81 protein-coding genes, 2 tRNA genes and 1 riboswitch are annotated in these 92416 nt (G+C 74.1%); of the genes, 44 read left to right on the forward strand and 39 right to left on the reverse strand.

Annotated features, from left to right (window positions below; all coding sequences use genetic code 11):
* The 3 genes from VEW93_09150 to VEW93_09160 form a co-directional block, all read right to left on the reverse strand.
* A partial coding sequence (locus VEW93_09150) for a DUF6596 domain-containing protein (GenBank protein ID HYI61956.1) occupies positions 1–1027 on the reverse strand: 1027 nt, incomplete at its 3' end.
* Positions 1024–1431, reverse strand: coding sequence for a YciI family protein (locus tag VEW93_09155; GenBank protein ID HYI61957.1), 408 nt, complete (start codon positions 1429–1431; stop codon positions 1024–1026). The genes VEW93_09150 and VEW93_09155, both read right to left, overlap by 4 nt.
* Before the next feature lie 296 nt (positions 1432–1727).
* A complete protein-coding gene (locus VEW93_09160; GenBank protein HYI61958.1) occupies positions 1728–2012 on the reverse strand; it encodes an ANTAR domain-containing protein in 285 nt (94 codons plus the stop codon).
* Positions 2013–2220: 208 nt separating this feature from the next.
* A riboswitch (cobalamin riboswitch) is annotated at positions 2221–2342 on the forward strand.
* A 124-nt stretch (positions 2343–2466) separates the two neighbouring features.
* Here VEW93_09160 and VEW93_09165 point away from each other — a divergent pair.
* Positions 2467–3969, forward strand: coding sequence for a cobyric acid synthase (locus VEW93_09165; GenBank protein ID HYI61959.1), 1503 nt, complete (start codon positions 2467–2469; stop codon positions 3967–3969).
* 83 nt (positions 3970–4052) lie between these two features.
* On the opposite strand, the gene VEW93_09170 is transcribed toward VEW93_09165, so the two are convergent.
* Complete coding sequence (locus tag VEW93_09170) at positions 4053–4943, reverse strand: hypothetical protein (GenBank protein HYI61960.1); 891 nt, start codon at positions 4941–4943, stop codon at positions 4053–4055.
* Between the two features lie 437 nt (positions 4944–5380).
* Positions 5381–6856 (reverse strand): amidohydrolase family protein, encoded by a 1476-nt coding sequence (locus tag VEW93_09175; protein HYI61961.1) that lies wholly within the window; start codon positions 6854–6856, stop codon positions 5381–5383.
* 93 nt (positions 6857–6949) lie between these two features.
* On the opposite strand from VEW93_09175, the gene VEW93_09180 reads away from it, so the two are divergent.
* A complete protein-coding gene (locus VEW93_09180) occupies positions 6950–7885 on the forward strand; it encodes a TIGR03621 family F420-dependent LLM class oxidoreductase (GenBank protein ID HYI61962.1) in 936 nt (311 codons plus the stop codon).
* A gap of 86 nt (positions 7886–7971) precedes the next feature.
* A complete protein-coding gene (locus VEW93_09185) occupies positions 7972–9378 on the forward strand; it encodes a PQQ-binding-like beta-propeller repeat protein (protein ID HYI61963.1) in 1407 nt (468 codons plus the stop codon).
* A 32-nt stretch (positions 9379–9410) separates the two neighbouring features.
* Here the strand turns inward: VEW93_09185 and VEW93_09190 are convergent, their stop codons facing one another.
* Together VEW93_09190 and VEW93_09195 are read right to left on the reverse strand one after the other, a co-directional pair.
* A complete protein-coding gene (locus VEW93_09190; protein HYI61964.1) occupies positions 9411–11009 on the reverse strand; it encodes a succinic semialdehyde dehydrogenase in 1599 nt (532 codons plus the stop codon).
* 81 nt (positions 11010–11090) lie between these two features.
* A complete protein-coding gene (locus tag VEW93_09195; protein ID HYI61965.1) occupies positions 11091–12884 on the reverse strand; it encodes an AMP-dependent synthetase/ligase in 1794 nt (597 codons plus the stop codon).
* A 208-nt stretch (positions 12885–13092) separates the two neighbouring features.
* Between VEW93_09195 and VEW93_09200 the strand changes: the two genes are divergently transcribed.
* Both VEW93_09200 and VEW93_09205 read left to right on the forward strand, forming a co-directional pair.
* Positions 13093–14304: a thiolase family protein gene (locus VEW93_09200; GenBank protein HYI61966.1), complete on the forward strand. Its 1212-nt coding sequence runs from the start codon at positions 13093–13095 to the stop codon at positions 14302–14304.
* Between the two features lie 118 nt (positions 14305–14422).
* Positions 14423–14683 (forward strand): hypothetical protein, encoded by a 261-nt coding sequence (locus VEW93_09205; GenBank protein ID HYI61967.1) that lies wholly within the window; start codon positions 14423–14425, stop codon positions 14681–14683.
* 159 nt (positions 14684–14842) lie between these two features.
* Here VEW93_09205 and VEW93_09210 read toward each other — a convergent pair whose 3' ends face one another.
* Entirely contained in the window at positions 14843–15451 is a 609-nt protein-coding gene (locus tag VEW93_09210; protein HYI61968.1) for a hypothetical protein, read from the reverse strand.
* Between the two features lie 82 nt (positions 15452–15533).
* On the opposite strand from VEW93_09210, the gene VEW93_09215 reads away from it, so the two are divergent.
* Positions 15534–16124 (forward strand): aminodeoxychorismate/anthranilate synthase component II, encoded by a 591-nt coding sequence (locus VEW93_09215; GenBank protein ID HYI61969.1) that lies wholly within the window; start codon positions 15534–15536, stop codon positions 16122–16124.
* Positions 16125–16160: 36 nt separating this feature from the next.
* Here the strand turns inward: VEW93_09215 and pknB are convergent, their stop codons facing one another.
* The 5 genes from pknB to VEW93_09240 all read right to left on the reverse strand — a co-directional run bounded on the left by pknB (position 16161) and on the right by VEW93_09240 (position 23016).
* Positions 16161–17864: a Stk1 family PASTA domain-containing Ser/Thr kinase gene (pknB, locus tag VEW93_09220; GenBank protein HYI61970.1), complete on the reverse strand. Its 1704-nt coding sequence runs from the start codon at positions 17862–17864 to the stop codon at positions 16161–16163.
* 189 nt (positions 17865–18053) lie between these two features.
* Positions 18054–19562, reverse strand: coding sequence for a penicillin-binding protein 2 (locus VEW93_09225; GenBank protein ID HYI61971.1), 1509 nt, complete (start codon positions 19560–19562; stop codon positions 18054–18056).
* Positions 19562–20878, reverse strand: a complete 1317-nt coding sequence (locus tag VEW93_09230) for an FtsW/RodA/SpoVE family cell cycle protein (GenBank protein ID HYI61972.1) — start codon at positions 20876–20878, stop codon at positions 19562–19564. The genes VEW93_09225 and VEW93_09230 overlap by 1 nt, the downstream gene beginning before the upstream one ends.
* A gap of 19 nt (positions 20879–20897) precedes the next feature.
* Positions 20898–22463, reverse strand: a complete 1566-nt coding sequence (locus VEW93_09235; GenBank protein HYI61973.1) for a Stp1/IreP family PP2C-type Ser/Thr phosphatase — start codon at positions 22461–22463, stop codon at positions 20898–20900.
* Positions 22464–22533: 70 nt separating this feature from the next.
* Positions 22534–23016 (reverse strand): FHA domain-containing protein, encoded by a 483-nt coding sequence (locus VEW93_09240; protein ID HYI61974.1) that lies wholly within the window; start codon positions 23014–23016, stop codon positions 22534–22536.
* A 122-nt stretch (positions 23017–23138) separates the two neighbouring features.
* On the opposite strand from VEW93_09240, the gene VEW93_09245 reads away from it, so the two are divergent.
* The 4 genes from VEW93_09245 to VEW93_09260 all read left to right on the forward strand — a co-directional run bounded on the left by VEW93_09245 (position 23139) and on the right by VEW93_09260 (position 26198).
* Complete coding sequence (locus VEW93_09245; protein HYI61975.1) at positions 23139–23795, forward strand: DUF3662 and FHA domain-containing protein; 657 nt, start codon at positions 23139–23141, stop codon at positions 23793–23795.
* A 50-nt stretch (positions 23796–23845) separates the two neighbouring features.
* A complete protein-coding gene (locus VEW93_09250) occupies positions 23846–25144 on the forward strand; it encodes a DUF418 domain-containing protein (GenBank protein HYI61976.1) in 1299 nt (432 codons plus the stop codon).
* A 17-nt stretch (positions 25145–25161) separates the two neighbouring features.
* A tRNA-Leu gene (locus tag VEW93_09255) sits at positions 25162–25248 on the forward strand.
* A 107-nt stretch (positions 25249–25355) separates the two neighbouring features.
* Positions 25356–26198 (forward strand): maleylpyruvate isomerase family mycothiol-dependent enzyme, encoded by an 843-nt coding sequence (locus tag VEW93_09260; protein ID HYI61977.1) that lies wholly within the window; start codon positions 25356–25358, stop codon positions 26196–26198.
* 40 nt (positions 26199–26238) lie between these two features.
* On the opposite strand, the gene VEW93_09265 is transcribed toward VEW93_09260, so the two are convergent.
* Positions 26239–26628, reverse strand: coding sequence for a hypothetical protein (locus tag VEW93_09265; GenBank protein ID HYI61978.1), 390 nt, complete (start codon positions 26626–26628; stop codon positions 26239–26241).
* A 225-nt stretch (positions 26629–26853) separates the two neighbouring features.
* On the opposite strand from VEW93_09265, the gene VEW93_09270 reads away from it, so the two are divergent.
* Entirely contained in the window at positions 26854–28032 is a 1179-nt protein-coding gene (locus VEW93_09270) for a hypothetical protein (GenBank protein ID HYI61979.1), read from the forward strand.
* Between the two features lie 108 nt (positions 28033–28140).
* The gene (locus tag VEW93_09275; GenBank protein ID HYI61980.1) at positions 28141–30195 is read left to right on the forward strand and encodes a hypothetical protein; all 2055 of its coding nucleotides are present in this window, start codon (positions 28141–28143) and stop codon (positions 30193–30195) included.
* Between the two features lie 136 nt (positions 30196–30331).
* Here the strand turns inward: VEW93_09275 and VEW93_09280 are convergent, their stop codons facing one another.
* The 5 genes from VEW93_09280 to VEW93_09300 form a co-directional block, all read right to left on the reverse strand.
* Positions 30332–30739, reverse strand: coding sequence for a type II toxin-antitoxin system VapC family toxin (locus VEW93_09280; protein HYI61981.1), 408 nt, complete (start codon positions 30737–30739; stop codon positions 30332–30334).
* 2 nt (positions 30740–30741) lie between these two features.
* The gene (locus VEW93_09285; GenBank protein HYI61982.1) at positions 30742–30969 is read right to left on the reverse strand and encodes an AbrB/MazE/SpoVT family DNA-binding domain-containing protein; all 228 of its coding nucleotides are present in this window, start codon (positions 30967–30969) and stop codon (positions 30742–30744) included.
* A gap of 291 nt (positions 30970–31260) precedes the next feature.
* On the reverse strand, positions 31261–31725 hold the full coding sequence (locus VEW93_09290; protein HYI61983.1) for a hypothetical protein: 465 nt from the start codon (positions 31723–31725) through the stop codon (positions 31261–31263).
* Between the two features lie 285 nt (positions 31726–32010).
* The gene (locus VEW93_09295) at positions 32011–32634 is read right to left on the reverse strand and encodes a hypothetical protein (protein ID HYI61984.1); all 624 of its coding nucleotides are present in this window, start codon (positions 32632–32634) and stop codon (positions 32011–32013) included.
* On the reverse strand, positions 32631–32831 hold the full coding sequence (locus VEW93_09300) for a helix-turn-helix transcriptional regulator (GenBank protein ID HYI61985.1): 201 nt from the start codon (positions 32829–32831) through the stop codon (positions 32631–32633). The genes VEW93_09295 and VEW93_09300 overlap by 4 nt, the downstream gene beginning before the upstream one ends.
* 145 nt (positions 32832–32976) lie before the next feature.
* On the opposite strand from VEW93_09300, the gene VEW93_09305 reads away from it, so the two are divergent.
* Positions 32977–34650: a DNA methyltransferase gene (locus VEW93_09305; protein HYI61986.1), complete on the forward strand. Its 1674-nt coding sequence runs from the start codon at positions 32977–32979 to the stop codon at positions 34648–34650.
* 240 nt (positions 34651–34890) lie between these two features.
* On the opposite strand, the gene VEW93_09310 is transcribed toward VEW93_09305, so the two are convergent.
* The 4 genes from VEW93_09310 to VEW93_09325 all read right to left on the reverse strand — a co-directional run bounded on the left by VEW93_09310 (position 34891) and on the right by VEW93_09325 (position 36871).
* A tRNA-Glu gene (locus VEW93_09310) sits at positions 34891–34963 on the reverse strand.
* 51 nt (positions 34964–35014) lie between these two features.
* Entirely contained in the window at positions 35015–35545 is a 531-nt protein-coding gene (locus VEW93_09315; GenBank protein ID HYI61987.1) for a DUF2017 family protein, read from the reverse strand.
* Positions 35542–35841 carry an ATP-dependent Clp protease adapter ClpS gene (gene clpS / locus VEW93_09320; GenBank protein ID HYI61988.1) on the reverse strand — a complete coding sequence of 100 codons (300 nt, stop codon included), beginning with the start codon at positions 35839–35841 and terminating at the stop codon, positions 35542–35544. Before clpS ends, VEW93_09315 begins: the two co-directional genes overlap by 4 nt.
* A gap of 64 nt (positions 35842–35905) precedes the next feature.
* A complete protein-coding gene (locus tag VEW93_09325) occupies positions 35906–36871 on the reverse strand; it encodes a COX15/CtaA family protein (GenBank protein ID HYI61989.1) in 966 nt (321 codons plus the stop codon).
* 119 nt (positions 36872–36990) lie between these two features.
* Here VEW93_09325 and VEW93_09330 point away from each other — a divergent pair, with 119 nt between their 5' ends.
* From VEW93_09330 to grpE, 11 genes are all read left to right on the forward strand, one after another.
* Positions 36991–38049, forward strand: coding sequence for a heme o synthase (locus VEW93_09330; GenBank protein HYI61990.1), 1059 nt, complete (start codon positions 36991–36993; stop codon positions 38047–38049).
* A gap of 229 nt (positions 38050–38278) precedes the next feature.
* Positions 38279–39868, forward strand: a complete 1590-nt coding sequence (locus VEW93_09335) for a cbb3-type cytochrome c oxidase subunit I (GenBank protein HYI61991.1) — start codon at positions 38279–38281, stop codon at positions 39866–39868.
* Positions 39868–40533: a cytochrome c oxidase subunit 3 gene (locus tag VEW93_09340; GenBank protein HYI61992.1), complete on the forward strand. Its 666-nt coding sequence runs from the start codon at positions 39868–39870 to the stop codon at positions 40531–40533. The genes VEW93_09335 and VEW93_09340 overlap by 1 nt, the downstream gene beginning before the upstream one ends.
* Before the next feature lie 12 nt (positions 40534–40545).
* Entirely contained in the window at positions 40546–41397 is an 852-nt protein-coding gene (locus VEW93_09345) for a hypothetical protein (GenBank protein HYI61993.1), read from the forward strand.
* A complete protein-coding gene (gene coxB, locus VEW93_09350) occupies positions 41394–42713 on the forward strand; it encodes a cytochrome c oxidase subunit II (GenBank protein ID HYI61994.1) in 1320 nt (439 codons plus the stop codon). The genes VEW93_09345 and coxB overlap by 4 nt, the downstream gene beginning before the upstream one ends.
* A 19-nt stretch (positions 42714–42732) precedes the next feature.
* The gene (ctaD, locus tag VEW93_09355; GenBank protein HYI61995.1) at positions 42733–44745 is read left to right on the forward strand and encodes a cytochrome c oxidase subunit I; all 2013 of its coding nucleotides are present in this window, start codon (positions 42733–42735) and stop codon (positions 44743–44745) included.
* Positions 44738–45409, forward strand: a complete 672-nt coding sequence (locus tag VEW93_09360; GenBank protein HYI61996.1) for a cytochrome c oxidase subunit 3 — start codon at positions 44738–44740, stop codon at positions 45407–45409. The genes ctaD and VEW93_09360 overlap by 8 nt, the downstream gene beginning before the upstream one ends.
* A 10-nt stretch (positions 45410–45419) precedes the next feature.
* Positions 45420–45758 (forward strand): cytochrome C oxidase subunit IV family protein, encoded by a 339-nt coding sequence (locus VEW93_09365; protein HYI61997.1) that lies wholly within the window; start codon positions 45420–45422, stop codon positions 45756–45758.
* A gap of 28 nt (positions 45759–45786) precedes the next feature.
* The gene (locus VEW93_09370; GenBank protein ID HYI61998.1) at positions 45787–46737 is read left to right on the forward strand and encodes a cytochrome c oxidase assembly protein; all 951 of its coding nucleotides are present in this window, start codon (positions 45787–45789) and stop codon (positions 46735–46737) included.
* Positions 46738–46745: 8 nt separating this feature from the next.
* The gene (locus tag VEW93_09375; GenBank protein HYI61999.1) at positions 46746–47510 is read left to right on the forward strand and encodes an ABC transporter permease; all 765 of its coding nucleotides are present in this window, start codon (positions 46746–46748) and stop codon (positions 47508–47510) included.
* Between the two features lie 167 nt (positions 47511–47677).
* Entirely contained in the window at positions 47678–48559 is an 882-nt protein-coding gene (grpE, locus tag VEW93_09380) for a nucleotide exchange factor GrpE (protein ID HYI62000.1), read from the forward strand.
* A 47-nt stretch (positions 48560–48606) separates the two neighbouring features.
* Here the strand turns inward: grpE and VEW93_09385 are convergent, their stop codons facing one another.
* The gene (locus tag VEW93_09385; GenBank protein HYI62001.1) at positions 48607–49164 is read right to left on the reverse strand and encodes a sigma-70 family RNA polymerase sigma factor; all 558 of its coding nucleotides are present in this window, start codon (positions 49162–49164) and stop codon (positions 48607–48609) included.
* Positions 49165–49316: 152 nt separating this feature from the next.
* On the opposite strand from VEW93_09385, the gene VEW93_09390 reads away from it, so the two are divergent.
* From VEW93_09390 to VEW93_09410, 5 genes are all read left to right on the forward strand, one after another.
* A complete protein-coding gene (locus VEW93_09390) occupies positions 49317–49856 on the forward strand; it encodes a hypothetical protein (protein HYI62002.1) in 540 nt (179 codons plus the stop codon).
* A gap of 85 nt (positions 49857–49941) precedes the next feature.
* Positions 49942–52194, forward strand: a complete 2253-nt coding sequence (locus VEW93_09395; GenBank protein HYI62003.1) for a dynamin family protein — start codon at positions 49942–49944, stop codon at positions 52192–52194.
* Positions 52191–54251, forward strand: a complete 2061-nt coding sequence (locus VEW93_09400; protein HYI62004.1) for a dynamin family protein — start codon at positions 52191–52193, stop codon at positions 54249–54251. The genes VEW93_09395 and VEW93_09400 overlap by 4 nt, the downstream gene beginning before the upstream one ends.
* Positions 54252–54564: 313 nt before the next feature.
* On the forward strand, positions 54565–55164 hold the full coding sequence (locus VEW93_09405) for an Ig-like domain repeat protein (protein ID HYI62005.1): 600 nt from the start codon (positions 54565–54567) through the stop codon (positions 55162–55164).
* Positions 55154–55609 (forward strand): DUF4214 domain-containing protein, encoded by a 456-nt coding sequence (locus VEW93_09410; GenBank protein ID HYI62006.1) that lies wholly within the window; start codon positions 55154–55156, stop codon positions 55607–55609. Before VEW93_09405 ends, VEW93_09410 begins: the two co-directional genes overlap by 11 nt.
* On the opposite strand, the gene VEW93_09415 is transcribed toward VEW93_09410, so the two are convergent.
* On the reverse strand, positions 55597–56064 hold the full coding sequence (locus VEW93_09415; GenBank protein HYI62007.1) for a nucleotidyltransferase domain-containing protein: 468 nt from the start codon (positions 56062–56064) through the stop codon (positions 55597–55599). The genes VEW93_09410 and VEW93_09415 overlap by 13 nt on opposite strands.
* Before the next feature lie 134 nt (positions 56065–56198).
* On the opposite strand from VEW93_09415, the gene VEW93_09420 reads away from it, so the two are divergent.
* Positions 56199–59480: an Ig-like domain repeat protein gene (locus VEW93_09420; GenBank protein HYI62008.1), complete on the forward strand. Its 3282-nt coding sequence runs from the start codon at positions 56199–56201 to the stop codon at positions 59478–59480.
* Between the two features lie 337 nt (positions 59481–59817).
* Here VEW93_09420 and VEW93_09425 read toward each other — a convergent pair whose 3' ends face one another.
* From VEW93_09425 to VEW93_09435, 3 genes are all read right to left on the reverse strand, one after another.
* Positions 59818–60438 (reverse strand): hypothetical protein, encoded by a 621-nt coding sequence (locus VEW93_09425; protein HYI62009.1) that lies wholly within the window; start codon positions 60436–60438, stop codon positions 59818–59820.
* 114 nt (positions 60439–60552) lie between these two features.
* Positions 60553–62139: an Hsp70 family protein gene (locus VEW93_09430; protein ID HYI62010.1), complete on the reverse strand. Its 1587-nt coding sequence runs from the start codon at positions 62137–62139 to the stop codon at positions 60553–60555.
* 148 nt (positions 62140–62287) lie between these two features.
* Positions 62288–63247, reverse strand: a complete 960-nt coding sequence (locus VEW93_09435) for an ABC transporter ATP-binding protein (protein HYI62011.1) — start codon at positions 63245–63247, stop codon at positions 62288–62290.
* A 166-nt stretch (positions 63248–63413) separates the two neighbouring features.
* Between VEW93_09435 and serS the strand changes: the two genes are divergently transcribed.
* On the forward strand, positions 63414–64697 hold the full coding sequence (gene serS, locus VEW93_09440; protein ID HYI62012.1) for a serine--tRNA ligase: 1284 nt from the start codon (positions 63414–63416) through the stop codon (positions 64695–64697).
* On the forward strand, positions 64694–65350 hold the full coding sequence (locus VEW93_09445; GenBank protein HYI62013.1) for a class I SAM-dependent methyltransferase: 657 nt from the start codon (positions 64694–64696) through the stop codon (positions 65348–65350). Before serS ends, VEW93_09445 begins: the two co-directional genes overlap by 4 nt.
* A 39-nt stretch (positions 65351–65389) precedes the next feature.
* On the opposite strand, the gene VEW93_09450 is transcribed toward VEW93_09445, so the two are convergent.
* The gene (locus VEW93_09450) at positions 65390–66508 is read right to left on the reverse strand and encodes a betaine/proline/choline family ABC transporter ATP-binding protein (protein ID HYI62014.1); all 1119 of its coding nucleotides are present in this window, start codon (positions 66506–66508) and stop codon (positions 65390–65392) included.
* Between the two features lie 173 nt (positions 66509–66681).
* On the opposite strand from VEW93_09450, the gene VEW93_09455 reads away from it, so the two are divergent.
* From VEW93_09455 to VEW93_09475, 5 genes are all read left to right on the forward strand, one after another.
* Positions 66682–67467 (forward strand): ABC transporter permease, encoded by a 786-nt coding sequence (locus VEW93_09455; protein ID HYI62015.1) that lies wholly within the window; start codon positions 66682–66684, stop codon positions 67465–67467.
* A 29-nt stretch (positions 67468–67496) separates the two neighbouring features.
* Entirely contained in the window at positions 67497–68267 is a 771-nt protein-coding gene (locus VEW93_09460) for an ABC transporter permease (protein ID HYI62016.1), read from the forward strand.
* Positions 68268–68307: 40 nt separating this feature from the next.
* Positions 68308–69267, forward strand: a complete 960-nt coding sequence (locus VEW93_09465) for a glycine betaine ABC transporter substrate-binding protein (protein ID HYI62017.1) — start codon at positions 68308–68310, stop codon at positions 69265–69267.
* 79 nt (positions 69268–69346) lie between these two features.
* Positions 69347–69982 (forward strand): pyridoxamine 5'-phosphate oxidase, encoded by a 636-nt coding sequence (pdxH, locus tag VEW93_09470; protein ID HYI62018.1) that lies wholly within the window; start codon positions 69347–69349, stop codon positions 69980–69982.
* A 52-nt stretch (positions 69983–70034) separates the two neighbouring features.
* On the forward strand, positions 70035–72632 hold the full coding sequence (locus VEW93_09475; protein ID HYI62019.1) for a penicillin acylase family protein: 2598 nt from the start codon (positions 70035–70037) through the stop codon (positions 72630–72632).
* A gap of 11 nt (positions 72633–72643) precedes the next feature.
* Here VEW93_09475 and VEW93_09480 read toward each other — a convergent pair whose 3' ends face one another.
* The 5 genes from VEW93_09480 to VEW93_09500 form a co-directional block, all read right to left on the reverse strand.
* Positions 72644–73489 (reverse strand): cytochrome c biogenesis protein CcdA, encoded by an 846-nt coding sequence (locus tag VEW93_09480; GenBank protein ID HYI62020.1) that lies wholly within the window; start codon positions 73487–73489, stop codon positions 72644–72646.
* Between the two features lie 85 nt (positions 73490–73574).
* A complete protein-coding gene (locus VEW93_09485) occupies positions 73575–74363 on the reverse strand; it encodes a TlpA disulfide reductase family protein (GenBank protein HYI62021.1) in 789 nt (262 codons plus the stop codon).
* Positions 74364–74472: 109 nt separating this feature from the next.
* Positions 74473–75075, reverse strand: coding sequence for a helix-turn-helix domain-containing protein (locus tag VEW93_09490; protein HYI62022.1), 603 nt, complete (start codon positions 75073–75075; stop codon positions 74473–74475).
* Positions 75072–76325: a cytochrome P450 gene (locus VEW93_09495; protein ID HYI62023.1), complete on the reverse strand. Its 1254-nt coding sequence runs from the start codon at positions 76323–76325 to the stop codon at positions 75072–75074. The genes VEW93_09490 and VEW93_09495 overlap by 4 nt, the downstream gene beginning before the upstream one ends.
* Before the next feature lie 142 nt (positions 76326–76467).
* Positions 76468–76773 (reverse strand): metal-sensitive transcriptional regulator, encoded by a 306-nt coding sequence (locus tag VEW93_09500; protein ID HYI62024.1) that lies wholly within the window; start codon positions 76771–76773, stop codon positions 76468–76470.
* A 180-nt stretch (positions 76774–76953) separates the two neighbouring features.
* Between VEW93_09500 and VEW93_09505 the strand changes: the two genes are divergently transcribed.
* Positions 76954–78495 (forward strand): AarF/ABC1/UbiB kinase family protein, encoded by a 1542-nt coding sequence (locus VEW93_09505; GenBank protein HYI62025.1) that lies wholly within the window; start codon positions 76954–76956, stop codon positions 78493–78495.
* A gap of 12 nt (positions 78496–78507) precedes the next feature.
* On the opposite strand, the gene VEW93_09510 is transcribed toward VEW93_09505, so the two are convergent.
* From VEW93_09510 to VEW93_09525, 4 genes are all read right to left on the reverse strand, one after another.
* Positions 78508–79215, reverse strand: a complete 708-nt coding sequence (locus VEW93_09510; protein ID HYI62026.1) for a YceI family protein — start codon at positions 79213–79215, stop codon at positions 78508–78510.
* Entirely contained in the window at positions 79212–79763 is a 552-nt protein-coding gene (locus VEW93_09515; GenBank protein HYI62027.1) for a hypothetical protein, read from the reverse strand. Before VEW93_09515 ends, VEW93_09510 begins: the two co-directional genes overlap by 4 nt.
* A 256-nt stretch (positions 79764–80019) precedes the next feature.
* Positions 80020–80223, reverse strand: a complete 204-nt coding sequence (locus VEW93_09520) for a hypothetical protein (GenBank protein HYI62028.1) — start codon at positions 80221–80223, stop codon at positions 80020–80022.
* Between the two features lie 9 nt (positions 80224–80232).
* Entirely contained in the window at positions 80233–80634 is a 402-nt protein-coding gene (locus VEW93_09525; GenBank protein ID HYI62029.1) for a hypothetical protein, read from the reverse strand.
* 122 nt (positions 80635–80756) lie between these two features.
* Between VEW93_09525 and VEW93_09530 the strand changes: the two genes are divergently transcribed.
* The gene (locus VEW93_09530; protein HYI62030.1) at positions 80757–82337 is read left to right on the forward strand and encodes a hypothetical protein; all 1581 of its coding nucleotides are present in this window, start codon (positions 80757–80759) and stop codon (positions 82335–82337) included.
* 52 nt (positions 82338–82389) lie between these two features.
* Positions 82390–86184, forward strand: a complete 3795-nt coding sequence (locus VEW93_09535) for an ATP-binding cassette domain-containing protein (protein ID HYI62031.1) — start codon at positions 82390–82392, stop codon at positions 86182–86184.
* A 35-nt stretch (positions 86185–86219) separates the two neighbouring features.
* On the opposite strand, the gene VEW93_09540 is transcribed toward VEW93_09535, so the two are convergent.
* Positions 86220–86510, reverse strand: a complete 291-nt coding sequence (locus tag VEW93_09540; GenBank protein ID HYI62032.1) for a hypothetical protein — start codon at positions 86508–86510, stop codon at positions 86220–86222.
* Positions 86511–86815: 305 nt separating this feature from the next.
* Here VEW93_09540 and VEW93_09545 point away from each other — a divergent pair, with 305 nt between their 5' ends.
* From VEW93_09545 to VEW93_09560, 4 genes are all read left to right on the forward strand, one after another.
* Positions 86816–86998 (forward strand): hypothetical protein, encoded by a 183-nt coding sequence (locus tag VEW93_09545; protein HYI62033.1) that lies wholly within the window; start codon positions 86816–86818, stop codon positions 86996–86998.
* Between the two features lie 80 nt (positions 86999–87078).
* Entirely contained in the window at positions 87079–87975 is an 897-nt protein-coding gene (locus tag VEW93_09550; protein ID HYI62034.1) for an AlkA N-terminal domain-containing protein, read from the forward strand.
* Positions 87976–88406: 431 nt separating this feature from the next.
* Entirely contained in the window at positions 88407–91622 is a 3216-nt protein-coding gene (locus VEW93_09555; protein HYI62035.1) for an Ig-like domain repeat protein, read from the forward strand.
* 578 nt (positions 91623–92200) lie between these two features.
* The coding region (locus tag VEW93_09560; GenBank protein HYI62036.1) for a hypothetical protein at positions 92201–92416 on the forward strand (216 nt) is incomplete at its 3' end.

Raw genomic sequence — 92416 nt, forward strand, 5'->3', positions numbered from 1 at the left:
TCTCGTGGAGGTGGGCGGCGACCGCCTCCCACCGCGGCACGCCCTCGTCCACGTCGGCCAGCGCCTTGAGCCCAGCAGGTGCGCCGTCGGCCTCGCCGACCGCGACCGCGCGGTTGAGGCGGACGACCGGGGTGTCGGCGAAGCGGAGCAGCTCGTCGTACCACTCCACGATCTGGACCCAGTCGGTCTCCTCGACGCGCGGCGCGTCGGCGTGGAGCGCGGCGATCGCCGCCTGCGCCTGGTACTCGCCGAGCCGATCGCGCCCCAGCGCCGCTTGGGCGATGGCGATCCCCTCGGCGATGAGCCCGGTGTCCCATTGGCCGCGGTCCTGGTCAGCGAGAGGCACGATGCTCCCGTCCGGGCGGGTGCGGCTGCGGCGACGGGCGTGGTGCAGGAGCATCAGGGCCAGCAACCCGTGGACCTCGGGCTCGTCCACCAGAGCCGCCAGCTGCCGGGTCAGCCGGATCGCCTCGGCCGCGAGATCGACGTCACCGGAGTAGCCCTCGTTGAAGACCAGGTACAGCACCCGCATCACCGTGCGGACGTCGCCGGGACGATCGACCCCGGCCCGGCCGACCGTGCGCTTGGCCCGGCTGATGCGCTGCGCCATGGTGCGCTCGGGCACCAGGTACGCCCGAGCGATCTGGCGGGTGGTGAGGCCACCCACGGCCCGGAGGGTCAGGGCGACCGCGGAGGACGGCGTCAGATCGGGGTGCGCGCACAGGAAGTAGAGGCCCAGCGTGTCATCCGCGCTCGGGCCGGCGCCGGCCGGCGGTTCGGTGTCGAACCGGACCTCCCGGTCGCGACGCGCCGCGTCCGACCGCGTCGTGTCGAGGAAGGCCCTCCACGCGACCGTGATGAGCCACCCCGTGGGGTCGGCGGGCCACTCCTCCCCCCACGCCGAGAGCGCCCGGATGAGCGCCTCCTGGACGGCGTCCTCGGCCGTGGCGAAGTCCGCCCCGCGACGGACGAGGACGCTCAGGACCCGGGGGACGAGCTCGCGCCGCTCGGCGTCGTCCGCGGTCACTGGGTGACGGTGGGCGGTGCGGCCAGGAACGGGCGGACCTCCAGCCACTCGTGGATCGGTTCGCCGCCGGCCCCGGGGGCGGCCGACAGCTCGCCGGCCAGCTCGACGGCGCGCTCGTAGCTGTCGACGTCGATCACCATCCACCCCGCGATCAGGTCCTTGGTCTCGGCGAACGGGCAGTCGGTCACCGGCGGGCGCCCCTCGCCGTCGTGGCGGACCCACACGCCGTCGGGCGACAGCGCCTGCCCATCGACGAACTCGCCGCTGCTCTCGAGTCGAGCGGCGAAGTCGTTCATGTACCGGATGTGGGCCTCGACCTCGTCGGGCGTCCACTGGTCCATCGGGACGCAGTTGACGGCCGCCGGTGCGCCTCGGTAGTGCTTGAGCAACAGGTACTTGGCCATGGTGGTCTCCTTGTGACGCCGGCCCTGCTGGCCGGGTGCATCCCTGGGACGGAGCAGGTCCCGAGATCTCGACATCGTCGCCGAGATTCGTCACGAAGGCCCTGAGGCCATCAGAGCGCGCCGATCGCAGCCCGCCCTACGAGGACCGCCTGGCACGGGCGGTGATCAGGGCCCCGCTCGTCGAGAGGCCCACCGGCCGGTCCCGCCGAGGTCGAAGAGGCCGGCCAGCTCCTCACGGTCGCTGGTGCCGAGCTGGTCGGGCATTGCGGTGGTCCGCCTACCTGGGGCGGGCGGGGCTAGCGCAGGTGGAGGCGGCGGCCGTCGATGACGCCTCCGGCCTGGCCCGAGCACCAGTGGCGGGCCGCCGCGTCCTGGGCGGCGATGATGGCTTCGGCCTCGGCCCGTGAGGGGCGGCCGGCGTTCTCGGCTCGGGTTCGCAGGGCGGTGCCGGCCTGCTCGTGGGTCAGTTGGTACTGGACCATGAGGATCCCGGTGGCGGCGGCGATGACCTCCGCCTCGTCGAGGCCCTCGAGGGCGGGCGGGGCGGCCGTCGGGCCGGGGTGGGACGCGGTGAGCGACACGGTGTCGTCGGTTCCTTCGGGTCGTGTGGCCGCTGCTGGATGAACGGACCTCGGGGCCTTGTGCACCCGGTGGCACCGCTCTGCCCACGCGAGCGCCCTCTACGCACATCTCTGCCGGCCACGCGTGGGGAGGGTGAACAGAGCTGGGCAGAGGTCGCTGGCGGCTCCGGGGACCGCGCCGCTACGGTCCCCGCGGTCACGAACCCGAGAAGTCGGTGCAAGTCCGGCCGCGGTCCCGCCACTGTGACCGGGGAGCGAACCTCGACAGGCGCCACTGGGCCCCTCGGGCCTGGGAAGGCAGGGGGGAGCGGTGATCCGGGAGCCAGGAGACCGGTCGTGGTCGACGTGGGCACCTCGCCCACCCCACGAGGATGGAGGTCATCGGATGGCTGCGACCGTCGCAGGTCCCCAGGGCGCGCTGGTGGGCCGGACGTGACGCCGGGGCGGGCCTGAGGTGCGGGGCGGCCTCGTCGTGTGCGGCACCACCAGCGACGCCGGCAAGTCGTGGCTGGTGGCCGGGCTGTGCCGCCTCCTGGCCCGGCGTGGGGTGTCGGTGGCGCCCTTCAAGGCCCAGAACATGGCCCTCAACGCCCAGGTGACGGCCGACGGCGGCGAGATGGGCCACGCCCAGTGGGTGCAGGCCCTGGCCGCCGGCGTGCCGCCCGAGCGGGCCATGAGCCCGGTGCTGCTGAAGCCCACCGGCCCTCGCACCTGCGAGGTGGTGGTGATGGGGGAGGTCGTCGCCCACCGCACCGCCCCCGAGCACCACGCCACCACCGCGGCGCTGCGCCCGGTCGTCCTCGGCGCCCTGGCCGACCTGCGGCGCCGGTTCGACGTGGTGATCTGCGAGGGGGCCGGCGCCGCGGCGGAGATCAACCTGCTCGATCGCGACCTGGCCAACCTGCCCCTGGCCGCAGCGGCCGGCCTGCCCGCCATCGTGGTCGGCGACATCGACCGGGGTGGCGTGTTCGCCGCCCTCCACGGCACCGTGGACCTGCTGCCCGACGACCTGCGGCGCTGCGTCCGCGGTTTCGTGGTCAACCGCCTGCGGGGCGACCCTGACCTGCTCGGCGACGCCTGCGACCAGCTCGAGGCCCGCAGCGGCGTCCCCACCCTGGGTGTGATCCCGATGGTGCCCGGCACCGACATCGACGCCGAGGACTCCCTGGCCCTGAGCCGGTCCGACGGCAGGGCCACCGCCGGGACGGGCCCCGTGCTCGACGTCGCCGCCGTCTGCTTCCCGCAGGTCGCCAACTTCGGCGACCTCGACCCCTTGCGGCTGGAGCCGTCGGTGGCGGTGCGTTGGGTGCGCTCCGCCGCCGACCTCGGTCGCCCGCACCTGGTGGTGCTGCCCGGCTCCAAGGCCACCCGCGACGACCTGGCCTGGTTCCGGGCCTCGGGGTTGGCCGCCGCCGTCGAGGCGTCGGGGGCGGTGGTGGTGGCCGTGTGCGCCGGCCTGCAGATGGCCGGGCTGCGGATCGAGGACCCCACCGGGGTCGAGGGGGCGCCCGGCGGCGTCGACGGCTTGGGCTGGCTGCCGGTGGCCACCCGCTTCGAGGGCGCCAAGGTGCTCGACCGGCCCCGGGCCCTGGTCGTCGACGGGCCCGGCGCCGGACACCGGGCCGACGGCTACCGCATCCACCACGGCCGGGTGGCGCCCGTACCCGGAGCCCGGACCTGGCTGGAGGACGGCGACGGCGCGCCCATCGGCTGGTGGAGCGACCGGGTGGCGGGCACGTCCCTGCACGCCGTGCTGGAGAGCGACGAGGTCCGGGCCGGGGTGCTCCGCTGGGCCGCGGCCCGAGCCGGGGTGGAGGCGCCTGCCCTGCCCGGCGTGGGCTTCGCCGCCGCCCGTCAGGCCCGTCTCGACCGCATCGCCGATGCCGTGGAGCGCCACCTCGACCTCGACCGGATCGAGGCCCTGATCCGCTCCGCCCGGCCGGTGGCGCCGGTGTGAGCCGGGCCCGGCGGTCGGTTGCCGCGTGGCCTGCCCGGGGCCCGGCGGCCGGCACCGTGACCGAGACGGGCCCGCCGGCTGCCTCAGCCGGGGACGGGCAGGTCCTGGACCGAGGCCAGGGCGGCGGCGACGTGGCGGGCCGCGGCCCACTCCGCCTCGGGGTCACAGCCGCAGCCGAACACGTAGCCCCGCATCGAGCCGACCAGCACGTAGATGTGGTTGGTGACGAGGGCAGGGGAGGCGGGACCCTGCAGCACCAGCCCGTAGGCCACGCCGGGGGCGCCCGGGTCGGCGGGCAGGAGCTCCAGGTGGGCGCTGGACCCCGGTGGCAGGTCCCCGGTGGCGGTGTCGATGACGCACGTGCGCCAGGCCTCGCTGGTCAGGACGCCCAGGGCGGTGTCGACCTCCGCGGTCGAGGGGTGAGCGATGACCTCCACCCGCAGCTCCGGCACGTCGCCGACCCCCAGCCCGGGTACGTCGGGGTGCTCCCCTTCGAGGGCTCGGGCACCGAGGGCCTCGATGGGCGTGCCGTCGCAGGGCTCGGCGCCCTCGCCGGAGGGGACGTCGAGGCCGTCGGATGGGTCGAGGTCGTCCTTGGACGTGATCTCCCAGCCCTCCCGCTCCAGCCGGATGGTGATGCCCTCGACGGCGTCGTCGAGCGAGGTCACCGCCGCCGTCTCGGGGTCGTCGGGTTCGGCCCCGGGGTCGGGCTCGGGGTCGGGGTCGTCGGGTTCGGCACCGGTCCGGTCGTCGGGGTCGCCGGAGCCCGGGGTGACGCTGGGCGGCGGCCCGCCCTGGTCGATGGGCTCGAACCGGGTCTCGGGGGAGGAGGTGCCGAGGAAGGTCACGGCCCCCACCAGCACCATCACCAGGACGACGCCCCCGGCGGCGACACCGCCGACGACGATGAGCGCGGTGCGGACCGGCGACGACGGCGTCGGTGGGGGCGAACCGGGCCCCGGACCGGGGGGCATGGTCCGGGGGCGGACGGCCGCGGCCGGCGGGGGGGCGGTGGGGCCCGGACCGCCGGCGGCCGGCCAGCTGGGGGGAGGCATCGGGGGGGGAGGGACCGGCGGGGCGCCACCCGGGGCCGCGTCGGGGCCGCTGGGCCAGGGCTCGGGGGCGGTGGGCTGGCCATCGGGCGACGGCCCGGGCCCCGGGGCCGGTGGGCCGGGAACGTCCGCACCGGGGCGCGGCCCGAACAGCGACGGGGGCTTCCAGTGCCCGTCGTCGCCGAGGGTCCAGCCGGGACCAGGTGGGGGGTTCTGCGCCATGGACAAGCTCCGTCTCGCCGAAGGTGTCCCATCGACGCCGGCGCGCCGGACTTGAGGCCGCTCGGCCCCCGTCGCCCGGTGGTGGGGCCCCGGCCGGGAGGCGAGCGGTGCCCTCGCCGGCCCCGGTGACGGCTCGCCTACCAGGCGGCTCCGGCCTGGTGGGCGGCGATGAGGCGGGCCGCTTCGCTCCAGGTGGTGGGGCCGTAGGTGGTGGCCGGTGGGAGGGCGGCCCGGACCTGCTCGATGTCGCGGGCGCTCACCCGGCAGGCGGTGGTGGGGGGCTCGATGCCGTAGAGCTCGGCCGAGGTGAGGCCGAAGATCTTGCGCTTGAGCTCGTCGGTCAGCTCCGGGTACCCGTGGCGCTCCTGCAGCTCGGGGGAGATCTGGAACGTGCGCAGGGCCTGGATCTGGTCCTGGGGGGTGCCGAACCAGATCGAGTCGGTGCCCCACACCACCCGGTCCTGGCCCGCGTAGCGGAGGAGCTTCCCCAGGACGTGGGCCGCCACCGTGGGGTCGCGCATGACGAACCACCAGGTGCCGCCCAGCTCGGCGTACACGTTCTCGTCGGGCCCCACCCCGGCGTCGGCCAGCGAGCGGATCAGGCGGTCGACGCCCTGGGGGTTCGGGTCCGCCGGGTCGTACGGCCCGGTGCCGCCCCCGCCGGGCTCGAAGCCCGAGTGGTAGATGACGAAGCTCACGTCGGGGTTGCGGGCCGCGGCCGGCCCGATGTCGACCGGGGAGGCCAGCTCCGGGGTCGAGCCCACGATGGACGAGATGCCCTTGTGGGTGCAGATGATGGGGGGCCCGATCTCCCGCACGTGGTCGATGAAGCGCTGCCCGATCTGGGGGCGGGACGGGTCGTGGTCGTCGAACCAGAAGTGCGAGTCGGTGGGCACCATGGCGTAGATCTTCCAGGCCGCGATGTCGTAGCGCTCCCGCACGTCGGTCATGCCCAGCAGGGCCGGCTCGATCGGCCCCCGGTGGGGGTAGGCGCCGCCGTGCATGAGCACCCGGCCGTCGCACCCGAGGCGGGTGGCCACGTCCACGGCGTGGACCATGTCGTCGGGCAGCAGGCCCCCCAGGCCGGGGGCGGGCAGGGCCGACAGGATGGCCATGGTGGTGTCGGAGCGGACGAACATCTCGCGGAAGTAGGCGTCCACGGTGAAGCAGGCCCGGGGATCGCCGTCGGTCGCCCCCTCTGGGCAGGCGGCGTGGGGGAAGGCGGAGGTCCACTCCCCGCCCGGCAGCGCCAGGTCCTGGTTCACGTAGTGGGACTGGACGTCGAAGATGAACTCGTCGCCGCCCAGCGCGTCGAGGGCCGTGTCCTCGTCGATGGTGGCGTCGGGCGGGATGTCGTAGGTGCCGCCCGGGCTCTCACCCCGGCTGGCCGCCTCCTCCTCGGAGCACGCAGCCAGGAGGGCGAAGGTGGCTGCCGCGCCCAGGGAGCCGGTGAGGAACCGGCGGCGGGAGATGCCCAGGCGCCGGGCGTTGGCATCGGCCAGGACGTGGGTGCGGCGGATGGCCTCGGCCACCGTCGGGCTGTGGGGCAGCGGCAGGAACTCGCCGTTGGAGACGGGTCCGAGCTTGACCGGGAGCGGCTCGTCCTCGGCCATGGGTCCTCCAGGGGTGGGCGCCGGCGCCGCCCATCATGCCCGTCGCCTCCCGACGCTGCCCGGCGCCCTCGGCCACCGGCTAGAACCCCCGGCATGGCCCACCCCCGCCGCCTCCGCTTCGCCGCCGAGCTCCACCAGCCGTTCCCCGGGCGCTCCTGGCTCGACACGGCCCGGGAGGTCGAGCAGCTCGGCTACTCCACGGTGTTCTTCCCCGACCACTTCGACGAGGGCCCGGGGCCCCTGGCCGCCATGGCCGCCGTCGCCGCGGTGACCACCACCCTGAACGTCGGGGCGCTGGTGCTCGACTGCGACTTCCGGCACCCGGCCGTCGTGGCCCGGGAGCTGGCCACCATCGACGTCATGTCCGAGGGCCGCCTCGAGGTGGGCCTGGGCGCCGGGTGGAAGCGCCTCGACTACGACCGATCGGGCATCCCCATGGACCGGCCCGGCGTGCGGGTCACCCGCCTGCAGGAGCACGCCGCGGTCCTCAGGGGCCTGTGGGGCGAGGGGCCCTTCACCTTCGCCGGCGACCACTACCAGATCGCCGACATGGACGGGTCGCCGGCGCCCCACCGGCCCGGCGGGCCGCCCATCCTGGTCGGCGGGGGGGCGCCCCGGCTCCTGCGCTGGGCCGGCGCCACGGCCGACATCGTGGGCGTGAACGCCTCCATCCACTCCGGCGAGATCGACGAGGCCGCGGCCCAGGACGCCCTCCCCGAGCGCATCGACGAGAAGGTGGGGTGGGTCCGGGAGGGCGCCGGTGACCGCTTCGCCGACCTGGAGATCAACGCCTGGCTGGCCGCGGCCGAGCTCACCGACGACCCGGCGATGGCCGAGGCCATCGCCGCCCTTTTCGGCTCGGACGTCGACGCCCTGCGCCAGAGCCCCCTGGCCCTGGTGGGCAGCCCCGGCGACGTGGCCGAGATGCTCCACGAGCGCCGCGAGCGGTGGGGCTACTCGTACCACGTGGTTCCCGGCGACAAGGCCCGCGACTTCGCCCCCCTCGTCGCCGACCTCGCCGGGACCTAGCCGTGCGCCACGGGAACGACCTCCCCGCCCGGCGCCGCCCGGCCCCGGGTCGGGCACCGTCCCCGGGCGTGGGGTAGACCGGGCTCGTGGCTGGCGGCGACGACCGGCGGACCCCGCAGGGTCCGGGTGGCGACGACCTCGCCGCCGTGTGGGGCCGTGACGCCCCCGGCGACGAGCCGCCGGCGCCCGAGCCGCCCCGCTTCGCGGCCGACCCGAAGCGGGCCCGCCGGATCGGGCGAGGCCGGGTCCTGGTCGTGGTGGTGGTGACCCTGGGGCTGCTGACGGCGGTGGCCACCGTCCGGGCCGTCACCGCCAGGGAGTCGCATCGGGAGACCGAGCGCATCGGCACGCCGGCCCCGACGCAGCTGTGGCTCGTGCCCGTGCGGTGCGAGGCCCCGCCCGGGTGGAGGTCGCCGTACGAGCCCCGCTGCGCGGCGGCCGTCGGCGGCGGCCTGGCCTACGTGGCCGACCTGGCCGACTACGCCATCTACGAGGGTGGGGCCGAGCTCGACGCCGGGGGGCGGCTGCGGGCCTTCGAGCGGGACACCGGCCGGCTCCGCTGGAACGTCAAGCTCTTCCCCCTGATGACCCACCTCCAGGCCGTCGCCGGGGGCGTGCTGTTCGTCGGCGGCGACCGGATGGGCGTCCACCACGACGACGGCCGGTCGTACTGGGAGGCGCCGGGGGCGCCCGTCGGCCTGGTGGGCTCGACCCACGTGGTGGTCGACCACACCGCCCCCGCCCTCGACGGGAGCGGCGACCTGGTGGCCGACCTGTCGGTCCGGGCCGTCGAGGACGGCGCGCCGGCGTGGCGGCGGATCGGCCTGGCTCCCGAGGTGGTGCTCCACCCGTGCCCGCACCGCCCCCTGGTCCTGGTGGGCACGACCTCGTCGCTGGAGGCCCGGGCCGCCGACCAGGCCCTGCTCTGGACGCTCCCCGCCGGGAGCGTCGACGGCCGCAGCCCTCTGGCCTGTGGCCGCCCGCTGGTGGCCGGGGTGGACGGGCGCACCCTCCGGGCCGTGGACGTGGCCACCGGCGCCGCCCGCGGCACCGCCCCGGTGCCGGCCGGGGCGACGGTCCTGGCCTCCGCCGGGGAGGTCGTGGTGGTCGACACCGGCCCGGGCCTGGCCAGCTACCGGGTGGCCGACGGCCGGGTCCAGCCGGTGTGGTCGCGCCCCATGGAGGGGTCCGGCCCCGCCTCGGTGGCGTCGACCGCGGACGGCGACCTGGTGGTCGCCGTGCCGGGGGCCGGGGCCGTGGTCCTGGACGGGGACACCGGCGCGGCCCGCTCCACCCTGGAGCTGCCCGCGGCGCGGGGCGCGGTGGCCCAGGGGTCCCTCCTGGTCTGGTGGGACACGACCTCGATCACGGCCCATTCGCTCGACGGCCTGGGCCTGCGGTGGAGCCAGCCACTCGACGGCGTCGACTCGGTGGCGGTGGACGGCGAGACGGTGGTGGCGGTGACCGGCTCCGACGTCTACGCCTACGCATAGGGCGGGCGGTGCGCCTGGGCGGGGCCCCTCGCTCAGAACGGCATGTGCTTGGAGCTGCGCAGCAGGGCGGTGAGGCGCTTCACGGTGTCGGCCGGCTCGGGGGCCACCTGGATCTTCTCGGCCAGGGCGGAGCGCACGGCGATGGTCTGGCTCTCGGTGTACTTGAGCAGCCCCTCCTTGCCGTGTCGGCGGCCCAGGCCCGAGGCCTTCATGCCCCCCATGGGGCTGCCGGTGGCGGCCCAGGCCGACTGGTAGCCGTCGTTGACGTTGACGGTGCCGGCCTGGACGCGCTCGGCCAGGCGCCGGCCCCGGCGCACGTCGTCGATGTAGATGCTGGCGTTGAGGCCGTAGTCGGTGTCGTTGGCCCGGTCCACGGCCTCGTCCAGCGAGTCGACCGGGTAGATCGACACCAGGGGACCGAAGGTCTCCTCGGCGTACACGTCCATGTCGGCGGTGACGCCGGTGAGGACGGTGGGCTCGTAGAAGTAGGGGCCCAGCTCGGGCCGGGCCCGCCCGCCGGCCACGGCCTTGGCCCCCTTGGCCTCGGCGTCGGCCACGTGATCGGTGATCTTGTCCAGCTGGTCCTGGGAGACCAGCGAGCCCACGTCGACCCCGAAGTCCTGGCTGCCGCCCAGCCGGAGGGCGGCGGTGGCCTCGGCGAAGCGGGCGGTGAACTCCTCGGCGATGGCGCGCTCCACGTACAGCCGCTCGATGGAGATGCACAGCTGCCCGGTGTTGGAGAAGCAGGCGGCCAGGGCACCCCGGACGGCCCGGTCGAGGTCGACGTCCGCGGCCACGATCATGGGGTTCTTCCCCCCCAGCTCGGCCGAGCAGCCGATGAGGCGCTGGGCGGCCTGGGACGCCACCCGGCGACCGGTGGCCGTCGAGCCGGTGAACATCACGTAGTCGGTGAGGTCGATGATGGCCTCACCCACCACCGACCCCGGCCCGGTGACGATCTGCACCAGGCCCCGGGGCAGGCCGGCCTCCTCCAGGAGCTCGAAGGCCCGGATGGTGGTGAACGGCGTCTGCGAGTCCGGCTTGAGCACCAGGGCGTTGCCGGCCATGAGGGCGGGCAGCCCGTCGCCGATGGAGAGGGCGAGCGGGTAGTTCCAGGGGGCGATGAGGCCCACGACGCCCAGGGGCACGTGGCGCTCCCAGGCCCGCACCAGGCCGGGCAGGGCGGTGCGGCGGGGCTTGTCCCGCAGGAACCGGGCCACGTTGCGGGCGTAGTACTGGCAGTTGAGGACGGTGTCGGCCACCTCCTCGAAGGCCGAACCCCGGGCCTTGCCGTTCTCGGCCTGGAGCAGGTCGAGCAGCTCGTCCTGGTGGTCGAGGACCAGGGTCTGGTAGCGGTCGAGGATGCCGGCCCGCTCCTTGGGCGAGGTCCGGGCCCAGGCCCGCTGGACGGCCCGGGCCGCCCCCACCGCCTCCTCCACGTCCTGGCGCGTGCCGGTGGGCACCGCCCCGATGACCTCGCCGGTGAGGGGTGAGCGGATCTCCAACGGCGTCCGCCCCTCGGCCGGCACCCGCAGCCGGTGGGCCAGGCGGTCCAGCTCCTTGCGCCCGGGCCGCAGGGCCGCTCCTCCGCCGGGGGTGGTCGCCGACGTCTCCGTGTTGGCCTGCGTCATCGGTGCCTCCTGGCCCTGCGTGCGTGGCCCCAGGATGCCACCGCTCCGCCGCCGTGCGGCAACCGGCGGGGCTCGGCGGCCCTAGGCGTAGAGGGCGTCGATCTCGGCCGCGAAGGTGCTGTGGACGCCGCGGCGCTTCAGCTTGGAGGTGGGGGTCAGCAGCTCGGAGTCGGGCAGCCACTCCTCGCCCAGGATCTTCACCTTCTTCACCCGCTCGGCGTTGTTGAACGGGGCCATGACCTCGAGCAGCCCGGTGTCGATGGCGGCCCGCACGTCGGGGTGCTCGGCCAGCTCGGCCAGGCTCAGGCCCTCCAGGCCGTGCTGCTTGGCCCACACCGGGGCCTCGTCGGGGTCCAGCACCACCAGGGCCGACACGAAGGGACGCTGGTCGCCGATGGCGCAGGCCTGCCCGACCAGGGGGATCGCCTTCAGGGCCGCCTCCAGGTTGGCGGGGCTGACGTTCTTGCCCCCGGCGGTGATGATCAGCTCCTTCTTGCGGTCGACGATGCGGAAGTAGCCGTCGTCGTCCACCTCGCCGATGTCCCCGGAGTGGAGCCAGCCGTCCTCGTCCAGGGCCTCGGCCGTCTTGTCCGGCTGGTCCAGGTAGCCCTGGAACACCAGGCCGCCCCGGCAGATGATCTCGCCGTCGTCGGCCAGGGCCACCTCCAGGCCGGGCACCGCCGGGCCCACCGTGCCGGGCTTGATGCGGTACGGCGCCCAGCACATGGGGCCGGTGTTCTCGCTCATGCCGTAGATCTCCGACATGGGCACGCCGATGGCCCGGTACCACGACAGCAGGTCGGCGGGGATGGGGGCGGCGCCGCTGATGGCGATCTCGACCTGGTCGAAGCCCAGCAGCTCGCGGACCCCGGCGAAGGCCACCTGGTCCAGGAAGTCCCAGGTGGCCCGCTCCTCGTCGGTGGCCTCGTCCCAGGCCATCCTGAGGGCGATGGGCCGGGCCGCCTCCACCGCCTCGGTGAACTTCTGGCCCTTCTCGGGATCGGCGGAGAGGGCGGCCGTGACCCGGGCGTGGATCTTCTCCCACACCCGGGGCACCCCGAACATGATCTGGGGCTTGACCTCGCGGGCGTAGTCGGCGACGAGGCCCGGGTCCGGGCAGCACGACACCTCGTAGCCCATGGAGAGCAGCGAGTAGTGGCTGGTGACCCGCTCGGCGATGTGGGCCATGGGCAGGTAGGACACCAGGCGCTTGCCGGTCAGGTCGTCGACCTCGAAGGCCAACCGCAGGCACTCCGCCGTCCAGGCCACGTTGTGGTGGGTGAGCATCACGCCCTTGGGCGGCCCGGTGGTGCCGGAGGTGTAGATGATGGTGACCAGGTCCTCGGGCCGGCTGGTGGCCGCCGCGGTGTCCAGGTCGATCGGCTCGGCGGCCACGAGCTCGTCCCAGGTGAGGTCCGGGTCGGTGCCCTCGGGGCGGATCACGCCCACGGTGCGGAGGTCCGGGAGCTGGTCGCGCACGGTGGCGAAGCGGTCGAAGAAGCCGGCGTCCTCGACCAGGGCCACCTGGGCCCGGCTGTGCCCCACCAGGTACTGGACCTGCTCGGCGGAGGAGGAGTTGTAGATCGAGATGGGCGTGGCCCCCAGCAGGAGGGCGGCCAGGTCCAGGGCGTGGAACTCGGGGCAGTTCCGCATCATGAGCACCACCCGGTCGCCGGGGCCGACCCCGGCGGCGGCCAGGCCGGTGGCGGCCCGGCAGGCCCGGTCGGCCAGCTCGGTGAAGGTCCAGCTCTTCCAGTCGTCGCCGTCCCGCCAGCGCAGGGCCACCCGCTCGGGCACCCGGGCCACGGTGGCGCGGAACAGGGAGGGGATGGTCTGGCCCTCGACGGTGGCGTCGATCTCGGCGCTGGTGGTCATCGTCGTCTCCCCGGATGCGGCGGCGTCGGCCCCTTGACCTAGCAGACGGGGGCCGGTCCCGCCCCGGCGGCCCGGCCCTCCCGCAGGTTGCGATCGCGCCCGCGCCCCGAGCAAACTCTTGACCGAGCGGTCTAGTCCGCTGGCCGGGCCCACCCGGTGCCACGGTCGAACCCGGTCCTTTGACCGGCCCACCCCACCCGAGGTTCCCATGACCACCGCAGTGATCGTCGACGCCGTCCGGACCCCCGGAGGCAAGCGCAACGGCAAGCTCTCGGGCTGGCACCCGGCCGACCTCCTGGCCGAGGTGCTCAAGGCCGTCGCGGAGCGCAACCAGCTCGACCCCGCCCTGGTCGACGACGTCATCACCGGCTGCGTCATGCAGGTCGGGCACCAGAGCCTCAACGTCGGCCGCAACGCCGTCCTGGCTGCCGGGTGGCCCGAGACCGTGCCCGCCACCACCGTCGACCGCCAGTGCGGCTCGTCCCAGCAGGCCGTCCACTTCGCGGCCCAGGGCGTGATGGCCGGGGCCTACGACGTGGTGGTGGCGGCCGGCGTCGAGGTCATGTCGACCACGCCCATGGGGGCCTCGATCACGCCGGGCAGCTTCCCGTTCGGCCCCGAGGCCTTCGCCCGCTACGCCGACTCCGAGTACTTCGGCTTCAAGGGCCTCATCCCCCAGGGCGTCTCGGCCGAGGTCATCGCCGACAAGTGGGGCCTCACCCGCCAGGACCTGGACGCCTTCGGCCTCCGCAGCCAGCAGAACGCGGCCCGGGCCCGGGACGAGGGCCGCTTCGACAACGAGATCGTGGCCGTGAGGGCCAAGCCCCGGGACAAGGAGACCGGCGAGCTCATCGACACCGACGAGGTCGTCAGCGCGGATGAGGGCATCCGCGACTCCTCCATGGAGAGCCTGGGCAAGCTCAAGCCCGCCTTCGTCCCCGAGGACCAGGGGGGCAAGGTCACCGCGGCCAACAGCTCGCAGATCACCGACGGGGCCTCGGCCGTGCTCATCATGAGCGAGGAGAAGGCCCGGGAGCTGGGCCTCACCCCCCGGGCCCGGTTCCACACCTTCGCCCTGGCCGGCGTCGACCCGGTGACCATGCTCACCGGCCCCATCCCCTCCACCCACAAGGCCCTGGAGCGCTCCGGCCTGTCCATCGGCGACATCGACCTGTTCGAGGTCAACGAGGCCTTCGCCTCGGTCGTCCTGGCCTGGCAGAAGGAGCTGGCCCCCGACCCCGACAAGGTCAACGTCAACGGCGGGGCCATCGCCCTGGGCCACCCCCTCGGCGCCTCGGGCTCCAAGCTCATGGCCACCCTGCTCAACGAGCTGGAGCGCACGGGGGGCCGCTACGGCCTCCAGACCATGTGCGAGGGCGGCGGCCTGGCCAACGCCACCATCATCGAGCGCCTGGGCTAGGCCTCGCTGCGTGTCGCCCCTCACCCCGCCGGGGTGAGGGGCGGGTGCAGGCCGGGGTGCGTCGCCACGAGGAGCGCTCCACCTTGCGGGGGTGGGGGCGGGCCTCCATCCTGGGGCGGTGCCGTTCCTCCTGCGGGTCGCCCTGGCGGTCGCCATCGCCCTGGTCCTGATGCGGGTCGGGGTGGCCGTGCTGCGGAGCCTGGCCCAGCCGGTCCCGGAGCCCCCCCCGGCCGGCGAGCTCCGGAAGGTGAAGCTCCTCTACCGGTGCAGCCTTTGCGGCACCGAGGTGCGGATGACCGCGGCCGTCGACGCCGATCCGGAGCCGCCCCGCCACTGCATGGAGGACATGGACCTCATGACGCCGGTGGAGGACCTCTAGCTCACCCGGACGGGTTTTCCCCAGGTGTGGACAAGGTTGGGGAGAGTCACATCGATGTAACTCCGGCGTTACCCTTGTCACACTTTGCCCGCCCTGCGCGCCGTGGGTGCAGACGACGTGGGGCAGACACCACGCTACGCGCGAAGAGCCAGGTCAGTGCTAGCGCAACTGGGTGGCGGTGAGGATGCCGCCCAGGATCAGGCCCAGCCCGATCCCGAGGGTTGCGGGCCGTCCGCCCCACGCCACGTAGGTCAGGAAGATGAACAGCATCCCGAGCCCCAGGAGGGCGAACATCAGGCCCCCGACCCAGGCCGGGCTCTCGATCTGCGAGCGGGGGATGGGGGCGGTGTAGCGGCTGCCCTCGGCCGCCTCGGCGGCCTTCTTGGGGTTGCCGGAGCGGGCCGCGGCGGTGCGGGCCGCCTTGGCGTCCAGGCCACCGGTGCGCTTCGAGGGCTTGGGCACCGAGGGCTTGGTCGACGCCCGGCCGGCGCTGGCCCCGGTGGGGTCGTCGCTGGTGGCCTTGCCCATGGCCTTGCGGGCCTTCCGGCCCGTGGGGTCGTCGCTGGTGGCCCGGGCCGCCGGCTCCGCCTTGTCGAGGCGGGCCGACGTGGCGACCCGTCGGGCCTCGACCTCGGCCCGCAGCTCCTCGGGCGTCTTGCGGGCGGCCGGGGCGGCCGGGGCGGGCGTGGCCTCGGCCTCCGCGGCGGGGGCCTCGTCGTCGGCGCCCGGGACGTCGAGGTCGTCATCGGTGGGCTGGGGCTCGGGCATGGCCCGGAGGATAGGGGATGGCCGCTGGTCGGCTCTATCGCCCGCCCGGGGCGGCCCGGTGCCCGGGTAGCCTGCCGCCCCCATGGGCACCCGCGTCCTCGTCGTCGACAACTACGACTCCTTCGTCTACAACCTCGTCCAGTACCTGGGGGAGCTGGGGGCGGAGCCCGAGGTCGTCCGCAACGACGAGATCACGGTGGAGGAGGCGGTGGCCCTCCGACCCGACGCCGTGCTGGTCTCCCCGGGGCCGGGCACGCCGGCCGACGCCGGCATCTCCAACGACGTCGTCCGGGCCTTCACCGAGCGGCGGGTCCCCCTGCTCGGCGTGTGCCTCGGGCTCCAGTGCATCGGCGAGGTCTTCGGCGGCACCGTGGTGCGGGCCCCGCAGGTCATGCACGGCAAGACGTCGTGGGTCCGCCACCAGGGGGGCGGGGTGTTCGCCGGGCTGCCCGACCCGCTGGAGGCCACCCGCTACCACTCGCTGGTGGTCGACCGGCCCACCGTGCCGGCCGTCCTCGAGGTCACGGCCGAGACCGACGACGGGCTGGTGATGGGCCTGCGGCACCGGGAGGCGCCCACCGAGGGGGTCCAGTTCCACCCCGAGTCGATCCTCACCGTCGGCGGCCACGACCTGCTCCGCACCTTCCTGGCCGCCGCCCGCCCCGCGGCCTGACCGCCGGGCGCGTCCGGCTGGTGGCCGGGCGCCGGGTCAGCCGCCCGCCGGCGCCGTGCTGGTGGTGGAGGAGCTGCTGCTGCTGCTGCTCGAGCTGCTGCTGGAGCTGCTGCTGGAGCTGCTGGAGGTCTCGGGGGTGGTGCTGGCCGTGGTGCTGCTGCTGCTGGGTGGCGGGTCGGTCTCGGGCGGGGGCTCGGTCTGGGTGGTCGGGGGGGGTCCCATGGACACGATGAGCTGGATGGTGGTGGTCACCTCGACCTCGATGCCGGCCTCGGGCGACTGGGCGATGACGTTGCCCCGGGGCACGATCTCGTCCTCCTGGTAGGTGATGTCCACGTCGGTGAACCCCTGCTCGGCCAGCGTGGCCTGGGCCAGGGCCAGGACCTGGCCCTCGACGGCGGGTACGGCCGCCACCTCGGCTGCGGGGGCCCCGCTGGAGAGGATCAGGGCCACGACGGTGCCCTCGTCGTGGGTCGAGCCCCCCGGCGGGTCCTGGGCGATGACGCCGTCGACGGGGACGGTGGTGCTGGGCTGGCGGGGCCGGGTCAGGTCGACCTCGAAGCCGGCCTCCTCCAGGGCCTCCCGAGCGCCGGCCAGCGGCTGGCCCACCACGTCGGGCACCTCGACGCCGGAGTCCTCGCCGATGCCGAGGGTGGAGGCGAGGGCGAAGAGCAGGGCGCCCAGCGCGGCCAGCACGAGCAGGAGCAGGAGGACGTACCAGCCCGTGCGCGAGCGGCGGGCCTGCCCGTAGGTCGCGCCGGAGGTCGGCTCCTCGGCGTCGGGGCCCACCGGCGGGGGCACCACCGCGGTGGCGCCGGTGGCGGCCACGCCGGCGGCCACCACCCCGGCCGCCGCGCCGCCGGCCGCCGCGGCCACCACCGCCCCCTGCGAGGCCCGGACCGGTTGGCCGTCGGTGAAGCGCCGGAGGTCGGCCCGCAGGGCGTCGGCGTCGGGGTAGCGCTCGGCCGGGTCCTTGGCCAGGAGCTTGAGGGTGATGGCCTCGTAGTCCTCGGGGACGTCGGGGTGGGCGTCCCGGAGCGGCGCCGGCGCCTCCTGGACGTGCTTGTAGGCCACGGCGATGGGGCTGTCCGCGGTGAACGGCGGCTTCCCGTGGGCCATCTCGTAGAGGACGATGCCGAGGGAGTAGAGGTCGCTGCGCTGGTCGACGTTGTGGCCCTGGGCCTGCTCGGGGGAGAAGTAGGTGGCCGTGCCCATGACCGAGCCGGTCTGGGTCAGGTTGTCCTCGGCCGAGGCGGTCATGGCCCGGGCGATGCCGAAGTCGGCCACCTTCACGTGGCCGCCGTTGGTGATCATGATGTTGCCGGGCTTGATGTCGCGGTGGACGACGCCGTTGCGGTGGGCGAAGCCCAGGGCCGCGGCCACATCGGCGGCGATGCCGGCCGCCGTCTTGGCCGGCGGCGTGCCCTGGGTGCGGAGGATCTCCGACAGGCTGCGCCCGTCGATGAACTCCATGACGATGTAGTAGGTGCCGGCCTCCTGGCCCCAGTCGTAGACGCCGACGATGTTGGGGTGGTTCAGGTTGGCGGCGGCCTGCGCCTCCCGGCGGAAGCGGGCCACGAAGGCGGGGTCGCCGGCGAACTCGGGGAACAGGACCTTGACCGCCACCGGCCGGGCCAGGAGCAGGTCCTGGGCCAGGAAGACGTCGGCCATGCCACCGCGGGCGATGCGGCGCTGGACCTCGTAGCGGCCGTTGTAGGTGGGGTGGTCGTCGTCACTCATCGGTGGCTCGGCCTGGGGGGGCGGGTCGTTGGCCCGGTGGGGGTGGCGGGGTGGCGACGGGGTGGCGGGGGTGCGGCGCGGGGAGGCGGGCCCGGGGCGCGCCGAGCCAGACTACGGGGCGGGCCCCCGCTCCCCCGAGAGGGGGCCGGGGAGGCCCCCCCGGCCGGCGGCGGCCCGGAGGCACGGCCGTCACCCGCCGCCCCCGGGGGCCCGGCTGGCCAGGACCGCTTCCATCACGGCCCGGGCGATGGGGGCGGCCACCGTCCCGCCGGTCTGCTCGCTGGCGCCCTCCTGGCCCTCCACCAGGACGGCGACAGCGACGGTGGCGGGCTGGCCGGGGGGACCGGCGAAGCCGATGATCCAGGCGTGGGAGCGGGGCGGGTCGGTGCCCAGCTGTGCGGTGCCGGTCTTGCCCCCGACGTCCATGCCCGGGATCTGGAGCCCGGTGGCGGTGCCCCCGGGGCCGGCCACCTCCATCATCCCCCGGCGCATCACGTCGGCCGTCTGGGGGTTGATGGCCCGGCGCCACTCCCGCTCCTCGAAGGTGTCGACCGCCTCGCCCTCCTCGTCCACCACCCGGGCCATCACGTGGGGGACCATCACCGAGCCGCCGTTGGCGATGCCGGCGGCCACCAGGGCCATCTGCAGGGGGGTGGCGCTGACGTCGCCCTGGCCGATGGCGGCCCGGGCCACGGGCCCGTTGCCCTCGTCGTCGGAGAAGTCGGTGGGGAAGATCGAGGCCTCGGCGCCGGGCAGGTCGATGGGGGGCGCCGAGTTGAAGCCGAAGGCCTCCGCCCCCGCGGCCTGGGCCGGGCCGCCCAGGTCGGCTCCCATCTGGGCGAAGCCGGTGTTGCACGACACCCGGAGCAGGTCGAACAGGGCGCCGCCGCAGCTCCCGCCGCCGAAGTTGCGCAGGCCCCGCTCGGTGAAGTCGATGTCGAACTCGGTCAGCACCGGGTAGGCGGGGGCGGCCTCGGTGACGGCGCCCCGCTCGACGGCGGTGGATCCGGTGACGACCTTGAAGGTGGAGCCCGGGAAGAAGATGTCGCGGTAGGCCCGCATGCGCAGGGGGGCGCCGTCGGCCGCGTCGAGGAGGGTCTTGACCTCGAGGTCCCGGGCCGTGCTGGTGGACAGGGGAGCGGGATCGAAGCTGGGGAAGCTCCACATGGCGTCGATGGCCCCGGTCCGGGGGTCGAGGGCCACCACCGAGCCCCGCCGCTGGCCCAGCATGTCCCGGGCGATGCGCTGCACGTCGGCCCGCAGGGTGAGCTGCACGTTGCCCACGTTCTCCCGGTCCACGAACAGGTCCGACAGCCGACCGAGGGACAGGTCCGGGGTGTTGCCGGTGAGCTCGTCGCCGTACTGCCGCTCGACGCCGGTGGTGCCCGCCTGGCGGCTGAAGTAGCCGGTGATGGGCCCGAACAGCTCGCCCTCGGGGTACTCGCGGCGGTACTTGGCGTCGGTGCGCTCCTCCACCGAGCGGGCCAGGAGCACGCCGTCGGCGGTGGTGATGGTGCCCCGGGGCCGGGCGAAGAGGCGCTGGGTGGGCCGGGCGTTGTCGGGCCGCTCGTTCAGCCGCTCGGCCCCGAACATCTGCAGGTAGTTGAGCTGGGCGAACAGCACGGCGAAGCACACGGCCAGGGCCAGGCCCAGGCGCCGGATCTGCCGGTCCATCCCCCCGGCGGTGCGGTCGGCCATCAGGCCCCCACCTCCACCGTGGGCCGGGTGGCCCGGCGCAGGCGGCGCTGGTTGGCGTCGTCGCTCAGGCGGACCAGCAGGGCCAGCAGCACGTAGTTGGCCAGCAGGGACGACCCGCCGTAGGAGATGAAGGGCAGGGCCACGCCGGTGAGGGGCAGCACCCGGGTGACGCCGGCCAGGATGATGAAGGCCTGCACCCCGATCAGGGTGGTGAGCCCGGTGGCCAGCAGCTTCTCGAACGAGCCCTCGGTCTGGGTGGCGATGCGCAGCCCCGTCCCGATGAGCAGGAGGAAGGCCACCAGCACCGCGGTGCTGCCCAGCAGGCCCAGCTCCTGGCCGATGATGGCGAAGATGAAGTCGTTCTCGGCCGCCGGCACGTCACCCACGCCCAGGCCGATGCCGGTGCCGGCGATGCCCCCGTCGGCCAGGGCGTAGTTGCCCTGGAGGATCTGGTAGCCGCCGGGCCCCCGGGGGTTGGCCCACGGGTTCAGCCACGAGTCGACCCGGTTCTGCACGTGGCCGAAGGCCTGCCAGGACACCAGGGCGGCGGCGAAGAACAGCCCGAAGCCCACCAGCAGGTAGCCGACCCGGCCGGTCGAGACCCACAGCAGGACGATGAACAGGGTGAAGAACAGCAGGGCGGTGCCCAGGTCGGTCTCGAAGGTGATGACGACCACGGCCACCCCCCAGGCGGCCAGGACCGGGCCCAGGTGCTTGGGGTCGGGCAGGAAGGGCCGGCGCCGGGGCCACGAGGCCAGGGCCAGGAGCTCGCGCTTCTCCACCAGGTAGGCGGCGAAGAACACGGCGAGGAGCAGCTTGGCCACCTCGCCGGGTTGGAAGTTGGCCGGCCCCAGGCCGATCCAGATGCGGGCCCCGCCCGAGGAGTAGCCGAGCACGGGGACGAGGGGGAGGAGGATCAGGCCCACCGCCCCGAACAGGGCCATGTAGCGGTAGCGCTCCAGGTCGCGGGGGCGGCGGACGAGCACCAGGGTGGCCACGAAGACGGCGATGCCGACCGCCGTCCACAGCGACTGCTGGGCCGCCAGGTCGTCGCGCAGGCGGGCGATGAAGACGTAGCCGATGCCGTTGAGCAGCATGGCCAGGGGCAGGAGGGTGCCGTCGGCCCCGGGGGCTAGCTTGCGGATGGCCAGGTGGGCCACGGCGAACAACCCGAGCACCAGGCCCAGGAACGGGCCGATGTCGGCCGGCAGCGAAGCGGTGGTGCCCAGGCTGGCCAGGGCGTAGGCGCCGCCGATGATGGCGGCCCCCATGAGGAGCAGGGTGAGCTCGGCGTTGCGCCGGAGCCGTTCGATCACCAGGTCGTCCGTCCGGCGGTCACCCGCCGCCGCCGGTGGCCGAGGTGGTCCCTGCGGTGGCGTCGGGGCTCTGGGGCACGGGGCTGGCCGCCGGGTCGGTGGTCGTGGTGCCGTCCCGTTCCGTGGTGGTGCGCTCGGTGGTGGTCGTCGTGGGCTCGTCCTTCTCGTCCTGGGCCTGGCGGGCCCGGGACGCCCACGTGTTGACCAGGGAGCGGGCGTCGGCCAGGGAGTCCAGCTCGGGGGTGCGGGCCAGCTCGGCCCGGTCGGCGGCGGTCAGGTCGGCCACCGGGGTGGGCGCCACCTCCTCCTCCGTGGGGTCGAACACGATGCCGCCTCCCGGCTTGCCCTGGTAGATCACGACCCGTTGGCCGTCGGCCCGGACGAACCACCCGTCGGAGTCCAGGTAGCGGAGGCCGAAGAAGGCCCCGGCGGCCAGCAGGGCCAGGACGATCACGGCCACCAGGGCCGTCATGGCCCGGTGTCGTCCACCGACCTGGTCCATGTCCCCGTAGATGTCGTCGGTGGGGCGCCCGAAGGGCAGGTCCCCGGCTGCGGCGGCCTCCGGGTCGTCCTCCATGGGGAGGGCCGAGGCCCCGGCCACGACGGGCTGCTCGCCCGCCGGGTCGGGCTCGCCCGGGCCGGGCCCCTCGGGCACCGGAGCCGGCGGCGGCGGGGCGGGCGTGCCGGCCGGGGGGGTGGTGTCGTCGGCCTGGTCCACGACCACCGCCGGCATCTCGGTGGTGACCGGCAGCCCGCCGTCGGTGGCCGCCGGCTCGTCCGCGGGCCGGCCCTCGGGGACGGCTCCGGCGGCCCCGGCCCCGGCCCCGGCTCCGGCCGCGGCCCGCTCGGCCCGGCCGTCGTCGTCGACGACGTCGACCACCACGCAGGTGATGTTGTCCCGCCCGCCGCCGGCGTTGGCCCGCCGGACCAGCTCGGCGGCCGCCTCGTCCGGGTCGTCGATGGCGCCCAGCACCTCGACCATGGCGTCGGCGTCGACCTCGTTGAACAGGCCGTCGCTGCACAGCAGGTAGCGGTCGCCGGCGAACGGCTCGACGCCTCTCCAGTCGACCTCGACCTCGGCGTCGATGCCCAGGGCCCGGGTCAGGATGTTGCGCTGCGGGTGGACGGCGGCCTCCTCGGCGCTGAGCTGCCCGCCCCGGCGCAGGTCCTCCACCAGGCTGTGGTCCTGGCTGAGCTGCACCAGCTGCCCGTCGCGCAGGACGTAGACCCGGGAGTCGCCGACGTTGACCCAGGTCAGCTCCTCGGCCTCGGAGCCCTGCTCGACCAGGGCGATGGCCACCAGCGTGGTGCCCATGCCCCGCAGCTCGGGGGCCTGGTTGGCGTGGGCGAAGATGCGCCGGTTCGCCTCCTTCACCGCTTCGACCAGCGACGCCGCGGTGGGGGCGGTCACGACGTCCTCCAGCGTCTCCACGGCGATGGCCGAGGCCACCTCGCCCCCCTGGTGGCCGCCCATGCCGTCGGCCACCGCGAACAGGGACACCTCGTCGGCGATGAGCTTGGAGTCCTGGTTGTTGGATCGCAGCTGCCCGACGTGGCTGGCCGAGCCGGCCCGGAAGCGGGTCATCGGGGCCCCGCCGGGGACGGGGCCCGGGCGGGACGGGCCCGTCCCCCGGGAGCGGTGGGCGGGGAGGCGGTCATCCGAGCTCCATGACGGTGTTGCCGATCTGGACGAGGTCACCGCGCCGGACGGCGGTGGCCGCGGCCACCTTGGCGTGGTTGACGTAGGTGCCGTTGGTCGAGCCCAGGTCCTCGACCCAGGTCTGGCCGTCACGGGAGAAGATGCGGGCGTGGATCTGCGAGGCGAAGGTGTCCTCGGGGATGGCCACGTGGCAGCCGGCAGCCCGGCCCAGGGTCATCTCCGGGGCCAGCGGCCAGGTGCGGCCCCGCTGGTCGGCCGGCTCGACCACGGTGAGCTGGGTCGCCCCCTTGCGGCCCAGGCGCTTGGCCGGCGCCGCCGGCGGGCCGCCGGCCGGGACCGCCGGCCCCCCGGCCCCGGCCCGCTCCAGGCCCCGGGGCGGGTTGACCTCGGCCCACACGGCCCGCAGGACGCGGAAGAAGAAGAGGTACAGCAGCGCCAGGAGGCCGAACTTCATGATGGTGAGGAGCTGCTCGGACATGTCGCGGGGAGATTACCGGCCGCCCTCCACCCCGGAGCGCCGAGCCCCGGGGCCCCCACCCCGGGCCCCCGGCCGGGGCGCGGCCCCGGGATCGGGCCAGGGGCCCCGGTAGTCTCCGCCCCGTGGGTCTCAAGGGCTTCGAGCGGCGCCTGGAGCAGGCGGTGGAGGGGACGTTCTCCTTCGTGTTCAAGTCCGGGCTCCGCCCCATCGAGATCGGGCGGCGCCTCACCCGGGAGATGGACATCAACCGCTCCATCGATGTGCGGGGGCGGCCGGTGGTGCCCAACTCGTTCGCGGTGATGATCAGCGCCGAGGACCACGCCTCCTTCGCCGAGATCGCCGACAGCCTCACCCGGGAGCTGGCCGACGCCGCCCGCGACCACGCCCGGGCCGAGGGCTACTCGTTCCTCGGCCCGGTGAGCGTCACCCTCGAGGTGGCCGACATCCGCACCGGCACGTGCCGGGTCGAGGCCCACCTGCGGGAGGGGGCCGGGGGTTCGGGCGCCGGGTCGCTCCTCCTCCCCACCGGCGACCGGATCCCCCTGGGCGAGGAGGTGGTCACCATCGGCCGCCGGGCCGACTCGACCATCGTGCTCTCGGACCCCAACGTGAGCCGGAACCACGCCGAGATCCGCCCCGCCGGCACCGGCTGGGTGCTGGTCGACCTGGGTTCCACCAACGGGTCGCAGGTCAACGGCGTCCGGGTGTCGATCCAGCCCCTCGACGACGGGGCCGAGATCAGCTTCGGCAACACCCGCATCTGGTTCCAGGCCAGCTGAGCCGGCCCCCTGAGGCACCCGGGTCGGGGTCGGTCGTGGAGGATGGGTCGGTGCAGCCGTGGGCCCCCCCGTCAGCTCCCGGCGCCGGTCCGCCGGCGGCGCCGGTGGGCGAGGGGGAGCGGTGGGTGGTGGTCGACGCGCTGCGGGCCGTGGCCCTGCTGGGCATCGTGGTCGTCAACGTGGCCGCCTACCGGACGGGGGTGGGGCCCAACCTGGCTGCCGCCGGCGGGCCCATCGGCGGGGACGTCGAGCCTCTCACCGTCGGGCTGTCGGCCCTGGCCGAAGGGCGGTTCTACCCCCTGTTCTCCTTCCTGTTCGGGTGGGGCTTCGCCGTGCAGGACGCCCGCAGCCGGGCCCGGGGGCGCTCTGTGGCCGGGCCGTGGCTCCGGCGCTGCGGGGTGCTGCTCGCCTTCGGGGTGGCCCACGGGGTGCTGCTGTTCCGGGGCGACATCCTGACCACCTACGCCGTGCTGGGGTTGGCCCTCCTGCTGGTGCGTCGGATCCCGACCGGGTGGTTGGTGGCGGTGGGCGCGGTCCTGGTGGCGGGGCAGGCGCTGTTCGCCGCCGGCCTGGACGGCCTGGCCACCTTGCTGGTGCGCGAGACGGCGGAGGGGGAGGCGGACCTCCGGGCCGAGGTGGCGGTCGACTGGGCCGCCACTGCGGCTCGCTATCGGTCGGGGTCGTTCGGGGCCGTGGCCCGCCACCGGGCCGGCGAGCTGGCCGTGGACCTGCCTCTGGGGCTGCTGTCGGTGGGGGGGACGGTGTTGGGGATGATGGTCCTCGGCGTGGCCGCGGCCCGGGCCGGCTGGGTCGATCCCCGGCGCTGGCCCCGGTGGTTGCGGTCCGGGGCCGTGCCGTTGTGGCTGGGGGGCCTGGCCCTGTCGGTGCCGGCGGCGTGGGCGCTGGGCCAGGGCGCGGTGGTGGCCGACAGCGCCCCGCAGGCCGCGGCCAGCCGGCTGGCCTACGCCCTGCTGGGCCCGGCCGTGGCCCTGTTGTGGGCCGCGGTGGTCGTCCTCGCCGCCGGGACGGGTGTCGGCCGCCGGGCCCGGGACCTGCTGGCCCCCGCCGGGCGCATGTCGCTCACCTTGTACCTGGCCCAGTCGCTGGTGGCCTCGCTGCTGTTCACGGGCTACGGCCTGGGCCTCGGTGCCGAGGTGGGCATCGGGGCGGCGGTGGCGATCATGGTGGGGGTGTGGGCCCTGCAGGTGGTGGCGGCTCACCTGTGGTTCCGGGCCTTCACCACGGGGCCGCTGGAGGCCCTGGCCCGGGCGGGGACCTACCTCCGGTGGCCCCGGCTGCGGCGGCGGGGGGCCCCTTCTCCCTTGGCACCCTCGGACCCCCCCGGCTAGGTTCGGGCACTCCACTCGGGCGAGTGGCGGAATTGGCAGACGCGCTGGATTCAGGTTCCAGTGGGTGAAAACCCGTGGGGGTTCAAGTCCCCCCTCGCCCACCACTTCGGAGCGGTCGTCAGGGGCCTCGACCGGGCCCGGCGGGGCTGGCGGTCTCCCGTCGAGTCCCGCCCGTCGGACCCTCGGGGTGCCGCGGAGGTACGGTCCGGGGATGTTGCTGACGCCTCGGTACGACGGTCCGGCGGTGCTGCGGTTCACGGGGCCCATCGGGGACCCGGCCGGGCCGGTGCTGCGACAGCGGCGGCGGCTGGGGGAGACCCTGGGGCGCCTGGACGAGGGGCAGTGGGCGGCCCCCAGCCGGTGCGACGGGTGGACGGTGCGCGACGTCGTGGCCCACCTGGTGGGCACCGACCAGTTCTGGGTCATCTCGGCCGCCTCCGGCCTGGGCGGCGAGCCCACCCGGTTCCTGGCCTCCTTCGACCCGGTGGCCACCCCGCCGGCGCTGGTCGACGGCATGGGCGACCCAGGTCCCGCCGAGGTGCTGGCCTCCTACCTGGAGGGTGTCGAGGCCCTGGCCGCCACCCTCTCCGGCCTCGACGAGCAGCAGTGGTCGCTCCCGGCCGAGGCGCCGCCGGGCCACGTGCCCCTCCACGCCCTGGCCAGCCACGCCCTGTGGGACGCCTGGATCCACGAGCGCGACATCGTGCTGCCCCTCGGCCTGACCCCGGTCGAGGCGCCCGACGAGGTCCGGGCCTGCCTCCGCTATGCCGCCGCCCTCGGGCCCGCCTTCCTGGCCACCCGGGGCTCCGAGCGGACCGGCACCCTGCTGGTCGAGGGCACGGACCCGGCCCTCCGGGTCGTGGTCCGGGCCGGCGCCACCGTCACCGTCGGGGATGAGGAAGCGCCCTCCGACGCCGTGCGCCTGGCCGGGCCCAGCGTCGAGCTGGTCGAGGCCCTCAGCCTCCGGCGGCCGCTGCCCCAGGACGTCCCCGAGGACGACCGGTGGCTGCTCGACGGCCTGGCCACGGTGTTCGACGTGGTCGCCCCCGGCTGACGACCTCGGGGCCGGGGCGCGGCCGCGGTTGATCCCTCGCCTAGCTCGATCGGGCCCGGAGGACGAGGCCGAACACGGCACCGAAGCACAGGTGGTCGGCCCACTGGGGACCGGCGGGCAGGGCGGCCACGGCCGGCCAACGACGCCCCAGCACGCCGAGGTCGAGGGCGGCGATGGCCGCCCCCGCCGCTGCTCCGGCCAGGGGCCCGACCGGGCGCCGCCGGGCCAGGGCTCCGAGCGCCAGGCTCCACCCGGCCGAGACGGCGCCGTGGGCCACAGCCCCGGCGACCAGGCCCGGCCGGTGACGGCGGCCCGGCAGCAGGGTCCCGGCGGCGCGGGCCGCCGCCAGGGGGTCGGACCCCTCGGCGAGCGCCCACGCCGTCGACGGTGCGCCGCTCACCACGGAGGCGACGAGCCCGGCTCGGGCCACGTCGCCCCAGCTCGGTCGGCAGCGTGGTCGGCCCATGGCCCCACCTTCGCAGGCCCCGGACGGAGCGCACCCGTTCCTCCGCCCGGGTGGGAGCGCGACGGTTCCACCGCGCCGAGCAGGACATCAGCCCTTTGTCACGAAAAGTGGTGATAACACCACGGAGAGGGTTACTCCCTCGTTCCGGTGGGCAGTCCTCCCTGGCCGCGGCGAGCGGTGGAGACCACGATGAGACAGCGACCAGCACCCGACCGGGCCACCGCCCCCCCCGCCACCGTGGGGACGGGCCGCGCCCGGCGGCTGCTGCGGGACCTGCTCCTGGTGCTGGCCCTGGGCCTGGCTGCAGCCCTGCTCCGCTCCGCCTCCGCCGGCGCCGCTCCCGGAGGTGACCTGCTCCCGCCGGTCCCGTCTCCCCGGGCCGGGGCTGATGCTCCCCACCTCGGTCCGGCGTCGCACGTGGTGGCCGGGGCGACCGCCGCCGTGCGCCCCACGACCGACCGGCCCGGCACCGACCGCCAGGGCGCCGGAAGCCTGGCCGTCCCGGTCGCTCGGTCGGCCGGCGCTCGCTCGCTGCCGGCGTCCGGACCGTCGCCCCGCCCCCTCGTCGCTCCCGCTCCGGCCTTCACCCTCGACCTGGCGCCGGCGGCCCCCTCCGGCCCCGCTCCGGCATCCACCCTCGCCCCGGCGGCCCCGTCGATCCCGCACCCGGCGGCCCTCCCGGCCTTGGCGCCAGTCGCATCCGGCACCGGCGCCGGCGAGCGCCCCTCCTTCCGAGAGGCCCTCGTCCCGACCGGGGAGCCGGTGCCGGTGGTGGCCGATGTGGTCACCGACGTGCGGGCCCTCGGTGATCGGGTGCTCGGGCCGGTGCTCGAGCCGATCCGGCCCGTGCTGGCCCCCGTCGCGGCGGCGGGGCGGGCCGCGCTCGACCCGGTCCTGTCGCCGGTCCTGGAGCTCGCCGGCCCGCTCGGGGCCGCTCTCCCGGCGGCCAACCCCGTGTCGTCGGTGGCGGCCTCCTCCGGTGGTCCCGCCGGGGCGGCCCCTGGGGCCGGCCTGCCAGACCTGCTGCCGGCCCTCGGCGCCGGGGTCTCCGGGGCGCCGACCGCGCTGACTGCGGAGCTGGGCCCCGATCCGTCCCCTGTCCGGCGCACGGCGGTCGGCGAGACGGTTCCGGCCCCGCATCGCGGCGGCGTGGCCGCGGGGCCGGCCGGGGCGATCCCCGAGCTGGTGCCGGTGCCTCCCGCGCCGGCCCCGGCCGGTGCCCTCCCGGCCGTCCCCGGGCCCGGCGCCCCTCTCGGCGTCCTCACCCTGCTCGAGAGCCCGGCCGCTGCCGCTGCCGGGCTCGTCCCCGCGTCGTCGCCCGACGCGAACAGTGCCACCTGTCGCCGACCCGGGTACTCGCCCGACTGACGGACTCCTCCGGCCGACCTCTGGTCGGCCCACGTACCCGGCACCGGCCATCCGGTCGGGCCCCCTACGACGAGGAGAACTCAGATGCGAACTGCACTACGCGTCGCCTTGCGCGTCGCACTGCTGGCCATGGGACTGCTGTTCCTGTGGTCGAAGGCGGCATCAGCCGCCGACCCCCCACCCCCGACCCCCCTCTCGGACCTCTCGGCCCCCATCGAGCAGGTCGTGGGCCAGTTGCCCGCCCTGACCGACGCCGGTGACGCCGGCCTGCCGACCGGGGTGGACACCGATGTCACCGTGGACACGTGCGGCACCGGCGTGACCGTGCTGGGCCCGGGGGGCGAGGACTGCACCTCGCCGCCCGCCCCGGCCCCGGCTCCGGCCGAGGACCCCGAGGCCCCGGCCTCGGACATCGACGTGGAGGCGCCGGTCAGCCTGTGCGGCAGCGGCGTGACCCTGGCCGGCGACACCTCGACCACCTGTGAGGCCTCGGCGGAGACGGGCGACGCCTCCACCGGTGACGGCCACGGCGCCCCCCTGGACGGCGACGTCGAGGCCCCGGTCAACCTGTGCGGCCTCAACGCCACCGCCCTGGGCACCAACAGCACCGAGTGCTCGTCGACGTCCCTGGACGTCGACGAGCCGGCTGACGGGTCGACCTCCGGCACCGCCACCGACGGCGACGTCGAGGCCCCGGTCAGCGCCTGTGGCGTCGGCCTCACGGTGCTGGGCGAGAGCTCGACGGACTGCCAGCCCACCACGACCACGGGCGCCGACGACGGCGATCCCGCCTCGACCGACGCCGTCGGTGGTGGCGGCGTCGAAGCGCCGGTCGACGTGTGCGGTGTGGGCCTCGCCGTGCTGGGCGAGAGCTCCACGGGCTGCGTGGGCACCACCGCCACCGGCGACGACTCCGGCACGGCCGGGGCCCAGACCGTGGGCGGCGGCGACGTGGAGGCCCCCGTCAACGTGTGCGGCGTCGGGGGCTCGGTCCTCGGCGACTCCACCACGACCTGCCACCCGGCGGTGGCCACCGGCGACGACGGTGGCGACGGCACGACCGGCGACGGGACCGGCCTGGGCGGGACCGACAGCGATGTCGAAGCGCCCATCTCCGTCTGCGGAGTCGGGGGCGCCGTCCTCGGCGACTCGACCACCGCCTGCGGGCCCGTGGCCGGCACCGGCGACGACCCCTCGGGCGCCCCTGCCGGCGCCACCGGGCCCCTGGGTGACCTGGACGTCGAGGCCCCGGTCTCGGTGTGCGGGGTGACCGGCTCGGTGCTGGGCGACACCGCCACCACGTGCGGGAGCTCGATCGGCTCCGGCGACGACGGGTCCGGCGCGGCCGCCCCCACCGCGGGCGGGACCGTCGAGGCTCCCGTCAACGTGTGCGGTGTCAGCGGTACCGTCCTCGGTGACTCGGCCACTGCCTGCGGGCCCACCGTCGGCACCGGTGACGGCACCGGCTCCGGGGGCAGCGGCCCGCTGGGCGGCCTGGACGTCGAGGCCCCGGTCTCGGTGTGCGGGGTCACCGGCTCGGTGATGGGTGACACCACCACCACGTGCGCGGGTTCGGCCGAGGCCACCGCCGGCGGGTCCAGCGATGGCGAGCAGCCCGTCGGGCCCAGCGTCGCGGTCCCCGTCGACGTGTGTGGCGTCGGCGGGACCGTGCTGGGCAGCTCCAGCACCACCTGCGCCGGCGGCCCCGGCACCCGCCGCCAGAGCGACGAGGACGTGGAGATCACCATCGACGTCTGCGGCGTCGGCCTCTCGGTCCTCGGGGACGGCAGCACCACCTGCGGGGCCGACCCGGGCGACCCGACCGACCCCGTCGATCCCATCGATCCGATCGATCCCGTCGACCCGACGGACCCGGGTGATCCCACCGACCCCGTGGACCCGGCGGACCCCGGGGACCCGGCGGACCCCACCTCCGTGCTCCCCCAGGGGCCGGTCGAGCGACCGGTCGAGCAGCCGGTCGAGCAGCCCGGCACCGAGGTCTCCCCGACCCCGGTGTTGGAGCGGATCCCCACCGGCGCCGACGTCGGCGCTGAGGGGCCGCTGGCCAGCACCGGGTTCGATGGTCGCCTGGTCGGCCTCGGCCTCTTGCTCCTCCTCCTCGGCTGGGCCCTCACCCGGGCCCGGCGCCTGGCCCTCGGCTGAGGCCCGGCGTGGACGCGGCTGTGCCGCGGGTCGCCTCCGGGCGCCCCGCGGCACAGCCGCGCCGGAGGGACACTGGTCCCCTGATGACCGCTTCTTTCGAACCCCGTGATCGCGGCGTCTCGCCTCGCTGGCGGGCTCAACGAGGAGCGATGACGGGGACCGCAGGAAAGTAGGTGTGGTAGCGGGCCACATCCCTGGTGAGCAGGGCGAGCCCATCGACAGCCGCGTGCGCACCGATGAAGAAGTCGGGCAGCGGTGAGGACCGGGCGCCGCCTTTGCGCCGATACGAGACGAACACCTTGCCGGCGAGGAACGCTGCCGCCCAGGGGATGGCAACCCGGTTGAAGTCCTGTCGAGGAAGTGCCGCTTCGAGATCCTCGACGCGGGAGAAGCGGATCGAGACCTCCGCATAGATCACCGGGTTGATGATCAGCGGGCCGCCTTCCGCAGCATGGGCCAGCGCTTCGATCGACCAGTCGAGCCATCGCGGGTCCTCGGTGAGCACATCGAGGAGTACGTTGCTGTCGACCAGGGTTGCCGCCATCTTCAGTCGCCGCGGGTGAGCGCCATGATCTCGTCCGTACCCAGGTGTACGTCACCGCGTCCGCGCAGGCGCTCCGCGACCCGTCGTCCCCGCGTGGGATCACCGTTGCGCTTGCGCACGACGATCGTGTCCCCCTCACGTTCGAACTCCACATCGGAGCCGGCTCCGATGCCCATGGCGTCGCGCAGATCCTTGGGAATCGTCACCTGTCCCTTCTCAGTCACCTTCATGGTAGGAATCCTACCAGTAAGAGTAAGAACGTCGCGGACATCGGCGGCCCGGATGCGGACGACTCAGGAACCACGACGGGATTCGCACCCGCTCCCACGATGAAGGGCATAGCCCCGGCCCCGACCACTTGGCCCGGCGGGAGCGTGTGAGTCGGCCGGGCGAGACGACCGGGCCTTACCCACTCGCGACGGTCGGGCCCGGGGCCGGAGTGGGCAGGAGGCCCGACGCCACGGCGAGGTCGATAGCCGACTGGCCCGGCGTGTCGTTCAGGGCTCTGAGGTGCTGATCGTCTACCACTCGCACACCTTCGATCGAGTGCGACGAGCCGGTAACGCTGCCATCGCACCAGACCGAGACTGTCGAGGGGGGCCGGTCTGCGTGGGCACGAACCGCAGCCGCCCACCGCCCATCTGATTGATGTTCCCTTCGGCCCGCGACTCCGACTCGTACACGAAGTGCAGGTCGGGGAACGTGAACGAGCTGGCCGTGGTCGAGAACGCGCCGTCGAACACCCCGGTCTCCGGGTCGTAGTTCTGGCCCCCGTATCTGACGCTGGGACCGTCGGGGACGAAGTGGACGATCCCGACCCTGAGCGGCCGGCCGTCCTCGCCGCGGACCACGTTCACCCACGTGCCGTCGACCCATTCGTTCCCGCCGAGCAGACGCCGGACCCGCGCCCGTCGGATCGTCCGATCGGCCAGGTGGTTGGAGATCAGGCCTGCGGCCGCCACGATGCCGATGCGGGGCGCCAGCACGAGCCACCCGTTCCAATTTGACGCCGGCCAGGGCGCCAGTGGCCACCACCCGAGGGCGACCCCCATCGAGACGATGATCCTGTGCAGGTTCCCGAGCGACACCTGGCTCCCCCATCGTGACGGACGACGACACAGGGGTACGTGTCCCGAGCTGAGCACCCCTGATTACCGCTCTTTCGAACTCCCTGACCAGAGAGTTGCTGGTGAGGCTGGTATGTCAGGTTGGGCGGAGGGTGTGAAGGAGTCCGGCCATCGATGGAGACGGCAAGCCGACCGATCGCGATGCTACGACGGGTCGTCGTCGAGCTGTTCTGCCTCTGCCAGGCCAGCTTCGACCTCTTCCGGCAAGGGCAAGTCGGGGTCCGGCCACACCTGGGTCCCGTGCTTCTGAATGTGGCCCAGGGGGATCTTGGGGTTGTTGAGGTGGTCGGGTGCGCTGCCTTCTGAACGGGCTGCAGCCTGGCCAAGCAGCCGCTGCTCCCAGCGGGAGAAGTACAACTCCAGCGCCGCTGGCGTGATCTCGTAGATGGCTTCGGGGGACGACTGGTCGAAAACGGCCACAATCCAGAGGTGGACCTGTCGATAGCGCGCGATGTTGGCCAGGGTCAGGGTGTGCTCGGTCGTCACTGCCAGGCTGGTCTTGCGTTCGCCCCGGGCGTTGACGCGAGCGACCGTCTTCATCTCGTAGCGCCGCCCTTGGGCGTCGATGGCGTCGTCGCCTTCCCGGTCGAGCTTGGTCAGGTCGAACAGCGTGAGCATCAGCAACTCCTTGAAGCCGCCGTCGTCGAAGACGTTGTGAATTCCGCGGTCAGAGGCGTGATGTTGGAGTTCCACGCCCAGGTCCACCAGATGACCCACGTCGCCGGTCGGGATGAGGCGCCGCGAGGACAGTTCCTGCGCGGGGGTCACGGCGCAGCCTCGAATAGCGCCGCTACAGGCACGTCCAGGGCCGACGCAACCGCCAGGATGTTGTCGAGGCCGACGTTTCGCTCGCCGCGTTCCAGGCCCGACAGATAGGTGCGGTGGATTCCGGACCGCTCGGCGAGGGCCTCCTGTGACAGTCCGGCCCGCACACGGAGAGCCCGGACTCGCTGCCCGAAGGCCACGCGACCAGGATGACCCGACTTGTCGTACCCCTCCGTCATGATGGAGCCGAACGGTAGGGTTCTGTCGACTATGGGGCTACAGCCTATGAGTAACATCCCCGCGGTGAGCGAGGAGCTAGTGGTCGGCCGAAGCGACCCTGTGTACATGGCCCACGGCTACCTGACGAAGGTGCCGGTGCCGGCGATTCTGCCGTTCATCGAGGCCTTCTGTCCGGAGGGCGGAACCGTTGTCGACCCGTTTGCGGGCTCTGGCATGACGGGGGTGGCCGCGGCCATGATGGGCCGGCGAGCCAGGCTGTTCGACATCAGCGTCCTGGGCCAGCACATCGGCAGCAACTACGTGAACCTGGTCGACGCTGACCAGCTTCGGAAGGTGGCATCCGAGGTCGTCGCCGCGGCTGAGACCCCGCTTGGGGGCTCTTACAGCGTGGCCTGCGAGCATTGTGGCCAGGTGGCTCGGCTCGTCAAGGCCGTCTGGAGCATCGAGGTGGCCTGCGGTGGATGCACGGCGCCGGTCAACTATTACGAGGCGCTGGAAGCCGCCGCCTGGTCCAAGCCGAACATGATCTGCCCGCAGTGCTCGGAGGCGGTCAGCGCACGACTCCCCCATGTCGGCGAGCGGGCGGTCCTCGACCACATCGTCTGCGGCTGTACTCCCAAACAGCGGGAGCAACCACCGTCGCCGCTCCCCATGGGCCACCTCAACGAAGTGCTCGCGGAGGCTCCTAATGTCGAGATCACGCCAGATCGGCAGATGTACCAAGCGCAATCACTTGGCAAGTCCGGCCGGACCACGATCGCCTCGTTCTACTCGGCTCGGAATCTCGCCGTTCTGACCGAGTTGCGCCGTCAGATCGGACTGGTTCCTGATGAACGTCTGCGCTCGAAGCTGCTGTTCGCGTTCACGGCCAGCTTGACCCGCGCCTCCAAGCGGTACCAGTGGTCCCGACAGCGGCCATTGAACGCCGCCAATGCCAACTACTACGTAGCTCCGGTCTTCTACGAGTGGAACGTCTACGACCTGTTTCTTCGCAAGGTCGAAGCGGCGATTCGGTCGGATGACTTCGTCCGTCGGCCGGTACTGAACCGTGGAGATCACGACGGAGAATGGCCCAACGTGCGCTACGAGGTGTTGAGCGCCGAGGCGCTTCCGCTCCCTGACGCTAGCGTTGACTACGTCTTCACCGACCCACCATTCGGCTCCAACCTGTTCTACGCCGATATGGCGTTGTTCCAGGAGGCCTGGCTCGACGGCTTCACCGACGTTACCCGGGAGGCCGTCGTTCGTCGGGGCGGCGACCGACGAGCATCGACCGAGCGGTACGCACGGATCCTCACGCAGGCCCTCAGAGAGTGCAGGCGGGTCCTCCGACCAGGTGGACGCGTCAGCATGGTGTTCGGAAACTCATCCGGGGCAGTGTGGTCACTCGTCCAGCAAGCCATCCGCGAAGCCGAGTTGACGATCGAACCCGACGAGCTCGTGGTGCTCAACAAGGGCCAACGTTCGGTGAAGGGCCTCGCCTCCGGCTTCGAGCACGTCGCGACGCTCGACCTCATCTTGACGATGCGCGCCAGCAGACAACAGGCAGACGTGGCGCTGCAGCCGTTCCCGGCGAGCTTGGTACGTTCGATTGTCCAGCGGACTCTCCATCTTGGCGGGCAGAGCCCCAGTCATCTCTATCTTGAGCTGCTGAGAACCGGCTTCCGTGAAGGCTTCGATCTCAGCAACCTCGATCTCAAGGCCGTCACGGCGGATTTACTGGCTGACGGCTGGGCACTGGACTCAAGGACTGGGCACCTACTCCGCACGGCTGCCTGAGGGCCTGTGAGACGAGGACGGCTCAAACGGCGGCGTAGAGCTTCGGTGCCCGCCCTCGTGGGCACGATCGTCACCGACCTCCTTGACAGTGCCGGCGTCGAGGCGCTTCAGCATCTACCGGACCAGCGCAGGAGGCACGCACGTCCTATCATATGGATGGCGAGCCCGGTAGCGAGACGGGTCCAGAACAACGAAGGCCCAGGCGGCGAAAACTCAGCTGAACTGGGCCTTCGCTTGCAGCACCCCCGACGGGATTCGAACCCGCGTTGCCGGCTTGAAAGGCCGGTGTCCTGGGCCGCTGGACGACGGGGGCCCGACCGCCCGGGGGCGGTGCGGGGACCGTAGCGGTCCCGGGGCCCAGCGGTCAGGCAGGATCGCCCAGGGCGTCGACGGCGTCGGACACCATCAGGCCGAGGTGCTGGTAGACGGCCCAGGCCTGGAGTGCTCTCCGGCCCGCCTCGGCCACCGCGTCGTCGTCGCTCTCGGCCGCGGCCAGGGCCGCCTCCAGCTCGGCCTGTTCCTGTTCCGGGTCGCTGGTCACCTGCAGGCGTTCGGCCAGCACCAGGCGTAGGGCGTTCACCCCCTGCATCCAGGCCACCAGCTCGTCCTCGTTGAGCACCGTGCCCGGCGGCTGGTCCAGGGCGGCCAGGGCGACCCGGCGGGCGTCGCGGAGGCGGCCGCCCTGCTCGATCTGCCAGGCCGCCTCGGCCAGCACGTCCTCGGTGTGGGCCGGGGGGAAGAGGCGGCGCAGGCCGGGATCGGCCGACGGGTCGTCGAGCAGCGGGTCGAGCTGGCCGGCCAGGTCGGCGATCAGGTCCACGGCGTCGTCGTCCAGGTTCAGCACGAACCGGCCCTTCCGCTTCCGCTCCACCAGCCGGCGGCGCCGGAGCCTCACGTGGACTGCTCCATGGTCGCCCACAGGCCGTGCTCGTGGAGCCGGAACACGTCGAGCTCCGCCTTGTCCCGGGACCCGCTGCTGACCACCGCCTTGCCCTCGGTGTGGACCTGGAGCATGAGGTGGTCGGCCTTGGCCTTGGAGTAGCCGAACAGCTTGCGGAACACCCAGGCCACGTAGGACATGAGGTTCACCGGGTCGTCCCACACGATGACCTGCCACGGTCGAGCCGGGTCGGCGGCGTCGTCGACGACGGGATCGTGCACCTCGAGGGGGGCCACCTCGGTCGTCGACATGGCTCGATCCTCCCAGGCGCGCCCCCGGTCACGCTACGGCGGCGCTGGGCGCCGGCTCGGCCCGCTACGCCGGGGCCCGGGACGTGGTGGCCTCGCGGGCGCCGCCGCCGGGCTCCACGGCGGCCCGGGGCAGGGGAGCGGCCAGCGCCAGCAGGAGGCGCAGAGCCGCGGCCCACACCAGCATCGAGCCCAGGACGTGCAGGCCCACCAGCAGCTCGGGCACCCCGGTGGCGTACTGGAGGTAGCCGAGGGCGCCCTGCAGGACCACGGCGGTGAGCAGGGCGGTGGCGCGCTCCAGGGCCACGCCGCCCGGCGCCTCGCGCCGCAGGCGCACCCCCAGCGCCACCAGCGTGGCCAGCAGCACCCAGGTCAGCCCGCTGTGCACCTGGGCCACCCGGGTGATGGAGAGCGAGAGGCGCTCGGCCTCGGCGTCGCCGGCGTGGGGTCCCGACCCGGTGACCAGGGTGCCGGCCAGCAGGACGGCGGCGGCCAGGGCCACCACGGCCCGGGCCAGGCGCACGGCGGGGGGCGAGGCCGGGGCGGGCCCGGCGGCGGCCCGGCCGCCGGGGCCGTCGGGCAGCCCGGCCCGGTGGTGCAGGATCACGGCGTCGGCCACCAGGACGGCGGACAGCACGAAGTGGCCCTGCACGGCGACGGGGTGGACGTGGACCACGACCACCAGGGCGCCCAGGAGGATCTGGCCGATCACGCCGGCTACCAGGCCCCACGACAGCAGGGTCAGGTCGCGGCGCCGGGGCACCCGGCGGAGGGCGCCCAGCACGGCCAGGGCCACGGCCACCGAGACTGCCCCGGTCACCAGGCGGTTGCCGAACTCGATCCACGGGTTGAGGCCCGACTCGGCCCGGGGCACGAAGTCGCCCGGCTCGCACCCGGGCCACGTCGAGCAGCCCAGGCCCGACTCGGTGAGGCGGACCGCCGCCCCCGTGACCACGATGAACACCAGCGACCACAGGGCAGCGAGGGTGAGGCGCCGGTAGGCGGAGGGGGAGACGGCCCGGGCCCGGTCCATGACGGCCACGGTCCGAGGGTACGGCCTCGGCCCCGCCCGGTCCCCACGGGGAGGCTCGACGGGATGAGATCGCCGCTCCCCTTTGGCCCCCTCCGCAGGGCGGCCGTAGTGTCGCCGCCGTGACCCCGCCGACCCCCGGTGCTGCGACCGTGACCCCGGCCCCCGGCCGGCCGGTCGTGCGCCCCCGGCGGCCCGTGTCGCAGGTCCTGGCCGGCCACGGCCACGGCCCGACCAGGGGCCGGGGCGCCATCGCCGCGCCCCCGGTGGAGGCCGTGGACGCCCTCGACGGGGCCGCCACCGTCGCTCCCCCCCGCTCCCGGCTGGCGGCGTACGTCGCCCTGACCAAGCCCCGCATCATCGAGCTGCTGCTGGTCACCACCGTCCCCACCCAGGTGGTGGCGGCCCGGGGCCTGCCCTCGGGGTGGCTGGTGCTGTGGACGGTGCTGGGCGGCACCTTCGCCGCGGGGGGGGCCAACGCCATCAACATGGTGGTGGACCGCGACATCGACCGGCTGATGAAGCGGACCCGCAACCGGCCGCTGGTCACCGGTGAGCTGACGCCCCGCGCCGCCCTGGCCTTCGCCCTGGGGCTGGAGGTGGCGGCCTTCGCCCTGCTGTGGGGGGCGGTCAACCTGCTCTCGGCCGTCCTGGCCGTGTCGGCCACCCTGTTCTACGTCTTCGTCTACACGATGTGGCTGAAGCGCACCTCGAAGCAGAACATCGTCATCGGCGGGGCGGCGGGGGCGGCTCCGGTGCTCATCGGCTGGTCGTCGGTGACCGGATCGCTGGCCTGGGCGCCGGTGGTCCTGTTCGCGGTGATCTTCGTGTGGACCCCGCCCCACTTCTGGGCCCTGGCCGTGCGCTACCGCGAGGACTACGCCGCCGCCGAGGTGCCCATGTACCCGGTGGTGGCCACCCTGCGGGCCACCACGGTGCGCATCGTGGCCTACACCGCGGTGATGTGGGCCCTGACCCTGGCCTTCGGCGTGGTGGCCGACATGGGGGCCCTCTACGGCGCCGCCGCCCTGGTGCTGGGCGGGGCCTACCTGGCCCTGACGCTCGACCTGCTGCGCCGGCCCGAGGCCGACCGGGCCATGCGCCTGTTCCACTGGTCGATCACCTACGTGACCCTCCTGTTCGGGGCCATGGCCCTCGACCAGCTCCTGGCCGCGCCATGACGGCGGGGTCGGTGCTGCCGACGCCGCCGGGGCGGTGGGCGGGCTCGTCGGAGGCCGGGCCGGGCGGGGCGGCGCGGGGTCCCGCGGACCCCCTCGCACCCCAGCCCACGAGGGATTCGGGGGCCCTGAGAGGCCCTGTGTATTGTCCCGAGCCGATAGGAGCCGTCTCCCCAGATGGCGCCGCCGCGTCCCACTCGCGGTGGGCGGCGCCGACGAGGTCCACGCGTCGATGACTGCAACCCAAGCCCCCCCGGCGACCACCAGTGCGGGCGCGTCCCCGAGCCTGGCCCAGGAGCCCGTCACGGGCCTGGCCCGCGTCCTCGGCTCGACCGACCACAAGGTCGTGGGCCGGCTCTACGTCGGCGCCGCCCTGCTGCTGGGCCTGGCCTCGGCCGTCACCGGCCTGCTCGGTGGCCTGGACCGCGTCGACGGCACGCTGGGCAACACGGTGCTCGACGAGGGCAGCGCCCCCCAGGTCGTCACGTTCCACACCACCTCGGCCGTGCTCCTGTTCCTGGTGCCCGCCCTCCTGGGCCTGGCCATGGTGGTCGTGCCCCTCCAGGTCGGGGCCCGGGCCATCGCCTTCCCCCGGGCCGCCGCCGCCTCGTTCTGGGCCTTCCTCATCGGGGCCGGCATGACCTGCGTCGCCTACGCCCTCAACGGCGGTCCCGGCGGGGGCCGCGCCGATGCCGTCGACCTGTGGGCCGCGGCGTCGGTCGTGGTGGTGGGGGCCCTGGTGGTGGGCTCGCTCTGCGTGGCCACCACCGCCCTGGCCGTCCGCACCCGGGGCATGGGGCTCGACCGGGTCCCCATGTTCACCTGGTCGCTGCTGTGCGCCGCGGTGGTGTGGCTCCTCACCCTGCCGGTGCTGGCCGCGGTCCTGGTCGTCATGTACGTCGACCACCGGTACGGGCAGGTCTTCCTGGGCGGGGGCGGGCCGGCCATGGCCGAGCGCGTCGCCTGGGTGGGCCGCCAGCCCCAGGTCTACGTGCTGGCCGTGCCGGTGCTGGGCATCGCTCTCGACGCCGTGGCCACCGCCACCGGGCGTCGCCTGCCCAACCGGCCCGTGGCCCGTGTCCTGATCGGGGCCTTCGCGGTGCTGGGCGTGGGCGCCTTCGCCCTGGCCGCCATCTCGCCGGGGGCAGCCGACCAGCCCGTCACCAAGGGGATGGCCCTGCTGGCCCCCCTGCCGGTGCTGGGCGTGCTCGGCCTGGTGGGCGCGGCCCTGAGGGCCGGCAAGCCCAAGCTCACCAGCGGCCTGGTCGGTTCGGTCCTGGCCCTGCTCGTCCTGCTGGTCGCCACCCTGGTGGGCGCGGCCACCCCCTTCGAGGGGGCGCTGGAGCTGGCCGACACCCAGTGGGTCACCGCCCAGTCCCACCTGACGATGGTGGCCGCCTTCATCGGCCTGGTGGCCGGGCTGTTCCACTGGTCGACCAAGGTCCTGGGCCGGGCCGGGAGCGAGGCCGCCGGGCGCACCGCGCCGCTGGTCCTGGCCCTGGGGGCGCTGGTCCTGGCCGTGCCCGAGGCCCTCTCCGGCCTGACCGGCGACGGCGACGAGGCCGTCACCGGCATCGAGGCCATGAACGGCGTGGCCCTGGCCGGCGCCGGCCTGGTGGTCGTGGGGGCCCTGCTGGCCGTGGCCGGCCTGGTGGGCCGGCGTCGCGACGACGAGCCCGCCGACCCGTGGGGCGGGCAGACCCTGGAGTGGGCCACGGCCTCGCCCCCGTCCTTCGCCAACTTCGACGGTGACGTCCCCGAGGTGACCTCGGCCGAGCCGCTGCTGGCGGCCGAGCCCGACGACGAGGAGGCCCCGGCCTGATGTCCGCCGCCACCGCCACCCACGACGACCTGGCTCACACCGAGGTCGAGGCCTACGACCTGGTGCCCGACGAGGCCCCGGCCGGCGGCGCCCGGCCCCGGGTCCTGCTGGTGGGCACGGCCCTGGCCGGCGGGGCCATCATCACCTTCTTCGCCGGGCTCATCGGGCTCTACCTGTCGGTCCGCCAAGGCGTCATCGCCTCCGCCCCGGCGGACGAGAGGGCCACGGCCTGGCTGGCCGACGGCAACCCCATCCCGCTCACCCCGGCCAACATGGCCTTCGGCACGCTCCTGCTCTCGTGCGTGACCATGCAGTGGGCGGTGGACTCGGTGCGCCGCAACGACCGCCGCAACGCCTACTTCGCCCTGGTCATGACCATCCTGTTCGGCGGGGCGGTGATCAACGCCACCGCCTTCCTCTACCAGCAGGCCGGCCTGCCCATCGCCGGCCCGTCGCCCTCCGGCCTGCTGTTCTACGCCGTCACCGGGGCCCACCTGGCCCTCATCGTCGGCGCCCTGGTCTTCGCCGGGCTGATGACAGTCCGGACCCTGGGCGGCGAGTACGCCGGACGGGACCGGGAGGGCATCGTGGCCGCCAGCGTCATCTGGTACCTGACCACCGCCATCTTCGGCGTCATCTGGTACGCCGTCTACGTGACGAAGTAGCGAGGGACGACGTTGTTCACCACCGGTTCCAAGTGGTTCTTCGGCCTGGCCGCAGCGGCCTTCGTCGGCGCCCTCGTCTACGGCGGGGCGACCGCCCCCGACGAGGTCTCCCTGTCGACGTTCACCGGCGTCCTCACCTTCGGGTACAAGGGCGCCGTCGGCGACCACGTGGGCTACGCCGTGCTCATGGGCCTGGCCGGGGCCGGGGTGTTCCTGGGCGCCACCACCGCCGCCTTCCGCGACGCGGACGTCGACGCCGGGGCCCAGCTCCTGCAGCGGGACACGGTGCCCGAGGTCGTGGCCCCGCCGCAGGGCAGCTACTGGCCGGTCATCGCCGCCTTCGGGGTCGGCTTCGTCACCGTCGGCCTGGTCGCCGGCCAGGCCCTGGTCCTCCTGGGCCTCGCCGTCCTGGCCGCCGCCACCTTCGAGTGGGCCATCTCGGCCTGGGCCGAGAAGGCCACCGGTGACGACGCGGTCAACCGGGCCATCCGCCGGCGGGTGATGCTGCCGGTCGAGGTGCCGGTGCTGGGCCTCCTGGGCGTGGCCGTGTTCGTGCTCAGCATGTCCCGCATCCTCCTGGCCCTGCCCCAGGGCGGCGTGTACGCCCTGTTCGCCCTGGTGCCGGTGCTGGTCCTGGTGGCGGCCTTCGTGCTGGCGGCCAAGCCCCGCATCAACCCCCAGGTGGTCGCCGTGCTGTGCGTGGTCGGCGCCCTGGCCGTGCTGGCCGGTGGCGTGATCAGCGCCTCGGTCGGCCCCCGGGAGATCGAGCCCCACCACGCCGAGGAGGAGGGCGAGGGCGAGCACGAGGGTGCCCGCCCCGTCGACCCCGGTGCTCCCGTCGTCGTGCCCGGGCAGCCACGATGACCATCGACCCGTCCGCCGTGCCGGCTCCCGAGGCGGAGACGGCCACCCCCACCCCTGACGAGGGAGCCTTCATGTCCCTGCTGCGCCGGGCCCGCCTCCTGGGCCCCGCCCTGGCCGTCGTCGCCTTCGCCGGCGCCTGCGCCAGCAACGCCCCCCAGGACACCCTGGAGCCCGAGGGGCGCTACGCCCGGGACATCGACCGCCTCAGCGACCCGATCTTCATCGTGGCCGGCGTGGTCTTCGTGCTGGTCCTGGGCGGCGCGGTGCTGATCGCCCTCCGGTTCCGGGCCCGGGGCCAGGAGCACTTCGAGGACATGCCGTCCCAGATCCACGGCCACAACGCCCTGGAGATCGGCTGGACCCTCCTGCCCGCCGTGGTCCTGGGCCTGGTCGGCGTGGCCAGCGTGGCCGCCATCTTCAACCTGGCCGAGGAACCGCCCGAGGACGCGGTGACGGTTCAGGTGGTGGGCAACCAGTGGTGGTGGGAGTACCGCTACGACGTCAACGGGAACGGCAGCTACTCCGACCCCGAGGACGTCGTCACCGCCAACGACCTGGTCATCCCGGCCGGCCAGCAGGTCGGCCTGGAGATCACGTCCCGTGACGTCATCCACTCGTTCTGGGCCCCCAAGCTGAACGGCAAGCGCGACGCCGTGCCCAACCGCACCCACCCGTGGAACCTGCAGGCCGACGAGCCCGGCGAGTTCATCGGCCAGTGCACCGAGTACTGCGGGCTGTCGCACGCCGAGATGCGCCTCAAGGTGGTGGCCCTGGACGAGGCCGACTTCGACGCCTGGATCGCCGAGCAGCAGCGCGACGCCGAGCCCTACGCCGAGGGCGACGAGAGCCTGGAGGCCCTCGGCTACCAGGTCTTCACCCAGCAGCTCTGCTCCAGCTGCCACCAGATCGACGGCATCAACGAGGAGAACTTCTCCGACGAGGACGTCCCCGAGTTCGCCCGGGACATCATGGGCGGGCCCGGCACCATCACCGACCCGCTCCTCCAGGCCAGCCGCCACGCCCCCAACCTGACCCACCTGATGAGCCGCACCACCTTCGCCGGCGGCAAGTTCGACCTGGTGCGCGACACCGAGGAGTGCCGGGCCCTGGGGCTGGACTGGGCCGAGGACCCCGAGACCCGGGACCGGTGCCTCGACCGGGGGGCGCTGGAGGCGTGGTTGCGCAACCCGCCGGCCGAGAAGGCCATGCAGGCCGAGGCGGTGCCGGGCCGCAGCCCGCGCCGGGGCATGCCGGCCCTCGACCTGACCGAGGAACAGATCGACCAGCTGGTCTCCTACCTGATGACGCTCACGTAGGACGACGGGAGAGATCGCGATGACGACGACCACGCCTCCGACCGGCCCCCTGGCCCTGCCCTCCGGGGAGGAGCCGCGCCGCAACCCGCTCGGCGCCTTCGCCCGGCCCACCGCCACCGCCGGGTGGCGCAGCTGGATGACCAGCGTCGACCACAAGCGGATCGGCATCATGTACGGGGCGGCGTCCCTGTTCTTCCTGTTGATCGGCGGGTTCGAGGCCCTGCTCATCCGGGTGCAGCTGGCCCAGCCCGACGGCCAGCTCCTCTCGGCCGACGCCTACAACCAGATCTACACGATGCACGGCACGACCATGATCTTCCTGGTCGTGATGCCCATCGGCGCCGCCTTCATGAACTACCTGATCCCGTTGCAGATCGGGGCCCGCGACGTCGCCTTCCCCCGCCTCAACGCCCTCAGCTTCTGGACGTTCATGGGCGGCGGGATCGTCCTCAACTCGTCCTGGTTGCTGGGTGGGGGGGCCGACGGCGGCTGGTTCAACTACGCCCCCAACAACGGCGTGGTCTTCTCCCCCAGCCACGGCATCGACTTCTGGAACATGGGCCTGCTGATCACCGGCATCGCCTCGCTGGTCGGCGCCATCAACCTGATCGTCACCTGCCTGAACCTGCGGGCCCCGGGCATGACCTTCTTCAAGATGCCGGTGTTCACCTGGATGGGCCTGGTGACGCAGTTCCTGCTGCTGTTCGCCATCCCGGTGCTGACCGCGGCGCAGTTCCTGCTGCTGTTCGACCGGCTCTTCGGGGCCCGGTTCTTCGACACCTCGGCCGGGGCCGACCCGCTGCTGTGGGAGCACCTGTTCTGGATCTTCGGGCACCCGGAGGTCTACATCATGATCCTCCCGGCCTTCGGGGTGATCTCCGAGATCATGCCGACCTTCAGCCGCAAGCCGATCTTCGGCTACCCGTTCATGATCTTCTCGGGGATCGCCATCGGCTTCATGGGTTGGGGGGTGTGGGCCCACCACATGTTCGCCTCCGGTGTGGGGCCCCTGTCGGTGGCCGCCTTCTCGGTCTCGACCATGTTCATCGCCGTGCCCACCGGGGTGAAGATCTTCAACTGGCTGGCCACCATGTGGGGTGGCCGGCTCAAGTTCTCGGCCCCGATGCTCTACTCGGTGGGCCTGGTCACCATGTTCACCATCGGTGGCCTCTCGGGGGTGACCCACGCGGTGGCCGCGTCGGACACGCAGCAGACCGACACGTACTACATCGTCGCCCACTTCCACTACGTGCTGTTCGGCGGCGCCCTCTTCGGCTTCATCGGCGGCTGGTACTTCTGGTGGCCCAAGGTCTTCGGCTACGTCCTGAACGACCGGGTGGGCAAGGTCAACTTCTGGATCCTGCTGATCGGCTTCAACCTGACCTTCGGGCCCATGCACATCCTGGGCCTCCAGGGCATGCCCCGGCGGATCTACAGCTACCGCGACGGCTACGGCTTCAACCTGTGGAACTTCGTGAGCACCGTCGGCGCCTTCATCATCGCCGTGTCGTTCCTGATCTTCTTCTGGAACATCGTCCGGTCCCGCCGGGCCCACGTCCGGAGTGGTGCGACCATGGTCGCCGACCCCTGGGACGCCCGCAGCCTGGAGTGGTCGGTGCCCAGCCCCACCCCGGCCCACAACTTCGACGTGGTGCCCACCATCCGCCGCCTCGACGACTTCTGGCACCGCAAGTACCAGGAGGACGCCGGGGGCAAGCTGGTGCGGGTGGCCACCTCCGAGGAGGTCGCCCAGCCCGGCAACGGTGAGGGCGTGCACCTGCCGTCCCCGTCGTACTGGCCGCTGGTCCTCTCCGCCGGCTTCCCGTTCGTGGCCTGGGGCCTGATCTTCAACCTGTGGCTCTGCCTCGTCGGGGGCATCCTGGTGGTCGCCGCCATCTACGGCTGGGTGCTCGAGCCCTCGACCGCCCCCGAGGCCCACCGCGGCTCGGACGACCACGACCCGGACGACCACCCGGCACCCACCGATGACGGCGCTGCCGCCACGCCCGAGGAGGCTGCGCTCGTTGACTGAGACCACCCTGTCCGATGAGCTCGACGACGCTCGCGCCCTGGAGCAGCGCTCCGAGCGGGCCGCGGCCTACGCCGACGGGCCCGACGGCCACGACCACCACGCCACCAACACGGGGATCTCCAACCCCAAGCTGGCCATGTGGGTGTTCCTGGGCTCGGAGTGCCTGCTGTTCGGCGGGCTGATCTCCACGTTCCTGCTCTACAAGCACAACAACCAGGCCGGTGGCCCGACGCCGCACGAGCTCTACGACATCGAGCTCACGTCGATCTCGTCGTTCGTGCTGCTGATGTCGTCGCTGACCATGGTGCTGGCCGTCTCGGCCATCCAGCGGGGGGAGCACTCCCGCCTCCGCCTGTGGTTGGCCACCACCGCCATCCTGGGCGCCACCTTCATCGCCGGCCAGGTCTACGAGTTCCAGGTCTTCGTGAAGGAGGGCCTGGGCTTCACCACCAACGCCGCCGGCTCCGCCTTCTTCGCCCTCACCGGCTTCCACGGCGTGCACGTGAGCCTGGGCATCGTCATGCTGCTCTCGGCCCTGGTGCTGTCCCTGGCCGGGCGCATCCCCCAGGCCCGGGCCGAGGCGGTCGAGATCGTGGGCCTGTACTGGCACTTCGTGGACGTGGTGTGGGTCCTGATCTTCACCGTCGTCTACCTGATCCCCTGAGAGGCCGGCCATGACCGACGCCACGATCACCGAGCCCGAGGCCACGGAGCACCACGACGACGGGCACGGCCACGCCAGTGACGTCCTCTACATGAAGGTGGCGGCCGGCCTGGCCGTGCTCACCGGCATGGAGGTGGCCTGGCCGTACCTCATCGACGACGGCCCGGTCCTGATGTTCCCGCTGCTGATCGTGATGGCGATCAAGTTCGTGATCATCGCCGCCTTCTTCATGCACCTGAAGTTCGACTCGAAGATCCTCAGCCGGGTCTTCTACTCGGGCCTCGGCCTGGCCGTGGGCGTGTACATCATCGCCCTGCTCACGTTCCGCGTCTTCGAGGGGCAAGTCTGAGCCGGCCTGGCTCGGAGGGTCCCGCCTGATGCTCGCTGCCGGCGCCCCCGACCTCTGGCGGTTCCAGCCGCACCCCGAGGTGTGGGTGCTGGTGCTCAGCCTCGCCGCCCTCTACGTGGGGGCGGTCCGGGTGGTGGGGCCCAAGGCGGTGCCCGAGGGCACGCCGGTGCTCAGCCGGCGCAACAAGGCCGCCGCCGTGGCCGGCATCGTCCTGCTGTGGGTGGCCTCCGACTGGCCGATGCACGACATCGCCGAGGAGTACCTGTACCTGGTCCACATGGTGCAGCACACCATCCTCACCCTGGTCGTGCCCCCCCTGGCCCTCCTGGCCACGCCCCGCTGGCTGGCCGACCTGGTGCTGGGCTCGGGCCGGGTCCGCCGGGTCATCCAGGTGGCGGCCAAGCCGGTGGTGGCCGGCGTGGCCTTCAACGCCATGACCATGGCCGTCCACTGGCCGACGCTGGTGAACGCCTCGGTCTCCAACGGCGTCCTCCACTACGGCCTCCACGTGGCGCTGGTGTTCACCGCCTTCATGATGTGGACGCCGGTGTGCGGGCCCATCGAGGAGTGGCGCATGTCGCCCCCGGCCCAGATGATCTACCTGTTCCTCATGTCCGTCGTCCCCACCGTGCCCGGTGGCTGGCTCACCTTCGCCGAGGGCGCGGTGTACGACAGCTACGACATCCCCCAGCGGGCCTTCGGCCTCTCGGTGCAGGACGACCAGCAGGCGGCCGGGGTGTTCATGAAGCTGGCCGCCGGCGGTGAGCTGTGGGTGATCATCACCGCCATGTTCTTCGTGTGGGCCTTCCGGCACATGCGGGCCGAGGAGGAGCTGGCCCGGGCCGACCGAGCGCCCGCCACGCCGGACGGTCCCGCCGCCCGGGCCGACGGCGACGAGCCGCTGACCTACGACGAGGTCGAGCGGGCCTTCGCCGAGACGGCCGCCGCCCCCGAGCCCGACCGCCCCCGGCGGCGCTGACGCCCCTCGTGGCCGTCGTCGCCCCCGGCCCGCCGCCCATGGCCGCGCCCGCCCGCCGTCGCGTCGGCGCCCAGGTCCGCATGGAGCTGGTCCTGACCCTGCGCCGGGGCGAGTCGGTGCTGCTCACCTTCCTGATCCCGGTGCTGGTCCTGGTGTTCTTCAGCCTGGTCGACGTGCTGCCCACCGGCGAGGAGCAGGCCGTGGACTTCCTGCTGCCGGGCGTGCTGGCCCTGTCGGTGATGTCGACGGCCATGACCGGCCTGGCCATCGCCACCGGGTTCGAGCGCTCCAGCGGGGTGCTCAAGCGCCTGGCCGTCACGCCCCTCACCCGGCGGGACCTGGTGGCGGCCAAGCTGGCGTCGGTCCTGGTGGTCGAGACCCTCCAGGTGGCGGTGATCCTGGTGGTCGGCCTGCTCCTGGGGTGGGACCCCACCGCGGGCCTGGGCACGACGCTGGCCGCCATGGTGCTGGCGTCGGTGGCCTTCGCCGGCATCGGGATGCTCATGGCCGGCACCCTCCCGGCCCTGACCACCCTGGCCCTGGCCAACGCCACCTACGTGGTGCTGCTGTTCGTGGGCGGCGTGGTGACCCCGCTCGACGACCTGCCAACCGCCCTCCGGGTGGTGGCCCGGGCCCTGCCCATCGGGGCGCTGTCGGACATCGCCCACGGGGCCCTGGGGGCGGGGCCGGTCCCCGGCGGGGCGTGGCTGGTGCTCGGGGCGTGGGCCTTGGTGGCCCCGGCGTTGGCCGCCTGGCGCTTCCGCTGGGAGTGACGCCGGTCGGCGCCGGTCGGGCGTCCTCGCGACGCCGGGCGGTGGTGGACGGCCGGGCCCCGTCCCCGAAGGGGGGTGGGGTGCCCGGCGCCGGTCCGAGCTGGGAACAAACCCGCCAGATGGCCCCTCTCACCCGCATGACTCGAGGGATCGTCGCCGATCGCACCGTGAGCACGTCGGGCCGCTGGGCCCGCTGGCTGGGGGGCAGCGCCGCCGCCCTGGCCACGGTGGTGGCCCTGGCCACGCCGGCACCGGCCCAGGGGAGCGTCCCGGCCCCGGCCCCGGGCCCGCAGGCCGCCGGGGTGGGCCAGCCCACCACCGAGCCGCAGCCGGGCGGCATCGGCGGGCGCCCCGGAGGGGACCCCTCGACCACCACGACCACGGAGGCGCCCCGCACCACCGAGGGGCCGACCACCACCGAGGCGGCCGAGGACCCGGAGCCGACGACCACCACGACGGCGGGCCGTCAGGGCCCGGCATCACCCATCGGGGACGAGGACGAGCCCGATGCTGCCGACGACGACACCTCGGTGGTGGCCCTGGCCGCCGCCCTCCTGGCCGGCCTGGTGATCGGCGCCGTCCTGGTCGCCGTCCCCCTGGGCCTGGCCCTGGCCCGCCGCAAGGCCGCCCCGTCCGGGTCGGCCGCCCCACCGGCCCCGCCCGCCCCGGTCCCCCCGTCGGCGGCCACCCCCGCACCCGCCCCGGCCGCCGGTCCCGTGGTGGGACCCGCCCCCAGCCGGGAGGAGGCCCAGGCCCGGTCCCAGCGGGCCGCCCTGGCCGAGTCCCTCATGGCACTGCGCGACCAGATGCCCAGCGCCGCCCTGGCCGACGAGGCGGTCCGGGCCCTGGCCGCGGTGGGCATCACGGAGGTCCGGCCCGACGGCCAGCCCTTCGACCCGGCCCGCCACCACGCCGTGGACCAGGTCGAGACCGACGACCCCTCCCGCCACAACACCGTGGTGTCGACCGAGCGCCCCGGCTACGTCGACGGCGACCGGCTCGTGCGCCAGCCCGAGGTCGTGGTGGCCCGGCACGGGAGCGGGACGTGACCTCCGGTGGTGAGGCGCGGTGCGGCCCCGGAGCCCGGCCCCACCCCTCAGCCCTCGGCCGCCTCCAGCACGTGGGCCACGGCCCGGCGGGCCCGGTTGATGCGGGTCTTCACCGTCTCCACCGGGATGCCCTGGACCTCGGCGATCTCCTGGTAGCTGAGATCGGCGTACTCCCGCAGGACCAGCGCCTGGCGGAAGTCGGGGGGCAGCTTCTCCAGGGCCCACCGCACCGCGCTCACCGCCGTCACCGACTCCTCCAGCACGTCGCTGAACGGCCCGGCCGGCTCGGGCACCTCCTCCACGGGGTCGGGCCTGCGGCGCTGGGCCACGGCCAGGGCGGCCCGACCGCCGATCTGGCACAGCCAGGTCGAGAAGCTGGAGCGGCCCTCGAAGCGGGGGAGCGCCCGCCAGGCGTCGAGCAGGGCGTTCTGGGCCGCGTCCCGGGCCGAGTGCTCGTCGCCGGTGATGCGCACGCACACCGCGAACAGGCGCTTGCGGCTCCGTTCGACCAGCTCGGCGAAGGCCGCCTCGTCACCGTCGCGGGCCCAGGCCAGCAGATCCCCCTCGGGCGCGGTGCGATGGCGCCGGCCGCGGACCCTGGCCACGGCGGTCACCATCGTCTGTCCCCATGTTCCCGCATGGTGCACACCCTCGTCGTCCCGGCCGGAACAGTAGCCCTCGTCAGGCGCAGCGTCTCCTGGGCCGGACCCCCCGCCCCACCCTCCGGGGCGGGCCGCACCAAGGAGCCCCTCCCCGCATGAGCGGCCTCGACAGCATCCCCCTGGACAGCTCCGGCTACCTCGACATGGACGGGTTCCCCGACGACGGCAGCGTGCTGGCCGACGACGCCCTGGCCGACCTGCACCAGGCCCTGTTGGCCGATCCGGTGGACGAGCCCGCCGACGAGGACTGGTCGTCCCTGGTGGCCGGCGCCCTGGACGACGCCGAGCCGGCCGACGGCCCGTTCGCGGTCGGCGACGACGATCCCGTGGCCGGCGTGCGCCACGAGGACGCCCCCACCGACGACGACCCCGACGGCACCGAAGGGGGCGAGATCGACGTCGCCGACAGCGACGGCCCCGAGGGGGGTGAGGCCGACGACACCGGCACCGACCTCCCCGACGACGACGGGACGGGCCCGGACCTCGACCTGGACGGGGACCTCGGCGCCGAGGACCTGGTGGGCCTGGACCTGCTGGACCCCGACGACGAGGCCGTCGGGGTCGACGCCCTGGCCCACGTCGAGGAGGCCGAGGCGCCGGCGGAGGCCGGCCCCGGCTTCGAGGACTACCTGTGAGGGCGGTGGCCGCCTCCTGGCCCCCGTCCCCCTCCCCCCGGGCCCTGGCCGCTGGCGGGCCGGGGCGGGGGAGGAGCGCCCAGCGGTGGCGCCGGTGCCGGCCCCGTGGCCCGGCGGGGCGACGGCGGTGAGCCGCGACCTGACCGCCGCCCTGGTCGAGGTGTGCGACGAGACCCTGCGGCGCCTCCCCCCCGGCCCCACCCGCGAGGCGGTGGCCACGGTGCGGGCCCGGCTGCTGTCGCCCCTCCGGGTGGCCGTGGCCGGCAGCGTCAGCTCCGGCAAGTCCACCCTGGTCAACGCCCTGCTGGGCCAGCGCGTCGCCCCCGTCGACGCCGGCGAGTGCACCCGGCTCGTCACCTGGTACCGCTACGACCACCACCAGCACATCGAGGTGCAGCGGCGCGACGGCACCGTCCACACCGTGCCCTTCGCCTCCGGCACCCGCATCCCCGACGAGCTGGGCGCCCCGCCCGGCGACATCGCCCGGCTGGTCGTCCACCTGTCGAACGAGCGCCTGCGCGACATCACCATCATCGACACGCCCGGCCTCAACACCGTCACCGACGAGAACGAGAGGGCCACGGCCGAGGCCCTGGGGCTGGGGGACGGGACGCGGGAGGCCGGCGACTCGCAGGTGGCCATGAGCGACGCCGACGCCCTGCTGTTCCTGACCCCGCACGTGCGCGAGAGCGACGTGGCCGTGCTGGAGCGCTTCCGGGCCCTGTTCGACGCCTCGGGCCTGTCGTCGGCCAACGCCGTCGGCATCCTCAGCAAGGTCGATCGCCTGGCGCCCGACGGCGACCCGTGGCCCGTGGCCCACCGGCTGGCCACCGCGGCCCGGGAGCGGCTGTCGGCCGTGGTGTCCGAGGTCGTCCCGGTCATGGGCCTGCTGGCCGAGACCTCGGCCACTGACCACTTCACCGAGGACGACGCCTACGCGCTGGCCGCCCTGGCCGGGATGGACGAGCTGGACCTGGAGGACGCCCTCCTCAGCCCCCAGGACCTGCTCGACGCCGAGGTCCCCGACGTCTCCCGTGACCGGCGCCGGCGCCTGCTGTCCATGCTCGACCTGCACGGCATCGCCGTGGGCGTGGAGCTGGTGCAGGGCGGCGCCCGCGGCGCCGGGGCCCTGCTCCGCGGCTTCCGGGAGCGCAGCGGCCTGGTGCCCCTCACCACCACGGTCGAGGCCGGCTTCGCCCGCCGGGCCAGCGCCCTCAAGGCCCGGGGGGGCCTGTCGGACCTCCGGCGCATCGCGGCCCAGGCCGGCGGGGAGGACGCGGCCGCCTTCCAGGCCCTGGCCGGGCCCCTGGAGCGCATCGAGCTCGACCCGGCCCTCCACGACCTGCGCATCCTCGACGCCCTCCGGGCCGCCGAGGAGGGCACCACCCGCCTCCCCGACGACCTGCTCGACGCCCTGCGTCGCCTGGCCCTGGAGACCACCCCGGTCCGCCAGCTGGGCCTGGACGAGTCCGCCGATCCCGGCGAGGTGGCCCGGGCCGCGTCGCGGGCGGTGGCGGCCTGGGCCCGGTACGGCAACGACAGCCGGCGGAGCCCGGTGGAGCGGCGCCTGGCCGAGGACGTGCGCGAGTGGTACGAGCTGGTCTGGGACCAGGCCACCCCCCGGCCGGCGGCGCCCACCCCGCCGCCGCCCGGCCCGGCCACCGGGTACCCACCGACGGCGCCGCCCCCGGGGCCCGGGCCGCAGCCCGGCTACCCGCAAGCCCCAGCGCCGACCTACCCGCAGGTGACGACGCCGCCCGCCCCGGGCTACCCGCAGCCCACGCCGCAGGGCTACCCGCAGCCCACGCCTCCTCCGGGCTACCCCCAGCCCACCGGCCACCCGCAGGCCCCGGCACCCGGCTACCCGCAACCCACCCCGTCGCCTCCGGGCCACCCGCAGGGCACGCCCCCCCCGGGCTACCCGCAGCCGGGCCCGCCCGGGTACCCGCCGCCCACCCCGCCGCCCGTTCCGGGCCACCCGCAGCCCGGCGGCTCCCCGCAGCCGGCTCCGCCCGGGTACCCGCCTCCCACGCCGCCGCCCTCGCCGGGCTACCCGCAGCCCGTACCGGGGTACCCGCCGCCTGCGCCCGGGCACCCGCCGGCGTCGACTCCGCCCTCCGGCCCCGGACCGGCGCCCCCCGGCCCGCCGGTCCCGCCCGGGGGCCCGGGCGCGCCGCAGCCGGCGGCGCCTCCTCCCCGTCAGGCTCCGGGGGCTCGGCCGGCTGCCGACCCGGCCCCGGTCCCGCCCCCGCCGACGCCGCCGCCGGCGCCCCCCGTCCGGGACGACGGCGATGACGACGACCCGCCCCTCTCCACCCCCTGGACCCGCCGCCGATGACGCCCGACACCCCCGCTCCCGGGCCGGCTCCGGCCCCCTCCGCTCCGGCTCCCGGCCCGGCCGCCGCTCCTGGCCCCGCCGGCTCGTCGGGCCCGCCGCCGGAGCGGCCGCCGGGCCTGCCGGCGGTGGTGGCCGAGGTGCTGCGGCTGGCCAACCGCACCCACGCCCTCACCGTCGCCACCGGCCACGCCGACCTGACCGGGCGCATCGAGGCCGAGGCCCGGTCGTGGAAGGACACCCAGGTCCGGGTGGTGGTGGCCGGCGAGATCAAGCGGGGCAAGACCAGCTTCATCAACGCCCTGCTGGGCCACCCGGGGTTGCTGCCGGTCGACGCGGATGTGGCCACCAGCGTCCACCTGGCCGTCAGCCACGCCGAGGCCCTCCAGGTCACCGCGGTGCGCCGGCCCGAGGGCGGCGAGGCCGAGGAGCGCATCGCCATCGGGCCCGACCAGCTCGTGGACTACGCCTCCATGCAGGGCCGGGCCGTGGCCCGGGAGGGCGTGGTGGGCGTGGAGGTCGGCCTGCCCCACCCCCTGCTGGAGCGGGGCCTGGTGGTCATCGACACCCCGGGGGTCGGGGGCCTGACCCGGGGCCACCGCGACAGCGCCCTGGCCGGCCTGCGCTACGCCGATGCCCTGCTGTTCACGGTGTCGGTGGAGGAGCCCATCTCCCTGAGCGAGCTGCGGTTCCTGGCCGAGGCCAGCGAGCGCATCGACACCGTGGTGCTGGTGCTGACCAAGGTCGACAGCTCCTCGGACCCGGAGCGGATGATGGCCGAGGACCGGGCCAAGATGGCCGAGTACCTGGAGTCGCTCCGGCGGGCGGCGGCCCAGCCCGACGCCGAGGAGGACCTGGCCGAGGCGGCCCGCCGCTTCGAGCGCGTCCTGGCCGCCCCGTTCCTGCCGGTCAGCAGCCGCCTGGCCGGCAAGGCCCGGGTCCGGGCCGAGGCCGGCCGGGCCGACACCGCGGCCACGCTCATGGCCCGCAGCGGCTTCGCCGACATGGAGGCGATCTTCGACCGCACCCTCCAGAACCGGGAGCTGGTGCGCATGGCCAACATCCTGCGGGTGGTGGGCCACGTCCTGGCCCGCGTCGAGTCCGAGCAGACGGCCGAGGTCCGGGTGGCGGCCGGCGACGTGGTGGCGGTGGAGGCCGAGCTGAAGGCCCGCCAGGCCCAGCTCGAGGAGCTGCTGCCCTCCCAGGCCCGGTGGCGCCAGCGCCTGGCCGGCAACGTGCAGCGCATCCAGGCCGACCTCAACCGGGTCATCGGCCGGGAGATGACCCGCATGGACCGGGCCTATCGCGACCACATCGACGCCGCCCAGAAGGACGTCGACCCGGTTATGGCCAACCTCAGCACCGACCTGGAGCAGTCCATCAACGCGGCCTGGTCGAACGTGGCCCTCGTGCTCTCCGAGCGCCTCGACACCGCCGTGGCCCGCATCGCCGCCGAGTTCAACCTGGATGACCTGGTGCTGGAACTGGAGCAGGACGCCCTGCCCGACCACCTGCGCGACCTCGGCATCGGCGATCGCCGCGACCCCAACGCCGGCAAGGCCAACCTGGTCGAGGACGGGTTGCCGTCGCTGCTGTCGGCCGGCGCCCTGGGCGGCGTGGCCTCGGCCCTCCTGGGGGGCATCGCCGCGCCGGTGATCCTGCCCGGGCTGCTCCTGGCCGCGCCCGTGGGCTACCTGCGCTACAAGAAGCGCCACCAGGTCCAGGTCCGGCAGGACTACCTGCGGATCGTGCGGGAGGTCGTCGCCCAGATCCGCCAGGAGTTCCAAGCCGAGTTCACCCTCAAGATCATCGAGGCCCGCGAGGGCGTGGAGCTGACGGTCGACACGGCCATCACCGGCCGCAAGAAGGCCCTGGAGACCCAGCGCAAGGAGCTCCAGCAGCTCCTCCAGCAGTCCAAGGCCGAGCAGGCGGCCCGCCGGGCCGAGGCCGAGAAGCGCCTGGAGGCGGTGCGCAAGCTGCGGGCCGCCGCCGATGCCCTGCGGGCCAAGGTCGACGCCGCCGCCGCCCCCCGGGCGGCCGCCCCCTCCCCCTCGGCCTGACCAGCCCTTGGTGGCAGTGTCGGAAACTTCTGGTCGTGCCCGAGCTGGCCAGCCACATCCAGGTCGGCGCACCGGCGGTCGAGTTCGACGTCGACATCGTCAACACCGGCTTCGGTGGGCCGCTCGACAACGCCCGCCTCGATCTCTCCGTGACCCGGCCGGCGGGCTTAGGTCTCGGTGCCTTGGACCCCCCGAACGTCACCCTGCCGCCATCCCCACCCCCTCACCGATCCCGGCGACCACCGATGTCAGCCAGATCGTCGACCTCCAGGGCACCAGCGGGACCCTGAACCTCGACGGCGCCCTCGGCCAGGTGCACGACGTGGCCCTGGACTCGGTGGTCATCCGCGGCGTCAACCCGGCCTTGAACGTCCCCCTAGTGGTCACCTGCCTGCCGCAGTCCGAGGCCATCCCCCTGGGCACCATCACCCAGGGCGGGGTCGCCCTCTCGGTCGACGCCGACGACCCGGCCCGCCAGGGTGGCCCCGTCACGCTCTCGACCCTGGTGGCACCGGCCACCGGCCAGGGCTTCGTCGAGTTCCGTGACGGGGACGACACCATCGGCGTGGTCCCGGTGGTGGACGGAGGTGCCTCCCTGTCCACCACCGCCCTGGCCGCGGGCGCGCACGTCCTCACGGCGCGCTACTTCGGCAACTCGCTGGGCGCCCACTACACCTCGAACGACATCCTGCTCACGGTGCTGCCACAGTTCGACTGCAGCGCCTTCACCGACGCCGGCACCGACGCCGGCAACGGCGCCGTCGTCCGCCTGGTGTACCTGGAGCTCCTGGGCCGTTGCCCCGACCAGGCCGGTTACGACCACTGGGTGGCCCGCCTCTATGGGTACCAGCCAGGCGGTGTTCGCTCGCTCGATCGCCCGGACCTCCGAAGCGGTGGGTCGGGTGGTCGATGATGCCTACGAGACGATGCTGGGCCGCCCGGCGGATGCGTCGGGTCGTGCGTTCTGGACGGCGCGTCTGCAGAGCCACGGCCGCTACGACCAGCTGTTGGCTGATCTGGGGGCGTCGTCGGAGTTCTGGTCCAAGGCTGGATCGAGCAACACCGGGTTCGTGACCCGGGTCTATGACCGGCTCCTGGGCCGGACCCCCGACGCGGCTGGTCTCGCGCACTGGACCGGACGCCTCGACGCCGGTGCCTCGCGGGGGGCGTTGATCCGCACCATCGCCAACCTGGACGAACCACTCCGCCGCCTGGTCGCCTCGTCCTACGACGAGATCCTGGCCCGGGCCCCGGTCGGTGCCGAGATCACCGACGGCGTCACCCACCTGCGTCGCACCGGTGACCGGTCCGGGCTCGACGGGCGGCCCAGAGGTAAGCCCGCGGGTCACGCGGCGTAGAGCTCATGGTGGCTGCGGTCGACGGTGGCGGCGAAGTAGGGGTTGTCCAGGGCGGTGGGGCTCACCAGGTCGACCGGTCGGGCCAGGAGGGCCTCGAGCTCTTCCTTGAGGTCGAAGTAGGCATCGAAGCGGCTCAGATCGCTGGCGGGATCGAACTCGACCAAGAAGTCGATGTCGCTGTGGCCACCGACGTCGCCGTCAACGGCTGACCCGAAGGCGACGAGTCGACGGACACCGAGACGCCGACACGTGTCGACGATGGCGTCACGCTCGCGGATCAGTTCAGGCAGCATCTCGGCACGCTCGCTCGTGGGATGATCCGCCCATGCTCGCATGAAGCCGTGAACGGGGCTGACATCGAGGGGGGTCGTTGGTTCCGAGCGGGGGTTTGGCAGCGGCGGAAACTTGGTGGGTTGGATGGTTTCGCGCAGGTTCGGCAAGGTCGGCTCCGACATGGTGATCGTTGGCGTCTCTCCCAGTCTGAGCACTGGGTCAGGGTGTCGTGCGGAAGTGTTCATCGACAGGGGGGATCCCTCATCATGTTGTCCAGACGTTCGCTCATCGCGTTGATCACGCTTGTGGTCGCGGTGTGCGCCTTCGCTTTTGCCCCCCCCCCCCAGGGGTCGCGCAGCCCCCGGTAGCGGCTGAGACCGTCTCCCGGGTGGCAGAGGATCTGTCCCTCTCCCTGGTCGAAGGCGGTGGCCAACTCGTCCTTCGCGGCTCCGAAGAGCCGTATGAGATCCAGGCGCCGACCTCGATCACTGGCACGATCGACGCGCCGGATCCCGACACCGGCGGCGGGACCGGTGCCATCACCAACGGCACGTTCGCGACGCCGCGGGTGAGCTTGTCCCAGGACATCACCACCCCAATGGTGGCCACGGTCTACATCGACGCCGACTTCTCCCAGGTCGTCCCGGGGAACCTGACCGGCACCGTGGACGAGACCGGGGTGGTCTCGCTGCGCACCGCTCTGTCGGTGAGCTTGCACATCGATGTCGGTCGCGATCCGGTCATCCTCGCCGCCGACTGCGTGGCCAGCCCGATCCAGGTCGATCTCACCTCGACCACCCCGTACGACCCGGTCACCCGGCAGGTCACCTTGGCCGATGCCAACTTCTCCATCCCCCCGGTGGTCTCCGGTGGGGCATGTGAGTCCAACGTGGCCTCTGCGGTCAACGACCAGCTCGCCGGAGCGGGGCATGCCATCTCCCTCACCGTCGAAGGCGAGCTGCCTCTGCCCCAGACGGTCAAGGAGCCGGCGGTCACGACCTTGGCGGTGACGCCCGAGGCGGGGGTTCAGGCGGGCGCGTCGGTGACCATGGTCGCCGCGGTGGCCCGGGCGCCGGAGTCGACCGTGACTGAGGACCCCACGGGGTTCGTGGACTTTCGCGACGGCAACCAGACCCTGGCCAGCGTCGAGGTCGCCCCCGACGGCACCGCCACCTTCACCACCAGCGACCTCCCCGCCGGTACCCGCACCCTGACCGCCCGCTACGGCGGTGACGACATCTTCGGGTCCAGGACCACCACCGTTACGTCCTATCCGGTGTGGTCCAACCCCGCGCTCACCTGGGACCTCCCCACCTTCGTGCAGATCGCCGGTGACCCCACCGACTTCACGGTGGCGGCCACCAACACCGGCATCGGCCAGAACCTCACCAACGCCCGCCTCGATGTCACGATCCAACGGGCCGAGGGCCTTGCCCCCATCGGCCCCATTGGAGGCAACCCCCGCATCACCCTCGACCGCGTCGAAGGCGCCACGGTCACGCCCATCGCGCTCACCTTCTCCGGGACTGGCGCCGCCCAGCGTCTCGTGGGGTCGATCGGCGCGGGCACCGGCACGCCGTTGCCGGTCGGCGCGTCACTGACCGAGGCCCTACGACTCGGTCTCCCGGCGGTGGGCACCGTCTCATCCACCGCCTGCGGGGCCAGCAACCGGCTCTGCCCCGGCCCACTGCGCATCACCTTCACCCTGGTCCACGTCGACCCCGACACCGGCGTCACCGTGGCCACGGTTGCCTCCTCCTCTGGCGACACCCTCATGACCGAAGCCACCCGACGGGTCACCACCATCACCGCCGGCGCCCCCGGCGTCCCCGCGTTCGGTGTCCCACCAAAGCCAGCGATCTCTCCCCACACCATCCGGGCCGGCAACACCATCACCCTGAACCAGCTTGGCCTGGGCTCCGTGCTGAACTTGGTCAAACCGTCGGGCACGGTGGCCTTCAGCATCGATGGCCGTCCGGTCGAGGCCCTACCGATTGGCTCTGGCATCGCACCGGCCTACTCCACCGAGGTCGCCTGCTGTAGACCCGGCAGCTACGGCATCCCGGTCCCGATGGACACGGCGGCGGGGACACGTACTTTGGCGATCCGTTACTCGGGTGACTCGTTGTTCCAGCCCCAGGTCGCCAGCTTCACCTTCAACGTCATCGCCCCGATCGCCCCGATCTATGAGTGTGAGCGACCGGCCCTGGCGGTGATGTACGTGGCTCGGGCCAACGTGGTCGCCCAGGGATCCCTGCCGCCGGTCGTCGCCGCCGGGACGCATGTGCCGGTCGTGCACCCGGCCCTCCGGATCTTGCTCGACCGGGGTCCCAGCACCGATGGCGGTGGGCCATGGGGCCCGGCTCTGAACTCGGTCATCAGCGCGTTCACGGGTGTGGAGGTGACCTACAGCGTGGATGGTGAGTCGTTCTCGTCGGGGATCACTCGGACCAATGACACCCGCATGGACGTTGCTGGTGATCCGGATCAGGTGTGGGCGTTCAACGACCTGGCCATGGCGGTGACGATCGATGGTGTGCCGGGTGAGGTGGTGCCGGTTGCGATCGAGTCGTTCCGGATCAACTTCGATGACGCGGGCGGGGCGATGACGTGCAAGCCGGTGGGTGGTCCGGTCGTCTTGGGCGATGTGACGGTGGCGGGGACGTCGTTGTCGGTGTCGCCGTCGGGCCCGGTGCGTTCCGGTGGGCAGGTGACCCTGGAGGCGTCGATGGCTCCGGCGGCTGGTGGTGTGGTCGAGTTCCGTGACGGGACCACGACCTTGGGTGTGGTGAACGTGGATGGCCAGGGCCGCGCGTCGATGACCACCACCGCCTTGGGGGAGGGTGCCCATGAGCTGACGGCTCGGTACTTCGGTGGCTTGTCGATCCCGTCGACGACGTCGGCCCCGGTGGCTCTGGTGGTGGGCCCAGAGTTCGAGTGCGCGGCATTCTCCGATGAGGGTCATGGGCGCACGGTGCGTCTGGTGTATCTGGAGCTGCTGGGCCGTTGCCCGGATCAGGTCGGTTACGACCATTGGGTGGCCCGTCTGGACGGTGGCACGTCCCAGGCGGTGTTCGCTCGTTCCATCGCCCGGACCTCCGAAGCGGTGGGTCGGGTGGTCGATGACGCCTACGAGACGATGCTGGGCCGCCCGGCGGATGCGTCGGGTCGTGCGTTCTGGACGGCGCGTCTGCAGAGCCACGGCCGCTACGACCAGCTCCTGGCGGATCTGGGGGCGTCGTCGGAGTTCTGGTCCAAGGCTGGATCGAGCAACGAAGGGTTCGTGACCCGGGTCTATGACCGGCTCCTGGGTCGCGCCCCCGACGCGGCTGGTCTCGCGCACTGGACCGGGCGCCTCGACGCGGGGGTCTCGCGGGGGGCGTTGATCCGCACCATCGCCAACCTGGACGAACCACTCCGCCGCCTGGTCGGGAGCTCCTACGAGGAGATCCTGGCCCGGGCCCCGGTCGGTGCCGAGATCACCGACGGCGTCACCGACCTGCGTCGCACCGGTGACCGGTCCGGGCTCTACGCCCAACTCATCGGCACCCCCGAGTTCGCCCAGCGGGCCCAGGGCCTCCCCAACCCCGAGGGCTGACCCCCCAGGGTCCCAGCGTCGTGCGATGTCCGCCCTGAGCGGTGGGCGTCGCACGACGGCCCCGGGGGAGATCCCTCGGGACCCACTCCATCTCCGGTGACCGGCCTCCAGAGCCGCGGCATCGGATGAGCCCGGTCCGTGCGCACCTGCCGGCGCCGGACCACCCCAAGGCTCACGGACCGGCCGCTCGCCCCCACCCCCCGGGGGCGAGCGGCCGACCCGCGCCCTGGGCCAGGCCCCCCGGTGGGGAGATCGGTCCCGCCGGGACGACGCGACGAGGCCCCGCACCGGGGTGCGGGGCCTCGGGGGTCGGGTGGCGGGCCCGAGCGGGGGAGGGTCAGGCCTGGAAGGGGCCGTCGCCCAGCTCGACCACAGCGGTGTCGATGACGCCGTCGCCGTCGGTGTCCAGCGCCGCGGCGTCGACCACACCGTCGCCGTCGGTGTCGCCGACGACCGTGTCGGTGTACCCGTCGCCGTCGGTGTCGGCCTCGGCGGTGTCGAGCACGCCGTCACCGTCGCTGTCGTAGGCGGCCACGTCGGCCACCCCGTCGCCGTCGCTGTCGACCGCGGCGGCATCGAACACGCCGTCACCGTCGGTGTCGTACGCCTCGGCGTCGGCCGACCCGTCGCCATCGGCGTCGACGGCCACCGTGTCCAGGGTCCCGTCACCGTCGGAGTCGTAGGCCTCGGCGTCGACCACGCCGTCGCCGTCGGTGTCGGCCACCACGCTGTCGACCGTGCCGTCGTAGTTGGCGTCGTCCACCACCACGTCGGTGAGGCCGTCGCCGTCGGTGTCGGCCTCGGCGATGTCCACCACGCCGTCGCCGTCGGTGTCGTAGCCGGCCACGTCGACGAAGCCGTCGCCGTCGCTGTCCACCTCGACGGTGTCGGTCACCCCGTCGCCGTCGCTGTCGTAGGTGACGGCGCTGTCGTCCTCGAAGTCGCTGAAGTCGCTCATGGCTCTGTTCCTTTCTCGTGCCGAGGGACCTCGGCGTCTCGCTGTGTGGTGGTGAGAGCGGGCCCCGGCGCCCGATGTTCCCGCCGCTGCTGCGGGGACCCCCACCCGGGTGAGTCAGGCCGTGGAGCCCGACCCCAGGCTGGCCAGCACCAGGATGAAGAACCCCAGCACCGACACCACCAGGGCAGCCGCGTTGACCACGAGGGCGGTCTGGCCCTGCGGGTGGCCGACCTTCTTGGCCTCGTTGGCGAAGTAGAGGCCGACGGCCGGGGCCGGGACGCAGCACAGCAGGGCCAGCCCGGCGCACACCCAGGCGATGACCAGCTTGTCGTTGCCGGGGGCCGACCCCGCAGGGGCGCCGTAGCCGGCCGGGGCCGGGGCGCCGCTCCAGGCCGGGCCAGCGGGCCCGGGCGCAGGGGCGGCTGGCCACTGGGCGGCGGGGGGCGCCGAGCCGGGGCCCACCGGGTACGGGGTGGAGGGGGGCGGCGCGCCGGGCGGGGCGGCCGGCGGTGGACCGTTCGAGGGCGCCGCGGCACCGACGTCGGGGATGGCACCGGTGCGGGGGGGCGGGGCGCTCACCACCACCGGGCCGGTGGGTGACGGTGGGGGGGTGGCCGGGCTCGGCCCGGCGGGGGCGGCCCCGGCCAGGGTGCCCGAGAACTTGGCCGCCCCCAGGACCACGACACCCTTGGGGTCGTCCCAGGTGCTGATGCGGGAGCCGAACCGGGCCCCCATCCGCTCCTGCACCAGGGTCAGGCGGCTGGACCCCCCGACCAGGTACACCTTGACCACGTCGCCGTCGGCCAGGCCGGCGCCCTCGATGGTGCGGGACATCTCGTCCACGGTGCGGTCCACGTCGGCGGAGATGAGCGTGTCGAACTCGTCGCGGGTGACGGTGATGTCCCGCTCGAGGGCCCCGATGTAGACCGAGGCCCGCGGGTTGCGCGACAGCTGCTCCTTGGCGTCGCGGGCCTGGGTCAGGAGGTCGGCCGCGGCCCGGCGCCACCGCCGCTCGTCGCTGGTGGCCATGGCCTCCCACACCGAGGCATCCTCCCGGGCCACGGCCGCCCCCAGGTGCTGGTACATGCGGTGGTCGAAGTCCTCGCCCCCGATGCGCTCGGTGCCGCCGGGCAGGCCCACCACCTTGAACGAGGTCTCGGTGCGGCGCATCACCGCGGTGTCGAACGTGCCGCCCCCCAGGTCGTAGACGGCGACGTGCTGGCCGACCTCGATGTGGTCGTCGACGTAGTGGGCGGCGGCCACCGGCTCGGGCAGCAGCTCCACCGAGGCGAAGCCGGCCTCGGCCGCCGCCACCCGGAGCACCTCCAGCCGCTCCGGGCCCCAGCGGGCGGGGTGGGTGAGCACCACGTGGCCGGGCTCGCCGGCGTGCCGCTCCCGGGCGGCGGCGGCGTGGGGGCCCATGAGGGCGGCCACCGCGCTGGTGATGGGCACGGCCTGCCCGCCGAGCAGCAGGCTGTGGCCCTTCCCCAGCCGGCGCTTGGGGGCCCGCTCGACCCGCTCGGGCACCACCACGGCCTGGTTGTCGGCCTCCCGGCCCACCACCCACGAGCCGTCGTCGGAGAGCAGGACGACCGAGGGGACCCGCCGGTCACGCCGGACCTCGAGGGCCTCGACCCGGCCGTCGGCCCACGTGGCCCCGGTGGTGTTGCTGGTCCCGAAGTCGATGGCCAGGTTCCACATGTCGCGCCTCCGCGTCTCCCCGTCGATCGGCCACGGCCCGGTCCCTCGATCCCTCGGCCCCGGTCACCGGCGCCGGGACTCTACGCCCTTCCCCGCCGGGCCGGCAGATGGGCCGAGGGGGAGGCCCACCCGCCCCCGGGGCGCCCGATCAGCGCCCGGCCCGGCCGTGCCGGCGCCGGCTGTCGACCCGGACGGCGGGGATCTCGCCGGTGATGGCGGTCATGCGCAGGAACACGTCCTCCAGGGTCTGGCGCCCGGCCCGGAGGTCCCCCAGCGGCAGGTCGTGGGCGGCCAGCCACGAGGTCAGGGCGTTGATGTTGACGGGGGTCGGCTCCACCTCCACCACGTACTCGCCGGGCGACACCTCGTCGACGCCGGCCATCATGGCCTTGCCCAGGGAGGCGGTGTCGACCCCGGCGGGAGCCCGGAAGCGGATCTCGGCGCTGCCCCCGGCCCGCATGAGCTCGGTCGGCGTGCCGCTGGCCACCACCCGGCCCCGGTCCACGATCACCACCGAGTCGGCCACCTTCTCGGCCTCCTCCAGGTCGTGGGTGGTGACCACCACGGCCAGCCCCGCGGTCCGCAGGTCGGCCACCTTCTGGCGCACGAGCTGGCGGCCGGCGGGGTCGATGCCGGCGGTGGGTTCGTCCAGGAACACCACCTGGGGCCGGCCCACCAGGGCCAGGGCCAGGGAGAGGCGCTGCTGCTCGCCACCCGAGAGGGTGCGCCACGGGGCCCGGGCCCGGTGGCTGAGGCCCACCTGGTCGAGCAGGGCGACGGGGTCCTCGGCCAGGGCGTGGAACGACGCCACCAGCCGCAGCACCTCCAGGGGCCGGGCCCCGGGGTACACGCCGCCGGCCTGGGGCATCACGCCCACCTGCGGCATGAGCGCCTCGTGCTGGGTCCGGGGGTCGAGGCCCAGCACCCGCACCCGGCCCGCGGTCGGGCGGTGCAGGCCCTGCAGGGCCTCCACGGTGGTGGTCTTGCCCGCCCCGTTGGGGCCCAGCAGGGCCAGCACCTGGCCCTGCTGCACGGAGAACGAGACCCGGTCCACGGCGGTCAGGTCGCCGTGGCACACGACCAGATCGTCCACCTCGACCGCGGCCATCTCCCGACGCTACCCCTGCCTGCGCAACGACCCCGAACCCTCGGAGGGCCGACGCCGGCGTCCCCGACCGGCCGGCCCGCCGCCCCCGGGCCGACGCCGCCCCGGTGGCCCGGACCTGCGGGGGAACGGCGACCGGGGCCGGGGGGTGGGCGTCTAGCGTGCGCCCGTGCTCGACATCAGGCGCATCCGCACCGACCTCGACGGCGTGACCGTCGAGCTGGCCCGCAAGGGCGTCGGCCCGGCCGAGGTGACCCGCGTCCACGAGCTCGATGCCCGCCAGCGCGACGTGGCCACCCGGCGCGACGAGCTGCGCCGCCAGGTCAAGGCGCTGTCGTCCGAGGTGGGCCGCCTCCACCGAGAGGGCCAGGCCGACGAGGCCGAGGCGGCCCGGGCCGAGAGCCGGCGGCTGGGCGACGAGGAGAAGGCGCTGGCCGGCGAGGCCGACGCGCTGGCCGGCGAGATCCGCGACCTGCTCCTGGCCATCCCCAACACCCCCCACCCGGCCACCCCCAGCGGCGCCGACGACCGTGACAACCCGGTGCTGCGGGTCACCGGCTTCGACCCCGACGGCTACGGCGAGCACCAGCGGGTGCCCCACTGGGAGACCGGCGCCGCCCTCGGCATCCTGGACGTGGAGCGGGCGGTGAAGCTCTCGGGGGCCATGTTCACCATGCTCCGGGGGGCGGGGGCCACGCTGTCGCGGGCCCTGTGCCAGCTGGCCCTGGACCGCAACGCTGACGCCTTCGAGGAGGTCCGGCCCCCCAGCCTGGTCACCACGGCCACCCTCACCGCCACCGGGCAGCTGCCCAAGTTCGCGGAGGACGCCTACGCCATCGAGCGCGACGACCTGTGGTGCATCCCCACCGCCGAGGCGCCGCTCACGTCCCTGGCCGCCGGCGAAGTCCTCGACCCGGCCGACCTGCCGGTGCGGCTCATGGCCTACTCGCCCTGCTACCGGCGGGAGGCGGGCTCGGCCGGCCGCGACACCCGGGGCCTGCTCCGCACCCACGAGTTCGACAAGGTCGAGATCCTGGCCTACGCCACCCCGGAGCAGGCCCCCGCCCTGCTGGAGGAGATGATCGGGCGGGCCGAGGGCCTCGTCGCCGAGCTGGGGCTGGCCCACCGGGTCATCGAGATCTGCGCCGGCGACCAGGGCCAGAGCCACCACCGCAGCTTCGACATCGAGGTCTACGCCCCGGGCTGCGACCAGTGGCTGGAGGTGTCCTCGGTGTCGTGGCTCTCGGACTACCAGGCCCGCCGGGCCAGCATCCGCTACCGGCCCGAGGGGGCCAAGGGCACGGAGCTGGTCCACACCCTCAACGGCTCGGCCCTGGCCGTGCCCCGGGTGTGGGCCGCCCTGGTCGAGACGTACCGCCGCCCCGACGGCGCCGTCACCGTCCCCGACCCGCTCCGCCCCTACATGCGGGGCGTCGAGGTCATCGGGGCATGAGCGGCACCGTCGCCCACCTGGAGCGGGTGGTCGGGCACCCGGGCTCGACCCCGAGGCGGGCGGGGCCGGAGGCCGACGTCCACCCCATGCGGGTGCTGACCGAGGCCATGGCCGCCGACCCGGCCTCGTGGGACGAGGCCCAGCGCCGGGAGGTGGCCGCCTTCTTCGACGGCCTGGCCCCCGAGTGGCACACCCGGGCCGGCCCGGGCCGCGACCTGCCGGTGCTCGACGCCTTCGCCCGGGGCGTGCCCGAGGGCCTGGCCGGCCCGGCCGCCGAGGTCGGTTCCGGCATCGGCCTGGCCTCGGCCACCGTGGCCTCCCGGTTCGCCCCGGCCCTGGCCGTGGAGATCTCCCCGGAGATGCTGCGCCTGGCCCCGACCGGCCCGGCCCACCGGGTGCTGGCCGACGGGGCCCGCCTGCCGGTGGCCGACGGGTCGCTGGCCGCCGTGGTGCTGATGAACGCCTTCCTGTTCGGTCCCGAGTGCGCCCGGGTGCTGCGCTCCGGGGGTGTGGTGGTGTGGGTCAACAGCCGCGGCTCGGAGACGCCCATCCACCTCCCGGCCGAAGCGGTGGTGGAGGCCCTGCCCGGGCACTGGGAGGCCACGGCCAGCGAGGCCGACACCGCCACCTGGTGCGTGGCCGTCCGCCCCTGACCGAGCAGCCGGGCGGCGGGGCCGGGCAGTGGGGCGGGCTCAGGCGGCGCGGCGGCGGGCGATCTCGTGGAGGCGCTCGGCGCTGATCACCCCGACCAGGACCTCCCGGTCGTCGACCACCGCCACCCACCCGGCGTCGTCCAGGAGCAGGGCGGCGAAGGCGTCCTTGAGGGTGTGGCGGTCCTGGGCCACCCGGGCGTCGAGGGCCACGGCGGCGTCGCCCACCGTGGTCGAGCCGGCCCCGTCGCCCTCGGTGGCCGAGTGGCGCAGCACGCCGACCAGGCGGCCGTCGTCGACCACCGGGGCGTGGACCCACCCGGCGGCGTCCAGGCGGCGGCGGGCCTCGGCCAGGGTCAGCCCCACCTCCAGGACCACGGCCGGGGCCTCGGCGTCGCCCCGCTCCAGGGGCAGCACGTCGAGGCGCTTCAGGCCCCGGTCGGCCCCCACGAAGCTGGCCACGAAGTCCGAGCCGGGGTCGGCCAGGATCTCCGACGGGGTGCCGTAGCGGGCCAGCACCCCGCCCTCGGCCATCACCGCGATGCGGTCGCCCAGGGTGACGGCCTCGTCGATGTCGTGGGTGACGAACATGACGGTCTTGCGCACCGTGTCCTGGAGGCGCAGGAACTCCTGCTGGAGGCGGTCCCGGCTGATGGGGTCGATGGCCCCGAAGGGCTCGTCCATGAGCAGCACCGGCGGGTCGGCGGCCAGGGCCCGGGCCACCCCGACCCGCTGGCGCTGCCCGCCCGAGAGCTGGTGGGGGTAGCGGCCCCGGTAGTCGCCGGGGGGCAGGCCGACCAGGTCCAGCAGCTCGTCGGTGCGGGCCCGGGTGCGGGCCCTGTCCCAGCCCAGCAGCCCCGGCACCGTGCCGATGTTGTCGGCCACGGTCTGGTGGGGGAACAGGCCCACCTGCTGGATCACGTAGCCGATGCGGCGGCGCAGGGCCACGGGGTCGACGTGGGTGACGTCGTCGCCGTCCAGGACGATGCGCCCCGAGGTGGGCTCGATCAACCGGTTGACCATGCGCATGGTGGTGGTCTTGCCGCACCCCGAGGGCCCCACCAGCATGCAGATCTCGCCCTCGGGGACCTCCAGCGACAGCTCCCGCACCGCCACCTGGCCGTTGTCGTAGCGCTTGGTCACCTGGTCGAGCGTGATCATCGGGCCGGGCCTCTCGATGGGGGGCGGGACCGGGCCGGTACCACCGACCAGGGTCCGTTGGCACCGTCCGCCGGGGAGGCTACCGTCAGCCGGGATCCCACTGACCCACCGGTCGCACGCTGCGGCCGACAGGCCGGCCGACCCGGGGCGCGTCACACACGCGGGAGGGCACCGTGCATCTCCAACACGTCACGTCGCCCTGGACCCTGGCCGTCTCCAACACCGAGCGCTGGTGGTGGGGCGAGTGGGTGGGCCGGGACGCCAACCGGGAGCTCATCGCCGATGCCACCCGGGAGCACGTCATCCTCACCGTGGGAGCGGTGCTGCTGGGCCTGGCCATCGCCCTGCCGGCCGCGGTGGCCGTGCACCGCCACCCCCGCTTGAAGGGCGTGGTCCTGGGCACCGCCGGCGCGCTCTACACGGTGCCGTCCCTGGCCCTCTACGCCACGCTCGTCCCCTACACCGGCCTGTCCCGCACCACCGCCTTGGTGCCCCTGGTCCTCTACACCCTGCTCATCCTGGTGCGGAACACCGTCACCGGCCTGGAGCAGGTGCCGGCCGAGGTGCGCGACGCCGCCGACGGCATGGGCCTCAGCCCCCGGCAGCGGCTGTGGAAGGTGGAGATGCCCCTGGCCCTGCCGTCGATCATGGCCGGGGTCCGCATCGCCACCGTCAGCACCATCGGCATGTTGACCATCGCCGCCCTGGTGGGCCTGGGCGGCCTGGGCCAGCTCATCCTGGTGGGCCTGAACCGGCCCGTCCGGACCGCGGTCACGGTGGGCGTCCTGCTCTCCATCGTGCTGGCCGTGGGCTCCGACGTGGGGCTGGCCGCCCTGGGCCGCCGCCTGGCCCCGTGGTCGGCCCGCCGTCGGCGCCGTGGTCCCGCCGGCCCGGTCGCCGCCCACGCCGGCGCCGGGGCCCCGGCCGACGCCGCCACCGGCGCGGTGGTGGGCGCATGAGCGGCCCGGCCCGGCCCGGAGGTCGGTGAGTGGACCAGGTCGTCGACGTCGTCAACTGGCTCCGGGACGCGGCCAACTGGCGGGGCTCCACCGGGGCGTGGGCCCGCGTCGGCGAGCACGTGCAGATCTCGGCCGTGGCCGTGCTGGCCGCGGTCGTGCTGGCCGTGCCGGGGACGCTGTGGCTGGGGCACACGCGCCGTTTCGGCCTGCTGGCCATCAACGTGTCCAACGTGGGCCGGGCCCTGCCCTCCTTCGCCATCCTGGTGGTCGGCACCCAGCTCCTGGGCCTGCTGGAGAAGCCGGTCATCGGCTCGGTCAGCGTGTTCGTGGCCCTGGTGGCCCTGGCCGTGCCCCCCATCGTGACCAACACCTACGTGGGCATGGCCGAGGTGCCCGACGAGGTGCGCGACGCGGCCCGGGGCATGGGCCTCTCCGAGGGGCAGATCCTGCGCCGGGTCGAGCTGCCCCTGGCCGTCCCGCTGATCATGGCCGGGGTCCGCACCTCGGCCGTGCAGGTGGTGGCCACCGCCACCATCGCCGCCCAGCTCGGCTTCGGGGGTCTGGGCCGCTTCATCATCGACGGTTACGCCCTGCGTTCCTCCGGCGGCTTCACCGACGTGCTGGCCGGCGCCCTGCTGGTGGCGGCCCTGGCCCTGGCCACCGAGGGGGCCCTCGGCCTGGTGCAACGGGCCCTCACCCCTCGGGGCCTGCGGATCGAGCGGCGGGCCCACCGCCCCGACCTCCTCGACGATGCCTCGCCCGTCGGCGCCGGGCCGGAGCCCGTGCCGGTCGCAGCCTGATCTCACCCACCCCTGACCCCACCGAAAGGCACCACCCGCCGTGATCACCCACCGACGCCGCCTGGCCGGCGTCCTCCTCATCCCCCTCCTGGCCCTGGCCATGGGGGCCTGCACCGACAGCGACGACGGCGACGCCACCGGCGACACGTCCGGCCCCGACACCGCCGAGTTCACGTTCCGCCCCCTGGACACCGGGGGTCCCAACACCGTGGCCGCCCTGGAGGCCGGCGACATCGACATCGCCCTCCTGTTCTCCAGCAACGGGGCCATCGCCGCCAACGACTGGGTGGCGCTGGAGGACGACCAGGGCCTCCAGCAGGCCGAGAACTTCGTGCCCGCCATCCGGACCGAGGCCACCAGCGACGACATCGCCGCCGTGCTCGACGCGGTGAGCGAGGGCCTGACCGACGACGTGATCCGGGCCGCGGTGGCCCGGGTGTCCATCGACGGCGGCAACCCCGAGGACGTGGCAGCCGACGTGCTCACCGAGCTGGACGTGCCCGCCGACCTCACCGCCGAGGGCGACCTGACCGTGGGTAGCGCCAACTTCACCGAGTCCACCCTGGTGGCCCAGATCTACGGCCAGGCCCTGGAGGCGGCCGGCGTCACCGTCGACTACACGCCCGAGATCGGCCCCCGCGACGTCTACTTCCCGGCCCTGGAGACCGGCGAGATCGACCTCATCCCCGAGTTCACCGGCTCGCTGGCCCTGTTCCTGGACGACACGGCCGAGCCCGGCTCCGACCCGGACGCGGCGCTGGAGGCGGCCCGCGAGCTGACCGAGTCGCGGGGCGTGACCCTCCTCGGCATCGCCCCGGCCCAGAGCGCCAACACCTTCGTGGTCACCTCCCAGACGGCCGAGAAGTACGACCTGGCCAAGATGTCCGACCTGGTCGACGTGGAGGACCCCCTGGTCCTGGGGGGCCCGCCCGAGTGCCCGGAGCGGCCGTTCTGCATCCCGGGCCTGGAGCGGCTCTACCGCCTGAAGTTCGCCTCCTAGGCGCGGCCCGTCCGCGAAGCTGGCGGCGATGGCCGACGGCACCCCACGCCCCGACGGGACGGCGGAGGGGTCGAGCCCCGTGCTCGACCTCTCCGCCACCCGCGAGCAGTACCTCCACGACGGCCTCCACCGGGCCGACCTGGCGCCCGACCCGCTCGACACGTTCCGGGCCTGGTACGCGACCTGGGAGGCCACCGGCCCCTACGACCCGGCCGCGGTGGCGCTGGCCACCGCCACCCCCGACGGGCGCCCGTCGGTGCGCTTCGTGCTGGTGCGCCGGGTCGACCACGGCTTCTGCTTCTTCACCGACACCACCAGCCGCAAGGGCCAGGAGCTGGCCGCCAACCCCCAGGCCGCCCTGTGCTTCGGGTGGATCGCCCTCAGCCGCCAGGTCCGGGCGGTGGGTCGGGTCGAGAGCCTGACCGTCGCCGAGGTCGACACGTACTGGCGCACCCGCCCGGTGGGCAGCCGCATCTCGGCCGCGGCGTCGGCCCAGAGCCAGCCCGTCGCCGACCGGGCCGCGCTGGAGCAGCGCCGCGACGAGGTGGCCGGCGCGGTGCGGGGCGACGACGTGCCCCGGCCCGACGGGTGGGGCGGCTACCGGCTGGTGCCCGACGAGGTGGAGGTGTGGCAGGGGCGGGCCGACCGGCTGCACGACCGCTTCCTCTACACCCGCTCCGGGCCCGGTTGGGACCTCCAGCGGCTGATGCCCTGACGGGGCCGCCCCCCTCGGCGACGTGACGTCCGGCACCTGTACGGTGCCGGCCATGCCCCCCCGCCGCCGCCCCTGGTCGTCCTCCGCTCGCCGGCTGCTGGCCGTGGCCCTGGCCGCGACCCTGCTGGCCGCCGCCTGCTCGGGCGACGACGGCGACGGCGACGAGGGCGCCCGCCCCGGCGACGACGGGCCGGCCGGCACCGTCCTGGGCCAGGGCGACCGCTACGAGGCCACCATCCGCCGGGACGGGGCCGGCGTGCCCCACATCACCGCCGACACCCTGGCCGGCGCCGCCTTCGGCCAGGGCTGGGCCAGCGGCGAGGACCGGGCCTGCGACCTGGCCGACCAGCTGGTGCGCATCCGGGGCGAGCGGGCCCGGTGGTTCGGGCCCGGCGAGGACGACGAGCACATCGCGTCGGACCTGTCGTGGCGGGCCATCGGCGTCGCCGAGGTGGCCGCGGCCGACTGGGAGACGGTCAGCGACGAGGTGCGGACCCTCCTCACCGCCTTCGCCGAGGGGTGGAACGCCCACCTGGCCGAGGTGGGGGCGGACGGGCTGGCGGGCTGGTGCGCGGGCGAGGAGTGGGTGCAGCCGGTGGAGCCGGTCGACCTCTACACCTACGCCCGCTCCATCGCTCTCCAGGCCTCCAGCGGGGCGGTGGCCGACCTGCTGGGCTCGGCCCAGCCCCCGGAGGCGACGCCCACCCCCGACGCCGGCGGTGAGGGCGGGGCCGTCGTGCCCCAGAGCACCCGGGGCGCCGGGACCGGCGCCGGCCTCGGCGGCGACGCCCCGCTGGCCTCCAACGGCTGGGCCGTCGGGGCCGAGCGCTCCACCGCCGGCGGGGGGCTGCTGCTGGCCAACCCCCACTTCCCGTGGGAGGGCGAGCTGCGGTTCTGGGAGGTCCACCTGACCGTGCCCGGCGAGCTCGACGCCTACGGCGTGCAGCTCTCGGGCCTGCCCGGCATCGGCATCGGCTTCACCGACACCTTCGGCTGGACCCACACCGTCTCGGCCGGCAACCGCTTCACCGCCTACACGCTCGACCTGGTCCCCGGCTCACCCACCACGTACCGCTACGGCGGCGAGGAGCGGGAGATGACCTCCGAGGAGGTCACCGTCGAGGTGCTGGGCGACGACGGCGAGCTCACCGACGAGACCCGCACCCTGTGGCGCACCCACTACGGGCCGGTGCTCGACTTCCCCGGCGTGGGCTGGACCGACACCCAGGCCATCACCCTGCGCGACGCCAACATCGACAACGACGAGTTCCTCGAGCAGTACATGGCCATGATGCAGGCCGACGACCTGGACGACTTCATCGCCATCCACCGCGACGTCGGCGGCGTCCCGCTGTTCAACACCATCGCCACCTCGGCCGACGGCCGGGCCTGGTACGCCGACACCTCGGCCACCCCCGCCCTGTCGGACGAGGCCCTGACCGGCTACGAGACCTCGCTGGCCGCCGATGTCATCGTGGCCGCGGCGGCCGACGCCGGGGCCATCCTCCTGGACGGCTCCGACCCGGTCAACGAGTGGGAGGAGCGGGAGGGGGCCCGCGACCCGGGGCTGGTGCCGTACGCCGAGATGCCGGTGGCGGAGCGGTCCGACTACGTGTTCAACGCCAACGACCCGTTCTGGATCTCGCACGCCACCGAGCTGCTGGAGGGCGACTACTCGCCCCTCCACGGCCGTCAGGGCACGGCTCCCTCGCCCCGCACCCGCGAGAACGCCACCGTCCTCGACGACACCACCGCCGAGGGCCCCTCGGGCCCGGACGGCACCTTCACCCTGGAGGAGCTGGCCGCCGCCGCGGTGCAGAACCGGGGCTACACGTCCCGGGCCCTGCGGGAGGCGGTGGTCGAGCGCTGCACCGGTGCCGCCCCGGTGGCGGTGCCGGCCCTGACCGACGACGAGGGCGCCGAGGAGCTGCCGGCCGCCACCGTGGACGTGGCCGAGGCCTGCGCCGTGCTGGAGGCGTGGGACGGCACCTACGACGTCGACTCGGTGGGCCCGCCGGTGTGGCGCGAGCTCATGGGCCGCTTCGCCGGTGAGGACCTGACCGAGGCGGGGGCCCTGTGGGCCGAGCCCTTCGATCCCGCCGAGCCCATCGCCACCCCCCGGGGCCTGGCCCCGATCCCCCAGCCCGACCCCGACCCGGTCCTGGTCAACCTGGCCCGGGCCGTGCAGGTCCTGGACGCAGCCGGGGTGGCCGTCGACACCGCCCTGGGCGAGGTCCAGGTGGCCGAGCGCAACGGCACCCTGGTGCCCATCCACGGCGGCCAGGGGGCCGACGGCGTCACCAACGTGGTCGAGTGGGGCGGCGGGGGCACCATCCTGGACCCGGCCACCACCGACCTGTCCCGTGACCCGGTGGTCTCGGGTTCGGACCTGGCCGAGGTGACCGGCAGCGGCGCCGACGGCACCGGCTACCGCATCACCTACGGCACCTCGTTCATGATGGCCCTGGCCTACGGCGAGGACGGCCCGCAGGCCCAGGTGTTCCTCACCTACGGCAACACCGAGGACCGCGACGACCCCGCCTACCTGGCCGCCACCGAGGCGTTCTCGGACAAGGAGTGGCGCCCCGTGGCCTTCACCGAGGCCGCCGTGGCCCGGGCCGCGGTGGAGACGATCACCGTCCGGGGCTGACCCCGGTCGGGTCAGCGGGGGGCGCGGCGGGTGGAGCGCAGGACCAGCACCAGGGCGATGGCCGCCACCACGAGGGCCAGGGCCAGGCCCACCTCCACCCCGCCGATGGACTGCACCCAGGCCGAGATGTCGAACGACCAGCCCCAGACCCGGTCGGTCACCGGGTCCGACGGCGAGGCGCCCGAGCGCAGCTCGCTGGCCCCGTACCAGACCAGGTAGGCGCCGGTCAGCACGAACAGCAGGCCCGAGGCCCGGCCCACGTGCGGCGAGGCCCGGCGCACCAGGGCGGCGGCCGAGCCCCGGGCCACGGCCACGGCCATGGACAGGGCCACGATCACCAGGGTGAAGCCGGCGGCGAAGGCCCCCAGGCGGGCCAGCCCGGTGCCCCAGTCGGCGCCGAAGGTGGTGGCCACGTGGGCCACGAAGAGCTGGATGGAGCACGACACCGAGACCACGGCGTAGGACACGCCGTAGAGGAACATGGCGGCCAGGCCCCGGCCCCCACCCGTGCGGTCCAGGCGGGGGAGGGGCAGGCGGATGGCCCGGCCGGCCAGCAGCACCACCCCCATGGCCACCAGGGCCAGGCCCACCACCGGGGTGACCCAGGGGGTGATGCGCTCCACCTCGGCCGAGGCCGCCGTCACCAGGGCGCCCAGGGTGCCGAACACGGCCACGAACCCGGCGGAGACGGCCAGGGCCACCACCACGGCCCGGGTCACGGCCACCGGCGTGGGTCGGGTGGCCTCGTCGCCGGTGATGAACCACCCCAGGTAGGCGGGCAGCATGGGCAGGGCGCACGGGTTGACGGTGGCCACCATCCCGAAGGTGAAGGCGGCGGCCAGCCCCAGGTCGGCCATCAGGCCCCGCCCGGTCCCGGGCGGGGGGCCATGGCCCCCCGGCCCCCGGTGGGCATCGGGACCGTCGGGCGCCCGGCGGCGGCCGTCACCCGCACTCCTCCAGGCCGCCGGCGTAGACGGTCTGGTTGAGCTTCTCGCACAGGCGCTCGGCCGAGATGGTGCGCTGGATCACCTCGGCGATGGTCCCGTCGGGCAGCACCAGGAGGGTCACCGGGGCGGTGACGATGCCCAGGGCCCGGGTCAGCGCCCCCTCGGCGTCGACCAGCAGGTCGTAGGTGACGCCGGTCTGCCGGGCCAGGTCGCGGGCGTCCTGGGGGTCCTGGTCCCGGATGTTGACCCCCACGAACGAGACGTCGTCGCCCAGGGAGGTGTGCACCCGTTGGAGGTCCGGCATCTCCTCCACGCAGGGGGCGCACCAGCTCCCCCAGAAGTTCACCACCAGGGGCTGGCCCTGGTAGTCGGCCAGGCTGGCCCGCCCCTCGCCGGCGAGGCGGTCGAGGGCGATGTCGGGCACGACCTCGGCCTCGGTCAGCAGGCCGGCCTCGGGCTGCTCGCCGTCGTCGTCCCCGGTCAGGGTGCTCACGACCAGGCCGGCCAGGACGGCGGCCACCAGGGCCACCAGCGCGCACACCATGAGGGTGCGGGCGTCGAGGAGCGACCGGCGCGGGGGCCGGCCCGTCCCGGGGCCGCGCTCGGGCGCCGTCCCGTCGGGCCCGCCCCGGTTCGTTGCCGCGGTGGGCCCGCCATCGCCCGGGCTCGGGTCGCCGGCCACGACGGGAGGGATGCCGCCATCGCCCGGGGTCGGGTCGCCGGTCGCGTCGGGAGAGGTGGCGCCGTCGCCCTGGGCGGGAGGGTCGGCGGGACCGGAGGCCATGGCCGCAGGCTATGGCTCCCTCCCGACCGGGGCCATGTGGAGCCCCTCCTCGCCGGATGCGTGGTGCGCCGCGGGGACGCCGGTGTCCCCGCCCCTCGGGCCAGAGGGGTCAGGGGGTCGGCACCAGCAGCAGGGCCAGGTCGGCGGCCCGGCGGCGGGCGTGGCCGGCCAGGGCCTCGGGCTCGACCAGGGTCGCTTCCAGCAGCAGGGCGAACAGGGTGCCGGCCACGGCCCGGGCGGCCACGTCGGGGGCCACCGTCATCTCCGGCACCAGCCGGGGCAGCGTGTCGGTGAGGGCGGCCTCGATGGTGGCCCGCAGCCCGTCGCCCACTGAGCGGGCCGTCGGGTCCCCGTGGAGGGCCTCGCTGAGCAGCAGGCGCCAGATGGGGGCCTCGGCCATGGCCCCCTCCCACATGTCGTGCACCAGGGCGGCCAGGCGCTCGGGGGCGGGCAGGCGCAGGTCGGGGACGGGCAGGTGCTCGAGCTGGGCCCCGTAGCGCCGCTCCTCGATGACCGCCCGGAGCAGGGCGTCCTTGGACGGGAAGTAGTGGTAGAGCGCGGCCACGTGCAGACCGCACGCCGTGGCCAGGGTGCGCATGCTGGTGGCCGACGCCCCCCGGGCGGCCATGAGGTCCAGGGCCGCGTCCAGGATGCGCTCGCGCTGGCCGGGCCGGGCCCCCCGCTCGGCGGGCGGGGCCGCGGGGGCGCTCACGTGCGGGCCGGGTTCGACACCGGGGTGAAGACGGCCGGGAGGTGCTCGATGCCGACGACCAGGGTCGAGCGGTTGCGCTGGATGGTGGACGGGTCGACGGCCCGGATGTCGGGCAGCCGGGCCAGCAGCTCCTCGAACACCAGCTTGACCTCCAGCCGGGCCAGGTTGGCGCCCAGGCAGTAGTGGGTGCCGGCCCCGAAGGCCAGGTGGTTGTTGGGCTGGCGGTCGACGACGAAGTCGTCGGGGCGGTCGAAGGCCCGCTCGTCCCGGTTGGCCGACTGGTAGAGCATGAGGACCCGGTCGCCGGGCTCGATGCGCTGGCCGTGCACCTCGTGGGCCTGGGTGGCGGTGCGCATGAAGGTCATCACCGGCGTGGTCCACCGGATGATCTCGTCGACGGCCAGGTCGATCAGGCCCGGGTCGTCGAGCAGCTTCTGGCGCTGGTCGGGGTGGCGGCTGAGGGCCAGGAGCCCACCGGAGATGGCGTTGCGGGTGGTCTCGTTGCCGGCCACCAGCAGCAGGGTGAGGAACATGAGCAGCTCGTCGTCCTGGAGGGCGCCGTCGCCGTGGAGGCCGGGGTCGACGGCCTTGTGCTCCTTGTCGAGCCCCCCCTCGTCGAAGGCCCGGGTCAGGATGCCGATGATGTCGTCGGTGGCCTGCTGGCGCCGCTGGGGGATGAGCTCCAGGCAGGCCTGGGCGAACTCGCCGAAGGCGGTGGCCGCGGTGTGGAGCTCCGGGGCGTCGCCCACGTGCCCGTCGCCGGCCATCATGGCGTCGGACCAGCGGTACATCTTGTCCCTGGTCTCGGGGTCGAGGCCCATCATCTCGCAGATGATGATGAGGGGCACCTGGGCCGCCAGCTCGTCGACGAAGTCGATCTCGCCCCGCTCCTGGACCTCGTCGACGATGCGGCGGGCCAGCTCCCGGATGTGGGGGGCCAGCTCCCGCACCCGGCGGGGGGTGAAGCCCCGGTTGATGAGGCGGCGCTGGCGGGTGTGCTCGGGGTCGTCGAGGGCGATGAGGGACATGTCGGCCGCCACCTTGGGCCGTACGCCCTGGGCCGCCGACCACAGGTCGGACCGGCGCGACACCTCGAACACGTCGGCGTGCCGGCTGACCACCCACAGGTCGTTGCCCTCGTCGCGGTACAGGGGGGCCTCGTCGCGCAGCCACCGGTAGGTGGCCCAGGGGTCGTCGTAGAGGGCCGGGTCGAGGATGTCCACGGGCAGGGGGGGAGCGGCGGTGGGCATGCCGCCACGGTCGCGCTGAACGATCGTTCAGTCAACCCAAGCGATCGTTCATCGACACCTTGGACCGCTGTCCGCCACGGAGGCCGTCAGCGGTCCAACGTTCGATGGGGTGGGGACCGAACGGTCCCCCCGTCGTGCCCGGTCAGCGGATGAGGCGGGCGATGGCGGCGGTGGCCTCGGCCACCATGCGGTCGGCCTCGGCCCGGGCCGCGTCCTGGTCACCGGTCCCCTCGGCGTCGCGGGCCGCCCCGGCCACGCAGTGGCGGATGTGCTGGTCCAGCAGGCCCAGGGCCACGCTCTGGAGGGCGGAGCTGACGGCGCTGATCTGGGTCAGGACGTCGATGCAGTAGGTGTCGTCCTCGACCATGCGCTGGAGGCCGCGGACCTGGCCCTCGATGCGGCGCAGGCGCCGGGTGTAGTCGTCCTTGTCCATGGAGTAGCCGCGCATCGCTCCTCCGGGGGGTGGCGGTGGACGGCCAGGGTACCCCCGGGGGGTACGCAGGCGGCGGTGGGTGGGGCGGCGTCGCTCGTCCGAGTGGGCCCGCGCCGGTGTGGTCGGCTGGAATCGCCGGCGAACCGGGGGCCGGTGCGGCCTGCCGCCCCGGTCCCCCCGCCCGAGAGGACCCCCGTGGCCCCAGACCCGTCCCCGTCGCGCCGGCCCGCCCTGCTGGGCCTGGCCGCCGCGGCCGGAGTGGCCGGCACGGCCTGGGCCCGGGCCCGCCGCCGAGGCCGCGCCGTGACCGCCGTGAGCTCCGTGCCCCGCTCCCCGTCGCCGGTGGGTGGGGGTTCGGTGCTGGCCCGCAATGCCCAGCTCGGGGCGGTGGGGGCCCGGTCGGCCGGGCGCTACGCCGCCCACCGGGCCCGGCGCACGTTCGCGGCGGCCGAGCGGCGCCAGGACCTCGACGCGCAGTTCCAGCTGCGCACCGCGGAGGACGTCACCGCCGCCCTGGGGAACATGAAGGGCGCCCTCATGAAGCTGGGCCAGATGGCGTCGTACCTCGACCAGGGCCTGCCCGAGCCGGTGCGCCAGACCCTGGCCCAGCTCCGCACCGACGCCCCGCCCATGGCCCCCGAGCTGGCCGCCCGGGTGATCGAGGAGGAGTTGGGCCGGCCCCCGGACCGCCTCTTCGCCCAGTGGGACCCCGAGCCCATCGCCGCTGCCTCCATCGGCCAGGTGCACCGGGCCGTCACCCACGACGACCGGGCCGTGGCCGTCAAGGTCCAGTACCCGGGGGTGGCGGCGGCCATCCGCTCGGACCTGGCCGGGGTGGGGGTGCTCTTCGGGGGGATGGGCCTGGCCTTCCCCGGCCTGGAGCCCGAACCCCTGGTGGCCGAGCTGCGGGAGCGCCTGCTGGAGGAGCTCGACTACCGGCAGGAGGCCGGCAACCTCCGCCTGTTCGCCGAGGCCTACCGGGGCCACCCGTTCATCCACGTGCCCGACCCGGTGCCGGAGCTGTCGACCGGGCGGGTGCTGACCACCGACCTGGCCGTGGGCGATCCGTTCGAGGTGGTGGTGGCGGCCGACCAGGCCCGTCGCGACCACGCCGCCGAGGTGATCTACCGCTTCGTGTTCGGCAGCCTGTACCGGCTCCGGGCCTTCAACGGCGACCCCCACCCCGGCAACTACCTGTTCGGCCCCGAGGGGCGGGTCACGTTCCTGGACTTCGGCCTGGTCAAGCGGTTCGACACGTCGGAGTTGGCCGGCTTCAGCGCCATGGCCGAGGCCATCGCCGTGCGCCGGGACCCGGCCCGCTTCCGGGCCGTGTGCGAGGAGATCGGCCTGTTGCGGCCGGGACAGGCCTTCACCGACGAGGAGGTGATCGACTACTTCGGCCACTACTACGAGCTGGTCGAGCGGCCCGGCCCCTTCACCGTGACCAGCCAGTACGCCAGCGAGTCGGTGCGGCGCATGTTCGACGCCAGCGGGCCGTACGCCGAGATCCAGAAGGCGGCCAACGTCCCGCCCGCCTTCGTCATCATCCAGCGGATCAACCTGGGGCTCTACGCCATCCTGGGCGAGCTGGAGGCGACGGCCGACTGGCGGCGCATCTGCGAGGAGCTGTGGCCCTTCGTGGACGGCCCGCCCAGCACGCCGCTGGGCCAGGCCGAGGCCGAGTGGCTGGCCCGCCGGGCCCGGGACGGCACGGGGGTCGGCCCGGTCCCGGGCTGACCGGCCCGTCGCTCAGCCCTGCTCCAGGGCGATGACGAAGTCGAAGGTGCCCTGGTCGTCGACGTCGGCCAGGAACGGGGCGGTGGGCTTCTCGATGTCGTGGTCGGCCAGGGCCACGGGGATGGAGTCGACCGCCGCCACCTGGATCTGGGACCCGACGACGCGGGCCTCCACGGTGAAGGTGATCTCCCGGGTCACGCCGTGGAGGGTGAGGTCGCCGGTGGCCTCGGCCGTCACCTTCTCGCCGCCGGCCGGGTCGTCGCCGATGTCGATGGGCTCGGTGAGGGTGAACGACGCCTCGGGGAACTGCTCGATCTCCAGGCCCTGCCGGTCCATGGCCTGGCGGCGGTTGGCCACGTCGAGGCCGGTGGGGGCGTCGTCGAAGGCCAACCGGGTGAGGTCCACGGTGAACGCGGCCTCGGTGACCTGGGAGCCGGCGATGGTGATCGAGCCCTCGACCCCCGGGGTCTCCCCGGTGGCGGTGTGGTCGGGGAGGGCGGTGAAGTCCTCGGTGATGGCCATCAGGGCCCGGGTGCGCTCGCCCTCGACCGCGTTCCAGGTGCCGTCCAGCGAGTCGGGGGCCTGGCCCGCCGGTTGCTCCGACCCGTCGTCGACGGTGAGGTCCTCGGGGGTGTCGTCCCGCAGGAAGTACCAGGCGCCGGCGCCGATCACGGCCAGGACCACCAGGACGACCACCGCGGCCAGGATCTTCTTGATCATGCAGGCAAGTGTGGCTCACCCGGGCCCGCTCCGGGGGGCCGCCGGGCCTCGGCGTGGTCGGGGGGCGGGGCGGGGAGCGGGGGCGGGGCGTCCCGGTGCTCGGCGGCCAGGGCCCGGCGCCGGCGACGGCGGACCACCAGCAGCTCGACGGCGAAGGCCCCGCCGCCCACCACCGTGGCCCCCAGCACCAGCACGGCGGCGGGCACCGCCCGTGACGCCACCCGGTCCTGGCACCGCGTGGCCCGGGCCGCGTCGGCCACGTCGGGGGCCAGGGTCACCACCTCGCCCCCGTCCACGATCTGGTCGTTGCCGTCGGGCACCACGTCGACCCGGCCCTGGTACAGGTAGGCGCCGGGCGCGCCGCAGTCCTGCACGGGGGGGTTGCGCACCGGCACGACCAGCAGGAGGGTTGCGGCGACGTAGGCCAGCAGGGCCAGGGCGGCCAGCGCCCGGGTCAGCCGGGCCAGGGGGCCGGGTGGGGTGACGGGCCCCTCGCCGGGGCTCTCGACGCCGCCCGGCGCGGGGAGCGGAGGGGGGGCGTCGTCCACGGCGGGGGAGCCTGGCACAGATGGGATGGGGGCCGGCTCCGAGGAGGGGAGGTCCTGGAGCCGGCCCCAGTGCGCCGGGTCGCACCTGGCGGTCGTCGGTGTGCGAGACGATCACCAGGAGGTGGGATGAGAGCGACCCGGCAACGCTGCCCCTCCATCGGGCCCTTCGATGGCGCTTGTGAGACTTTGACCGCAGAAAGTGAGGAAGAATGTCGTCTTCTGTCGACAAGCGTGACAGAAAGGGCGAAGCTCCAGGTCAGCCCCGGATCAGGGTGGCCAGGGCCCACACCGTGGCCACCAGGCCCAGGCCCGCCATGGCCAGGCTCCGGCCCACCGGCGCCCGGCTGCCCTCGGCCGTCATGCGGGCCGGCGGGCGGGCCACGGCCAGCAGGTTCCCGACCAGCATGGCCCCCCCGAAGGCCAGCAGCAGGTAGGCCAGGAGGTCGTCGCCCAGGAACACGCCCCGAGGCTACGGGGAGGCCCGGACCGCCGTCCCATCATCGGCGGGGGGGCCGGCCGTCCCCCGCCGGCTGCGGCGGGCCGAGCGGACGACCACGGCGGCGATGACGGCCACCGCGGCCAGGATCACGCCCAGCAGGGCCAGTTGCTCCCACCCGCCCGGCTCGCCGGGCTCGGCGGCGGCCTGGCCGGTGCCCGGCTCGGGGATGATGCCGGGCCGGTCGCCGGACCGCTGGGAGGCCCGGCAGGCGGCGTCGTCCGGCGCGCAGGCCACGGTGGAGGCGGTGGTGGCCACCGGGTCGCCGGCCCCGCCGTCGGCCAGCACGGCGATGGCCACCAGGACCAGGATGGCGCCGAACACGCCCACCCCGGCCAGGACGATCGAGCGTCGGTCGGAGCCGTCGGCAGCCACCCGGCCAGTGTGGCACTCCGGCTGGGTGCCACATACCGTGACCAGGCGCCCAGCATCCGTGGCATGACACCGGTCACTGTGGGATGGTTGCCCCAAACCCTCATCCGTGACCGGGAGTATGGATGGACGCCGCCACGCCATCGACCACCACCTCCGGGCGCCCGCCGCGCCCGGAGCCGCCCCGGCGGCGGCTCCTGGGCGGCTACGCGCCACTGGCCGTGGCCCTCGTGGCCCTCGCCGTGGTGATCGCCGTGGTGCCCAGCACCGCGCCACCCGAGGTCGAGGCGGCCGACGTCGACGCCGGCACCGAGGGCCAGCCGGCCACCGGCTGGGGAGACACGGTCGAGGCCTGCCCCGGGGGCGGGCCCCAGGTGGAGGGCGACCCCTACTCCCCGCCGTGCTTCACCTTCCGCGGCGACAACGGCGGGGCCACGGCCAAGGGCGTGAGCGAGGACGGCATCACCGTCACCTACCGGCAGACGCCCGAGCCCAACGTGCTGTCGGTGCTGGCCGGGCTGATGGGCATCGAGTTCAACGAGACCCCCGAGGACTTCCGCCGGACCACCGAGGGGCTGGTCGACTACTTCAACGCCAACTTCGAGATGTACGGCCGGCGGATGGTCTTCGAGTCCTTCGAGGGCAACGGGTCCCTGGTCACCGAGCTGGTCGGCGGCGGCCAGGAGGACGCCGCCAACGACGGCCTCCAGGCCGGGGTGGAGCACGCCGCCTTCGCCGACATCACCGCCGTGACCCAGCCGTACGCCGAGGCCCTGGCCCGGGAGGAGACCATCGGCTTCGGCGCCCCCTACATGTCCCGCGAGTGGTTCACCAGCCGCCGCCCCTACGCCTGGAGCATCGCCACCGACTGCTCGGTGGTGGCCGAGGCGGCCAGCGCCTACTCGATCGACCGGCTCCTCGACCGGCCCGCCATCTTCGCCGAGGGGGCCCTGAAGGACCGGCCCCGCAAGATCGCCGTGATCGCCCCCAACAACCCCGAGTACCAGCGGTGCGCCGAGGCCGGCCTCGACATCCTGGCCGACGCCGGCAAGGAGATCGACTTCGTCACCGACTACGTGCTCGACCTGGGCCGCATCCCCAACCAGGCCAAGAGCATCAGCGCCCAGATCGTGAGCCGGGACATCACCACCATCTCCTGCTTCTGTGACCCGTTCATGGTGCTGAGCCTGGCCCAGGAGATCGAGAGCCAGAACCTGCAGCCCGAGTGGATCGCCACCGGCACCGGCTTCGTCGACCTCGACCTCATCGGCCAGGGCCTGGCCAACCAGACCGACCAGTGGGACCGGGCCTTCGGGGTCAGCCCCCTGGCCGAGCAGCTCCCCCAGGGCGAGAGCGCCGGGTACCGGGCCTACAAGTCGGTGCGCGACGACGAGCCCTCGCTGGCCGTCGACGTCCTCTACTACCAGCTCTACCAACTGGCCCTGGGCATCCAGATGGCCGGCCCCGAGCTGACGCCGGAGACCTTCGAGACCGGCCTGTTCAGCTTCCCCGCGGCCTCCGGCCCCGCCGGCACCTGGGACTACTTCCCCGAGTCGTACACGCCCATCACCGACCTGCGGGAGATCTGGTGGGACCCGGACCTGGTGTCGCCGTTCAACGGCGACGCCGGCTCCTACGCCTCCAACAACGAGCGCTTCAGCCTCGACGAGCTGCCGTCGGGCCAGCCCGAGGTGTTCGGCCGATGACCCCGGCGACAGGCCGCGCCACCCCCGACACCACCCTCCGGGAAGGACGACCATGAGCGATCGCAGGCTGCTGGCCGCCGGAGCGGCGTTCGTCGCCTTCGTGGCCGCCGGGTTGCTGGGCCTGTACGACGCGTCGCTGGGGGTGGTCCTCCAGGGCGCGGCCCTGGGCGTCGGCACCGGCCTCATGGCCGTCGGCCTGGTGCTCATCTACCGCACCACCCGGGTCATCAACTTCGCCTACGGGGCCATGGGCACCGTGGCCGGCGCCCTGGCCAGCGGCCTCACCCTGGGCTCGCTCGAGTGGAGCTGGTACCTCTCGGCCCCCCTGTCCATCGTGGCCGGCGTGGCCGTGGGCCTGCTGGTCGAGTTGACGGTCATCCGGCGCTTCGCCACCTCCCCGCGCCTCGTCCTCACCGTGGCCACCATCGGCCTGGCCCAGGCCCTCGGCGGGCTGGCCCTGTTCATGCCCGGCTGGTTCGGCACCGAGGCCCTCAACCCGGGCTTCAGCACGCCCCTCTCCGACACCGAGTGGACCGTGTCGCCGGTGACGCTCGACGGCAACCACCTGGTGCTGGCCGCTGTCGCCCCGTTGGTCCTCCTGGCCCTGGCCTGGTTCCTGTTCCGCACCGGGGCCGGCACCGCGGTGCGGGGCATGGCCGAGAACCTGGATCGGGCCCGCATGCTGGGCATCCCCGTCAACCAGCTCAACCTGCTGCTGTGGGGCGTGGCCGGGGGCCTGGCCGCCGTCACGGTCGTCCTCAAGGCCCCGACCCAGGGCCTCTCCGTCGACGCCGCCGCCGGGCCCACCGTCCTGCTGGCCCCGCTGGCCGCGGCCGTCATCGTGGGCATGCGCTCCATCCCCGGGGCGTTCCTGGCCGGCGTCGCCGTCGAGATCCTGGACCAGCTGGCCCAGATCAACCTGGACTCCCGCACGTGGACCTACGTGGTGCTGCTGGGTGTCATCGTCGTCGGCCTGCTGTTCCAGGAGCGGGCCACGGGCCGGGCCGACGCCGCCGGCGAGGGCACGTGGTCGGCGGTGGGCGTCACCCACCGGCTGTCGCGGCCCCTGGCCGCCCTGCCGGAGGTCCGGGCCCTGCGCGTGGTCGGTGCCCTGCTGGTGGTCGGCGCCCTGGTGTGGATCCCCCTGGCCGGCAGCCCCTCGCAGGTCAACGACGGCACCATCACCCTCATCTACGCCCTGGCCGCGGTGTCGTTGGTGGTCCTCACCGGGTGGGGCGGAGTGGTGAGCCTGGGCCAGTTCGCCCTGGTCGGCGTGGGCGGGGTGGTGGCCGCCAACCTCATCGTCGACCACGACCTCGACCTGTTCGCCACCATCGGGCTCTCGGCCCTGGCCGGCGGGATCGTCGCCGCCGTCATCGGCATCCCCGCCCTGCGGGTCTCCGGCCAGCTCCTGGCCGTCACCACCCTGGCCTTCGCGGTGGCCATGCAGGTCCACGTCATCAACCCGGCCAACTACGCCGGCCTGGTGCCCGGCGACTTCGAGCGCCCCGAGCTGTTCGGGTCGGTCGACCTGGCCACCGAGCGCTGGCTCTACCTGCTGGCCCTGGTGCTCCTGGCCGGAGCGGTGGCCATCGTGTTCAACCTGCGCCGCACCCGCACCGGCCGGGTCGTCCGGGCCACCCGCGACAACGACCGGGGCGCGGCCGCGGTCGGCATCAGCACCACCCGCACCAAGATCACCGCCTTCGTCATCTCCGGCATGTTCGCCGGGACGGCCGGTGCCCTCCACGCCGTGGCCCTGCGGGGCATCGGCGTCAACACCTACGAGGCGGCCGACAGCCTCCTGCTGTTCTCCATGGCCGTCATCGGCGGGGTGTCCTCCCTGGGCGGCACCCTGGCCGGCGTGGCCCTGGTCCAGTGGCTGGGCTACACCTTCCCCCGGCTCCAGCTCCTGCTCACGGGGGTGGGGCTGCTGGCCATCCTGATGGTGCTGCCCGGGGGGCTGGGCCAGGCCTACGAGCGGCTGCGCGACCGGGTGGCCCACGCCGCGGCCCGGCGCCGGGGCGTGTCCCTGGTCGACGAGCTGGCCCTGGCCGACGGGGCCGACGGGGTCGCCGAGACCCCGGAGCAACGGGCGGCCGCCGCAGCCCTGGCCGTCGAGCGGGAGGAGCGGGCCGGCGCCGCCCGGGCCGGCGACGCCGCCGCCGCCGAGGCCGGCCTGTCGCGGGCCGACGCGCCGGGCGGGGGCGCCGAGGGCGCCCTGGTGTCGTGCTCGGGGCTGGAGTCGGGCTACGGCTCGCTCCAGGTGCTCTTCGGCGTGGACGTGGCCGCCGGCGACGGCGACGTGCTGGCCCTCCTCGGCACCAACGGCGCCGGCAAGTCCACCCTGTTCAAGGCCATGGTGGGCCTGCTGCCGGTCACCGCCGGACGGGTGACCTTCGCCGGCCAGGACATCACCGGCCTGCCCCCCGAGAAGGTGGCCCGCCGGGGCCTGTCGATGATGCCGGGCGGCAAGGGCGTGTTCCCCACCCTCACCGTGGCCGAGAACGTGCGCCTCTCGACGTGGATGCTCCGGGGCGACCCCGAGCGGGCCCGGGGCCGGACCGACGAGATGCTGGACATGTTCCCCATCCTCCGCGACCGCTGGGACCAGCAGGCCGGCAACCTCTCCGGGGGGGAGCAGCAGCAGCTCTCCATCGCCATGGCCTTCGTGACCGAGCCCCAGGTGGTGCTCATCGACGAGCTGTCGCTGGGCCTGGCGCCCGCCGTGGTCGGCATGCTGGTCGACAAGGTGCGGGAGCTGCACCGCCAGGGCACCACCATCGTCCTGGTCGAGCAGTCCATCAACGTGGCCCTGCTCATGTGCGAGAGCGCGGTGTTCCTGGAGAAGGGCCAGGTGCGCTTCCGGGGACCGACCGCCGGCCTGCTGGAGCGACCCGACATCCTCCGGGCCGTGTTCATCGGCAGCGACGACGGGCCGGCGGCGGGCGACTCGGGAGCCAGCGGCGACGACGCCGGGACGACGGACGCCGACGGCGACGACGCCGCGGCCGCGGGTCCGGCCGGCCGTGGCTTGGCCCTGGAGTGCCGCCAGGTGTCCAAGCGCTTCGGCGGCATCACCGCCGTCGACGAGGTGGACCTCACCGTGGCCCCCGGCCGCATCGTGGGCCTCATCGGCCACAACGGCGCCGGCAAGACCACGCTCTTCGACGTGCTGACCGGCTTCCTGGAGATCGACGGGGGCCGGGTGGTGCTGGGCGGCACCGACGTCTCCGACATGGCCCCCCACCGGCGGGCCATCCTGGGCGTGGGCCGGTCGTTCCAGGAGGCTCGCCTCTACCCGTCCCTCACCGTGCGGGAGTGCATCGAGGTCTCCCTGGAGCGCCACCTGGCCAACCGGGACCCGGTGGCCGCGGCCCTGCACCTGCCGGCGTCGGTCGACTCCGAGCGGGCGGCCGAGGCTCGGGCCGAGGAGCTCATCGCCCTGCTGGGCCTGGGCGCCTTCCGCGATCGACCCACCGGCGAGCTGTCCACCGGCACCCGGCGCATCGTGGAGCTGGCCTGCCTGCTGGCCCAGGACCCGGCGGTGGTGCTCCTGGACGAGCCCACGGCGGGCGTGGCCCAGGTCGAGACCGAGGCCCTGGTGCCCCTCTTGCGCCGCATCCAGGCCGAGACCGGTTGCTCCATGGTCGTCATCGAGCACGACATGGCGCTGTTGTCGGAGCTGTGCGACGAGTTCGTGGCCCTGGAGCAGGGCCGGGTGATCGCCCGGGGCACGCCGGCCGAGGTGCTGGCCGATCCGGACGTCATCGCCTCCTACCTGGGCACCGACGACCAGGTCATCCAGCGCTCCGGCGAGCGGCGCTCCACCACCCCGACGGCCTGAGCCAGGGGTCGGGGCGCCGGCGGGCGATCAGGCCGTCAGTCCTCGTCCTCGTCGGCCGGCGGGGCGGTCGGCTCCTCCAGGCCCAGGGCCACCATGATGGTGTGGCGGGCCGGGCCGAAGTCCTCGTCGCTGACCGTGCCGGCGGCGTGGGCCTCGCTGAGCAGGCGGAACCGCTCGAACAGCTCCTCCTCCGATGCCCCGTCCACGCCGTCCTCGGCCTCCTGGGCGTCGCGGGAGTGGCGGCGCTCGCGCTTGGCTGCCTGCTGCTCCTGGCGCATCTTGTCGATCCGGCGCTTCTCGGCCGACTGGCGGCCCCGGTTGGCCACCTCAGGCGCCGACCGCGACGGCGGGACCCGGGTGGCGGGGGCGGAGGGGTCGGCGCATCGTTGCTCTCCTCGTCGGCGGAGGACCTGGTGGCGGGTCCGAGGCCCACAGGGTAGGGACCCGAGCCTCCGAAGGCGATATGAGCGCCCTCGCCGACCCTCCGGCGACCCGCCCCGGCCGGGCCCGGCACCGCCGGCGACGTGCTGGTCAGCGTGGGGGCCAACGCCACCCTGGACGTGGAGGCCGGCACCTGGGACCCGTTGCCGGACCCGCCCCGCACCCTCGAGCGGGCGGCCCCGACCTGCCGGTGCCCGAGGAGGTGGACGGGCCCGCGGGCCCCGTGAGCTGGGTCCGCTCGGCCGACGGGACGGAGTGGGAGGCCGCGGCCACCGACACCGACGTCGTCGGGGTGCGCTGCGCCACCGCCGCCGACGCCCGCGCTCTCGTGGCTCGCACCTCCTGGCCCTCGACGGACGACCCCCCCTCGTGACCCACCCCTCGAGCCGCACCTGACCGATCCTCCCTGGCCCCGACGGCCGGGCTGGGGGAGGGTCGGCCAGGATGGGCCCGGTGAGCGAGGACGCCGGCCCCCGCACCCTGCGCCTGGCCCACCGGCGACCGTTGGCCGCCGCCGACCTGCTGGCCTTCCTGGCCGCCCGGGCGGTGCGGGGGGTGGAGGCCGGGGTGCGAGGTCCGGACGGGGCCCTCGTCGGCTACCGGCGCACCCTGGCCCTGCCCCACGCCCCGGCCACGGTCACCCTGGTGCCGGCCGACGGCCACGTGCTCGGCACGCTGCGGGGCGACGCCCGGGACGCGGACGAGGCGGAGGCCCGGGTCCGGCGCCTGCTCGACCTGGACGCCGACCCCGCCGCCGTCGACGCCCACCTCGGCCGCGACCCCCTGCTCGCTCCGCTGGTGGCGGCCCGGCCCGGCCTGCGGGTGCCGGGTGCGGTCGACGGGTTCGAGGTGGCGGTGCGGGCCGTCGTCGGCCAGCAGGTGTCGGTGGCCGGGGCCATCACCACCATCGGCCGCCTCACCGCCGAGCGGGGCACCCCGCTGGCCACTCCCGACGGCGAGCTCACCCACCTGTTCCCCTCCGCGGCCCAGGTGGCGGCGGCCGACCCCGACCTCCTGCCCATGCCCCGGGCCCGGGGCCGGGCCCTGGTGGGGCTGGCCCGAGCGGTGGCCGACGGGGAGATCGCCCTGGACGCCGGAGCCGACCGTGACCGCACCCGGGCCGCCCTCCTGGCCCGGCCCGGCATCGGGCCGTGGACGGTGGAGGACATCGCCCTGCGGGCCTTCGGTGACCCCGACGCCTTCCCCGCCACCGACCTGGGCGTGCGCCGCACCCTGACCCGGCTGGCAGGGCCGGACGCCGCTCGCCCGGCGGCGGTGGCGGCTCGGGCCGAGCGCTGGCGCCCGTGGCGGGCCTACGCCACCCTCCACCTCTGGACCGCCACCCCCTGACCCTCCGGCCCGTGGTTCGAGGCCGATCCCGTCGCGCGCAGTTTTGGCAAGGTTGGGCTTGGCATGGTGGCGGTTGGCACGTCGGCGCCCGGCAGGCGTTCGCGTGACGTGTCGTCATCTTCGTTCACTACTCAGGGGGGAACCCTCAGCATGTTGTCCATTCGGCGCATTGCGCGTCTCGCGTTCGTTGAGCGAAGGAACTTGGCCTTCGCTTTTGCCCCCCCCCCCCGCTAGATCGGGGCCCGCGATCCGCGGGATCTGAGCGCCCCTGGCGAGCACGAGCCGGGGCCGGCCTGGTCGCCGCGCTGACCGCTCTGGTCCTGCTCCTCCTGGCCGTCGCGTCACCGGCTGCCGCTGACGCGGCGCCGGTCCCAGCCCAGGACATCGCCCCTGCCGCGGGCGACACGCCGGACACCGGAGGTGCGCCCCGGGTGGCGCAGGATCTCGACCTGCAACTGGTCGAAGGAGGCGGGCAGCTCTCCCTGCGAGGCTCCGAGGAGCCCTATCAGATCCAGAACCCGACCTCGATCACCGGCACCATCGACGCCCCGGATCCGGATACCGGTGGTGGGACCGGATCGATCACGGCGGGCACGTTCACCACCCCGCAGGTGAACATCGTCCAACACATCACCAGCCCGGTCGATGCCGACGTGTTCATCGACGCCGACTTCGCACCGACCACGCCCGGCAACCTCACCGGCACCGTCGACGCCGATGGCAACGTGTTCGTGAGCACCAGCCTGGCCGTGACCTTGAACGTGGACGTCGGTCGCAACCCGACGATCCTCACCGCCGAGTGCATCAGCAGCCCCGTGGCCCTGACGCTGTCATCGACGGCACCCCATGACCCCGCCACCGGGCTGGTCACCCTGGTCAACGACAACTTCTCCATCCCGGCCCCACCGGGCAGCGGGGCCTGTGAGAACAACGTCCGCAACGCCATCATCGCCCAGCTCGCCGGTGGGGGCCACGCCATCTCCCTGACCCTGCAAGGCGCCCTGCCCCGGCCCCAGGTCACCAAGGAGCCCACCGACACGACGCTGGCGGTCGCCCCCGATGGGGGGGCGTTGGCGGGAGACCCGATCACCCTGACCGCCACCGTGGCCCCCGACTCGACGGCCACCGCGATCGAGCCCCGGACCGGGTTCGTGAACTTCCTCGACGGCGGGCAGACCCTGGCCAGCGTCGAACTGCAACCCGACGGGACCGCCGAGCTGGTCACCACCGCCCTGCCCACCGGGTCCCGCACCTTGACCGCCCGCTACCGCGGCGACGCCACCTGGGGCCAGTCCACCTCGCCCGCGGTGGCCTACACCGTGTTCTCCGACCCTGCCCTCACCTGGGACCTCCCGGCCTTCGTGCGCATCCACGGGGGGTCCACCGACTTCACCGTCACGGCCCTCAACACCGCCCTGGGCCAGGACCTCACCAACGTCCGCCTCGACATCGCCATCCAACGAACCGTCGGCACCGGGCCCATCGGCCCTACCCTCGGCGACGACAGCACCCCTGACCGCATCACCCTCGCCCACCTCGACGGATCCGATGCCACCCCCATCACCCTCACCTCGACGGGAAGCGGTTCGAACCAGGTGCTGTCCGGCTCCATCGGCGCCAGCACCGGCACACCCCTGACCCCCGGCGCCTCGATCACCGAGGCACTGCGCCTCGCCTTCCCCGCCGTGGGCACCGTCAACCCCACGATGTGTGGGGGTTCCGATCGACTGTGCCCCGGACCCCTGGGGGTCACCTTCACCCTCCAGCTCGTCAACCCCGATACCGGGGCGATCCAGACGACGATCGCCTCCGAAGCGGGCGCGACCAAGATGATCGAAGCGACCCGCCGACCCACCACTGTCGGTGCCGGCGGCCCCGGCATCCCGCCGCTCGTCCCGGCCACCCCTGCGGTCGCGCCCCAACTCGTGCGGGCCGGCAACGCCATCACGCTGAACCTGCTGGCTGTGGATCCTCGACTCGCCGGGGTCAATCCCGAAGGCCCGATCGCTTTCGCTCTCGACGGAGCGCCCATCGGCGCGCGCCGCTTCGGGCAACCCCCGGCGGAGGCGTATCGCACCGAGCTCCCCTTCATCTCTGGCAGCAGTTATCTGATCCCGGTGCCGGCCGCCACCAGCCCGGGCACCCACAACCTGACCATCCGCTACTCCGGAGACGACTACTTCCAGCCCAGTGTGGCCACCTTCACCTTCTCCGTTGCCGCCAACCTCGGCGCCGTCTACGAATGTGAACGCCCCGGCTTCGGCACCAGCTACGTCGGACGGGCCAACGTGATCGCCCAGGCCTCCCTGCCCTCCGTGGCCGCCGCGGGCAGTGCTGTCAACGCGGTCAACCCGTCGCTGCGCCTGCTCTTCGACCGCGGTCCCAGCGCCGGTGCTGGCAACCTCCTCGCCGCCGCCATCCCCGCCTTCACCGGCCTGGTCGCGGACTACGGCGTACCCGGCACCGCCAGCGGCACCAGCCTCACCCGCACCACCACCACCCGCCTGGACACCACCACCGGCGACCCCGACCAAGTGGTGCAGGTCAACGGTCTGGCCATGGGCATGACCATCGACGGCACCCCCGGCCAGGTCCTGCCCATCCAGCTCAGGTCGTTCCAGTTCCGAGTCAGCGGCATCGGTGAGCGCCTCTCCTGCACTCCCGTCAGCGATCCCATCACCCTGGGCCAGGTCACCGTGGCCGGTACCACCCTGACCGTGTCACCAGGAGGTCCCGTGCGGGCCGGAGCAGCGGTCGCCCTCGAAGCCACCACCGGACCGGTGAGCGCATCGGGCGGGGTGATGGAGCTCCGTGACGGGGACACCACCATCGGCGTGGTCGACGTCGACGCCGACGGCAAGGCCTCCCTGACCACCACCGACCTCCCCGTGGGCGGACATTCCTTGACCGCCCGCTACCTGGGTGGGTTGACGGTGCCGGTCACCACGTCGGAGGCCGTGCCGCTGACCGTGATCGACACCTTCGACTGTGCGGCTTTCACCCAGGCTGGCAACGCCGCGGTGGTGCGTCTGGTGTATCTGGAGCTGCTGGGTCGGTGCCCGGATCAGGCCGGGTTCGATCACTGGGCCGGCCGCCTCGACGCCGGGGCCTCGGCGTCATCGTTCGCGAGGTCGATCTCCGGTACTGACGAAGCCGTGGGTCGCGTCGTGGATGACGCCTACATCACCATGCTCGGCCGTTCCCCCGACCCCGCGGGCCGGGTGTTCTGGACTGACCGTCTCCAAGCATCGGGCCGCTACGACCAACTGCTGGCGGATCTGGCTGCGTCGCCGGAGTTCTGGGCCAAGGCCGGCGGAACGAACACCGGGTTCGTGACCCGGGTCTATGACCGGCTCCTGGGCCGGACCCCCGACACGGCGGGCCTGAACCATTGGGTCGGCCGCCTCGACACCGGCATCTCACCGCGCGCGTTGGTGTTGACCTTGGCCAACCTGGACGAGCCACTCGGCCGCCTGGTGGTCGACGCCTACGACGAGATCCTGGGCCGGGCCCCGTTCGCGGCCGAGCGCACGGCCGGGATCGCCTACCTGCGGGCGACCGGGTCCCGGTCGGGGCTCTATGCCCAGTTGATCGGTACCACCGAGTTCCACACCCGGGCCCAGGGTCACCCCAACCCCGAGGACTGACCCGCCCCCGCAGGTCAGCTGATCGCGGGCCCGCCCACCGGACAACCGGGGTGGGCGAGCCCGCCGGTCGGTACGAGCCCACACCTGCCGGGCCCGCCGACCCCCGTGAACGCCCGCGCCACCCCCCGGCGCGGGCGTTCACGCGTCTGAGCCCGAGGCGTCGCGTAGACGACGCGCCGTTGCGCGCAGTTTTGGCAAGGTTGGGCTTGGCATGGTGGCGGTTGGCACGTCGGCGCCCGGCAGGCGTTCGCGTGACGTGTCGTCATCTTCGTTCACTACTCAGGGGGGAACCCTCCACATGTTGTCCATTCGACGCATTGCGCGTCTCGCGTTCGTTGAGCGAAGGAACTTGGCCTTCGCTTTTGCCCCCCCCCCCGCTAGATCGGGGCCCGCGATCCGCGGGATCTGAGCGCCCCTGGCGGACGCGCGCCGGTGCCGGCCTGGTCGCCGCCCTCACCGCACTGGTCCTGCTCCCCCTGGCCGTCGCGTCACCGGCTGCCGCTGACGCGGCACCGGTCCCAGCCCAGGACATCGCCCCTGCCGCGGGCGACACGCCGGACACCGGAGGTGCGCCCCGGGTGGCGCAGGATCTCGACCTGCAGTTGGTCGAGGGTGGCGGGCAGCTCTCTCTGAGGGGTTCTGAGGAGCCGTACCAGATCGAGAACCCGACCTCGATCACCGGCACCATCGACGCCCCCGACCCCGACACCGGCGGCGGCACCGGCGCCATCACCGCAGGGACCTTCACCACCCCACAGGTGAACATCGTCCAGCCCATCACCACCCCGGTGGTG

This window comes from Acidimicrobiales bacterium, assembly GCA_035630295.1.
In the GTDB taxonomy this organism is placed as follows: domain Bacteria; phylum Actinomycetota; class Acidimicrobiia; order Acidimicrobiales; family Iamiaceae; genus Iamia.

Excerpts from the sequence above, each read along its gene's own strand:
- VEW93_09155 (HYI61957.1), bottom strand. The coding sequence starts at position 1,431 with ATGGCCAAGTACCTGTTGCTCAAGCACTACCGAGGCGCACCGGCGGCC.
- VEW93_09170 (HYI61960.1), bottom strand. The coding sequence starts at position 4,943 with ATGCCCCCCGGTCCGGGGCCCGGTTCGCCCCCACCGACGCCGTCGTCG.
- VEW93_09175 (HYI61961.1), bottom strand. The coding sequence starts at position 6,856 with ATGGCCGAGGACGAGCCGCTCCCGGTCAAGCTCGGACCCGTCTCCAAC.
- VEW93_09180 (HYI61962.1), top strand. The coding sequence starts at position 6,950 with ATGGCCCACCCCCGCCGCCTCCGCTTCGCCGCCGAGCTCCACCAGCCG.
- VEW93_09190 (HYI61964.1), bottom strand. The coding sequence starts at position 11,009 with ATGACGCAGGCCAACACGGAGACGTCGGCGACCACCCCCGGCGGAGGA.
- VEW93_09195 (HYI61965.1), bottom strand. The coding sequence starts at position 12,884 with ATGACCACCAGCGCCGAGATCGACGCCACCGTCGAGGGCCAGACCATC.
- VEW93_09200 (HYI61966.1), top strand. The coding sequence starts at position 13,093 with ATGACCACCGCAGTGATCGTCGACGCCGTCCGGACCCCCGGAGGCAAG.
- VEW93_09210 (HYI61968.1), bottom strand. The coding sequence starts at position 15,451 with ATGCCCGAGCCCCAGCCCACCGATGACGACCTCGACGTCCCGGGCGCC.
- VEW93_09215 (HYI61969.1), top strand. The coding sequence starts at position 15,534 with ATGGGCACCCGCGTCCTCGTCGTCGACAACTACGACTCCTTCGTCTAC.
- pknB (HYI61970.1), bottom strand. The coding sequence starts at position 17,864 with ATGAGTGACGACGACCACCCCACCTACAACGGCCGCTACGAGGTCCAG.
- VEW93_09225 (HYI61971.1), bottom strand. The coding sequence starts at position 19,562 with ATGGCCGACCGCACCGCCGGGGGGATGGACCGGCAGATCCGGCGCCTG.
- VEW93_09235 (HYI61973.1), bottom strand. The coding sequence starts at position 22,463 with ATGACCCGCTTCCGGGCCGGCTCGGCCAGCCACGTCGGGCAGCTGCGA.
- VEW93_09240 (HYI61974.1), bottom strand. The coding sequence starts at position 23,016 with ATGTCCGAGCAGCTCCTCACCATCATGAAGTTCGGCCTCCTGGCGCTG.
- VEW93_09260 (HYI61977.1), top strand. The coding sequence starts at position 25,356 with ATGTTGCTGACGCCTCGGTACGACGGTCCGGCGGTGCTGCGGTTCACG.
- VEW93_09270 (HYI61979.1), top strand. The coding sequence starts at position 26,854 with ATGAGACAGCGACCAGCACCCGACCGGGCCACCGCCCCCCCCGCCACC.
- VEW93_09280 (HYI61981.1), bottom strand. The coding sequence starts at position 30,739 with ATGGCGGCAACCCTGGTCGACAGCAACGTACTCCTCGATGTGCTCACC.
- VEW93_09285 (HYI61982.1), bottom strand. The coding sequence starts at position 30,969 with ATGAAGGTGACTGAGAAGGGACAGGTGACGATTCCCAAGGATCTGCGC.
- VEW93_09305 (HYI61986.1), top strand. The coding sequence starts at position 32,977 with ATGGCCCACGGCTACCTGACGAAGGTGCCGGTGCCGGCGATTCTGCCG.
- clpS (HYI61988.1), bottom strand. The coding sequence starts at position 35,841 with ATGTCGACGACCGAGGTGGCCCCCCTCGAGGTGCACGATCCCGTCGTC.
- VEW93_09325 (HYI61989.1), bottom strand. The coding sequence starts at position 36,871 with ATGGACCGGGCCCGGGCCGTCTCCCCCTCCGCCTACCGGCGCCTCACC.
- VEW93_09335 (HYI61991.1), top strand. The coding sequence starts at position 38,279 with ATGACTGCAACCCAAGCCCCCCCGGCGACCACCAGTGCGGGCGCGTCC.
- VEW93_09340 (HYI61992.1), top strand. The coding sequence starts at position 39,868 with ATGTCCGCCGCCACCGCCACCCACGACGACCTGGCTCACACCGAGGTC.
- coxB (HYI61994.1), top strand. The coding sequence starts at position 41,394 with ATGACCATCGACCCGTCCGCCGTGCCGGCTCCCGAGGCGGAGACGGCC.
- ctaD (HYI61995.1), top strand. The coding sequence starts at position 42,733 with ATGACGACGACCACGCCTCCGACCGGCCCCCTGGCCCTGCCCTCCGGG.
- VEW93_09365 (HYI61997.1), top strand. The coding sequence starts at position 45,420 with ATGACCGACGCCACGATCACCGAGCCCGAGGCCACGGAGCACCACGAC.
- VEW93_09370 (HYI61998.1), top strand. The coding sequence starts at position 45,787 with ATGCTCGCTGCCGGCGCCCCCGACCTCTGGCGGTTCCAGCCGCACCCC.
- VEW93_09390 (HYI62002.1), top strand. The coding sequence starts at position 49,317 with ATGAGCGGCCTCGACAGCATCCCCCTGGACAGCTCCGGCTACCTCGAC.
- VEW93_09400 (HYI62004.1), top strand. The coding sequence starts at position 52,191 with ATGACGCCCGACACCCCCGCTCCCGGGCCGGCTCCGGCCCCCTCCGCT.
- VEW93_09415 (HYI62007.1), bottom strand. The coding sequence starts at position 56,064 with ATGTCGGAGCCGACCTTGCCGAACCTGCGCGAAACCATCCAACCCACC.
- VEW93_09425 (HYI62009.1), bottom strand. The coding sequence starts at position 60,438 with ATGAGCGACTTCAGCGACTTCGAGGACGACAGCGCCGTCACCTACGAC.
- VEW93_09430 (HYI62010.1), bottom strand. The coding sequence starts at position 62,139 with ATGTGGAACCTGGCCATCGACTTCGGGACCAGCAACACCACCGGGGCC.
- VEW93_09435 (HYI62011.1), bottom strand. The coding sequence starts at position 63,247 with ATGGCCGCGGTCGAGGTGGACGATCTGGTCGTGTGCCACGGCGACCTG.
- VEW93_09445 (HYI62013.1), top strand. The coding sequence starts at position 64,694 with ATGAGCGGCACCGTCGCCCACCTGGAGCGGGTGGTCGGGCACCCGGGC.
- VEW93_09450 (HYI62014.1), bottom strand. The coding sequence starts at position 66,508 with ATGATCACGCTCGACCAGGTGACCAAGCGCTACGACAACGGCCAGGTG.
- VEW93_09475 (HYI62019.1), top strand. The coding sequence starts at position 70,035 with ATGCCCCCCCGCCGCCGCCCCTGGTCGTCCTCCGCTCGCCGGCTGCTG.
- VEW93_09480 (HYI62020.1), bottom strand. The coding sequence starts at position 73,489 with ATGGCCGACCTGGGGCTGGCCGCCGCCTTCACCTTCGGGATGGTGGCC.
- VEW93_09485 (HYI62021.1), bottom strand. The coding sequence starts at position 74,363 with ATGGCCTCCGGTCCCGCCGACCCTCCCGCCCAGGGCGACGGCGCCACC.
- VEW93_09495 (HYI62023.1), bottom strand. The coding sequence starts at position 76,325 with ATGCCCACCGCCGCTCCCCCCCTGCCCGTGGACATCCTCGACCCGGCC.
- VEW93_09500 (HYI62024.1), bottom strand. The coding sequence starts at position 76,773 with ATGCGCGGCTACTCCATGGACAAGGACGACTACACCCGGCGCCTGCGC.
- VEW93_09510 (HYI62026.1), bottom strand. The coding sequence starts at position 79,215 with ATGATCAAGAAGATCCTGGCCGCGGTGGTCGTCCTGGTGGTCCTGGCC.
- VEW93_09530 (HYI62030.1), top strand. The coding sequence starts at position 80,757 with ATGGACGCCGCCACGCCATCGACCACCACCTCCGGGCGCCCGCCGCGC.
- VEW93_09535 (HYI62031.1), top strand. The coding sequence starts at position 82,390 with ATGAGCGATCGCAGGCTGCTGGCCGCCGGAGCGGCGTTCGTCGCCTTC.